Raw genomic sequence first — 85,583 nt, forward strand, 5'->3', positions numbered from 1 at the left:
AGATTTCCCATAGCGCAAGCTAGTAAGATCCCTGAAAGATGATCAGGTTGATAGGTTAGAGGTGGAAGTGTGGCGACACATGTAGCTGACTAATACTAATCGATCGAGGACTTAACCAAAAACGAAAAGCGAAAGCGCCTTGCACAGGTGCGACAAGCATAAGACAGATTTGACAGGAGGTTGTTCTTTAACCTCATGACAAATTTGACTTATGACCTCGAGCACCTAGGCGCTGTAGCTGGACAATACGAAATGCGGGCGGCTCCTAGCCGCCGCAGCTAGACAGCACTACGTAAGTAGTAGCCTACAGCACGCATTCAGGCGATTACTCAAAACAATCTTCTTCAACATTACCTAGTTTTCAGAGAATGATTTAAAATTTCTCTTGAAATTTTCATAAAAGACGTTATAATAATAAATGTCTTTAAAAAGTCCGGTGGCGATAGCGAGAAGGTCACACCCGTTCCCATACCGAACACGGAAGTTAAGCTTCTCAGCGCCGATGGTAGTTAGGGGCTGTCCCCTTGTGAGAGTAGGACGTTGCCGGGCATACATACTATTATATTATTCCGCAGTAGCTCAGTGGTAGAGCATTCGGCTGTTAACCGAACGGTCGTAGGTTCGAATCCTACCTGCGGAGCCAATGGAGAGCTGTCCGAGCTGGCCGAAGGAGCACGATTGGAAATCGTGTAGGCGGTTTATAGCCGTCTCAAGGGTTCAAATCCCTTGCTCTCCGCCATTAAACATATAAACTGGCCCCTTGGTCAAGCGGTTAAGACACCGCCCTTTCACGGCGGTAACACGGGTTCGAATCCCGTAGGGGTCACCATTTTGGAGGATTAGCTCAGCTGGGAGAGCATCTGCCTTACAAGCAGAGGGTCGGCGGTTCGATCCCGTCATCCTCCACCATTCATATTATCGCGGGGTGGAGCAGTCCGGTAGCTCGTCGGGCTCATAACCCGAAGGTCGCAGGTTCAAATCCTGCCCCCGCAATTTGGTCCGGTAGTTCAGTTGGTTAGAATGCCTGCCTGTCACGCAGGAGGTCGCGGGTTCGAGTCCCGTCCGGACCGCCACTACATAAATTCACACAAATGTATTAAAAACATATTGTAAAACGTAATAAGTTTTGGCTCAGTAGCTCAGTCGGTAGAGCAAAGGACTGAAAATCCTTGTGTCGGCGGTTCGATTCCGTCCTGAGCCACCATTTGCCGGCCTAGCTCAATTGGTAGAGCAACTGACTTGTAATCAGTAGGTTGGGGGTTCAAGTCCTCTGGCCGGCATTGTTTTTCATGGAGGGGTAGCGAAGTGGCTAAACGCGGCGGACTGTAAATCCGCTCCTTCGGGTTCGGCAGTTCGAATCTGCCCCCCTCCACCATCTAGGGGTATAGTTTAATGGTAAAACGAAGGTCTCCAAAACCTTTGATGTGGGTTCGATTCCTACTACCCCTGCCAATTATGGCGGTTGTGGCGAAGTGGTTAACGCATCGGATTGTGGTTCCGACATTCGTGGGTTCGATTCCCATCAGCCGCCCCATTATTTTAAATTCACTTTTTTTGCTTTCATGCATAGAATATACAAATGGGCTATAGCCAAGTGGTAAGGCAACGGATTTTGATTCCGTCATTCGCAGGTTCGAACCCTGCTAGCCCAGCCAGATCTGCGGAAGTAGTTCAGTGGTAGAACATCACCTTGCCAAGGTGAGGGTCGCGGGTTCGAATCCCGTCTTCCGCTCCAAATATTCATTTATATTGATGGCGGCATAGCCAAGTGGTAAGGCAGAGGTCTGCAAAACCTTCACCACCGGTTCAAATCCGGTTGCCGCCTCCAATACATATTCATTAGTTTTTATACACCTCATGCCGGGGTGGCGGAACTGGCAGACGCACAGGACTTAAAATCCTGCGGTAGGTGACTACCGTACCGGTTCGATTCCGGTCCTCGGCACCATAATTAAATAAAAGAATATTTGCCGGTGTGGCGGAATTGGCAGACGCGCACGACTCAAAATCGTGTTCCATCACGGAGTGTCGGTTCGACCCCGACCACCGGTATTTGCGGGTGTAGTTTAGTGGTAAAACCTCAGCCTTCCAAGCTGATGATGAGGGTTCGATTCCCTTCACCCGCTTATATGGAAGTTAAGGACTGTAGACAATCTCTATTTATTAGTAGATTGCCTACAGTCTTTTTTTAGTAGAAATGACTAGGTCTGGTATTTTTACTAAACTTAAAGAAGTGTATAATGACTTAAAGTGAAGAAATGGATGAAAGGCTTCAGTAACGTGAGATGCATTCTCCTTAAAAAAATATATGTAGAATACAGGTTGGTTAACAAGAAATATGCTGGAAATGAAAACTTTTCGGATTGATGGTTGACAGGATAGCTTTTATTAGATAAAATTTTCTTTGAAGTTGATAATCATTATCAATGACGTGATGATGATCTAAAATGTTCGGATGGAGTGAATGACCTTGTCTAGATTATTTACTGAAGACTTAAGAATTGCATACGGTGATAGAGAGATTGTGAAGAACTTAAACATGATGATACCAGACGGTGAGATTACGGCTATTATTGGGCCGAATGGTTGCGGTAAATCGACTGTCTTAAAGACGATTGCAAGAATTATCCAAGCCAAAGCTGGGTCTGTATATCTTGATGGTAAGCAAATCAGTAAGGAATCGACAAAAGCGATTGCACAAAAAATGGCCATTCTTCCTCAATCTCCTGATGCTCCTGAAGGCTTAACAGTTTCAGAGCTAGTATCTTATGGAAGATTTCCATATCAAAAGGGTATGGGGAGATTAACAGCAAAAGATCGCCAGGTGATAGATTGGGCACTCCAAGTAACAGGAATTGCAGAATTTAAAGATAGAGAAGTAGATGCATTGTCTGGTGGACAGCGGCAAAGAGTATGGATTGCGATGGCTTTGGCTCAGGAAACTGATATAATTTTATTAGATGAGCCGACTACATATTTAGATATGTGTCATCAATTGGAAGTATTAGAACTGTTAAAAGAGCTTAATCAGTTAGAAAATAGAACAATTGTTATGGTTATTCATGATTTAAACCATGCAGCAAGGTTTGCTGATTATTTGATTGCTATGAGAGCAGGCAAAATTATTAAAAATGGTGCTGCGAAGGAAGTTATGAATAAGCAGATTTTAAGAGAAGTATTTAATATTGATGCAGAAATTGGTATTGACCCACGTACACAAAAACCAATCTGCTTAACGTATGACTTAATTGATAGTAGGATGGTAGTTCAAGAGCAAGTCGTTTAATGATTTGCTTCTTTTTTTGACTATAATTGAGAATGATTATTATTATAAAGGTGGATGGAAAACTTGAAAAAGCAATTGGTATTTTTATTTTTTATTCTATTATTAGTTTTAACTGCTTGCGGAAATGATGGGAATGAATCGTCAGGTGAAGGCAGTAAGGAAACGGAAAAAGAAACATTTACATATGAATCAGAAAATGGAGAAATGGAGTTACCAGCTAATCCTAAAAGAGTAGCATCAATGGCTTATACTGGTAATGTTCTATCATTAGGGATTACCCCAGTAGCAATAGATGAGTGGTCTAAAGCGAACAAATTTTACGGTGATAAACTGAAAAATTCTGAAGTTATTACAGCAGATAATGTAGAGAAATTATTAGAATTAGAACCAGATTTAATTATTGCATATTCAACTGACGAAAATTTAGATAAATACAAAGAAATCGCGCCAACCGTCACATTAACTTATGAAAAATATGGCTATTTAGATCAACACCTTGAAATAGGTAAGGTGTTAGGAAAAGAGCAGGAAGCACAAGCATGGGTGGAAGAGTGGAAAGAAAAGACAGCTGCTGAAGGTGAGAAAGTAAAAGAGGTAATTGGTGATGATGCGACTGTTATGGTATTTGAGACATTTGGTAAAGACATGTATGTGTATGGAGAGAACTGGGGACGAGGAACAGAAATCATCTATCAAGCACTTGGTTTAAAAGCACCTAAAGCGGTAGAAGAAGAAGTATTTGGACCAGGCTACTTAGCTATATCTTCAGAAGTCATACCAAAATATGCTGGAGATTATATTTTCCTAGGAGATGGACAAGGAGCCGATAATTCATTTACTGAAACTGATGTTTGGAAAGGCATCCCAGCAGTGGAAAATGACCGCGTGTTTACATTTGATTCTTCTTCTTTCTATTTTAATGATCCCATTTCATTGGAAGAAGAATTAGCATTTATCGTTGAAAATTTACTTGGGGCTAAGTAATATAATGAAAAATAATACTTTTAATGAAGCAAAGGAAAAGAAAATATATGCACGTCCTGCAATTGCTTCTATTATTCTAGCACTAAGCTGCCTACTTTTAGTAGGTAGCTTAGTTTTGGCTATTTCAGTTGGAGCAGCGAGTATTTCATTTGCAGATGTTTGGCAAGCTGTATTTGCTTATCAACAAGGGAACGAAGACCACCAAATTATAAGAAGTATACGATTACCTCGTGAGCTAGGAGCTGCTGTTGTCGGCGCGGCTTTCGCTGTTAGTGGTGCCATTATGCAAGGAATGACAAAAAACCCTTTAGCAGATCCAGGTTTACTAGGTTTAAATGCAGGTGCAAGTTTAGGACTAGCGATTGCTTTCTCATATGTAGGTAATACAAATTATATGATTATCATGTTATTCTCATTTATTGGAGCAGGGATTGCTGCTTGCTTAGTATTTGGATTTAGCGCAATGAAAAGAGGTGGGATGACTCCACTAAAAATAACGTTAGCTGGTGCGGCAGTTACTGCATTTCTTTCATCGATTGGAGAAGGGATAGCACTTATAAACAAACTATCACAAAGTATTGCCTTTTGGACTGCTGGTGGCGTTTCAGGAACAACGTGGGCGCAGTTGCAAATTGTTACACCTACAGTACTTTTCGGTATTATAATTGCCATTATGCTCTCAAGAAGTTTGACTGTATTAAGCTTTGGAGAAGATGTGGCTAAAGGCTTAGGGCAAAGAACTTTTATTGTTAAGGCTGTGCTTATGACGGTTGTGCTTATATTAGCAGGTGCCGCGGTTTCTCTTGTTGGGGCGATTGCTTTTGTTGGTTTATTAATTCCCCATATCGTGAGATTTTTAGTCGGTACGGATTATAGATGGATTATTCCGTGTTCAGCTGTAATAGGTAGTGTGTTTTTAGTTTTAGCCGATACGGCAGCAAGAATGGTTAATCCTCCCTTTGAAACACCAATGGGGGCAATTGTAGCAATACTTGGCCTACCTTTCTTCTTGTACCTTGCAAGAAAGGGGAGATCATTAATATGATTAGTGCCCGCCACTTTAAACGTTCAATTATTATCATTATTTCGACGTTTGTGTTATTATTGCTTATCTTTACAATTAGTGTAGCTACGGGATTTGCCTCTTTAAGTCCGGATCGTCTTTTGCCAACATTACTTGGGAATGGAACGGCAAAGGAAAACCTGATTTTATTTACCTTTAGATTGCCGAGGATACTGATTGCGGTGCTCGCAGGTATGGGTTTAGCTTTGTCAGGGGCAATCTTACAGAGCATTACGAGGAACCCGTTAGCAGATCCGGGAATACTAGGGATTAATTCAGGTGCCGGTTTGTTTGTCGTTTTCTTTGTTTTGTTATTTGGAAATAGTACAGGCAATCATTTATATTTGTTGCCACTATTCGCTTTAATTGGAGGATTAATTACCGCTATATTTATCTACCTTCTCTCTTACAAGAGAGGGGAGGGTATTCAACCTGGTAGAATGCTTTTAGTTGGTGTAGGATTAGCTGCTGCTATAAATGGTGCATTGTTAACTCTTGCTTCTAAAATGGCTAGAGAAGAGTATGATTTCTTCGCCAACTGGGCTGCAGGGAGAATATGGGGAGATGATTGGTTATTTGTCTTTGCTCTACTTCCTTGGCTTGCAATATTAATCCCGTTCATTTACTTTAAATCAAATACGCTTAATACTATGGCTTTAAATGAAGAGCTTTCTGTAGGTCTTGGAGTTAAAACGAATAAGGAAAGGTATACATTGTTATTGGCTTCCGTGGCCTTAGCAGCTGCTTCAGTATCCGTTAGTGGTGGTATAGCATTTATCGGTTTGTTAGCACCCCATATTGCAAGAAGCTTAGTCGGTCCTAGACATCAGTTGTTTTTGCCTGTTGCGGCAATGTTTGGAGGCTTACTTTTACTTTCAGCAGATACGGTTGGCAGAGTTTTACTTGATACGATTGGCATACCAGCGGGAGTAATTGTATCATTTATTGGGGCGCCGTATTTTCTATATTTAATGGCAAAAAAATAAAAACCTGAACAAAATAAGAGTGAACAGCACCCCACTTGTTAGACATAATCTAACAAGTGGAGGTGCATTTTTTCTATGGCCAAATTTAATGCTGAAGAAAAATAGGATATTATTTTTTTAAACTATTACTTCAACTTGACCATTACCTCCATGTACTTGGATAAACATTTCTTTTAGTGAGTTGAGCAGTGCTTGTGCCTCATCTGTTTCTATGGAGTGTCTTAAAAAGACGACTTGTAATGCATTAGTTGTCTGTTCATTAACATTAGTTCTAGTAGAATCTACAAATGGACTACCAAACGGCCCAAGTGAATCACTTAAAATAATTAAGTTTTTTAGTGAATTATCACGCCCGTTTAATCCTTCGTAAACTTCTCCATCATGTCCGATCCTCACATCAATATTTCCGTTGAGACAGTCTAAATCGTATATGCCTATCGGGACTTCGTACTTTAATGAGAAAAAATTATTAATATCAGCGGCACTGTTGATGCTTTGTAAGTAGTTCTGTTTTTTAATTCTTCGATACATCGCTTCAGCAGAATGACGATATTTGTTGGGGTCTTTACCCGTTTGTTTGAAAATACTTCGCCATTCTTTTATCCCTGCAAATTCAGTTATATTCTTTTCTTCAAGATCAAAAAATAATGACTCTTGAAAGAGCTGTAAGCGCCCCTTTACCATTTGGGGAGAACCTGATATAGTGATATGATTGTATGTAATGATGCCTATTTTGAATTGAGGGAATAAGGTCTTTAAATCTTTTGAAATGTTGATTGCCAATGTTTACACCTCCTGATTTTATAATAACAAGTTTATCATGAGAGGGAAGATGAATCACATGGAAAACCAAGGAGGAGTGAATAATTCTTGAATATAGCTGAACTAAAAGAAGAAATCATTCGTTATAGTAAGACGATTGGAATAGATAAGATTGGATTTACAACTGCATCAACCTTTGATGGTTTGCGGAATAGATTAATGAAACAACAAGAGCTAGGATACCAATCGGGTTTTGAAGAGCCTGATATAGAAAAGAGAGTCAACCCTGCACTATTGATGGATCAACCGATGTCGATTATTAGTATTGCCCTAGCTTATCCAACAAAGATGAGAGATCGCGTAGTGAGTAAACCGGGTGAGAGAAGAGGTATTTTTTGCCGTGCTTCTTGGGGAGATGACTATCATTTAGTGTTGAAGGATCGGCTAAGTAAGTTAGAAGCCTACTTGGAAGAGCTTGTTCCTGATGTCCGATTTACATCAATGGTCGATACAGGTGCTTTATCTGACCGTGCTGTAGCTGAGCGAGCCGGTGTAGGGTGGAGTGGAAAGAATTGTTCTATTTTTACACCTGAATTCGGCTCTTACGTCTATTTAGGTGAAACCATCACAAATATTCCTTTTGAACCGGACGAGCCACTAGAGTCAAAGTGTGGGACTTGTACGAAATGTATTGATGCTTGTCCTACAGGTGCACTCGTTCAAGGCGGGCAACTAAATGCGCAACGTTGTATTTCCTTTATTACGCAAACAAAAGGATTTATGCCCGATGAGTTTCGCGAAGAATTAGGGAATCGAATTTATGGCTGTGATACTTGTCAAACGATTTGTCCAGAAAATAAAGGCAAGGATTTTCATTTTCATGAAGAAATGGAGCCAGATTCAGAAATAGTCAAACCTTTATTAAAACCAATACTTCATATGAGCAATAGAGAGTTTAAGGAGAAGTTTGGTCGTCTTTCTGGTTCGTGGAGAGGGAGGAAACCTATTCAGAGAAATAGTATTATCGCTCTAGCTCATTTTAAGGATGAATCAGCTGTGGGAGATTTAATCATGTTAATGAAAAAAGACCCACGGCCAGTAATTAGAGGAACAGCAGCATGGGCATTAGGGAAAATTGGAGGAGAAGAGGCAGAAAAAGCCTTACAAGCAATGCAAGCTACAGAAGAGGATCCCGAAGTCCAAGAAGAAATCGAAAAAGGTTTAAAGATGTTTAATCCTATTATGTAGTATGGGAGAAAGTAATGCGATTACTTTCTCTTTTTTTATCGTTAAACCCCTTTTATGAACATATGCATGTTAATGGAGGGAGTGATACGATGAAAGAACAATTGCAAGAACTATTAGAAAAAAGGGTCAGGCAATGTGTCAGCAATGAGAGAGAATCCATTCATACTTGTATGAAGATAAAAAATAAAAAAAGAAGTTTAGAAAAAAGGGGAGCAAGTATCGTAAAGGCAAAGGCAATTGGAAAAATCAAAGGAGAGCCGCACATACAAGAAGATAGTAAATATATTTCGTATATGGCTCATTTTCAATATTTAATTAAGCAAGGAAAGACTTTTTATATTGAAGAAGAGGTAGAAGAACGAGTGGCTGAGTTTTATAAAGAAACGCTCGTTGAGGATAAAGAAAAGTTGGTTCTTTATGATCAAGACACGGTTGATACGGTTGATATCTTAGAGGAAGATTCGCGTTCTTCTTATCCATTTCATTATGACCGCAGAAAAGCGGTACAATATGCAGAAAAATGGTGGAATAGCCATAATCAACAGTTTCATGCATTTGAAGTCGATTGTACGAATTATATCTCTCAATGTCTACATGCAGGAGGAGCCCCGATGCGCGGATTTCCAGCAAGGGGAACGGGTTGGTGGATGCGCAGTAAAAATTGGAGCTATAGTTGGAGTGTAGCTCATTCTATGCGTATGCATTTGGCTAACTCCACAATTGGATTACGAGCGAAAGAAGTGGAGCGTCCTGAGGAATTATTGCTAGGAGATGTCATTTGTTATGATTTTCAAGGAGATGGTCGTTTTGACCATACGACGATTGTGACGGCTAAAGATGAACAGAAGATGCCGCTTGTAAATGCCCATACGACTAATAGTCGCAAACGTTATTGGGATTATGAAGACTCTACCGCTTATACAGAAAATATTAAATATAAATTCTTTACGATTTATGATGCCTAGCACTTACCTTTCGTAATGAGCTGAAGAAGTGTATAATAAGAGCGAGATATTATAATAGAGGTGAACAGTTAGTGTCAGTGAATGTTGTTTTATATCAACCAGAAATTCCAAGCAATACAGGTAATATCGCTCGTACTTGTGCAGCTACTTATACAACGCTTCATTTAATTCGACCATTAGGGTTTTCAACGGATGATAAGATGTTAAAAAGAGCCGGTTTAGATTATTGGACGTATGTAGATATTGTTTATTATGATTCGTTAGAAGAATTTTTAGAGAAAAATAAAGACGGCGAATTTTTCTTGTTAACAAAACATGGGAAACAACCGCATACTACTTTTGATTATAGTGATCAATCAAAAAATTACTTCTTTATCTTTGGAAGGGAAACAACTGGCTTACCAAAGGAATTTATTCAAGCGAATTTAGATCGAGCTTTAAGAATTCCTATGAATGAGCATATGCGCTCATTAAATTTATCAAACACAGCAGCTATTTTGATTTATGAAGCCCTTCGTCAGCAAGGGTATCCACGAATGAGCTAGCGTGAATAAGAAGGTCTGCTCTTACATATGGCAAGATCTTCTTTTTATATACTAATGTTTTTACATAGGGGAGATGAGATTATGAATGAAATGATTCAATTGATGAAAGACCATCGTTCAGTACGCCATTTTGAGGATAAACGTTTAACGAAAGAGCAAATTAAGGAGATTGTGACAGCCGCTCAGTCTGCTTCTACTTCAAGTTTTGTACAAGCGTATTCTATTATAGGTGTTTCCGACCAACAGAAGAAGGAAAAGTTGGCCGAATTGGCAGGAAACCAAGGGTTTGTTGCAGACAGTGGCCATTTCTTTGTGTTTTGCGCAGATCTTCATCGTCATGAAGTCATTGCAGAACTAGAAGGGATAGATTTAACTGAGTCCATTGAAAGTACGGAAAAATTTATGGTAGCTTTGATCGATGCAGCCTTAGCAGCAGAAAACGCAAGCTTAGCAGCTGAATCCATGGGTCTTGGCATTTGTTATGTTGGTGGCTTACGGAATCAACTTCAAGAAGTAAGCGAAGTATTAAAAACACCTGATCATGTGATACCACTTTTCGGACTAGCAGTTGGGTACCCAGCGAAAAGGAATGCGCAAAAGCCGCGTTTACCAATGGATCATATTTATCATGAAAATGAATATGAACAGGACAAGGACCTATATATTCAAGAATTACAAGCATACAATGAGGTGATCTCTGCTTATTATAAAGAGCGAACAGCAGGTAAGCGTGATGACACTTGGACAAGTCAGATTGCCGGTATGTTTGAGCGTAAAAAGAGAATGTACATGAAGCAATTTGTTCAAGAAAAAGGTTTAGATAAACGATAAAAAAACTGCGGGAGTTAGACTCTCGCAGTTTTTTTGTGTTAGCGCATATTATTTAATGTGCTTACCAGGCTTATCATCATAGCCCGCTGTGAAAATTGAAACTAAAAATGCCACCATCACACCTAAAATTAGGACTGTACCCATTATGTATGGCCTCCTTTTTCCTAAAAATAGAAACACAACATATAACTTTATTATATCCTAATAAATTTAAATAGTGAATGCAAATCATGGATATTATTGGACAGTTCTGCATAGGAATGTGTATTAGATATTAGCGTTATTCAAGACCCACTTTACACAGATCTTGGGGGATGGATAATCTAATGTTGTTTTTATTTGTAAAGCCCTTTAATCGACTAAATTTTTTGTCATTTGTTTTCGGTAAGCATGTTTGTTTTTCTTCAAGCATAGATTGTAATAATCGTCTCTGATAATGTGACAGGGGGAGGTCCATATGGATATTCTAAAAAAAGTGGAGTTGTATAGACGAGAAGAGGAAAAGTTGAAATGGGAAGGGACTTTTGGAGAGTACTTAGAAATCATAAAAGAAAAGCCATGGGTTGCCCAGTCCGCACATTCACGGGTTTATAATATGATTAAAGACGCTGGTGTTAATGATGTGAAAGGGCAGAAAACATATGAATTCTTTAGCAATCAATTATTTGGCCTAGAAGAGTCATTAGAACGACTTGTCGAAGAATATTTTCATCCGTCGGCGAAAAGATTAGATGTGAGAAAGCGGATATTATTATTAATGGGGCCGGTAAGCGGCGGGAAGTCAACCCTTGTGACGATGTTAAAGAGAGGGTTAGAAGCCTATTCATTAACAGATAGAGGAGCGGTATATGCCATTAAAGGCTGTCCAATGCACGAGGACCCACTTCATCTTATCCCACATCATTTGCGCAAAGACTTTTTAGATGAATATGGAATTAGAATTGAAGGAAATTTATCACCACTCAATATGATGAGGCTTGAGCAAGAATATAATGGAAAAATTGAAGATGTAATAGTCGAAAGAGTGATGTTTTCTGAAGATAAGCGGGTAGGGATTGGTACATTTAGCCCCTCTGACCCTAAATCGCAAGACATTGCTGATTTAACAGGAAGTATAGACTTTTCCACAATTGCCGAATATGGTTCCGAATCTGATCCGAGAGCTTATCGATTTGATGGGGAACTGAATAAGGCCAATCGCGGTATGATGGAATTTCAAGAAATGCTCAAATGCGACGAAAAATTCCTATGGCATCTCTTATCATTAACGCAAGAAGGAAACTTCAAAGCAGGTCGGTTTGCCTTAATATCAGCGGATGAATTAATTGTTGCTCATACAAATGAAACGGAATATCGTTCGTTTATTAGTAATAAAAAAAATGAGGCATTGCATTCACGGATTATTGTGATGCCAATTCCATATAATTTGAAGGTAACTGAGGAAGAGAAAATTTATGAGAAAATGATTTTTGAAAGTGATGTGTCAGATGTTCATATTGCTCCCCATACATTAAAAGTTGCTGCTATGTTTACCATATTAACGAGAATGAAGGATCCAAAAAAAGGCGATATTGACTTAGTTAAGAAGATGCGTTTATACGATGGTGAAAGTGTAGAAGGGTTTAATCGTGCAGACGTTGAAGAAATGAAAAAAGAACATGCAGATGAGGGAATGAGTGGCATCGACCCACGTTACGTAATCAATCGTATTTCCTCTACCATCATTCGTAAAGAGATGGCATCGATTAATGCCTTAGATGTATTAAGGTCATTAAAAGAGGGGTTAGATCAACATCCATCAATTACTGCTGAACTGAAAGAACGTTATTTGAACTTTATTTCACTTGCTCGAAAAGAATATGATGAAATAGCGAAGAAAGAAGTGCAAAAGGCATTTGTTTACTCTTATGAAGAATCAGCGAAAACATTAATGGAGAATTACCTTGATAATGTTGAGGCTTATTGCAATAAGGCTAAACTAAGAGACCCACTTACTGGAGAAGAAATTAATCCAGATGAAAAACTAATGCGCTCGATTGAAGAGCAAATCGGGATCTCAGAAAATGCTAAAAAAGCGTTTCGTGAAGAAATTCTCATTCGTATTAGTGCTTATGCTAGAAAAGGTAAACGTTTTGATTATAATTCGCATGATCGCCTACGTGAAGCTATTCAAAAGAAATTATTTGCTGACTTAAAGGATGTCGTCAAAATTACAACTTCTTCAAAAACACCGGATGAACAACAATTGAAGAAGATTAATGAAGTAGTCGCACGTCTTATTGATGAACATGGCTATAATTCCACATCTGCGAATGATTTACTTCGTTATGTGGGTAGTCTATTAAATAGGTAAACCGCCCAGTCTATTGTTTAAAAAAGACAGAAATAGGGTATTTAAACAATAGAGGTGACGAATATGTCAAAAGAAGAAAAAGTACCGGAAAATAGCTCAATGGCAAGCAATGAAGAAGAAATAGAAACTCTTGGAAAAGAAATGGAACAAATGAAATCGAAAGAAGAATTGAAAGAAATGCAAAAAACACCTGATCCTAAACAGGAAGTTGGTAAGCGAAAATTATAAAAGGTACAAACAATGAAAAAAGCAATGGACCCCATTGCTTTTTTCATTATATTCTATTTTGTATTAGTTAAACGATGGATGATAGATAGTAATCGCCCAACTTTAATAATTGTCTAAATAATATGTAAATAATTCTGTTTTAAAGCATAGGATAGAGTAATCAACATTTTTTGAACCTAGCTATAAGTAAACATTTTCAGGTTAGCAATGGACACTCGTCATATTGTATGTTTTTTGGTGAGATATGTGAATGAATTCCGTAAAATCCTTAAAGTTTTTATAAACAAAAAAGGAGGGCAAATGAGAATGACCGAAAAAAATCAAAACCATCAGTTTGTCGTGTCACAGGAAGATTGGTCCCTCCATCGTAAAGGGCATGATGATCAACAACGCCATCAAGAAAAAGTACAGGATGCCATCAGAAACAATTTACCTGACCTGATTACAGAAGAAAACATTGTCATGTCTAATGGCCGTGATGTCGTTAAAATACCGATTCGTTCCTTAGATGAATATAAAATTCGCTACAATTATGATAAGAATAAGCATGTCGGTCAAGGCGATGGCGATAGTCAAGTTGGTGATGTAGTAGCGAGAGATGGGTCAGGTCAGAAAGGGCAAGGCAAAGGCCAAGGTGCAGGCGATCAAGCGGGTGAAGATTACTTTGAAGCGGAAGTCTCTTTAATGGAAATTGAGGAAGCGTTATTTAAACAATTGGAGCTACCGAACTTAAAGAAAAAGGAACAAGATCAAATTGTCGTTGAGAATATTGAGTTTAATGATATTCGCAAAACTGGTCTTATGGGGAATATAGATAAAAAGAGAACAATGATGTCAGCATTTAAGCGAAATGCGATGCACGGGAAATCAGCTTTTCACCCCATTTATCAAGAAGACTTAAAGTTCAAGACTTGGAATGAAGTCGTGAAGCCTGAATCGAAAGCAGTTGTGCTAGCGATGATGGATACAAGTGGATCGATGGGTATCTGGGAGAAATATATGGCCAGAAGTTTCTTCTTTTGGATGACTCGGTTTTTACGAACGAAATACGAAACGGTAGAAATTGAATTTATTGCGCATCATACTGAAGCAAAGGTAGTATCAGAAGAAGATTTCTTTTCTAAAGGTGAAAGTGGCGGCACAATTTGTTCGTCTGCTTATCGTAAAGCATTGGAGTTAATTGATCAAAAGTATAACCCAGTCAGATATAATATATATCCTTTCCATTTCTCAGATGGGGATAATTTAACTTCAGATAATGCAAGATGTGTAAAACTTGTTGAGGAGTTAATGAAAGTATCAAGTATGTTTGGCTACGGGGAAGTGAATCAATATAACCGCCATTCTACTTTAATGTCAGCATACAAAAATATAAAAAATGATTTGTTCCGTTATTATATTTTAAAGCAGAAGGCTGATGTATTCCATGCGATGAAAGGCTTTTTTAAAGAACAAGAACAGAAGGAAAAGTTAGCGTAATGAGAGCCTGTTTTGAAAGGTTCGCAACTAAGTTCTGAAGTGTAATAGCTTACTTACGAGCGTTTCGGAGGCAGGTTTTGAAAAATGATGAGAACAAAGCAATCGAGCTTTTTAGTTATATCACAGCGATTGATGCTGTGTTTTTTTTTGCTCAACTGACTAAGCACTAGGTAGATTTGAGCACTTTTATCTGTAATTCTTTTAAGTAGCTCTCTTCATCTACTTATGTCATAATTTTCATAAAGAGTAATATGGAGGGGTTTCCTTTGCACAAAATTCAAGATTTAGGTAATGATATTCAACTGATTGATTTAATGGATTTACAAACACCTGAGCGTACGGGGGCGTATATATTAGGTGCTGAAGAATTAACAGTGATTGAAACAAGCGCTAGTCCTTCGATTCCTCACCTTATAGAAGGGTTGCAAGAATTGAACATTAACCTAGAAGATATCAAGCATATTATTGTCACCCATGTACATTTAGACCATGCTGGTGGAACTGGTTTGTTCTTAGAACAATGTCCAGAAGCAAAAGTATATGTTCATCCAAGAGGTAAACGGCATTTAGCTGACCCTAGTAAATTAATTGCTGGTGCTAGAATGGTATATGGCGATGAGTTTGATCAACTATTTAATCCGATTGTGCCAATTGATGAGAAGAGGTTAGTCGCGATGGAAGAGGGACAATCATTGGATATCGGTGGACGTTTGTTAACTTTCTATGATACCCCTGGCCATGCAAAGCACCACTTTTCAATCCATGATTCGAAAAGTAATGGCTTCTTTACTGGCGATACAATTGGCGTATTTTATCCTGGCATAGCAAGAAAAGGATATCCATTAGTCCTGCCATCGACTTCTCCTAATCAGTTTGATCCAGAGGCGATGTTATCTTCTGTTGAAAAAATCGAATCACTTCAACCACAACATATCTTTTTTGGGCATTATGGTGAGGGCCCTGAACCAAAGGATGTTTTTACACAAATTCGTTATTGGTTACCTATATTTACTTCAGTTGCAGATGACGTTTTTCTCCAAGAAAATGACATAATAAAAATGCAGGAAGCCATACAATCGGAATTGTTGGAACAAGTAAAACATTATTTATTAACAGCGCACCATGTTGAACTTAGTGCAGAGGATAAGAAGCTAATAGGCTTAGATTTAAATGTCTGCACAATGGGGATGATTGATAGATTGCAGAAAGAGAAATAAAGATTTAAGTCGTGTGGTTTGGAGGTAATTAACATGGATTTGGAAGAAATAAGATCAGAGATACAGCATCGTCAATCAGATATATTGGGTAGCTCTAGATTGTTTAAATTCGCTGTTCTTCTTCCCCTAATAGAAAAAGATGGAGAAATACATATTTTGTTTGAAGTACGGTCTTTATCTATGAGAAGACAGCCAGGGGAAATTTGCTTTCCTGGGGGGAAAATGGATCAAGACGATGTGGATTTGATTGAGACGGCAAAAAGGGAGACCAGTGAAGAGTTAGGTATCCCAATTGGAGAAGTCTCTGTTTTTTCAGAACTTGATTATGTAGTGACACCTTATGATACAGTGATTTATCCGTTTGTAGGCACAATAGAGAGCATCAGTGATCTTAAGCTAAATCCAGAGGAAGTGGATCAAATTTTCACAGTACCACTTGCTTATTTTTTGAAAGAGGGACCATCAATTCATTATATTGAGATGAAGCCAGAGCCTAATAGTAGCTTCCCTTATCATCTCATTCCTAATGGGGAAAAATATAAATGGCAAACGCGAAGGATGCAAGAAATTTTTTATACTTATAAAGGTCATGTGATATGGGGGTTAACAGCTAAGATACTGTATCATTTTTTGACACTTATCCAGGATGAAAATAAATAAATTTTCAAAATGTTATTGACGATTCCCTATAAAAGGGTATATGATGTTAAACAAATAAATAGAACTTCTTATCCAGAGAGGCGGAGGGACTGACCCAGTGAAGCCTCGGCAACCAGCAATCTTTTGTATGGTGCCAATTTCAGAGGATATTATCCAAAGATAAGGAGAAGGTGAGCGTGTGAATTCAAAGCCCTTCTGCCCTTCTTGGTGGAAGGGCTTTTTATGTGATGAAGCCAATAATATTTTATTGGAATATAAAATATATTCAGATTTTATATTGACGACAATTTGTTTTTTGGATATAATTCTATTTGTAATTAAAGTATTAACGCTTTAAAAAATAAAATATTTCTTATCGAGAGTGACGGAGGGATCAGGCCCTATGAAGTCCGGCAACCTTCAAGCAAATGCTTGAAAAGGTGCTAAATCCTGCAGGCAGTGAATGTCTGGAAGATAAGATGAGGCAACCCCCTCTTCTTATGAAGAGGGGGTTATTTATTTTAATTATCCGACTAAAAAGTAGAGGAGAGTATATAATGACGAATCAATTTAACACTTATGATGATGAGACGATTTTATTACATGGAGGTCAATCACCAGACCCGACAACGGGATCTCGTGCAGTTCCTATTTATCAAACGAGTTCATATGTTTTTCATAATACAGATCATGCGCAAAGCCTATTTTCATTGGATGAGACGGGAAATATCTATTCACGAATCGGTAATCCAACGGTAGATGTATTAGAAAAACGTATTGCTTTATTAGAAGATGGGGTAGCGGCAGTAGCGACTTCATCTGGAATGGCAGCTATAGCTCTTTCGATTATGAATATTGCCCAAGCGGGTGATGAGATTGTTGCAGCTTCGAACCTTTATGGTGGAACATATAATCTTTTTGCTATAACACTTCCGAAATATGGGATTAAAGTTCATTTTGTTGATGGTTCTGACCCTGAGAATTACCGTAAAGCGATTACGCCAAAAACTAAGGCTTTATATGGAGAGATTATTGGGAACCCAAGTCTTCATGTCCTAGATGTAGAGGCAGTTGCAAATATTGCTCATGAAAATGATATTCCTCTTATTATTGATAATACTTTCGCTTCACCTTATCTTTGCAAACCAATCCAATGGGGTGCAGATATTGTCATTCACTCGGCAACAAAATGGATTGGAGGTCATGGAACAACAATTGGTGGACTTGTAGTTGATGGCGGACGATTTAATTGGAATCATGAAAAGTTTCCTGGTTTTACTCAGCCAGACCCAAGTTATAACGGTATTGTTTATGCGAATGAGTTTGGTACTCTCGCTTTCAGTACAAAGCTTCGTGTTCAGTTGCTGCGCGATTTTGGGTCATCATTAAGCCCACATAGTGCATTTCTTTTACTCCAAGGATTGGAAACACTCCATTTACGTATAGAGAAACATACGGAAAATGCAGCGAAGATAGCTCATTTCTTAAACGCCCATCCAGCTGTCGATTGGGTCGCATATCCAGGTTTAGCAGAGCATCCAGCGCATGAACTCGCGAAGAAATATTTAAACACTGGCTTCGGTTCCATTGTGAACTTCGGTATTAAAGGTGGCCGAGATGCAGGTAAGAAAGTGATAGATACCATTGCATTGTGGTCTCATGTAGCCAATGTAGGGGATGCGAAGTCACTCATTATTCATCCGGCTTCAACCACTCATCAACAGTTAAGTGCAGAAGATTTAATTAAAAGCGGTGTAAGTGAGGAGCTCATACGTTTATCAGTTGGAATTGAATCGGTTAGAGATTTAACCAATGACTTAGATCAAGCCTTCTTTGAAGCGACTGGTATTTCTTCGAAGGGAGAACAAAAAGGAGAAACAGCAGTAAATGATGAAGGTGTTATTCGGTGGGCATTACAATCATCCTCATTAAAAGAAGATGTGGATGGCGAAGAGGTGCAAAGAGCAAAAAGGATTGCTGTTGTTGGTTTAAGTGGAAATCCTGCTAGACCAAGTTACCGTTTAGCAAGAAAAATGCAAAGATTAGGTTATCAAATCGTGCCAGTTAATCCAAGAGAAACAGAAGTATTAGGTGAACAGGCATATCCAAATTTAAAATCCATTCCTTATACCATTGATATTGTGCAAGTATTTAGAAGCCCTGAAGCTGCGATAGAAGTGGCGAAAGAGGCAGTAGAAATCCAACCAAAAGTGTTCTGGCTGCAAGAAGGTGTCATTTCTCCAAAAGCAGTTGAAATAGTAAAAGAAGCTGGACTTGAAGCGGTACAAAATCGCTGCACATATAAAGAGGCACAGAGATTAAGAGGTTCTATTGTAACCTTTGCTTGTGAAATTTAAAACCGAGGTTGAGGAGAGTCATCAATGAAGAAATGGTTCGTATTTTTAATTGTCGTTTTATCAATTGGATTCATTAGTGCTTGCGGGGATAGTGAGGCCAGCACTAATGATAGCAATGGCGAAGGAAAACCAGAAAAAATTGTTTTAGACTATGCCTATTATTCTCCAACAAGTGTCATTTTAAAGAAATTCGGTTGGGCAGAAGAAGTGTTTGCCGAAGATGATATTGATGTTGAGTTTGTCCTCAGTCAAGGGAGTAATAAGGCACTTGAGTTTCTTAATAGCAGCAGTGTTGATTTTGGTTCAACTGCAGGTGCAGCGGCATTAATTGCAAAAGCAAATGGTGCTCCAATTGAATCAGTCTATATATACTCAAAACCAGAATGGACGGCATTAGTTGCACCGAAAGGATCAGCTATCAAATCAGTTGAAGACTTGAAGGGAAAGAAAGTAGCAGCAACGATTGGAACAGATCCATATATCTTTTTACTGCGCTCTTTAAATGAAGCCGGATTGACATCAACGGATGTAGAAATCGTTAACTTGCAACACGCTGACGGTGGAACGGCATTAACAACAGGGCAAGTAGACGCTTGGGCTGGTTTAGATCCACATATGGCTAAATTAGAACTTGAAGCAGGCACAGAATTTATTTATCGAAATATCGACTTTAACACGTATGGCACATTAAATGTGAGAAGCGAATTTGCTGAGAAATATCCTGAACAAGTAAAAGAAGTAATTGAGCTTTATGAAAAAGCTCGTACGTGGGTATTAGAAAATCCTGAAGAAGCGGCAGAGATACTGGCAGAAGAAGCACAAATCACCCTTGAGGTAGCGAAAAAAGAATTAGAGAGAAATGACTTTAATGAGCCAATTCCTGGTGAAGTGCAAATAGAAGCATTAAATGCGGCTGGTGAGGTTTTAAAAGAAGAAGGCATTATTAAGAGTGATGACGTAGGTAAAGTGGTTGATGAATTAATAAACCCAGATTTCTCAACAGAGGTCATTCAGTAGGGTTGGTAAAGGAGAATGAATATGAAGGAAGTCATAGCGATCCCAAAAGTAAATGAGGGTAAGGAGAAGCATAGAAGAATTAATCCTAGTATTCAAAGGGTATTACTTGGAAGTATCGTGCCAATCTTACTTATTCTTGCATGGGAGTACTTGAGTCGGATCGGTGTGTTCCCTCCTCATTTACTCCCGGCTCCATCAATCATTTTGCAATCACTTATGACAATGACGACAGATGGAAGTTTATGGACACATACGAGCATTACATTATATCGCCTTGTGCTTGGTTTTTTATTTGGCACTGTTGCAGCATTAATTATTGGCGCCGCTGTTGGCTACTTTTCCACAGTCGAAAGTTTATTAGATCCACTAATTCAAGCTTTTCGTTCCATACCTTCATTGGCATGGGTGCCCTTATTTATTCTCTGGATGGGAATTGGAGAACCTTCCAAGGTGGTTTTAATCGCTGTCGGTGTTTTCTTCCCAGTTTATTTAAATATCGTTTCAGGCATTCAAGGAATTGACCGTAAACTAATTGAAGTGGGGAAAATCTATCATTTTAGCTCATGGCAATTAATTTCGAAGATTATATTACCAGCAGCTTTGCCATCTTTTTTAGTAGGGCTGAGAAGCGGATTGGGACTTGGTTGGATGTTCGTTGTTGCAGCTGAATTAATGGGAGCTTCTACAGGTATTGGTTACTTGCTTGTTTATGGCCAAAACACTTATGCACCGGAATTAATTATTTCTAGTATCGTCTTATTTGCCATATTAGGAAAAATAACAGATGCCATTTTAAAAGGGTTAGAGACAAAAACATTGCATTGGCAAGATACGATCGTCAAGAAGTAGGAGGTGGCAAGATTGTTATCAATTGAGCGAGTGTCTAGAACTTTTTCAAATGGAACAACGGGATTCAAAAATATTGACTTGAAGGTAGAACAGGGTGAAGTCATTGGGATTTTAGGAACAAGTGGTTGCGGTAAAAGTACGCTCTTACGTGTATTATCCGGCTTGGATAAACAATATGATGGTCAGGTTGTAATAGATGGCGAAACTGTCCATGATGTTCATAAGAAAATCGGGATGATTTTTCAGGAACCTAGACTGATGCCTTGGTTAAAAGTTTATGACAATATTGGATTCGGTCTACAAAAAAAAGTTCAAAGTAAAATAGCACAATATATTAAAGCCGTTGGGCTAGTAGGGTTTGAAAACCATTACCCGAAAGATTTATCTGGCGGGATGGCGCAAAGGGTGGCCATTGCCAGAGCTCTCGTTACCTCACCAGAAATATTACTTTTAGATGAACCGTTTAGTGCATTAGATGCTTTTACAAAAATGCAATTACAAGATTTATTACTGAATCTCTGGCAAACCTATCAATCAACTATCCTCTTAGTAACGCACGATATTGATGAAGCATTATATTTAGCCGATCGCATTATTATTCTTAGGGGACAGCCGGGAGAATTATATCAAGAAATAAAAATTGACAAATCAAAACCAAGATCAAGAGGAGATAAAGATCTTGCTGTACTAAAAGATGAGATTTTGCAATTATTAGATTTATCTCATTCGAAAGCAATCTAAAAATAAAGGAGCTAATGACTTATGACAGTGATAGAGCGGCAACAGCTTGCCCCCATTGAAGGAGATTACAACTTAACGAACTATGAAGAGGCATGTCAAAATATTTCATGGGATGAGGTTAAACAACAGTTTAGCTGGAGCCAATCAGGTCTAGTCAATATGGCTCATGAATGTATTGATAAACATGTGGTTGACGGTTATGGAAACAAAATAGGATTGCATTATGTGAATGGTGCATATGAAGAGACATACACATTCGCAGAGATTAAAGAAAAAACAGATCATATCGCCACCGTTTTAAGGAACCAAGGGGTGAAAAAAGGTGATTTCGTTTTTATTTTTCTACCTAAACACCCCGATTGTTATTTTACAATGATTGCCACCATTAAACTCGGCGCAATTGCGGGTCCTCTTTTTGAAGCATTTATGGAGGAAGCAGTAAAAGATCGAATCTCGGATTGTGATGGAAGGTTTTTGATTACGGATACTGACTTACTTAATAGAGTACCAAAAAACGAACTGCCTTGTTTAGAGAAGATATTTCTTACTGATGCGGATGACGTACAATTATTAGGTGAAAAGGAAATTTCTCTCATCAAAGAATTAGAGAAAACAGTAAAGGAAGAAGATATCACGACATGGGTTGATCTTGAGCATGGTTTAAACATCCACTATACAAGCGGTTCAACGGGAAAGCCAAAAGGAATTATTCATGCTCATAGAGCGATGGTTCATCAATATCAAACAGGGAAATGGGTACTGGATTTAAAAGATGATGATGTGTATTGGTGTACCGCACATCCAGGTTGGGTTACGGGAACTGTGTATGGCATTTTTACACCTTGGTTGAATAGAGCGACAATTGTCGTTAATGGTGGCCGATTTGATGCAAAGGGTTGGTATCATACATTAGAAACAACTGGAGTATCTGTATGGTATAGTGCACCGACAGCATACAGAATGTTAATGGCAGAAGGAAATGATCTACCAAATGATTATGATTTATCCAACTTAAGACATTTATTAAGTGTGGGTGAGCCGTTAAATCCTGAGGTCATTTATTGGGGAAAAGAAACGTTAGGGAAAAGAATACATGATACATGGTGGATGACTGAAACAGGGGCACAATTAATTGTTAATTTACCTTCAGAAGTAATTAAACCTGGATCAATGGGTCGACCATTTCCTGGTATAAGCATCGCTATTCTCGATGATGATGGTGTCGAACAATCAAGAGGGTCGATTGGTCACTTAGCAATTAAAGCACCATGGCCAGGAATCATGAAAGAAGTATGGAAGAATGAGGAGAAATACCAGTCATATTTTCCTTTTGAAGGTTGGTATGTATCAGGAGATCTGGCTGTTCAAGATGAGGATGGCTATATATTCTTCCAAGGTAGAAGTGATGATATGATCAATTCTTCCGGGGAGAGAATCGGACCTTTTGAGGTTGAAAGTAAGCTCATTGAACACCCTGCTGTAGCAGAAGCTGGAGTTATTGGTAAACCAGATGCATTAAGAGGTGAAATCGTCAAAGCCTTTATTGTCCTAAGAAAAGGATATACAGGCAGTGATGTCTTACTTGAAGAGATTAGAAAGTTTGTAAAAACAAGATTAGCTGCTCATTCTGCCCCACGAGAAATGGAAATTGTCACAGAACTTCCTAAAACAAAAATCAGTGGCAAAATATTGCGCAGAGAATTAAAGGCAAGAGAGCTTGCCAAACTTAGTCAAAAAGTACAGTAATATGATGTAATGGGAGGTAAAAGGTTTGACGATTAATATCGCTTTACTTGGCTATGGTACTGTTGGTAAAGGCGTTTACCGTACAATTCAACAGCATCAAGGGCGTTTGCAAAAGTTATTAAGTGAAGAAGTAAAGGTTGTTGCTATTTTAGTGAGAGACATTGAGAAGCATACTGTCCCCGATCAGTCAGTTATTTTGACAAACCAATATGAAAAAATCCAACAACTGGAGAATATTGATGTAGTAATTGATGCAATTGTTGGTATTGAACCGGCTGCAACTTATTTACAAAGTGCGATTGAAAAAGGTCGCCACGTGATTACGGCAAATAAAGAGATGTTTGCTGAAAAAAGTAATATCTTAAGAGAATTAGCAAAAAAATATCACGTCTCAGTCGGCTACGAGGCTACTGTGGCAGGCGGTATTCCTATTATTCAAACTTTAAAAAAACTGCTAAATGCTAATAAAGTAACGAAGGTTGAAGGCATATTGAATGGTACATCTAATTTTATATTAACCAAAATGAGAGAAGAGCAATTATCATTTGATAATGCTCTGGCGCTAGCGCAAAAATTAGGTTATGCGGAAGCGGATCCGACGAATGATGTTGAAGGCTTTGATGCGTATTATAAAGCAGCTATCTTAAGTGAATTGATTTATGGAGAGAAACCAATAAGCGAACAGATTGAAAGAAACGGGATTACGAGTATTGCTAAATCAGATATTACTTTCTTTAATGAATTAGGTCTTAGATACAAGCACGTGGCAACTATTGAATACGCTCATTCTCAAGTGAAATGTGCTGTTCGGCCAGTGTTAGTTGAGGGTAACCATCCTTTATATCAGGTGGAAGGTGTGCAAAATGCTATCCATATCGAGGCGGATATTGTCGGGAGTATTAGTTTGCAGGGGCCAGGTGCAGGTATGTATCCAACAGCAAGTGCAATTATAGAAGATTTGATTCATTTAACAGAAAAGGATCAGGAGTATACTTTTAATGAAGAGTCCACCCTTGATCCACATCATAGTGCGAAAACGAGTTGGATTGCCTATGGACGTTCAGTCTTACAGCAATTACCTGAAGGAGCAGAAATTATGAAGATGATTGCTGATGATACATGGGTAGTAGAAATAGAGGGGGATTTACGTATAGAAGATGCTTCCTTTATTCAAATATTAGGTGATGCTACAAGATTAAAAGAAATGAAAAAAATCCATTAAAGTAGTAAATGATAAAACCTTATAGTTCTGTTGAAAAAACTAGACAATTGCAAGGATCATGGTCTATTTTACTTACCTTGTTCAACTTGAGGAATCGTTCGTTGAACGAGGTAAGTATTTTTATGGCTCTGTTTGCATTGGTCAATAACAATAACTATGCAGTGAAAAGAAATCATCCATGTAATATTTGAATGATACGAATATTTATATGGTTCTTTTTGTAGTCCTGCTTACCTAAAATGAAGAAAAGAAGAATCCCCGTATTCATCAAAGTATATAAAATAATAGAGTTGAAATTCATTTGTGGCAATGTCATATTGTTAAAAAATAAAAATATCTAGTGAAAATAAGCGAAGGATGAATAAATTTTTTATGTAAACTTTTACATCATCAACAACCAACTGTTTTAATTTCATATATGTATCATTCATTATCGAAATAAAAAAGGATAACTAGCCTTATTTTTATAGGCTAACTATCCTAGGAAATATAATCTTTACCAGTTTTTAGACGGATTGCGATGGTGTTTTTACTGATTGTTTTGGAAGTAGCGTTTGGTTGATTTCTGAATATAAATCCTTTATATTGACAGTGACAATTTTAGCCCCGATCTGTACGTGAACCATATTATCAAAGACTGCTGTAACGAGACCATTTAAAGACACGCTTGTTCCGATACTTACATCTTTCTTTTCATTCTTTCTGATATTCGTAACTTTGTTATTTGCCATATTCTCCACCATCCATTCTTATAAATTATAAGTACAGAAGTTTTCTACTTCGTTTACACTATATCTCTTTATATTACCTGTTTATAGTAAAATAAACGTTTAAAGTGAAAATGTCCAGTAAAAAGGTTGGTCTTTTTATCGACAAATTTCTCTCATTCTATAATTGTAATAAATCATTCAGTTGCTTCTTTAAATCAGGATATTGATTAAAGTTAGTAATCATTCCTTTAATGACAGGAAGTCGAGGATATTCCCTTTGGGTTTCTTCTTCTATCATGTCGAGGGAAACCTCTAATGTTTCTTTATCATCGCATTCTTGTATTTGTTGTCTAATATCTGCGATGGTAGTCGATGGACTAGTATTTGGTAAAAATATATTAAATTTTTGCAGGAAACGGTTCATCTTAGCTTCAGTGATCAAAGGTTCTTCTTTTTTTAGACCCTCTGCTAAAGAGTCCATTCTATTTAATAAATAATCAGTCACATGCTCAGGCTTAAATATTTCTTTGTCAATAATTAATATTTTTACGTATGAATGAAAAAGACCATCAAGAAGTTGAGATAAATCCCATAAATAAGGAGTCATTTCTTCTCCATATATAGAAGATAAACTTTTGCGGTAAAATTCATTCATTTCAATTTGCTTTGTGAATAACAATTCTTTTATTGATTCATTAATAGGTATGGTTTGTTCTCTTGTTTGAGTAATAATAAAATCCTTATGTTGGATTAACATATCAATGGTTGTATTGATTTGTGCCTTGAATTTTTCTCTTGCAGTAAGGTTCTTGTTGTCCCACTGCATGATTTCTTCAGTTAATTGATCAAAATAATATATTAATAAAGACTCTAACAATTTTTCTTTCGATTTAAAATATAAATAAAATGCACCTTTGGAAATGCCGCTATCAGTGGCGATATCTTGTACAGATGTGGCAGTATATCCTTTTTTAGCGAATAATTTGATCGCAGCTTCAATAATTATTTTTTCTTTTTCTTTCATCTGTAACAACTCCTTAACCGAAGAAGTATCTCCGTGTTAACAAAAACTTCACAATAATATAATTGACACATGACTGACCGGTCAGTTATATTTATTGGTGATGTGACCCACTAGTCATATTCTATAGGATACCCGAGTTTGTCGTCAAGAAAACAAACAAAATAGATTCTATAGAACCAGTAATGGCTTCCTTTTGGGTATGATAGTTAGTATTCTTATTTGTTAGACTTCGTTTACACTGATTTCTACTATATACATAATGGTTATCGGGTAAAGGAGAATCGAATTTTTAAAAAAAGAGGTGTCAATGTGAAGGGCATAGTCAATTTCGTTTTAAAGAATAAGCTCGCTGTGTGGTTATTAACCATAATTATTACAGTTTCAGGTGTTTACTCAACTACACAGATGAAAACTGAAACAATCCCAGATATCTCTATTCCATTTTTGATGGTAAATGGTGTTTATCCTGGTGCCACCCCTGAGCAGGTGATGGAAGAGGTTTCAGTGCCAATTGAACAGGCAGTTGAAGGACTTGAAGATGTCAATGCTGTTTATTCTAATTCAAGTGCGAATGTAGGAAGTATTCAAGTAGAATATAAATATGGCGCTGATATGGATGATAAAAAGGTTGAGCTAGAAAGAGCGATTGCTAATTTAGATCTTCCTGAAGATGTGGAAGAGCCGACTGTGACATCTATCAGCATGAATATGATGCCAGTAGTTGCACTTTCAATTAGTAGTACAGAAGAAGATATTGTTGGACTGACTGAATTAGTTGAAGATGTAATCTTGCCTGATATTGAAAAGATTGAAGGTGTAGCATCTGCAACAATGACCGGTCAACATATTGAACAAGTTGAATTTACTTGGGATGAAGAAGAGCTAGCCAAGTTTGAATTGAATCAAGATGATGTAAAAGAACTGATTCAAGCAAGTGATATGGCATTATCTTTAGGGTTATTTGATTTTGAAGAAGCTGAAGAAGCTGTTTCGGTAGATGGGAAAGTAACAACTATTGATGAGTTGAAAGAAATGATGATCCCAGTAACACCAACTGCCGACCACCCACAACCATTTGTTGAGCTAAGTGAACTTGCTCAAATTGAACAAGTAGGTAAAGTAGAGTCTGTTTCTCGTACAAATGGAGAAAATGCGATTGCGATCCAAATTGTAAAAGGACAACAGGATAACACAGTAGATGTAGTTAATCTTGTAAAAGATTATGTTGAAGAAGAAACAGAAAAGTATAATGGCCTTGCCATTGATATTTCTTTAGACCAGGGTGAACCGATTGAAAAGTCTGTTAGCACAATGGTTGAAAAAGCACTTTTTGGTGGTTTAATTGCTGTATTAATTATTTTACTCTTTTTAAGAGACTTTAAGTCAACGATTATATCCATTGTTTCTATTCCGGTGTCGATTTTTATGGCATTTTTAGTGCTTAATTGGTTGGATATTACGTTAAATATTATGACTCTTGGAGCGGTTACAGTAGCAATTGGTCGTGTAATTGATGACTCGATTGTTGTTGTGGAAAATATATACCGTCGCTTACATTTGAAAGAGGAAAAATTAAATGGTCGTGCTTTAGTAAGGGAAGCGACTATTGAAATGTTTAAGCCGATTCTTTCGTCTACATTAGTAACTGTGGCCGTTTTTGCGCCGTTAATTTTCGTAGGTGGAATGGTTGGTGAACTATTTGTTCCGTTTGCTTTAACGATGACATTTGCATTGGGCGCTTCATTAATTGTTGCGATTACAATTGTCCCAGCCCTCTCTCATTTCTTATTTAAGAAAAAACTTTACGGTAAGAAAGAGGAGAGCAATCATAAAGAAGTAGGTAAACTTGCTTTATGGTATAAAGGCATTCTAAGTAAAGCGTTAAACCATAAAATTATTACGTCAGCTATTGCTATTCTTTTATTAGCTGGATCATTAGCATTGACTCCATTAATCGGTTTTAGCTTCCTTGGAAGTGAAGAAGAGAAGGTAATGTATTTAACATATACACCTGAAACCGGCGAGAAGATGGATATAACGGAAGAGAATATTTCTGAAGTAGAAGAAGAATTATTAAAACGCGATGATATTGATATACTACAATTGTCCATTAATGACCCAGACAATGTAGATCCTGCTGCTATGATGATGGGTGGCGGTGCTAGTGGGGCTCTTATGTATCTGATTTTTGATCCAGATATGAAGAACTTCCCAGAGGTAAGAGAAGAAATTGAAGAATATGTATTTAATATTGAACAATCTGGTGAGTGGAAATCTCAGGACTTTTCTTCAATGGGTGCGAATACTAGTGAAGTAAGCTATACATTGTATAGTGAGGATTTAGATAAACTAAATGATGCCGTGGCACAAGTGGAAGATGTCATGCATGATACCGATAACTTAGAAGATATTTCATCTACAGCAGAAGATGCTTATGTAGAACATATCTTAAAAGTTGAGCAAGCAGACGTTATGCAGTATGGCTTAACGACAGGTCAAATCGTTATGGCGTTAAACGATAAAGGTAATAGTGAAGTGCTGACAACTGTTCAAAGTGATGGTAATGAAATAGATGTCATTATTCAAACTGAAGCCGCTGAGCCTGCGAAATCAATTGATGAGTTATTAGATACACAGGTTCCGACTGCAACAGGCCAAGAAATGCCATTATCTGAGCTTGTTAATGTAGAAGAAGGGACAACATTAAATACATTGTCTCGTAGTAAAGGTGAGTACTATGCAACTGTCTCTGCCACAGTAACTTCAGATAATTTATCCAAAGTTACGAGTGAACTGGATAAAGGTATCGATGATTTAGACTTGGCACAAGGGGTAACTCTTGATGTTGCTGGTGTAACTGCAGATATGAACGAAACGTTTACGCAATTAGGTTTAGCAATGCTTGCCGCTATTGCGATTGTATATTTCATCTTAGTTGTTACATTTGGTGAGGGTGTTGCACCGTTTGCCATTCTGTTCTCACTACCGTTTGCAGTCATTGGCTCCTTTGTCGGATTATACATTGCAGGGGAAACAATCTCTGTTACGGTTATGATGGGTCTACTCATGTTAATCGGTATTGTTGTTACGAACGCTATCGTATTAGTTGACCGGATCATTCATATGGAAAGAGATGGTATGACGATGAGAGACGCTATTCTAGAAGCGGGTGCCACTCGTCTTCGTCCGATACTAATGACAGCTATTGCTACAATGGGTGCGCTGGTTCCATTATTATTTGGTTCAGGCGGTGGAGGCTTAATCTCTAAAGGATTAGGTATCACAGTTATCGGTGGTCTTGCAAGTTCGACCTTATTAACTCTAGTCGTTGTTCCTATTGTGTATGAAGTATTATCAAAAATGTTTAAAAAGAATCGAAAAGATGTTCAAGATAATTAATTAATAAATAACCCAAAGCATTGATGCTTTGGGTTATTTTTTTCATGAAGTTTATCTAATGAATAAGGGTAGCTTATAGCAAATATGGTTATCATTTGTTCTGCGATTACCTTAAAGAAGTATATTAAACTTTTTTTCAATACAGCTGTGATAATGTTAAAATGAACCAGAGTAAGGAAAAGGTGAGTGATAACAATGGAAAAAAAGATAGGGTTTATCGGTTGTGGAAAAATGGCACAAGCGATTATTGGCGGCATATTAAAAAACGGTTTAGTCAGTCATCATGAAATGATTTCAAGTGCAAGAACGAAAGAAACACTACATAAGGTAGAAGAAAAGTATGCGATTCATACAACCCACTCCAATAAAGAAGTGGCGAGAAGCGCCGAAGTAATCTTTTTAGCGGTTCCTCCTAATGATCATAAGGAAGTAATTGATGAAATAAAAGGGGAAGTAAATGAACATAGCATTATCGTAACCATTGCTGCTGGCATTACTCTACATGATATCGAAAAGTACTTTGAACGAAATGTAATGGCAGTACGTACAATGCCAAATACACCTTCACTGGTTGGTGAGGGAATGAGTGTGCTAAGTAGCAACCAGTATATTAATGAAGAGAAATTAAGTAAAGTAATACGCATCTTTTCTGCTATCGGGAAAGTGGAAGTAGTGGATGAGTCATTAATGGATGGCATTCCAGCAATTAGCGGGTCTTCTCCTGCATATGTGTTTTTATTTATAGAAGCATTGGCCGATGGAGCGGTAAAAGACGGTATACCAAGAGACACTGCTTATAAACTAGGTGCTCAGGCAGTATTAGGTGCAGCAAAGATGGTGCTTGAATCTGGTAAAAATCCTGGAATGTTAAAAGATGAGGTTTGTACCCCTGGAGGTGCGACTATTGATGCGGTCAGCAAGTTAGAAGAAACAGGATTTCGTTCATCTGTTCTCACTGCTATGAAAGCATGCAGCGAGAAGGTAAGAAGCTTATAAGCAATAAGAGTTTTTATTTTAGCTGTAGCATCGTTAGCTTATTTTAAGCGATGCTGCAGCTTTTTGGCTTTCAAAGGGGATTAAAAAAATCGGCAAAAACAGTTGAAAATGTTAAGTAAGAAAGGCCTATAGATAGATTGGTATATATTCATGAAAAAAGCATATACCATAAAGGATAATTAAATCGTAATTCATACTTGACGTATAGGAATAATCGTATTATCATATAAAATTGTGCAAAAGTAAGATATTAGGAGGGGTAATGATGGATAATGTATGGTTTATTATTAACTTAGCATTAATGATTGGTTTTATTAGTTTATTATTTATTATGCAACGTAAACATATTTCATTTTCTAAAAGAGTCTTTACGGCATTGGGAATAGGTATATTGTTTGGTTTAGCATTGCAACTGATTTATGGATCAACTTCAGAAGTATTGGCAAGGTCGACGGATTGGTTTCAACTAGTTGGTGGGGGTTATGTTAAATTCTTACAAATGATTGTGATGCCACTCGTGTTTATTTCCATTTTAGGAGCATTTACAAGATTGAGCCTCTCAAGTAATATTGGTAAAATTAGTGTATTAATTATCGGAATACTACTTGGAACTACTGCTGTGGCTGCTATTGTAGGTATTGGTTCGGCAACCGTCTTTAATTTAGAAGCCATCCAAATTGAAGAGGGAGATGCAGAGGTCAGTAGAGGGACACAAATGGAAGAAACATCTCAATCACTAGCAGCTCAAACATTGCCTCAACAAATTTTAGAGTTACTTCCTGCAAACCCTTTTCTTGACTTAACAGGAGCGAGAGCGACTTCAACGATATCAGTCGTTATATTTGCAGCAATTTTAGGTATTGCCTACTTGGGCGTACGAAGAAAAACACCTGAGCAAGCAGAGATATTTGCAAAAATTGTCGATGCCTTTTATAGCATTATTATGCGTGTGGTTACACTAATCCTTAGATTAACTCCTTATGGCGTGCTTGCTATTATGACAAAGACAGTTGCGTTAAGTGATTTCTCTGCAATCTACAATTTAGGGAAATTTGTTATTGCTTCATATGTAGCGTTAGCGGTTATGATGCTAATTCACTTGTTATTATTACTATTTGTCGGATTAAGTCCACTACAATACTTAAGAAAAGCATTTCCGGTGCTTGCGTTTGCCTTTACGTCAAGAACAAGTGCTGGGGCATTACCTTTAAATATTAAGGCGCAAAAATCATTAGGGGTATCAGATGGAATAGCCAATTTCGCAGGCTCATTTGGTCTCTCTATTGGACAAAATGGTTGTGCGGGTATTTATCCGGCTATGTTAGCTGTTATGATTGCACCTACGGTTGGGATTAATCCATTACAACCAAGTTTTCTCCTTTCTGTTATCGCTATAGTTGTTATCAGCTCATTTGGCGTTGCGGGAGTAGGTGGAGGAGCAACTTTTGCAGCCATTCTCGTCCTTTCAGCCTTAGATTTACCTATTGCTCTTGCGGGTTTATTAATCTCAATTGAACCATTAATTGATATGGGAAGAACAGCGGTAAATGTAAGTGGATCTATGACTTCGGGTATATTAACGAGTAAAATGACGAAAGATATCGACCAAGAAGTTTATAATGACCCACATAATAAAATTGAAGAAGTAGAAGTCTAACTCATTCAATCCTATACTGGTAAAAAAGAAAATCCGAACACTCATCAATCAGATGCTTGCATTGCTTTAGCATTTGAAGAGGTGTTCGGATTTTTTATTTAGCCAATAGATGTTTCTATTCCTTCCACTTTAATGTGGTAAAAAGAGTAATTGAATGAGAAATAATACAGCGAAAATATAAACGAGTGGATGAACTTGTTTACCTTTGCCTTTAAATATTTTTAAGATGGGATGTGTTATAAACCCGAGTGCAATACCTGTAGCAATACTAGAAGTGAGCGGCATCGTCAAAATAATTAAAAACGCTGGGAAAGCTTCATCAAACTCACCCCATTTAACTTTAACTAAGCTTCCCATCATTAAGCTACCAACAATTATGAGTGCAGGCGAAGTAATGGCAGCAATGCCTGAAACCGCACTGACAAGCGGACTAAAGAATGCAGCAACGATAAAAAGGATACCTACTGTCAAAGAAGTTAGTCCGGTTCGACCACCGGCTGCAACCCCACTAGAAGATTCAATGAAAGCAGTTGTAGGGCTTGTTCCGAACATAGAACCGACAGATGTGGCTAATGAATCAGATAATAAAGCCTGTCTTGCACGTGGCAATTTATTCCCCTTCATTAAACCAGCTTGTTGGGCAACACCAATCATTGTTCCGGTTGTATCAAATATTGTTACTAATAAAAACGAGAAAACAACCGCATAAAGACCATGAGTGATGACGTCCCCAATAGCTGAAATGGGATTGAATACTAAAATGCCTTCTGGAAGCGAAGGTAAAGATGTTAGCCCGTCACTAAACTGTAGTTGCCCAGTAAAGAACGCGATTAAGCCTGTTATAATCATGCCGAAAAACAGTGCTCCAGATACATTTAATGCGATTAAAATGAGTGTGATGACTAAACCAACTAGCGTTAATATTGCCGAAGTTGCTGTTAAATCCCCTAAAGCCACAAGATTGCTAGGATCACTTGTAATAATGCCGGACATTCGCAGTCCAACAAATGCAATAAATAAACCAATACCAGCAGAAATTCCTGCTTTTAAGTTTTCTGGAATGGCTTCAATTAATTTTTCACGAAAAGCAGTTAAAGATAAAATCACAAAGATGAGACCTGCTACGAATACGGCAGCGAAAGCTGTTACATAATCTAAGCCCCCACCAACGACAGAATACGCAAAATAAGCATTTAATCCCATACCGGGAGCGATAGCAATTGGATAATTAGCAAAAAGGGCCATCCAAAGTGTACCAACAACTGCTGCAATAATTGTTGCAGTAAAGACTTGATCAAATGGGACACCAGCGTCAGAGAGAATGACTGGGTTAACAACAACAATGTATGCCATTGTTAAAAAAGTTGTAAAACCGGCGAGTATTTCTGTTTTTGCTGTAGAATTGTTTTCTTTTAACTTAAACATTAGAATCCTCCAAGCTGTAAATACATGGTCGTGTGTAATAATACGAACGAAAAAAGGTCACATGGACTATAGTATTCGTTTTTATGAAGATTTTCAAGTTCTTTATAGTATTTGTTATATATGAGTTCTTATTAGAAGAAGACAAAAAAATCCTTAAGGATGTAAACCCTTAAGGATTTGTATGCATTATAAGAAAGAACTCAAAATCAAATAAGTTAACCCGGCTATTGTTGCTGAAATCGGCAAAGTAATAACCCAAGTTATTAACATACGTTGTGCTGTTCCCCATTTGACTCCTTTTACTCGATGGGCTGAACCTACACCGAGGATAGATGAAGAAATAACATGAGTTGTACTAACTGGCATATGTAGTGCGGTTGCACCAAAAATGACCATTGCCCCCGTAATGTCTGCTGCTACTCCGTTAACAGGGCGAATCTTCATGATTTTACCGCCAACTGTTTTAATGATCTTCCAACCACCAACAGATGTACCTAGTCCCATCGCGATTGCACAAGATAATTGGACCCAAAAAGGAATGTCCGTAGAAGTTACATAGTTATTGGAGATTAACGCTAGTGTGATAATCCCCATCGCTTTTTGTGCATCATTTGTACCGTGGGTATATGATTGCAATGCAGCGGTGAAAATTTGTATCGTTCTAAAATTTCTATTTGTCTTTGTTAAATTATTATTTCTAAAAACAACTTTAAAAATGCTATAAATAATAAATCCGGCTGCAAAAGCAATCAGTGGCGAAAAAATGAGTGCCTGTATGATACCGATAAATCCACTATAGTTTAATGCAGAAAACCCAGCTGACGCAATGGCAGCACCTGCAATTGAGCCAATTAAAGCATGAGAGGATGAACTTGGTATGCCGAAATACCAAGTCAATAGGTTCCAGAAAATCGCTGCTATAAGGGCAGATAGTATGACAATTGAGCCATTTTGTAATGTGAAAGGATCGACAATATCCTTCGTAATCGTTTTCGCTACACCTGTAAAAGTCATTGCACCTACAAAGTTCATTGTTGCAGCTAGTATAATAGCGTGTCTAGGTTTCAAAGCTTTCGTTGACACTGAAGTTGCAATAGCATTTGCTGTATCGTGAAATCCGTTAATAAAGTCAAAAATTAAAGCGAAAATGACGATTAATACTGTGATAATTAAAATTGCATCCATTAGTTATTGCTCCTCACGCGTTTTTCATTATAATTGTTTCGAATGCGTTGGCAACTGTTTGGCAGCTGTCAGCAATTTCCTCTAGGTTTTCGTAAATTTCTTTTTTCTGAATGATGCGAATTGGATCTTTTTCAACGGAAAAAAGATGTTTAATAGATTGGCGTAATACGCCGTCGCATTTTGATTCGAGGTCTTTGATTTTAATTGCATGATCTCGTATTTTTAGCAACTTTTTAGAGGATAATAGCTCAACTGATTTTTCAATTTCTACTGCACTTTGTTGAATAGCTTCTACAAACTTCAACATATATTCATCAGCATTAATGATGGAGTACATTTCAAATAAATCTGCTGTTTGTTCAAAACCATCTAATACGTCATCCATAGCCATTGCAAGATGAAGAATATCTTCTCTTTCAATTGGTGTAATGAAGGCATTGTTTAATTCTTTAATTGTTTCATGAACAAGTGTGTCGCCTTTTGTTTCGTATTCTTTCATTTTTTCTGAGAAAATTTTCAAGTCACTAATGTTATTTAGCTTATAATCGGCGAAATACATTGCTCCTTCTTTTAAGTTGATTGCAATATCACTTAACAATTTATTGAATTTATCTTGTTTTTTAAAAACCATCATTAATACCCCCAGTAATTTTCGGAAAATAAACCCTTCAAACGTTATTATTTTAAACGAAAAATTTTATTGTATAAAGCGTAATTTTCGGGTCTAGAAGAAAAATGTCGAATTGTGTTTAATTGTAATCATATTGTAATGTTTCTTATTATTCAATAAAAATCTTCATATCCCCTGTTACTACTGACTTTATAAGAGTGTGAGTGGGTAAAATTTATTCTATCTTTCATGAATTTGTTGTGTTCGCCTTTACAAAAAATTAATAAAGTTTTTCTTTACTTTTACATTATTCCTTAACTTAATTAATATCTATTCATATTAGAGTGACTTAAAAGTACTGCGCATTTATTTGATTGTTATGCATTTTTCTGATAATATATATTTCTTCTCACTTACACAACGTCAGATTACTCTCCATCAGCGGCTAATTATAAAAATGGAGGTAAATGATATGACAACGGTACATCAACACCCCGATTACAATGAAGAAAACCAGCGCTTAGAATATACCAAAAGATATATGGAAGCTGTTATTAAAACAGCAGAGACATCGAAGGATAATTTTCAAGACAATATGAAAGCAGCCTTTAAAGACGTCGATTCCAGTTTGGGTTATTCGTCTTTATTAACGAATGCTCGCTTTTTTGATATGTCAAAAGAAGAGCTATCAAGCTTGAAAAAGTCCCGACTGAAACCATATTTTGCAAGAATTGATTTTTCCAGAGATGATCAACCAGTGGAAGAAGTCATCTATATTGGAAAAACATCTTTATACTCAAGAGAAAATCAGGATCAATTAATTGTCGATTGGCGTTCACCAATAGCAAATCTTTATTATGAAGGCAGACTAGGGGATGTTTCGTATGTCTCTAATGGAGAGAATTTTAACGGTGAGCTTTTATTAAAAAGACAATTTATGATGGAGCGTGGCCTCCTTACTGAGATTCGTGATATTGATTTGACAACAAATGATCAATTGCTACAAGAAACGCTAGCTGGAAGTGCAAGTAATCGCCTCACAGAAATCGTATCTACTATACAAGAGGAACAAAATAAAGTTATCAGAGCTGATTTGAATAAACCTATCATCGTTCAAGGCGGTGCGGGAAGTGGTAAAACGACGATTGCTTTACACCGAATTAGTTATTTTATCTTCCAATACAAAGAAAACTTTCAACCTGAGCAATTGATGATTATTGCCCCAAGTAATCTATTCCTTGATTATATTTCCGAAGCGCTACCTGAGCTTGGTGTTGAGAATATTAAGCAAAAAACGTACGAGGATTATGTCATAGGAGCATTACAAAAGAATAATATAAAATTGAAAAAAGACGATAAGTTAATTCAATTGTTAGAGAAAAATCATCAAAAGGAAACAGTTCATGTGCTTCAAATATCAAAGTTGAAGGGATCTAAAGTTTTTCAAACCATACTGAATGAATATATGAAAGAAATATTTCTAACTTTTCATCCTCCTACTGATTTTTATGTTGATAAGTATCGATTATATAAAAGTGCGCGATTTGTAAAATTATTGGAAGAAGATTTTTATTATTTACCTTTGTATAAGAGACTAAATAAGTTACGTTCGATTTTACAAAATGAAATAAAACATAAAAAAAAGAAAATGCTTGAGAAAATTGAAATGTTTTATGATGACAAAATTGAAAGAGCATTATATCAAGCGAAAGATTCCGTGAAGAGAAAAAAATATGTCTCACAAGCCCTTGATAAGAAAGAAGCAAGGTTGAAAGAGATGACAACGGCAATAAAGACATCGGTTGCTACATATATGAAGCAATTTCCTAAAAAGAATATTTGGACTTATTATAAAGATTTATTTCAAAACCCACAGCAATTAGTGAAACGTTCACTTAATCAGTTAACACAAGTAGAAGCAGAAAATATTATTCGTTATCAACAAGACTTGTTTAAGGGGCGAATGTATGAAAGAGAAGATTTAGCTTTATTATTGTATTTGCAGGTTCATTTGTTTGGAATTGAAAAAGAGTGGAAAGTAAAAAACATAGTCATCGATGAGGCGCAAGATTATACGTTCATGGAACTTCTTTCTCTTAAGAAAGCAGCTGATACCGATATGTTTACATTAGTTGGAGACTTAGCGCAAGGTATACACTCTTATAGAGGGCTTACATCTTGGGCGGACGTAAAAGCCGAGATTTTCCCTCGAGCCACTTATACAGAATTGCAGAAGAGTTACCGGACTACTGTAGAAATTATGAAAGCAGCTAATCATATATTAAAAAAACTGCCGTATACCTTTCCTGAAGTAAAGCCAGTTGTTAGACATGGAGAGCATCCGCAGTTTATTCCATCCCGCGAAGGCAAGCACTATATACATGTCCTAGAGGCTAAATTACTTAAAGTCAAAGAAGAAGGGTTTAAAACTTTTGCATTAATTGGGAAAACGATGAACGATTGTATGAAGCTTTATCAACAATTTGAAAAAAATGGCGAAATGCCGGTTTATTTACTAGGAGAACATGGACAAATTCCTAAAGAATCAGTCGTCATTGTTCCGGCTTATTTAGCCAAAGGTTTAGAGTTTGACGTAGTATTTATCTTTTCAATTGATGAAGTATTTACCTCAAAAGCTCCTTTAGAAATACAGTTGTTATATGTGGCAATGACTAGACCGCTTCATCGTTTATATTTTTATGGAAATAAAAAAACAGACTTTTTACTTGAGGAGGATGAGAGATGGTAAAAATACCTAATGTAAAATTAGCAAATGGGGTCTTGATGCCCCAATTTGGTTTAGGTGTATATAAAGTAGAAGAAGGGAAGGAAGTGGAAAATGTCGTAAGGAATGCGATTCAACTAGGTTATCGCTTAATCGATACTGCAAGCTTCTATGATAATGAAGAAGGTGTTGGTAGAGCAATTGAACAAAGTGGCATACCTAGAGAAGAGCTGTTTATTACGACAAAGGTTTGGAATGATGATCATGGATATGAGCAGACGATTGCAGCTTTTAAGAAAAGTTTGAAAAAATTACATTTATCTTATATTGATTTATATTTAATCCATTGGCCTATGCCAAATAAGTATAAAGATACGTGGCGAGCACTTGAGTATTTGTATGAAGAAGGGTTAGTAAAGGCAATAGGCGTTAGTAATTTTCACGAACATCACTTAGAAGAAATAAAAAAAGTCGCAAAAATAATGCCAATGGTCAATCAGGTTGAGTTGCACCCGCAATTATCACAACAACCACTTCGTGAATATTGCTGGAGTAACAACATTCAAGTGGAGGCGTGGGCGCCAATTGCAAGAGGTGAACTTTCTTCGGAGCCACAATTTGTTACCTTAAGTAAAAAATATAATAAAACAGTCTCGCAAATTATTCTGCGTTGGCATATACAAAAACAGGTAATCGTTATACCTAAAACAACGAAATTAAAGAGGCTAGAGGAAAATCAAGCTATATTTGATTTTGCTCTGTCTGACGAGGATATGAGCGTTATTGACGATTATAATAAAAATAAACGGATGGGTAAAAATCCTGACGATTTGTAATTGCTATTTCCATATTAGGAAAAAACTGAATGAATGATTCGTTGAGTGCTTTCACAACCTAAGTGTACATCTAATGAAGATGAAATAGATGTAATGAAGGAGTGAAGAGCATTGTTTAGCTTTTTATGGTCATTAATTATAGGTGGACTTATCGGCTGGGTAGCGAGTTTAATCGCAGGTAGAGATATCCCAGGAGGAGTTATAGGCAATATTATTGCTGGCTTCATCGGAGCTTGGTTAGGGACTCTTATTTTAGGAGACTGGGGACCAGTAATCGCAGATTTTGCTATAATTCCAGCGATCATTGGTGCGATTGTGCTTGCCTTTATCGTAAGTTTCATCATGAGGTCCATGAGGAAATCGACAGATTAAAATAAGTAAAACGAACAATTTGAACTGTACTCCAATTGTTAGAAACATGAGCTAACAATTGGAGGTGCAGTTTTTTTATGGCTAAATTTAAGGAGCACTTCACTTCGAATTTGCTCGTTGTTTTGTGTTTTTATTATCGATTGTAAATAGATAAATAAAAGAGCCGATAATAGACTTTGTACTTTGTTTCCTTTATGGACATAATGAGCGGAAGTCTGCAGGTGCCGGACAAGTGATCTCCTGTTTTTCTTTTGTGAAGGGGTGCTGCCATTCAAGTTTATAAGCATGTAATGCTTGTCTAGTTAGCAGGTTCTTTCCTCCATATAAATGATCACCAACGAGTGGATGTCCGATATGACTTAAATGGACACGAATTTGATGGGTTCTGCCTGTATCGAGTTGACAAGTAATGAGTGAAATATTTTTTTTGCTATCATAAGCTTGGACGTCATAGGTCGTTTTGGCATATTGCCCTGTAGTTGAGACTCTCCGCTTATTGGAATGATGGCGATCCTTTCCGATAGGGAGTTCAATACTATCATGTTTATTTTTTAGTTGGCCATGGACGAGAGCCATATACGTGCGCTTGATAGATCTTTGTGCAAGTTCTGTATCAAGGATAGCACCTGCTAAAGAATGTTTAGCAAACAGTATCACTCCAGATGTCTCCTTATCTAATCGGTGAATATGTCGAATGTAAGTAGATTCACCCTGAAGTTGCATATAATATTTGGCTGCATCTAAAAGGGTATTTTTTTGAACTAAGGTGTGTGGGTGTGTTTCCATCCCAGCAGGTTTGTTAAAAATGATTAAATGATCATCCTCGTACCTAACATCTACATCTGTATAGAAACCATCATTCTCAAGCGTTTCTACCTGAGGGTCCGTTAAAAGTTTGAATTGTAACCGATCTCCTTGGATTAGTGGCTTTTCCCATACAATAGGGTTGTTATTCTTTTTTACGCATCCCTCCATGCGCATTTGATGGGTCAGCTTTTTAGGGGCGCCCCAAATCTCTCTAAACAATTGCGTTGCAGATTGACCAGCCCATTTTTTTGGAATGGTTAATTCAAACCATTCTCCTTTTTTACTTACTGTTACCATTATTTACTTCCTTCCTTTTAAGCATATCATATAGTGTTTATTCATATAGATGAAAGTGTATTTAACAAGGATTATTCAAGTTCTCTTGTAGAAAACGATATTTGCATCAATAGTATATAAAATCATGGTGATAATTACCACCGAGAGGCAAAAGTAGTTTATGCTATTCTATTGGTAATCATGAAGTATTAGTGAACAAAGGTGGGTTACTTGTGAAAGTAGTTTTTGCGGCAACAACAGAACAAGAGGAGCAAATTGAAGCATTGGTCGATAAAATGTTTCATCATGTTTTACCTCATTATTTTTCAGAAAAAGAATTACAGACATTTGGTGACATGAATATTTTAAAGCCGACAGAGAAGTGTATGGAAACTTTAGGAGATGCTTACTCGGTATTGGCTAGTTTACAAACTTTAATGCACCTCCTTGAAGATGCAGGGCTGAAGAAAGAACATTGTGAGTTATTTAAAAGAAATACTGAGATTTTAAATCGTTTTGATATCTCTTTTCCATTTTCCTTTCATCATTTCCTTCCTGAACAAACGAAAGAGCCAATAAATATAGACCAAGCTTACTTACAGTAAGAATCATTTAAAAGGGAAGTACAAAAAACGACCAAATTTATTTATGAACATTTGGTCGTTTTTTTATTTATCCGTTTTTATTCTGTTACGTTTTCTTCAAACCAATCTTGAAATACAGCTTCTTCTTGGTATCCTGTAATACGAGCTACTTCTTTTCCATCTTCATAATGCACAATAGTTGGTGTTTCTGAAATACCAAAGTCATTCCAACCTTGATCGAATTCTAGTAAGTTGTATTGTAATAAGTCAACGCCCATATCATCAGATAAAGGAGCAACAATTGGAGTTGTTCTTTGGCAGTGAGGGCATGTTGGGCTAAAAAAGTATACCGTAGCTTCGCCGCTTTCACTTAATTGACTCTCTAAATCCTCTGGTAACACAATATTGCTATAATTAGGATCATCTAACTGATCAATCGTTTCTTGCTCTAAATCAGTTGTTCCATAAGGGTTGTCCCCTGAAACTTTTTGATCGTTCTGCATTTTTGTTAACAGTGCAACTCCGCCAAAAAGAATAATAATGACTGCTAAGAATATGATGATTTTTTTCATTTGGTCTTCTCCCCCTTTGTTTTTTTCCATATCATGACACTACAAATAAAAATAATAATAAATGCAACCAATGCTAGAAATGGAATAGTGATAAAGCCAAACCAGTTAATATACTGTCCCGTACAAGGAACTCTGCCACATGCTGGAGCACTTTCAGTTAAAAAAGAAAGCTTTTGAATACCGTAATGGTAAATAGAGATGAGTCCTCCAATTCCAGATAAGATCATAGTATAAAAGCTGATTCGAAAGTCTTTTTTAACTACTGCTATGCCTAAAATGGCAATTAGAGGATACATAAGAATTCTTTGGTACCAGCATAATTCACATGGCTCATACTGTCTAATTTCGGAAAAATATAAACTGCCGAAAACAGCAATGACTGAGGCAGCCCATGCTGTAAACAGAATACTTTCCCTAGTATCCTTCTTTTCTGTTGGTTTCATAACGTTCTCCCTTTTTTCATATTTATAGGCGAAATGAAAAATATGTATACTAACGTATTTTAACAAATTATACGTCTCTTTAACGTAAAAATAAACGATGCTTGAGAAAATTCTATAAAAAGTCATAAAATCAACACAAATCAAGCATAGTTATGTGTTGACAAACGAATCTATAGGGAGAACATTTGACCAAGATTAGAAAAGGGTAAATAGGGGTATAAGAGTAACAAACGTTTGTTTCAATGAAAATAAGGGGAGTATTTATGAGAAAATTAGATTTAAGCAAATTTGAGAAAAAAATGATTATTAGAAACATGAGAGAAGAAGATATCGATAAAATTATTGCGCTACAAGAGGTATGTTTTCCAGGAATGGATCCATGGAAAAGAGATCACCTTGAAAGCCATTTAAATATATTTTCGGAAGGACAATTTGTAGCAGAGTATGATGGTGAAATCATTGGTTCTTGTTCCAGTTTAATTATTAATTTTGATGAATATGATGATCGCCATACTTGGGCTGATGTCACTGATGACGGTTATATAACTAACCATAATGATGATGGCTACAATCTGTATGGTATTGAAGTAATGGTTCATCCTGAATATCGTAGAATGAAGATTGGTCACCGTCTATACGAGCAAAGAAAGGAGCTAGCTCGGGAGTTAAATCTCAAGAGTATTATTATTGGAGGGCGAATCCCTAATTATCATAAGCATGCAAAAGAGATGAGTCCGAGAGAATATGTTAATGAAGTATCCCTTCATAAAATATATGACCCTGTACTATCCTTTCAATTATTAAATGGTTTTACACTAATGAGGATAAATCCTAATTACTTGCCAGATGATAGGCAATCCAATAAATACGCAACGTTAATGGAATGGAATAATGTTGATTATAAATCAACAACGAAAAGATTTTATAAAACAAGTTATCCAGTTAGAATTTGTGTTGTACAATATATGATGCGTCAAATTCAATCGTTCGAAGACTTCGCCAGTCAAGTCGAGTATTTCACAGATGTTGCCTCAGATGCAGAAGCGGACTTCGCAGTTTTTCCAGAGATATTTACGACGCAATTAATGTCATTTCTGGACGAGAAAGTACCGAGTCTTGCTATAAGGAAGCTTACTGAGTATACAGAAGAGTATATTCAATTATTCACTGATTTAGCAGTTAGGTATAACATAAATATTATAGGTGGATCTCATTTTGTAAAAGAGGATGAGGATAAAATTTATAATATAGCCTATTTATTTAGACGTGATGGTACGATTGAAAAGCAATATAAACTCCATATTACTCCTAATGAAAGAAAATGGTGGGGGATATCCCCTGGTGACGCTGTCCGCGTTTTTGATACGGATTGTGGAAAAATTGCGATTCAAATTTGTTATGATATTGAATTCCCAGAATTAGCGCGAATTGCGACTGATATGGGAGCAAAAATTATATTCGTTCCTTTTTGTACAGAGGACAGAGAAGGTTATTTACGTGTTCGATACTGTGCACAAGCTCGGGCCATTGAAAATCAAATTTATACAGCAATATCAGGTACAGTCGGGAATTTACCACAAACAGAAAATATGGATATACAGTATGCACAATCAGCGATTTTTTCACCTTCAGATTTCGAGTTTGCTAAGGATGGAATTGTCGGGGAGACGAATGCAAATATTGAAATGGTGCAAATTGGTGATGTAGACTTAGAGGTATTAAGAAGGAAAAGACAAGACGGTACAGTAAGACATTTGAAAGATAGAAGGCATGATATTTATCAAATTCAATATCGTAATCATAAATAAATTCTATAGACAGCTATCCTGCACGAACAAATTTATTTGTTCGTGTTCTTTTTGGGAAATGATGAATGTGGACTCTTAGGGATATATCCTATAAAGAAATTGAAATAGAAACTGCAGTAATTGATTGAAAATTTTATAAAAATCCACTATTTTTAATAAGAGAGAATAGCTTACAAAATGGATTAATTTAGTCGATAATGGAAAGAGGTATTTAACTAGGGGGGAAAACGATGGATTGGAAAAGCAATGTAGATAGATGGAATACATATTCGCAATTGACTACTGAAATGAAAGAAGAATTAATTCAATTAAATGACAATGAAAACCACTTAGAAGATGCATTTTATAAAGACCTCGAGTTCGGAACAGGTGGGATGAGAGGAGAGATTGGTGTAGGCACAAATAGAATGAATATTTATACCGTTAGAAAAGCTTCTTACGGTTTAGCCAAATACATAATTGAAAAGGGACAGGAAGCAAAAGCAAGAGGTGTAGTGATTGCCCATGATTCAAGACATATGTCACCAGAATTTGCTTTAGAAGCGGCAAAAACGCTTGCTTCAAATGATATTCAAACATATATCTTCGATGAGTTAAGACCCACACCTGAACTTTCGTTTGCTGTAAGATATTTGCATGCATATGCTGGTATTGTCATTACGGCTAGTCATAATCCAAAAGAATACAATGGTTTCAAAGTATATGGGCCGGATGGAGCACAATTGATACCAGAAGATGCCGATACAGTTATAGCAAAAGTAAATCAAATTGAAAACGAGTTACTTATTGAAGTAGAAGAAGAAGCACTGTTAAGAGAGAGAGAACTGATTGTTACGATTGGCTCATCTATTGATCGTGCTTATGTTCAAAAGTTACAGACAATTTCAGAAGACCGTTCTATAGGTGAAAAAACGGATCTTTCTATCGTATTTTCTCCATTACATGGCACGGGCAATAAACCGGTTAGAGAAGGGCTTGCAAGCTTGAATTATAAGCATGTTCATATTGTAGAGGAACAAGAAAAACCTGATGGTGATTTTCCTACAGTAGACAGCCCTAATCCTGAAGAAAGGTCTGCATTTACGTTGGCTATAAAAAAAGGGGTAGAGGTAGATGCGGATTTACTTATTGCTACTGACCCTGATGCGGATAGATTAGGAATAGCAGTTAAAAATGATAAGAATGAGTATGAGCTTCTGACAGGCAATCAGACAGGTGCTCTAATTCTTTACTACATGCTAACACAAAAGAAGGATAAAGATAGCATTCCGTCAAATGGAATTGTCCTGAAAACAATTGTAACTTCAGAGCTAGGAAGAGAAATTGCAGCTTCGTTTGATTTAACTACAAAAGATGTACTTACAGGCTTTAAATTTATTGCTGAGAAAATAAAAGAATATGAAACAACAGGTGAGTATAAATTCCTTTTTGGTTATGAAGAAAGCTATGGTTATTTGATTGGTGATTTTGCTAGAGATAAGGATGCTGTTCAAGCTGCACTACTAATTGCTGAAGCAGCTGCTTTTTATAAAGAAAAGGGCCAAACACTATATGATGTATTAATGATGATTTATGCAAAGTATGGTTATTTCCGTGAAGGATTAAAGTCGATAACTTTAAAAGGCAAAGCAGGTACAGAAACAATTGCAAACATACTCTCCACGTTTAGAAATACATCTTCAATTGATATAGAAGGTCTTAGTCATATCGCGACAGAAGATTATTTAACAAGTATTCGCACAGAAAATGGTCGTCGTTCGGCTATTCATCTTCCGAAATCTAATGTATTAAAGTACTTCTTCGCTGATGGTACTTGGATTTGTTTACGCCCATCAGGAACGGAACCAAAAATTAAGTTTTATTTTGGTGTTAAAAGCGAATCATTAAGCTTGAGTCAAGAAAAGCTTGACCATGTTCAAGTGGAACTAATGAAGAAAGTGGAACAGTTGATACAAGAGGAATTGTAAAACTAAAAAATTCGAACATCATTCAAATCTTAAAGGATGAGAATATGTTCGATTTTTTTATTCAAGTAATGGCCTTGTTAACCCCTCATTAGCCCTAGGGTAAATAAAAGTAAAGGACATTAAAGAGATCATTGTAGTAAAGATTTGTTTTAGCACTAGCTGATTGGAATCCAAGGAAAGTGGATTTGCGTGTCGTGGATAATTGCTGAACATTCACTAATTTCAGTTAGAAGTAGTATCAAATAAGCTTCATATATACGACCATAGGCTGAGAAAATCTCATCGTTGTGAATGAAGATCATTACATAAATACTCGTTATAATAGTCATAAAGTGAGGGTTAAAGAGAATGGCGGATCAACAAATTCGTGAAGCAGTCATACTTAAGGAAATAGCGGAATTACTTAATGAAGGAAGCGAAATGAAAGAAACATTGTCTGCTGTATTAGAAAGATTGCTACAAGTCACTCAATTACAAACAGGCTGGCTTTTTTTAATCAAAAAGCATGAACCAACGCTAATCGCACATCATCAATTGCCACAAGCATTAACAACGAATCAGTTAGCTCCGATGTGTTCGAAAGAATGCTGGTGTGTAAACCGTTACAATAACGGTGAATTAAATCGTGCGAGTAATATTATCAATTGTAAAAGAATTGAAGAGGCAAAAAAGAATGGATATGCTGACATTGAAGGTTTAACCCACCATGCAACAGTTCCCCTTCGCTTTGGTGAAGAAATGTTCGGCATTTTAAATGTAGGAGCTCCGAATAAAATTCATTTCTCAGAAAGGGAACTTTCTTTATTAGAATCTGTTGCTTTTCAAATAGGGTCGACATTGAAAAGAATGGCATTAACTGCGAGGGAACGAGAAATGGCACTTATTGAGGAAAGAAATCGTCTTGCACAGGAATTGCATGACTCTGTCAATCAGTTGTTATTTTCGGTTAGTTTAACGGCTCGAGGAGGAAGGGAAATAACAAAATCTAAAACTGTTCAAGAAACATTTACTTATATACAAGAGCTTTCCCAACAAGCCCTTCATGAAATGCGTGATCTGATCTGGCAGTTAAAACCAAAAAGTCTAGAAAACGGGTTGCTCACATCATTAAAAGAATACAGTGAAATGCTTGGGCTTCAGTTACATTGTCATGTTAATACATTAACAAATATTTCTCCACAAACAGAAGAAACTTTATGGAGGATAGCTCAAGAGGCAATGATGAATTGTAAGAAGCATTCTGGTCAGGATAAGATTGATATTGCAATTGATTTCAACCAGGATAAACAGATAATACAGATGAGTATAACTGATCATGGTGTAGGTTTTAATTACAGTCCATCTGTATTCTTACCTTCTCATGGATTGAGAAATATGCGTCAACGAGCTGAACGACGGAATGGTACCTTGGATGTATCTACTAGTGAAGGGAAGGGAACGAAAATCATTATACGCCTGTTCAATTAAGAGGAGGGTCTAACGGGTGAATGTATTAATTATTGACGATCATCATGTTGTAAGAAAAGGGCTTATCTTTTTTTTGAATACACAAAAGGATATCCATATTGTTGGTGAAGGAAGTACTGGAGAGGAAGCAATAAAATTAACAGAACAATGTATGCCAGATCTTATTTTAATGGATCTTGATATGCCTGATATGAATGGAATCGAAGCAACTAAAGCAATTAGGAAGAAATTTCCCCAAGTAAAAATACTCATACTGACAAGTTATTCAGATCAAAGCCATTGTATCCCTGCAATAGCAGCCGGTGCATCAGGTTATCAACTTAAGGATGTTGAACCAGATGAGCTTGTAAAAACGATGAATGAAATAATGGATGGGGAAAATTATATTCATCCTAAAGCGACAACTCATTTAATGTCAAAATTCTCACATGAAAATGAGGATATACATTTATGGCATGAACTTACAAAAAGAGAAAAAGAAGTATTATCCGAAATGGGAAAAGGTAAATCCAATAAAGAAATAGCGGCTGAATTATTTATTACAGAGAAAACGGTAAAAACACATGTGTCTCATATATTATCTAAGTTAGACGTCGATGACCGCACGCAAGCGGCCATTTTTGCAGTGAAAAATAACTTTGTCATGTAAAAGAAGAGCACTATAAATAGATAGTGCTCTTACATTATTGGTGGAATTCTACATAAAATAGGGTGAAGCTGTTTTCATTTCTTCTTCCGATAATTGATTGGCGTGATCAATATAACGTAGAAGTGTATATAGATGCTGTTCGATAATCGTGTAATCTTTTTCAAAATTGTACGCATGTAGAAAATGCTCGATTTTTTTTGCTAAAAATTGATCACTTGTTCTAACCATAAGAATGAGTAAATTATCCCATTCGGAACGGTGAGTATAATATAACGCACGGTCATAATCCACTTTATTCATTTTCATTCTCCTCCCTTGGGAGTTAAGAATAGTTTGAGCCATAATGAATTATTTTTTCAACCAAAAATTTGGTCAACCTGTTATTTCACGTTTATCAAGTTTTACCTGTATAAAAATAAATTCTTTCATTGATACATAATCGAGTTGCAATTTGAAAAAGATAGAAGTAGTTATTTTAGATAAACGGGGGTTTATTGTATGAAAAAGCTACTTTTATTGTTACTTACTGTAGTATGTTTAAACTACATTCAGGCACCGGTATTTGCCGACGTACATACACATGGAGAACATAAAGAAAAAGTCGATTATAAAAAATACGGCAGAATTGCAACAGCGGTTGTGAAGGAAGATTACCCAGAAGAAGAAGTTGTTGATTATCAGTATGCTGGAAGACGGATGATTTCAGAAAATGAAGTCATTGATACTTTTATATTTCAAGTAAAAGAGGATGGAAAAGATTTGACTGTGCTTGTTAAAGTAACTCATCGACTAGACGATAGTAAATTCTTAAATTTAACGGTTGAAGAGCAGGAGCGAAAGTGAAAAGAATGTAGTAAACTCCTATCGACTTCTTTTAGAAAAAAATAATTATTTCACAAAGGATGCTCATTTTAAGGGCATCCTTTGTTTGTCTAAATAAGGATTAAATAGATCACTAAAAGTCTTGTTTGAAGACTGAAGTATACTCATCATTCTCTTTTTTCTATCATAGATTATGTTAAAGGTGAAGATAGGGAGTGAGAGAATGCTTGGTAGTGAACACAAATCGTTAGAATATGCAATAGACGAAATCACAGAAATCGCCACAGGTTTTGGGCTGGATTTTTATCCGATGAGATATGAAGTATGTCCAGCAGAGATCATTTATACTTTTGGTGCTTATGGGATGCCAACAAGGTTTTCACACTGGAGTTTTGGAAAGCAATTTTTTAAGATGAAACTACATTATGATCTCGGTTTGTCGAAAATATATGAATTGGTGATTAACTCTGATCCATGTTATGCTTTTTTATTAAATTCCAACTCTTTAATTCAAAACAAATTAATTGTCGCACATGTTCTTGCTCACTGTGACTTTTTTAAAAATAATGTTCGATTCCAAAATACAAAGAGAGATATGGTTGAAAGCATGTCTGCTACGGCAGAGCGTATTAGAAAATATGAAATTGACTATGGAAAAAAAGAAGTAGAGACATTTTTAGATGCCATTTTAGCTATCGAAGAACATATAGATCCTTCTCTTATGCGTCCGAAATTTATTTGGGATCATGAAGAAGAAGAAGAGAGCTCGTCTTTCCATGTTGAAACGCCTTATGATGATTTATGGGGACTTGATCAAAAAGAAGTAAAACAGAAAAAGAAAAAAATGAAGAAGTTCCCACCTAAGCCAGAAAAAGATATTCTTTTATTCATTGAACAATACAGCCGTGAATTGACTGATTGGCAGAGAGATATCTTAACAATGATGCGAGAAGAGATGCTCTACTTTTGGCCACAACTTGAGACGAAAATTATGAACGAAGGCTGGGCATCCTTTTGGCATCAACGAATTTTAAGGGAGATGGATCTTACTTCTGGAGAAGCTTTGGAATTTGCGAAATTAAATGCTGGTGTTGTGCAACCATCAAAAACAAGTATCAATCCTTATTACCTTGGCTTGAAGATCTTTGAGGATATTGAAGAGCGATATAATCACCCTACGGAAGAAATGATTAAGAGAGGAGTAGAGGTTGGCTCTGGTAGGGAAAAAATGTTTGAAGTACGAGAAATTGAATCTGATATCTCGTTTATCCGTAATTACTTAACAAAAGATTTAGTGATGAGAGAGGATATGTATTTATTCCAAAAGCAAGGAAAAGATTATAAAGTTGTCGATAAAGGATGGGAAAATGTCCGTGATCAGCTAGTTAGTATGAGAGTCAATGGAGGATTTCCTTATCTGACGGTAAATGATGGAGATTATATGAAAAACGGTGAATTGTATTTAAAGCACTGGTTTGAAGGGATTGAGCTTGATTTGAAATATTTAGAGAAAGTTCTGCCTTATGTATATCAGTTATGGGGGAGAGCGGTTCATATGGAAACAATTGTAGAAGAGAAGGAAATGGTTTTTACTTATGATGGAAAGGCGCTTCATAGAAAATATCTATAAAGATGCCCGCTGAAAATTCAATAATTATGACAAATACGAACAGTTAAAATTCTCATCTGTTCGTATTTTTTATGGGTGGGGTTAAACTGCAATAGATGAATGGCAGTATTTTAAAACTAATGAAGAGCAGATTTGAATTTACTACCTCGTGCTTCTTGTGTGTCCATAATGGTTGTAAAAGCAAGAGGATCAATCTCAGCAATGATAGTTTTAAGTTTAGATATTTCTAATCGAGTCACAACAACATAAATAATTTCTTTATCAGTATTAATATATCCACCTTTGCCGTTCAATTTCGTCACACTTCTTCCTAGCTTTGTAATAATACAATCAGCCATCTCCTTATAATGGTCAGAAACGATGAGCACAGCTTTCGTATCTCCTTCAAAACCTTGTACAACCATATCAATCGTTTTAGAAGCAATATAGTAAGTGATGATTGAATACATGGCTTGTTCCCACCCTAAGACGAATCCTGCCCAGACAAAAACGAAAATATTAAAGAACATGATAAATTCCCCTATAGAAAAGGGGATTTTTTTTGTTAAAAGAATAGCCATAATATCAGTCCCATCTAACGCACCACCATGTCGAATGACTAGCCCCACTCCTGCTCCTAGGATGACACCTCCGAATACTGTTGCCAGTAACGGGGTAGATGTAAAAGGAGAGGTATGATGAAAGAATGATTCGACTCCTGCTAAAGAGATAATGCCTATTAAGGAAGCAAGAAAAAAACTTTTTCCTAATAGCTTATAGCCAGCAATTAAAAAAGGAATATTAAAACAAATAAATAATACACCGAAATGGATGGTTGTTAAATGGTTAACGATTAAGGAAATACCAATAATGCCACCATCTATAATCAGGTTTGGTATAAGAAATAATTCAATTGATAAAGCAGCAAGTGTAGCACCAGCGATGATCATTATGTAGTTATAGATAAAATATGCTTTACGGTTGAAGAGTGCTTTTATCATGAAAAATCCTACTTTCTGTTGAAGAAGCTTTGTTCGTATGATTTTTGTTATTATGTGTAAAATATTATTTTTGTAAACAATACCATATTTTGGACTATAAACAAACTTTTCATTCGATTTCATACAAAACAGTTGAACAATTCCGTTTTGTTCTTCATAATGTAATATATGAACATATATTCATATATATAGAAGAGGTGAATTAAAATGAGTCATCATCACTCCCATTCTCATCATCATCATTCGTCTAACAATCAAAATGTATTATTACTTACTTTCTGTTTAATTTTTGGATTCATGCTTATTGAGTTTATTGGTGGTCTGTGGACGAATAGTTTAGCACTTTTATCGGATGCAGGGCATATGTTAAGTGATGCAGCAGCGTTAGGGTTAAGCTATATTGCCATCAAGGTAGCTCAAAGGGAATCAACCAACAAAAAAACATTCGGATTTAAACGGTTTGAAATTTTAGCGGCGGCGATAAATGGGGTAACATTAATAGTTATCGCTATTCTTATCATGATTGAAAGTGTGAAAAGGTTTATCTCACCGCCCGAAGTAGCAAGCTTAGGTATGTTAACAATTGCTACAATTGGTTTTCTTATCAATATAGTAGCAGCTGTTATCTTAATGAAAGGTGACAAAGATGAAAACCTGAATGTGAAAAGTGCGTTTCTTCATGTAATTGGAGATTTACTTGGATCTGTAGGAGCGATTATAGCAGGTTTACTGATTTACTTTTTTGACTGGGGTATTGCTGACCCAATAGCAAGTTTAATTGTTGCTATTTTGATTATTAATAGCGGCTATAGAGTGACAAAAGAAGCCTTTCATGTATTGATGGAAGGAGTACCTGACGGAATGCAAATTGAGGAAATTAAAGCTTCCATCAAAACCCTTCATAATGTAGACGATGTACATGATATACATCTCTGGACGATTACTTCAGGGTTCCCTGCTTTTAGTTGCCATATTGTCTTAAATGAGGATGGGCACCATGATACTGTGCTCAAAGAAACCAAAGTATTACTTTCTCATCAATTTGGCATCAATCATAGTACAATCCAAGTTGAAGGCAGAAGCAGCGGTTGTCCAAACCATGAGGACGTGTGTAATTAAGAATGACGAGTATGTTCTATTGTTTGTTTTAATAAATGCATAACATGTTCATCATCGTGACTATAATATAAAGTAGTTCCTTCACGTCGGAATTTAACTAGCCTCAAGTTTTTTAGGAATCTTAATTGATGGGAGACAGTTGATTGCAACAGAGAGAGCTTTTCGGCAATCTCATTTACCGAGTGTTCTTCGTGAAAAAGTAAATGTAAGATTCTAAGCCTTGTCGGATCAGATAAGGCTTTAAAAGTTTGTGTGACTAAAAAAAGAGTTTCTTCGTCTAATTCTTTGTAAGCTGGATTGTCGTTCATTATTTTATTCACCTTCCTATATATCATAAGTATACCTTTGTTAAAATTGAAAATAAATATCGAAGTCATCTTTCAATTGCGTTTAGTGGGGGCGAAATGTGACTTTCATATTTTTAACACCGTTTTGACACATAAATGAGATATAATTCTTTTATTAAAATGAAAATATGCCTATACAATAAACTTAGATTACCTGTTTAAAGGATGGTGTTTATACATGAATTTATTAGTAGTTGAAGATAATGAAAGTGTTTGTACAATGCTCGAGATGTTTTTCATGAAAGAAGGATATAAAGGAACCTTTGTCCACGATGGACAATCAGGATTTGAGGCGTTTAATAAAGGGGAATGGGATCTAATCATACTCGATTGGATGCTCCCAGCTATGGATGGTGTAACATTATGTAGAAAGATCCGTGATATTAGCAGTGTGCCCATTATTATGTTAACAGCGAAAGACAGTGAATCTGACCAAGTACTCGGACTTGAGATGGGTGCGGATGATTATGTGACGAAACCATTTAGCCCGTTAACTTTAATGGCAAGGATTAAAGCTGTAACTAGAAGATTTCAATCAGATACAACAGAGAAGGATCATCACTTTACGACAAGCCATTTTTTCAAAATTAGTAAAGAAGCTAGAGAAGTCTACTTTAAAGATGAACCGCTTTCAAATTTAACACCTAAAGAGTTCGATTTATTGTATTACTTTATTACCCATCCAAAACAAGTATTTTCCAGAGAACAATTACTCGATAAAGTATGGGGATACCAATTTTATGGAGATGAAAGAACAGTCGATGTTCATATTAAACGTTTAAGGAAAAAGATAGGCAGTGCAGATCAACCATTTATCCATACTGTGTGGGGTGTAGGTTACAAATTTGATGAGTCGACGGATACCTATGAGAAATAAATATTTTCTTAAACTGCTATCCAGTCATGTTCTTATTTTAATATTGGCGTTTTTATTAATGGGTTTGATTTTTTCACAATTTGTAAGAAGTTATATTTTTGAAAACAAAGTGGAAGAATTAAATGAATATGGCCAGCAAATTTTAGAAGATGTATCCATTCATGAAGAAAGTCCACAAACTTTCTTGAATAAATATAGTAAGCTACTTGAAGCAAGAAATATTCAATATATTTTATTCGATAGTAATGCAGATATTATCTACCCCAATGTTTCTATGGACCCTAGTATACGACTTTCTCAAAAAGAGTGGGAAAAGTTGTCAAAAGGTGAGTCTGTAACAATCCTTCATGATATTAAACGGTTTGAACAGGAAGTATCATTAGTAGCTTTACCGTCAATGGACGGTGAAAACATAACCGGTGGAATTTTATTACTTTCGCCGATAAGTACGTCTTTAAAAATGATTGGACAGCTTAATCAATATTTATTATATACGATTGCTATAGCTGCAACTGCAGCAATCTTTTTAAGTTTAATCTTCTCCCGTAACTTATCAACGAGAGTGAGAGCGTTTAGAAAAGCAACTTCAATGATTTCATCAGGCGATTATAATGTAAATGTGCCCGATGATTCCAAGGATGATTTAGGTTATTTAGCAAGGGATTTTAATGAGATGGTTGTGCAATTAAAAAAATCTCATGAGGAAATTGAAAGGCTAGAAAATCGCAGACAAAAATTTCTTGCCGATGTCTCACATGAATTAAGGACACCCTTAACGACTATTAGTGGATTAGCAGAAGGAATTAAAAATCAATTGATTCCTGAAGAGGAAGTTGATAAAGGGATGAATTTAATTGACCGTGAAGCTAAAAGGTTGATTAGATTAGTAAATGAAAACTTAGACTATGAGAAGATTCGTTCAAATCAATTAGAATTACATATGATTGATATTCAAGCTATTGAGGTATTTGAGGTCGTAAGTGAACAGCTTTTAATGCAAGCAGATGAAAAAAATAACCAAATTTATATTGAGGCAGCAGATGATATCTTTATACATGCTGACTATGACCGCTTGATCCAAATTCTTATTAATATTGTTAAAAATAGTATTCAATTCACAGAAAACGGATGGATATCCATGCGTGCCTTTGAGAATGAGCATGATATTTGTATTGAAATTGAAGATAATGGAATTGGTATCGATCCAAAAGAAGTAGATTGGATTTGGGAAAGGTTCTACAAGGCGGACAGTTCAAGAACGAACAGTTATTTTGGTGAATTTGGGATTGGTTTGTCAATCGTAAAACAATTAGTTTCTTTACACCGTGGTAAAATAGATGTTCAAAGTGAAACAAATAATGGAACCATTTTTCGATTGTTTTTTCCTAAAAAGTGAATGGGAAAATAAAAAAAATCGCGCTGAATTTCAGCGCGGTTTTTTATTTTACATTTGGACTTGTGATTCTGTAGACAAAGGAATTTGTGAAGGAGCTATTTCTTCAATTACTGGTTTCTTGTATACCTCCACTAATTTGATATGGTGATCTTCCATTTCTACAATAGTAAACACAAAGTTCTCCTGTTCTATAAAGTCGCCTTCTTTGGCTTCATAATTCTCAGTTAACAACCAACCACCAATCGTGTCAACGTCTTCATCATTGATGGAAATATTTAAAATATCGTTAATTTGACTAACTAATACTTTTCCATCTAAGATATAATGATGATCTTTCACTTTTTGAACACTTGGTACTTCGTCCACATCAAACTCATCTCTAATATCACCGACAATTTCTTCGATAATATCTTCAACTGTCACCAATCCTGAAGTTCCGCCGTATTCATCCATCAATATAGCCATATGGATACGTTCTTTTTGCATTTTTAACAACAAATCATGAATCGGTGTAGAATCGATTACACGTATGATAGGACGAATATAAGTGGATATAGGTTTTATTGTTGACTGAGACTTAGACGAAATTAGGTCCGTTAAAATTTCTTTCACATTGATCATACCGATGATATGGTCTTTATCACCGTCTATAATGGGATACCGTGTGAACTTTTCATTCTTGGCAGTAGGTAAAAATTCCTCTAGGGTATCATCTTTAGAAATAGAAATAATCTCTGTGCGTGGAACCATAATTTCTTTCGCAATGCGGTCATCAAAATCAAATATTTTGTTCACATATTTAAATTCCGATTGGTTGATTTCTCCGCTTTCATAACTTTCTGAAAGAATGATTCTTAATTCTTCTTCAGAGTGAGCCATTTCGTGTTCAGAAGCAGGTTTTAGCCCAATCAATTTTGTTAACAATCTGGCAGATCCGTTTAGCACCCAGATAAATGGGAACATAATGCGATAGAACCAAATTAAAGGCTTGGCTACCATTAATGTGACCGTTTCGGCTTTCTGAATAGCAATTGTTTTCGGCGCAAGCTCTCCAACAACAACATGTAAAAATGTAACGATGGTAAAGGCGAATGCAATAATCAAAATATGAGATAATGAGGCAGGTATATGAAACAACTGGAATATCGGTAAAAGCAGACTTTCAAATGTTGTTTCACCAAGCCAACCGAGAGCTAATGCCGTAATCGTAATACCTAATTGACAGGCAGACAAATACTCATCTAAATGAGTAGTTACTTTTTTTACTGAGATGGCTCTCTTGCTACCTTCTTCGATTAATTGATCCACTTTTGAGCTTCGTACCTTCACAATAGCAAATTCTGAAACGACAAAGAATGCCGTTAAGCCAATTAAAATGGCAACAATAACCAAGTTTAATATGTCCAAATAAATTCCCCTAAACCCAACAGAGGGTAGGGTGTCACCTCCTGAGAATTGAAAAATAGATGAGCTCCTATTACAAGCAATCGAAGCAATCAATGAGTTAAGTATCTATTTCATATATACTTAAATTTTCCTATTTCAAATTTAGAGGTAAAGATTTATCGTCTTTAATTTTAAAAAATATGGAATAGCTTCGATTATCATGTAAACCACTGTATTTCTTTTCTTTTCCATAGTAAGTTCAAAAACTTCGTATTAGACTATTTCCTGCAAAAGCTCAATTTTGCTAATCCACCGATGCGATAGAATATCCCATTTTACCACCTCAGTTTGAATATTTTAAAAATAATTATACTTTAAGAAAATATAATCAGTCAAAGGGTAACTTCTTATTTAATACTATTTTATTCGAAAATTCTGTAAATATGAAGTACGGTAATGAATTGTTTTTTCATTTAGGTTTATAAAAGGATATAGAGATAATACCATTCACCAATTATGATCAGTGCTTAAGAGAGAATAAAGGACTAGATCATGAAATTGATTATTAATATACTCACTGTCTCTGAGAACACCTTCTTGAGTAAAACCTAATTTTTCTGGAATTTTACGGCTTTTATCGTTTTTTAAAGCACATTTAATTTCGATTCGATGAAGATGTAGGTGAGAAAAAGTATAGTGAATGAGGTGATTAACTGATTTCGTAATAAGACCTTTGCCTTGGTATACTTGGTCCACTAAATAACCTATACTTGCTTGTTTATTTTGCCAATCAATCGTGTGAAGACTAATAGAACCAACTAATTTGTGGTTCATAAATATACCAGCGAATATGCCATTTTGGGCATGGTATTGCTGAAGCCATGAAGAAATCATTACATTTGTATTTTCAATGCTGTCAGTATGTTGCACCCAGGGCAACCACTCAGCTAAATAGGCTCGATTTTTTTTAATTAATAAATACAGATCTCGTGAATGAGCTGGTTCAAGCAGATGAAGCATAATAGATGAATCGATATTCATCTTCCATAGCGACAAAAAAACCACCCCTCTTTAATGGTATAATATTACTTTTTTATAGTTAAAAATAACTATTTTTTACCACGGATGAACAAAATGTTTTGCAGAAACACACTTTTATATATTACGATTGTAATTCGAGTATATTATTTTATGGGAGGACTTCTATGAAAATTACCACAAAAATTATTATTGCATTAATTGCCGGTGCCATTGTTGGAATTGTCTTAAATGTAACCGCTCCTGATGTATTTAAAGTTTTAGATACATGGTTATTTAATCCACTTGGACAAATTTTTCTCAGTCTAATTAAAATGCTTGTTGTGCCAATCGTTCTTTTCTCAATAATATTAGGGTTTAATGGTTTAGGAGATCCGAAAAAATTAGGAAGAATCGGTATTAGAACTATTTTATATTTCCTTGTAACAACTTCAATAGCAATTGTGATAGCGATTACATTAGCGCTCATATTCAAGCCTGGTGAAGTAGGGGAGTTCGATACTTCTAATGCACAATTTAGCGCTGAAGAAGCACCTCCAGTCAGCGAAACATTATTAAATATTATACCTTCGAATCCATTTGCAGCAATGACTTCGGGAGACATGTTACAAATAATTGTATTTGCAGGTTTTATTGGATTTGCGTTATCTATGCTTGGTGACAAAACGAAAGGTATAGTCAATCTAGTTCAGCAAGGTAATGATATAATGATGTATCTAGTGGGTATAGTGATGAAATTTGCCCCTTATGGGACATTTGGATTGCTAGCCTCAGCTATTGGAAGTCAAGGCTTCTCTGCAATAAAAGCAATGGGATTGTATTTTGCTCTTGTGTTAGCTGCGCTTATCATACATTTGTTTATTACTTATGGTGGAACAGTATATTTCTTGGGTGGTCGAAGAAACCCATTCAAGTTCTTTAAAGATTTCACGCCAGCAATGAGTGTAGCTTTTAGTACCTCTAGTAGCAGTGCAGTATTACCAATTTCTATGGAAATTGCACAAGATAATTTAAAAGTACCAAAACATATTAGTAGTTTCGTGCAACCTTTAGGTTCAACAATCAATATGGATGGTACAGCAATCATGCAAGGAGTAGCAACCATTTTTATTGCTCAAGTCTATGGTGTAGATTTATCTTTAGGTCAATTAGTAACAGTTGTTCTTATTGCAGTCCTTGCTAGTATCGGAACTGCTGGAGTTCCAGGTGTGGGGCTAATTATGCTTGCTATGGTCTTACAATCCGTCAATCTTCCTGTGGAAGGAATAGCATTAATTCTCGGAATTGACAGATTATTGGATATGGCACGTACAGCGGTTAATATAACAGGAGATGCAGCTTGTGCGGTTTATAACACTGCAGCAGAAGAAAAAAGAGAAAATAAAGTAGCAAGGTAAGAAAAAGTATAGATATTTTTACTAAGCTATCAAAAAAGTGGATAACCCGAAATTTCTGATATCCCCCCCTATAGGTAAACAGGTGAAAAAGACCTGGCTATTGATAGGGAGGGTATTTTTTTTTATGTTTTTCTCAAGAAATGCAAAGTTCATGATTTTATTAAAACAGGATAAACAAGAAAGCTCTCTTAAACTACTTAAAAATAATTCAATTTATATAGTTCGTATTTCTTAATTATTCAAAAATAGGATATGTTCATTTGAGTAATCCTCTTTGCAATGTTAATATGATTATCAATTAGTACTTAAATATCTTTCGTATTTTCAATGAAAAGCAAATATTAAATTAGGAGCAGTTAGGTTTTAAAACTTCTTTTTTTAATTATTTTATTTCATTCAATTTTTAGATTTTTATTTGATAGAGTGGAAAAATGGATTATAATTTATAAAAGTGTAAAAATACACGAAAAATAAATCAAGGGAATGAAATGATTTTGACTAGAGATGAAATCATATTAAAAGTTTCGGAAAAGATGCGCTTAATTCGTACTGAAGCTGGTTACACACAGGATAAAATGGCAGAAATCGTTGGTGTTTCAAAAAAAACACTTGTACAAATTGAAAAAGGCCGGGCCAATGCTGGTTGGTCGACTGTCGTTGCTGTATGTGCTCTGTTTAGAGAAACGGAGACAGTAAGGTTTTTGTTCGGAAACGAGCCTTTAGAAGTGATTGAAACAGTAGTGAGAGAGGGAATTGATTTCCGTAAAGAGAAAACTCTAGGTGGAAAGATTTGGTGGAAAGAAATACAGAATAAAAGCGGTTATGTTTTGCAACAAAATATCATTAGTCAACATTACCGAATTATTGATGAAGAGCATTTCCGTATTTATAGTAGCTTTGATGAAACTTCTGCCAAGGAGAGATTCGCTGAAGTCATTGAAGAACTTCAACATCAATATTAATTCATTTAATACATAGCTGCAAAAAACCCAACAAAGTTGGGTTTTTTGCTTATTATTTGACGACCATTACGCTACATGGCGCTTCTTTTGTTATTTTTTCACTATTGCTTCCTAAGAAAATTCTTTTTAATCCTTCTTTTGAGGAACTTCCTACGAATATAATGTCTGCCTTTAATTCTTCAGCTAATTCGCATATGGCATCTGCCGGTTTGCCTCCCAATATCTTTATTTCTAATTTTTTTCCAGCATCATCAGCAATTTGTTTAGCATGTGTAATCGCTTGGTCGACGCTGTTAATTACTGTTGAATGTGTAGTCTTTTCTTCTGCGTGATTACTAATATGGAGCGGTTGTATTTGCATGCCTTCAACAATCATATTATTCGATCTTAACTGAGGGTTTTTTTCTGTTGCTGAATAAGAATTTTCAATCACTTCTTCATCAGCATGAGCTAGAATGATTTTTGTGTCAGTCGTAGAGAAAGAAAGTGCTTTTTCCAATGCGTGACGGCTGTTTTCGGAATCATCATACCCGACAATAATTGTTTGAAAGTTTAACAATCTTATCACCCTTTCGTCTTATGTTATACTTTACCCTTATTGATGAAGTATAATCCTATAATAATAGAAATTTTCTTGCTAGGAACATAAGGTGGAGATGTTATGAAAAGGGAAAAAACACCATTTTTATGGTTGAAAAACATAATAAAGAAATTGCATATATGGCAGGTAATATTATTACTCCTATCACTGGGGGTCCTTTTTGGTTTAATCTATATCATTCCATTTGCAACAAACAATGATATTGAAGGTCTAAATAGTCAATTAAGCAAGCCAACGATTATTTATGATAAAAATGGTGAAGTAGCTAGTAAGGTTTCTGCTAACAAAAATGAAGGAGTAGCCTTTGAAGAGATATCGGAATCACTCATACACGCTGTTATTGCTATTGAGGATCATCGTTTTTTTCAACATGAAGGCGTCGATTATCAAGGGATTGGCCGCGCTTTTTTAACCAATATACGAGCTGGCAGAATTGTTGAAGGCGGAAGCACAATCACTCAACAACTTGTAAAAAATGAACTTCTAACTGCAGAAAAATCATATGACAGAAAGCTTCAGGAGTTTTTTATAGCTAGAGAAGTAGAACACCAATATAGTAAAGAAGAAATACTACAAATGTATTTGAATAGAATTTATTTTGGTGAGGGTGCGTATGGGGTGAAAAAAGCAGCTAATAAATACTTTGCTAAAGATTTAGATGAATTATCTTTAAGTGAATCTGCAATGTTGGCTGGTTTAATTAAAGCACCTTCTGCGATTAATCCATACAATGACAAACAAAAGGCAATAGCAAGAAAAAATCTTGTTTTAAAGCAAATGAAGCAACATGGATATATTAGTGAAGAGGAAATGAATCAGGCAATAAATGTAGAAATGAGTTTTAAAGAAGGGGAAGCTGATCCAATGAAAGGAAAGTACCCTTATTATGTTGATGCTGTTCTGGAAGAAGCAATGAATCGATATGATCTCTCATTAGATGAGTTGTTAACGCAAGGTTATCAAATATATACCGAATTAGATCCTAGTATGCAAGCTGATATAGAGTCTACTTATCAAAATGATGCCATTTTTCCTTCAACAACAGGGGAGCGACCGGTTCAAAGTGGGATGATATTAATGGATCCTGAAACTGGTGGAATTCGTGCTTTAGTTGGTGGGAGAGGTGAGCATACGCTCCTTGGACATAATAGAGCCATTCACCCTGTGGGAGAACCAGGTTCAACGATGAAACCGATTATTCCTTATGCTGCTGCAATTGAAGCTGGATGGGAAAATACAGATATGTTGAGAGATGAGAAATTATCATTCGGTGAGTATGCTCCCAATAATTATAATAACCAATATTTGGGTGAGGTGCCAATGTATGAGGCTGTGATGCATTCTATCAATTTACCGGCTGTATGGTTATATAATGAAATAGGTATAGATAGAGGAAAGAAGATGGCCGAGCAATTCGGCATCCCGAAGAATGTATTGGATGGAGGCCTAGCTCTTGCTTTGGGTGGGACAAGCCGTCCTGTGTCTCCTAAAGTGATGGCTGAAGCTTATAGTGTTTTTGCTAATGGTGGTAAGAAAGAAGAAGCTCATACAATTATTGAAATAAAAACCCAATCTGATGAGCCTTTCGTTCAATGGGAAAGTAAGAAGGAAACAGTAATCTCTGAACAAACAGCAAATCAAGTGACAGCAATGCTATTAGGTGTAGTCGATTATGGTACAGGGAAAGCTGCTAAAATTGATGGAGTTGAAATCGCAGGGAAAACTGGTTCAACACAGTTAGGGATTGAAGGTTTAAGTGGAACAAAGGACCAATGGTTTGTTGGTTATACTCCTCATCTAGTAGGTGCCATCTGGGTTGGCTATGATCAAAGTGATCGTAATCATTATTTGACGACGAGTAGTAGTGAAGGCACAGCGCCAATTTTCAAGGAAGTAATGGGAAAAGTACTGCAAGGAAAACCGATTGAAAGCTTTAATGTCAATAAAATCGATGATGAATATAAAAAGAAGCAACGTAACAAGGAGAAAAAGGAACAGAGGGATGAAATAAGAAACTGGTTAGAAGATAAAAGGAATCAGTTTTTTGACTGGTTTAATTAAACATGATATATAAAGGGAAATAAGAAAATCTACTATTCTCATGGAGAATATTTCTTATTTCCCTATACTTTTACTGAATAAGAAATCTTATACATGAACACTTCTGTTCAATAATAAACTTTTAGGCTCGGCGGTAAAGTGAACATCATCTGTACACAACGTTTTAATTTGATTAAGTATTTCTTCTGGCTCAGTACCTTCCACAATCACTTTCAATTCGTCTTTCGGGCGGACCATCATCAGAAAGGTTACGAGTTTTGACAAGTGAGAAGGTATCACTACATTATGTTGATAAAGAAAGTAAATTGTGCCGTCGTATTTAGATGCAGTTTGGTATATAGCGATCATTTTCTTTATAGTTAATGATTTTTCAAATTTTAAACTGGAAGAGATAATTTTTCTATTCATGATATGTAACTCCTTTTAAAAGAATTTAATAAAAAATTACCCCTTTATTTTTAAGTTAAACATTTTATAAATAGAATGTTTTACGTTTAATCAGTCTTGAATTTATTAATAGAAAAGTCGAATAACTTGATTCTGTTGATTAGGAATGTAAAACTAAGGATGGAGCTTTTATCAACCTATTTTAAAATGTTTTGAATTAGGAAAGTAATAGATAGACAGGAATTTTTGGGAGGTAGTAAGATGACTGAATATCGTGTAGAAAAAGATACGATTGGTGAAATGAATGTGCCTGCTGAAAAATATTGGGGTGCACAAACAGAAAGAAGTCGCAATAATTTCAAAATAGGTATTGAAAAAATGCCATTAGAGTTAATTTATGCTTTTACTACGATTAAACGCTCAGCAGCAATAGTCAATCATGAATTAAATAAGTTATCAGCAGAAAAGAAAAATGCAATTGTTGCAGCGTGTGATGAGGTGTTAGCTGGAAAATTTGATGAACATTTCCCTTTAGCTGTATGGCAAACAGGCAGTGGAACGCAAACAAATATGAATGTGAATGAAGTAGTGGCAAGACGGGCAAATGAATTATTGGATAATGAAGATATTTCCATTCACCCAAATGATGATATAAACATGTCGCAAAGTTCTAATGACACTTTTCCAACAGCGATGCATATTGCAGCACTGAACAGTGTGGATAAACATTTAATTCCTGCGCTTATTAGTTTAAAAGATGTCATTCTACAGAAGGAAAACGATTTTGCAGATATCGTAAAAATAGGAAGAACTCATCTTCAAGATGCAACTCCGCTTACATTAGGACAAGAAATAAGCGGTTGGCGTTATATGTTAGAGAAGGATGAGCGCCTTATCAATGAAGCGAAACTAGCGCTAGGGGAACTGGCTATCGGTGGAACTGCTGTCGGAACAGGTATTAATGCTGACCCTTCGTTTGGTGATAAGATGGCTAGTGAGATTTCTAAATTAACGAAGCTCTCGTTCACTTCTTCTCCTAATAAATTTCAAGCACTAACAAGTCATAGTGAGATTGTGCATCTTCATGGAACTTTAAAAGGTTTAGCTGCAGATTTAATGAAGATTGCTAATGATGTTAGATGGCTTGCGAGTGGACCAAGAAGTGGGATTGGAGAATTAACGATACCTGCAAATGAACCAGGAAGTTCAATTATGCCAGGAAAAGTAAACCCAACACAAAGTGAAGCGTTGACAATGATTTCAAGTCAAGTATTTGGAAATGATGCAACGATAGGCTTTGCTGCCAGTCAAGGCAATTTTGAATTAAACGTCTTTAAGCCAGTAATCATTTTTAATTTGCTTCAAAGTATTACATTACTTAGTGATGGGATGAATTCATTTAATAAAAATTGCATTGTTGGTTTAGAAGCTAATACTGAAAAAATCTCTCTGTTTGTCAATCAATCCCTCATGTTAGTGACAGCTTTAAACCCCCATATCGGGTATGAAAAAGCAGCTGAAATTGCTAAGTTAGCTTTTAAAGAGGAGCTAACATTGAAGGAAGCAGCATTAAAATCAGGATATATTACTGAAGATCAATATGATAAATGGGTCGTACCAGAAAAAATGATCTAAACAAATAAAGCCCCCTAGGTGATAGGGGGCTATTCCATATTATTAAGTTTTGCAGCTTAGAACTTTCCGCCACCAAGTTGTTGTTCAGCCATTTGAACAAGACGCTTAGTGATTTCTCCACCTACAGAACCGTTCGCACGAGATGTTGTTTCAGCGCCAAGGTTAACTCCGAATTCACTTGCAATTTCGTACTTCATTTGATCTAAAGCTTGAGCTACTCCTGGTACTACTAATTGATTTGAAGATTGGTTTGCCATAATGTGTTTCCACTCCTCTAAATTTTTTTTTGGCTGGGTTAGTTGGCAATGAACCAACGCAATTTTCTTTGCACCATATTTGGTTTAACCCATCGATAGTAGAAGTTTTAAGCGTGTTTGCCGCTTGTAATAGTTATTATGGTTGATATTTAAAAGATTATGCTTGAATATTTTTAGGGAATTATTTCCTTATAAATGTTTGTTGTCTTTTTATTGTGCATAGGGAGGAACAGTAGAAACATGATATAATATAAATCATCAATTTAATCGTCATTAAAAATTATTGCATATGCTTTTACATTCGCTTACACAGATGATTAATGATGACCCTAATCATTGAAAATGAGGTTAGAAGGTGAATAAATGGATTATACAGAGGATATGAAAAACAGGCTTAAAAGATTAGAAGGTCAAATGAGAGGCGTATTACGGATGATGGAAGAAGAGCAACATTGTAAAGATGTCGTTACTCAGCTTTCAGCTATACGCTCGGGCGTTGACCGAACGATTGGTTATGTTGTCGCAAAGAATTTGGAAGCTTGTATAAGAGAAGCAAATACAGAAGGTAGAAATGCAGAAGAAGCGATACAACAAGCTGTTAATATGATTGTGAAAAGTAGGTAAGGTGTTTTTTGTGTAAAAGGAAAGGAACGATTGCTAACAATCGTTCCTTTCTAGTCTATTCTTCATCACAGCAATGCGGAGGTTGTTCTTTTTCTAATTCTCTTGCTTCTTCGATATTCGTATGTCCTCCACTAACATGCACAGTACCGCCGGACATCCCTTCGTTAATATAACGATCAACATCGAGAAAGGCTTCATCGCGTCCTTCATATGGTAAATCTTTTTCTAAATCGTCTTTTTTGTTTGCCATAATTGAACCTCCCTAATTTCAGAAGAATGGTTCATATTCTTCCACAATTCTTTACCGGTCATACACATGGTAAAGCATGAGTTCGTGAATATGGCTTTTTAACTTGTCTTCATGATTTTGGTCCGGAACAGTGGATAACCATTCAATTTTTCCATCACGATGATATATACCTAAATACTTTTTGCTATGATGAAAAAAAGAAAATTTCCATCCTGGTAATTCTTTGTTTTCATATAATGATTGAAATTGAAAATGTGAAATCATGATTATTCCCCCTTATTCTCATTTTAACTTGAATAGAGGAGTTCTGAAATGAAAATAAACATCATTTAATAAGGAAAAGTGGGAAAACCGCTTAATTGCATACATAAGTGACAGATTGCTTTTATTCGTTTGTTTTCAATATGCTCTTCATCAAAACTCATAGGCTTGGAATTAACCTCATACAAGTAAAATTTACCGTTCGCACCCACACCTATATCTAATGAGAATTCTCCGAATAAACCAAGATGTTCATTTAATAAATGCCCCACCTCCTGTATGATTGAATTGAAAAATTTATAGTCTTCTTCTTTAGCAAATAGTTCATAAGGTAATATCTTTCCACCATTAGGTACATGTGTTGTGACTTGTTGGTGACTGCTAGATTGCCTTATACCAATGCCAGAAATGACAAAATTGTTCTTCTCTTTATGTGATAATATTCTGAAATCGTATCTTGAACCATCATATAATGCTGGTTCTATTGCTTCTTGTATGATATATGGGTCCTTAGCTAAATGAACTTTTAATTCATTCCATAATTCGTTTAAGGACGCGAACTCTTTTGTTAGATGAATTCCTTCCATTAAGTAGTGATTTTCCTGTGGGAAAATTCGAAAGATTCCTTTTCCCTTTGCACTACTAACGGGTTTGATATATATTTTTTGCTTGTCTTTCATCCAATCATGTAGCATTTCTTCAGAAGTTAATAACGAAGTTTCTGGTAATAAAGGTTTTAATGAGGAAGATTCCTTTAATAAATGATGCATTTCCAATTTATTAATAAAACAGGGATTGAAAAATGGGATATTATGTTTTTGTAAGAACGATGTAAGTGCAGTAAAATCAGTTTCCTTTTCTAGGTTGCGAAAAGGAATACGGTTATAAATGACATCAGGTAGCGGGGATGAGACCTGTATCCATTTTCCTAGAGATGGATGAAATGTATAACCAGTTACAAGTGATACGCCAAAATCATCTGGCGTAAAGACAATGGGTAATGCGCCTATTTTTGAAAATTGTTGTACAAGAGATAAAAATAGCGGACCATTGCCCGCTAATTTTTTGTTTTTTCCTTTGCTTGTTAAGATTCCTATAATTGGACCGATTCGGTGAGAATCTTCATTTAATGAGAATGGCAACCATTTTTTTGAATAATGAAAGAGTTTTTCCGTTTTTATTTTATTGTTTCCAAACATTTTTTCCTGCGCATGATACCACTTTTGAGATAAGGGGTCATAGTAGGTAGTAGTCATCTAAACAATGCCTCAGGGCTTCTCATTGCTTGTTCTGTTAGGTAGATACTATATGCTAAAGAAAGTTTCCGTGTTAAGAAATCAAATTTTTTCATACTTGGATGTGTAAAGATTGAACGTCCTGGTTTTGAATTCGCTTCAAAAAACCAAACTTTTCCCGAGTGGTCTATGCCTAAGTCAAAGCCTATTTCTGCGACAAGACCTTCCATATTGTTTTCTATTGCTTCGCTTAACTTTAAGGAAGCTGTTTGCAATTTATTTGCAATTTCTTCTCTTTCAATTGGATCTTCGAAAATTTCATCTAATGATTGAATCGTACCTCCACTTTTTACATGGGTTGTAACACTACCATTTCCAGCTACTTTTGCTGCACAAGCAGTAACATTCCACTGTCCTGTTGAATCTTTATTCGTGTGTAACCGAAAATCAATGGCGCATTTCTCTTTCTTCAACAGATATATACCCTGTTGGATAATCATTCTTTCGAGGTTTTTACCTGCGAAAATATGTTTCATTAACCCTTCTAGACTAGAGAATTTCTTTAGTTTATTCATACCGGCTTTTAAATCTCTGTACCGACAATAATAAGCACTGTCTTCTCTGTTATAAATAATCTGATGAATACCTAATCCCAAACTGCCATTCATTGGTTTAATGTATATATGGCCATACTTGGCGAGCATGTTTTCGATGGCTGAATAAGAACTAAACGGCTGTGTTTCAGGTAAATACTCCGAAATTTCCTCGACTTGAAACAAACGATCATAAATATCCATTTTATTAAAAAAACCTGGATTATACCAAGGAATTAAATATTCTTGTTCTAGTCGTGATTTTACTTCTTTTTGTTGTTTTTGCCGTTCACTTTTTCTATTTGGAAGACGATCATAGATGACGTTTGGAAAAGGCACTTCAATTGTCTTCCACCCATTTTGTAAATAGAATAAACCTTGTATAGTACCTGAATCCCAATTGATATGCCTCTCTCCAAATACAAAAGGAAGTGCACCGACACTAGTACTTACAGATAAGAGTTTAGAAAAAATAATAGAGCGATCACCGATAGGCCGCATGGGAAATGATGTGAACCCTGACGTGAAAATGCCAACAAGGGGTCCAATTGTTAATGTTTCATCATGTATAAAAATATGAAGAGGATGCTTGACATAAGGGAAGAAAATATCTTTAGCGAGATCCTCACTGATGGTGATTGCTTGTTTTGAGCTTGGTTGTTGCTTGAATTTAGCATTAATGGTAACTGTACCGAAATTTAATTTGTAAAGGGCAGTATTTAGATTTATATGGTTTGGCAAGAATACACAGCCTTTATTATCTGATGTGATCTCTATCATAAATGTTTGATTCATCATTTTTTCACTTCCTTTCAGCTATTGCCCGTTGTGATAATAGATAATCTCCATACTTAAATGGAGAAGTGTAAAGGACATTTGCTAATTGTGGATTTGTTTGTAAGACCAATTTCCTGCCAGGTTTAGAGTTAATATCAAGAATCCAGATGCCACCTTCTTGATCAATTCCGATGTCAATACCTAATTCAAATAGTGTTGAAAAGCATGATTCCATAATTGAGGGAAGAATAATTAATATTTCCTTTAATTCTTCCTGTAAAAACGACTTTTGGTTTTTTGGAATACTATCTAACCAATGCTCATAGGAAGAAGTTGTTCCACCGGCACTTAAATTAGAAATAATGCCATTTTCATGGCCAGTTCGCATGGCTCTTGCTTGTTCTTGCCATTCACCGTTAGCATCCTTTTGCAGAAAAACGCGTAAATCAAAGGGGCGATTCTGTTCATCAACGAGTAATAAGAAAGGTTGGATTAGATATTGATATCTCTTTGTCAGCCTCTCTAACCAGACCGTTGCTTTATGAATGGGAAGCGTTTGTTGAATTTGCTTTGAGCCTTTGTCAGTTTTGATAATCATTGAGTCACCTTCGATTGAGATAACATAAATCCCGACACCTTGTGACCCATTTACTGGTTTTAATACGAGTGGTGACTGTTTTTTTAACTGTTTTATGAAAGATTTCGCTGAAGTGAAAGGATCTGATTGCAGTAAATATGGAGCGAGTCTAGAATGTTTTAGGGCATCATATATTTCAAGCTTATTTGGAAGTCCTTGACCTAAGAATTGGGTCTTACCACTTTTTTTTAACCAATTTGTTATGACTTTGCATTTTTTCGAATGATCATCTTCTTGATAAAAACAACGGTCATATAACAGTTCAGGTAATGGAAAAACAGTAGACTCCCATTGTTCGGTTTCTTCATTAAATAGCTCTCCATTTACTTCATTATTGTGTGGTAGGATGTTTTTCGGAATAAAACGAAAGCACTGATAGCCGTGATGTTTAGCTTGTGAAGCAATAGCTGTTATATAGGTCCTTTCACTCGTTTCGTAAAGTGTCATAATACCAAGTGTTTTCATGCTGGTTTTTCCTCCTTATTGTCATGTTGAAAAAGCTAAAAAAGTACAGTACTCTACAAGTGCTCTTGCAGAAGGTCTAATCTGATTGAATTCACCATCAATTTGCTTAGATGGTTTAGAATTTGCTTCAATCATCCACAATTGCCCCTCATAATCAACGCCTATATCAATGCCAAGTTCACCGTATAGGCCAAATGTTTTTTGATCAATCATCGTGCATAGTTCTATAGAAATTTCTTTCATTAACGCCAATAGTTGTATTGCTGTGGTTTTATCAAATAGTGTAGTGAGGAGTGCTAGTGGTTTTCTCATTTCCCCGCCTTGGGCAAGGTTGGATACAAATTGTTCTGCATTAGAGATTCGGGCTACAGCAGAGGTAACTTTCCAAATGTTTTGCCTATTTTTATGACATAGAATGCGAAAGTCAATCGGTCTTTTGTTGAGTTGAATGAGCGGTATGCCTTCTTGGATAATATAGTTACTTGTACTATGCTCTTTCTCGAATTGCGATATGAAGCTATCAATATCATGGAATGGGTGGATTTTTTTTGCCTTTTTCCCTGATGAGTAACCCACGGTGTACACATCTTTATTTTTACGTATGTGAATAATTTGTTTTCCTTGACTACCATTTACAGGCTTTATGAAGATAGATGGATACTTTTCTATAAAATAAAGTAACTGTTCTTTCGAATAAACATCTGTTTCTGGTAAATAGGTACGTAAATGGGTTTCGTCGAATAAGAAATCATATACATCTTTCTTTGATAAAAATTGTTCATTAAAAAAAGGGATGGCATTTTTATATAGTAAATTTTTAAGGTTTGTAAAGCTAGGTGAGCTTTCAATCTTTCTAGAATGAATGCGGTTATAAATAACATCAGGAAGTGGCAGTAGTTGTTTCTTCCATTCACCCTCGATATTTAGATAACCATGGACTTCTGTTTCTTTAATATCTTTGGGATGACAAACATAAGCAATTCCTCCTAAAAGTTCGACAGTTTGATTGATTTCTTGGCAAAATTGATGGATGGTGCGAAAATGTGGAGGAGATTGATCTGCCATTTCAAAAAAGTCAGTCATGATAGCAATAATTGGCCCGAGTGACAATACCTTGCTTTGAACAATATAATTAACAAGCATAAGGTGCCCTTCAAGTGGTATATTGAAATAATCGAATACAGATTGACTAATGAACAGTTCCTTTTCATCTACTTGACGATAAATGAGGCGTATGGTTAATTGTTTTTGCCCTAATGATAAACGGATATGTTCCTCATTAGAAATTAGTAAATGTTTTGCTAATGCAGGGTTGAGCGCTAGAACCATCTTATTTTCATACGGAAGTACTCTCATTTTAATGTTAGTATATCGTGACATCATTAATCCCCATTTGCTCGCACGAAGCGAGTAATTATATAATAAATCTAGGCGAATGCTGATACGCTATCTTATGAATGGCAAGATAAATTGGTGCGATTGCACAAAGAATTTGGTGAAAGAAGAAAGGTAGAGAGCGGAATGACAGAAATTTTTACGACCCTACTTATCATGGTTGCTACTGGTGCCATCATTGGAGGAGTTACAAATTATTTAGCTATTAAAATGATATTTAAGCCTTATAGGGCGATTTATATTGGGAAATGGCGTCTTCCTTTTACTCCAGGTTTGATTCCTAAACGTAGAGGTGAGATGGCCGAACAAATGGGTAAGCTTGTCATTAATCATTTGTTAACACCAGAAGGGATACAAAAGAAACTACAAAATGAACGTTTTCAATCAATGCTGACACAATTTGTTGTTGTAGAAGTAGAAAAGAAATTGAAAACAGAAGAAACGTTAGAGCAACTGTTGGCACAAATAGATATAAACGAACCTGCAAAAATGGCTGAGGATAAGATTGGTGCGTTCTTAGAGGTGAAATATGAGAATTGGATGCGTACAAATCAAGATGTAGCAATGAAAGAAATCTTGCCACAAAAACTGGTAGGTAAAGTGGAGGAACAGTTGCCCCAACTAAGCAACTGGATTGTACAGTCAGCAAAGAATTATTTCGCAAGTGAAGAAGGAAAAGAAAGTATTCAAAGGATGGCCGATGATTTTGTCCAAAAACGAAGTGGTATGATTAAAAGTATGCTACAAATGTTTTTAGGCAATGTGAAATTAGGGGAAAAACTACAACCTGAAATCATAAAATTCTTAAATCATCCTGGAACAGAGGAGCTTTTAACATCACTCCTTAGAAAAGAATGGCGAAAATTATTAGATAAAAATATTGCTGAGTTTGAAAGTAAAATAGGAAGAGATAGCCTCCTCTCAATCATAAAGCAAACGGTGTTTCGATTTGTTCAAGTTCATGAAATATTTCAAATGCCAATTAGTCAATTAACAGCAACAATAAGACCTTATATTATTACTGAACTTATCCCGAAAGCAACAGTAGGAATAAGTAAAATATTGGCTGATAGAATATCTGTTTTAATGGAAAAAATGAAGCTCAATGAAATTGTAAAGGAACAGGTAGACTCATTTTCTGTTGAAAGGTTAGAGCAAATGGTGTTCTCGATTATTAATAAGGAATTAAGAATGATTACATTTCTTGGAGCCTTACTCGGCGGTCTAGTAGGTGTGTTTCAAGGTATTACTGCCATATGGATATTATAAATGCTTATATTTTATAGGTTTTTCCTCGATTTTACTTCCATTGTCTGTTATAGTGGGGGAAGTCTATGAAAAGGAAGTGTTCAATTTGGCAAATAATTTACAAGACGCAGCAATCGAATTAGAAAAAGCAATCCGTGAAAGCAATGAATATCAAAGCTTAAAGGATTCTTATGATAAGGTGAATGCAGATCCATCAGCTAAATCAATGTTTGATAACTTTAGAAATATTCAAATTCAGTTACAACAGAAGCAAATGTCTGGTCAAGAAATCACACAAGAAGAAGTAGATCAAGCGCAAAAAACAGTTGCCCTTGTACAACAACACGAACTGATTTCTAAACTTATGGCAGATGAACAAAAAATGAGCGAAGTTATCACAGACTTAAATAAAACAATCATGAAACCTCTCGAAGATTTATACGGCGCTGCCGAGTAATTCATGAGTAATAGACTTAGTTCTATTTCATAAAAGCACAACCTTGCTTTCAATAGCAAAGTTGTGCTTTTTTTCGTGCGCAAATGTAAAAACCTCTAGGTTGTTACGGCTAATATACAAATACGAATGTCGCGGATTTTTGATGAAAAAAAGAATAAGGAACAGCAGGAAACGTAAATAATTTTAAAACGCAAAGAGAACAGACTTCTTTATCTCTATTCTTCCTGTTCTATTTTCTGTTGCGGATACATAAAAGTGTCATAAGGACAATTTTCATCCAGAATAGGGGGCAAAAAGATGATTTATCGTCTCTTAGCTATAAATATTGATGGTACCCTTCTTCAAAGTAATGGAAGGCTGCATAAATCAACAAAGGAAGCAATCGAATACGTCCAGCAAAAAGGAATTTATGTGACGTTAGTAACAGCAAGAAGTTTTCCATCGGCTAAGAAAGTGGCTAAAGCATTAAAATTAAATTCCATCCTTGTGACATCAGCTGGAGCTTATACAGCGGATAAATTGGAACAACCAATTGAAGTGAAACGCATCAAAAAAGAAGTAACCTTTGATATTGTACGCTTATTAGAAGGATTCCCTTGTCAAATAAGACTTGTGCATGAAAAGTTTTCACTAGCAAATAAGACAAAAACAAATAATAATATCCTCGCTAAAACGGTGTTCTCAACAGGTGATCCTGTTTTTTATTCCCATCAGTTTGTTGAGTCCCTGAGTGAAAATTTGCTAGAAGATCCAGTTAAGCCACCAAAAATTGAAATTTACTTTGAAAATAACGATGATCTTATACATGCCAAAAAAGCATTAGATGTCATGTATGATGAGGAAATTGCTATTACCCAACTAAATGATTCTCGTTTAGATATTGTCCCTTATGGTGTATCCAAATGGAATGGTTTACTCAGATTAAGTAAGGAACTTGGTATTGCACCGCAAGAAATTGTAGCCATTGGAGATGGCTATGATGATTTGCAGATGATTGAAGGGGCGGGGTTAGGTGTAGCGATGGGGAATGCCCCTCATGTCTTAAAAAAGCAAGCTGATTGGGTAACAAGAACAAATGATGAACAAGGTGTAACATATATGGTAAAAGAGCATTTTCGCAAACAACATCCCATCCAATTTTTAAGGAAAATGAATCTCTTGAAGTAAAGTAGAAGCTCTGAAGGTGGTAGAACGGTTGCTACCTTCAAAGCTTCTTATTCGTATTCAATAATTTAAGGGGGGGTGGTCTTTTAGTAGCATAGCCCAAATATAGCGAACAAAATGATATACTAAAATACAAAACGACCTGTGAATGGAGATTGACCCGTAAGGTCTTTTTTTTGTAAACTTAAAGAAGTTTGATGAAGAGAAAGTATAAAGGTGATTAACAATGAATATATCTATTTTAGGTTTGAATGATAACCGTTATATAAGACCATTGCAGTTAATTGGTAATTTATTTTTTGAAGAATGCTCTGTAAAACTTGATAAAAATGAGAGTGCAGATGTAGTAGTAACTTTCCACTATGAAGTAAGTGAAGAGATTAACATGAGTGTTCAGCTTACTACAAGCGAGGAAGAAGTTTTTACCGCTAACTATAGAAAGCATCTTAAGGAGTTTGAGACAGAAAAGGAATTCTTTAATCAATTAAAGTATGCAGCTTCCCATGTGTATTTAACTGTATTACAAGATTGGACAGGTATTGTGCAGAAATGGGGCATATTAACAGGAATAAGGCCAACAAAGCTTTATCATCGTCATATGATGTCTGGAAGTAGTAAGGAAGATGCTCATCACGCTTTGAAAAAAGATTATTTGATTTCAGATGAAAAAATTAATCTAATGGAAAAAATCGTTGCACGACAATTAACGGCGATTCCTGATCTTTATGATTTAAAAAAAGAAGTCAGTATCTATATTGGCATTCCCTTTTGCCCAACAAAATGTGCTTATTGTACATTTCCTGCTTATGCAATTGGTGGTAAACAAGGTAGAGTCGATTCCTTCTTAGCTGGTCTGCATTATGAAATGAGACATATGGGAGAATGGTTAAAGGAAAATGGGATCAAAGTGACAACCGTATATTATGGTGGAGGTACGCCAACAAGTATTACAGCAGAGGAAATGGATCTTCTATATGAAGAAATGTATGAGTCGTTTCCAGATGTAAGTCACATTCGGGAAATTACGGTCGAGGCAGGTAGGCCGGATACGATTACTGCAGATAAGTTAAATGTACTAAAAAAATGGAATATTGATCGTATCAGTATCAACCCACAATCTTATACGCAGGAAACGTTAAAAGCGATTGGTAGGCATCATACGGTTGAGGAAACAATCGATAAGTTCCACCTGGCGAGAAGTATGGGTATGAACAACATTAATATGGATTTAATCATTGGCTTACCAAATGAAGGCACAACAGAGTTTGCACACTCATTAAATGAAACAAAGCAGTTACTACCCGAGTCACTGACTGTCCATACATTATCTTTTAAAAGAGCTTCTGAAATGACAAAGAACCGGCAGAAATATAAGGTTGCAGATCGTGAAGAAGCAGAAAGAATGATGAATATGGCAGAAGAGTGGACGGCTGAACATCATTATGAGCCTTACTATTTATATCGTCAAAAAAATATTTTAGGAAATTTAGAAAACGTTGGCTATGCGTTACCGAAACAAGAAAGTCTCTACAATATTATGATTATGGAAGAAATGCAAACGATTATCGGAATTGGCTGCGGGGCAGCAAGTAAGTTTATCCATCCTGAGACAGGTAAAATTACTCATTTTGCAAATCCGAAAGACCCTAAATCCTACAATGAAAGTTTTGTTGAATACACGGATAAGAAAATCGCTATGTTAAATGAGCTCTTTAATATTGAGGCAAACTCTATATAAGCAGAATAATATGAGCTGTACCTAGGTTAGAGGTGCAGCTTTTTTGTTTGTGAAAATAGACTAGATTTAATTATGGCAACTTTAATAGAGGATTTTAGTAAAAAAACAAGAATGTAATAGGTACAAAAGCGCATATACATCTATGATAATGTAAACGGTTACTAAAAGGGAGGCGATTGGTGATGAATCATTCTTCTTTGACGATGGCACAGATGATAAAAAGAGCAGAAACGTTTTTCGCAAAAAAAGAGGTTGTATCTAGAACAGCAGGTGGTATTCAAACATTTACGTATAAGGAAATGGCAGAACGAACACGAAGACTTGCTTCAAGTTTACAAAGGCTTGGTATTAAAAGAGGGGAGAAGGTAGGGACATTTGCCTGGAATCACCACCGCCATCTGGAAGCATATTTTGCGATTCCCTGTAGTGGAGCGGTGTTGCATACAATTAATATTAGACTCTCATCTCAGCATATCACCTATATTATTAATCACGCAGAAGATAAAATTCTCCTCATAGATGAAGAGTTAGTTCCATTAATTGAACAATGTAGGGACGAACTTTCCAATGTAAAAGCATTTATCATTATGAGTGACCATAAGGAACCTCCAACTACAACTTTATCTCCAGCATATAATTATGAAAGTCTACTAGAAGAGGCAGATCCCAATTATCAATATCCCGATGATCTAGATGAAAATGACCCGGCAGGGATGTGTTATACTTCCGCGACCACCGGAAATCCTAAAGGCGTCATTTACTCTCACCGGGCAATTGTGCTCCATAGCTTAGCATTAGGTTTAGCGGATAGTGTTGGTGTAAGTGAAAAAGATATTGCCCTACCTATCGTCCCGATGTTTCATGTCAATGCATGGGGCTTACCTTTTGCAGGTGTGTGGTTTGGCACAAAATTGATCATGCCTGGACCTGCATTTACGCCTAAATTAATTGCCGAACTAATAGAAGAATATAAAATTACAATTACTGCAGGTGTCCCAACTATTTGGCTTGGATTATTGAAGGAATTGCAAGCGAAAAAATATGATTTAAGTTCTTTAAGAAGCATTCTGTGTGGCGGATCTGCTGCACCAAAAGGCATGATTCGAGTGTTCGAAGAAAAGTATAAGATACCGTTTCTTCATGCTTATGGAATGACAGAAACAAGTCCACTCGCAACTGTCTCCAATCTGAAAAGCTATCAAGAAAATATAGATTTTGAAGAGAAACTGGAGTTAAGAAGCAAGCAAGGATTATTGGTTCCGGGATTAGAAATGAAAGTGATTGACGAAAAAGGGGTTGAAGTGGAGTGGGACGGAAAGCAGATGGGCGAGCTCTGCTTAAGAGGTCCGTGGATTGTAACCGAATATTATAATGACGAGAGGACTGCCTCTAGTTTTAAAGATGGCTGGCTTCATACGGGTGATGTTGTCACGATAGATGAAGAAGGACTTTTGAAAATTGTCGATCGCACGAAGGATTTAATAAAAAGTGGTGGGGAGTGGATTTCTTCTGTTGACATAGAAAATGCGCTCATGGCTAATGAAGCCATTTTTGAAGCTGCTGTTATTGGTATTCCGAGTGAAAAGTGGCAAGAGCGTCCATTAGCCTATGTTGTATTACATGAACAATATAAAGGAAAAGTGACAGCTGAAGAAGTGCTTCAGTCATTAAGCGCTCAATTTGCAAAATGGTGGATTCCTGATGATGTCATTTTTATTGATGAAATTCCCAAAACATCTGTAGGGAAATTTTTAAAACGTGATTTAAGAGAGAAATATCAAATGGATAAAATTAATCAGTAATTATTTGCAATATGAAGAGTCATTCATTTTCTAGTAAAAAAACTCAATTATATTTGGAAAATAAAAAATATTTTATTTATAATAGAGGTATCCAAACTTAAGGAGGAAAATGAATGGCGCTTGATTTTGATACAAAGACCGTTAATTATTCGATTGAGGGAAGAGTGGCGCATGTGGAAATGAACCGGCCTGAGTCATTAAATGCACTAAATGTGGAAATGATTCATGAGCTGGCTGCTGTTATGAAAGAGTTAAGTAATTTAGAAGAAATAGATATCGTTGTTTTGAAAGGGGCGGGTAGAGCATTCTCCTCAGGCGGAGACATTAAAACGATGCTGATGGATGCGAATGAAAACGATTTCCCCGTTGTAATGGATGCGATTAATGAGTTAGTTGTTACATTGTATAGTATGCCTAAAATCACCATTAGCGCAATAAAAGGTGCAGCTGCAGGGCTCGGATTAAGTTTAGCTTTAGCTACGGATTTCATTTATGCTCATAAGGATAGTAAATTAGCGATGAACTTTATTGGTATAGGGTTAATCCCGGACGGTGGTTCCCACTTTTTCCTTGAAAGTAAGTTAGGGCCCGACCAAGCAAAGCACCTCATATGGGAAGGGAAACCGATGGCAGCTGAAGAAGCATGGGAGAGAGGACTTGTTCATGAAGTCGTAGATGATCTTGACGAAGCAGTAAATAAAAAAGTGTACCATCTGAGTCATCTTCCAATCCTTGCGATGATTAAAACAAAAAAAATACTGACAGATAAGAATCGCCCATTATTATTAAAATTATTAGAGCTCGAAAAAAGTGGTCAAGCACAAATGAGGAAAACAGCTGATCATAAAGAAGGCATAAACGCTTTTATTGAAAAAAGGCAGCCTCGATTCACAGGGAAATAACAGAAATGAAAGACACGCATGTTTTTCAGAAACATGCGTGTCTTTATTTGATACGTGGTGTATAGTATAACCTGAGGTCTACCGGTGAAATAATATAAGCTTTCCTGCTGGAGAAGAGCAACGATGTGTTTTCTCTTCTAATCCTTTTTCTTTCAGGAGGTTTTCTCCGGTCACCTTGGCTTCTTGATCATTTGCTGATTCGAATGATTCATCAAGAATTTTTTCACCGGTTGGTTCGAATGCCGTTAATTTATAAGTTTTCATCATAAAGACTCCTTGTAATGTAGTTGAATATTCCGATATTTAATTATATTTTGGCATAATTCCATCAATCTTGCAAAAAGAAACATCCTTATTTAATGAATCTTTTTTAGTTTTATACCGTAAATAAATGAAAGGGAGGGACAAAATTTATATGTCTTTAAAATTAGAAAATGTTACGAAGAAGTTTGGTCAATTTACCGCAGTAGATGATATATCTATAGAAATACCTGAAAAGGAAATGTTTGGTTTTTTAGGAGCGAATGGTGCTGGAAAGACGACTACTTTTCGAATGATTTTAGGGTTAATTGATGCAACCAAAGGAAACATCAGTTGGCAAGGTAAACCCATTAATTATTCAGTGAGTGGTCAAATTGGTTATTTACCTGAAGAGCGTGGGTTATATCCAAAATTACAAGTGAAAGAACAACTTGTATACTTAGCACGGCTAAGAGGGATGGATAAACAATCTGCCTTAAAGGAGTTAGACAACTGGCTTGATCGCTTTAAAGTACCGGATTACAAAACAAAAAAGGTAGAGGAGCTATCAAAAGGGAATCAACAAAAGATACAATTTATATCTAGTATTTTACATAAACCTAAACTATTGATTCTTGATGAGCCGTTTAGCGGGCTAGATCCAGTAAATGTAGAGCTGCTAAAAGACGCAGTTGTAGACTTGAAAAATAGTGGTACATCAATCGTATTTTCTTCCCACCGCATGGAACATGTTGAAGAGTTATGTGAGCATCTTTGTATCATGCAAAAAGGTAGACCAGTCGTACATGGTGAATTGAAGGAAATTAAGCGTTCTTATGGAAAAAAAACATTAATCATTCATGGTGATTTTTCGATGGCTTTTTTACAAGACCACCCTGCTGTGAAGAAATTTAAAATGACAACAGAAGGGGTGCATCTGCAAATTGAAAATGAATTGGCAGCGGACGATATACTAAAAGATATTGTTGGCAAAGGATTTATTCGCAAGTTTATGCTTGAAGAACCATCTTTAAATGATATCTTTATCGAAAAGGCAGGTGCTTCTTATGAGTAATTTTTGGACAATTCTATGGCATACGTATTGGACAAAAATAAAAACAAAGTCTTTTCTTATTACGACAATCATTACGGCACTTTTATTTGTGCTGTTAGCCAATATTACAACCATTATCGATACTTTTTCAAATGAAGAAACACCGAAAGTGGCAGTGATAGATGAAACAAACAGTTCCATCCAAGCAATAGAACGCATAGAGGCATATACATCGGAGGAAGTTATCTTAGAAAGTGTACAACAGTCAGAAGCTGAAGTGGACGAGAAGGTAATATCTGGGGAATTTACAGGTGCACTTTACTTAACTTCTAACGGTGAAGATCTCATTAGCGGTGAATATAAATCCTTGAGTATAGCTGACACTACTATCTCTAGCTTATTGCAAACAGCTTTGCAGCAAATAAAGACGGAATTAACTGCAGAGAGTATAAATTTATCACCAGAGCAATTGCAAACATTGTATGCACCTGTATCGTTTGAGACGACTGCACTTGAGGAAAATGCGAAGTCTCAAGAAGAATTAAGTCAGGCAAGAGGACTTGTTTATGTGGTCTTATTTTTAATTTATTTTGCTGTCATCATGTATGCGAGTATGATTGCTAATGAAGTGGCAACTGAAAAGTCATCTAGAATCATGGAAATTCTTATATCAAGTACCCCACCTGTTCAGCAAATGTTTGCTAAGATACTCGGGATCGCTCTGTTGAGTGTGACACAAATGCTGATTTTAGGTTCCATTGGTTTCTTTGCATTGAGAGAAAGCATGTCTAAGCTTGAAGGTGGCTGGTTCGAAGCGTTTGGGTTTAGCAACTTATCACTTGGTATATTGGTTTATGCAGCCATCTTTTTCTTATTAGGCTATTTTTTATATGCGACCCTAGCCGCTTTTCTTGGGTCTTTAGTTAGTCGGATTGAGGATGTTCAACAAATGATTATGCCAATGACGATGTTAGTAGTTGTGGGCTTTTTACTCTCAATGTATGGTCTATCTAACCCAGATACAACTTTTATTACTATTGCCTCTTATATTCCTTTTTTCACGCCAATGCTGATGTTCTTAAGAGTAGGAATGCTTTCATTGCCGGTATGGGAACCAATATTAGGCATGGCCGTTCTTATTGTGACGACAATTATTTTGGCGATATTCGGTGCACGAGTGTATCGTGGCGGTGTTTTAATGTATGGTCGCTCATCTTCGTATAAAGATATTAAAAAAGCGATTCAATTAACGAAGAAAGAAAAATAAGTAGTTATTTACATTCAAGCTTCTCATACTTGTGTATGAAGAAGCTTTTTTAGCAAAAAAGAATTGATAAATGTAGTAGTGACCAATTTACATTTATTAAAATAATGATAAGACAACTATTCTGCGGGCTCTGCGAATGTTTATTTATCGGTTCGTAACAACCTTCCTACTTTATTGAAAAAGAGGCAGTGAAGCAAAATAAATTAATGACAAATGTAACTATTTGCTTTTTGCCTTTCTTGACATACTTACACTAACAAGGCGAAAGGGTGTGAGCGGATGATTGCCTCACTAAATGGGATTGTGAAACGTTATGATTCGAAACTAGTGTTGGACTACATTGATTTGGATATAAATGAGGGTCAAATTATTGGTTTACTTGGTCCTAATGGAGCGGGAAAATCAACATTAATTAGATGCCTAACAGGAATGGAGACAGTTAATCAAGGGAATGTTACGTTATTTGGGGATGGAAAAAAACCATTTCAGAATAAAAACAAAGAAAAAATTGGTTTAGTCACGCAGGAAATATCGATTTTTCCAGAATTAACAGCACAGGAGAATGCGAACTTTTTTGCCGGAATTTACGGGTTAAAAGGGGAAGTGAGAAAAAGAAGGGTAGCAGAGGCCTTAGCGTTTGTTGGATTAGCAGAACATACAAAGGGAAGGGCACAAAATTTTTCTGGAGGAATGCAAAGGCGGCTGAATATTGCATGTTCCTTAGTTCATGATCCTAAGTTTTTAATTATGGATGAGCCGACGGTGGGGATAGATCCTCAATCGCGAAACCATATTTTGCAAGCTGTAAAGAAATTACAAAGAAACGGAACGACTATTCTATATACAACGCATTATATGGAAGAGGTTGAGACGATTGCCTCAGAGGTTGTGATATTAGATAAAGGGCAAATCATTACAAGAGGAACAGTTCAAGATTTGATTCGCAACATTCAGCATGAAGAGAGAATCAAGGTAGAAGTAAGTCATCCTGAAGAAGTCTCTTTGGAGAGTATTCAGGCACTGCCAGATGTAAAACAAGTCATTAAAGATGGGAATCAAATTTTGGTTGTATCTTCTGCTAATTCAGGACACCTTGACCGTATTTTAACGATTATAAAAGAGGACTCTGGTGTTGTTGGCATTAATGTAGAAAAAGCAAATTTAGAGGATGTTTTCTTAACTTTGACTGGAAGAACCTTAAGGGATGGAGGTAGTGCATGATGCGTGTCCTAAGAACCATTCCTTATACAGTGATTCGAATGAGTAGAGACTATATTACGCTATTGTTGCTCTTAGTTGTTCCGATTATCCTTATTACCATTTTTTATTTCGTATTAGGAGACTTAAAAAATCAATACGGTGATCCTGCGTTCTATGATACAGCACAGTTAATGACACTTGTGTTTCAATTGTTTGGCGGTTCAATCGTGATTGCCCATATTCAAGATGATTTATTTTCTCCAAGACGGCAACGTTTAATGGTGGCGCCGATGAGTCGACCTTTTTATGCTCTCTCAATCTCATTATGTGGCATGTTATATTCCATTTTTCTGGGTTTTTTGTTATTTCTATTTACAGGAATAGGCTTAAAGGTGGAGTGGGGAAATGGATTTTGGGTAATGTACATCATTGGCTTATTGGCTGTACTATCAAGCCTTGTAAGTTTAATTCTTATTTTTGCTGTAAAGAACTTTAAATTAGCAGAACGGTTAAGTGAAGTATATGGCATTGGATGTATTGTGTTGGCAGGGTTGTTTTTTCCAATTCCTGATTATACGGTTATCACATTCATTAATGAATACCTTAATCCTTTATTGTTAGCTGCTAATGCAATTGGCTATGCACAAAGCAATTTATTTCCTGATGCTTATATTTATATGATTCGGTTAGGAGTCGGAATTGTAATTACTTTTATTATTGTGTTTGTGCTCGGTAGGAGGAAGATTTAAATGACTGTTTTCCACTTTGTTCTGAAGAGAAGTATTGCGAATAAAACAAGTTTGTTGATTCTATTTCTCTTCCCAGTTGTTGCGATCTTTCTGCCATCAGGAGAGTATTGGCCACATCTTCCATACGGATATCAATATTTTGGTATTTTTATTTTGTTTATTAGTTTGAAGCTCTCCGGATTAATTTTAGAAGATAGAATGAGAGGAATTGCTAAAAAGGTATCAATTGCCCCCATCAGTCATTTTAGTTATCTAGCACAGAATTTGCTAGCGTATTTTTCCATTTTAATATTACAATGTCTGATTTTAGTTTATGGAGGCGTATTAGTTGGGAAAGAACTTTATCAGCCCTTTTGGTTATTCATTTTATTTATTACATTTAGTATGGCATCGATTGCCTTTGCACTAATGTGGATTTCATTTTTTCGTAATAAAGAAATATCCATGTTAATTTTTATGTCAATTATCAGTGTCATTGCTTTAATCGGTGGCGTCTTGATTCCAATTGAGTTGTTACCTGAAATTTTACAAAAAATAGCGATTATGTTGCCGACTTTTTGGCTAGCTTGGGGAATAGATTGGGTTGTTTTTGGTGGCGAACTGAAGGAGTTTCTGCTTGTGAATGGAATGCTTATTTTGTATATGTTTTTATTTTTAATTACAGGAAGTGTGAAAAAATTGCATTGATAGCTGAGGAGAGGTGTGCATATGAGAGTGTACGAGCGATATTTTAGATTTGTGATATTTTGGCGAATAGCACAATTACTTATCCTAGCACATCTTTGGCTCATAAGTACTGCTGGCTTTGAGGCGATTGTTTTTATCCTGCTTTTGCTCATTGTTATGAGCATACGTATAAGATTTTCAATACCAAAATGGAGTTTTCTTATTGAAATAGTCCTCTGTATCGTTTTCATTCCATATTTTCCGTTTGCCCTATATGGTTTAGCCATCGCTATTTTCGAAGCAGCACTAGTCGGGAAGTGGTGGTTGATTTTCCCAATGACGATTTTCATGATTGCTTACCCTGCCTTTGATATCACTTTGATTTGGTATAGTTTACTCACAGTATTAGTCGGAAGCTTCACTTATCAGTCAATGAAAGAACGTAAGCAACTAGAAAAGACTTTAGACAAGGAAAGAAAAGAAAAGCATGAGCTTGAACAGATCAAAATGGAGCTTTTAGAAGCTTATTTTGAGGTGGAAAAGGCAGCTGAATTGAAGGAGAGAAATCGGATTTCAAGAGAACTGCATGACCACCTAGGGCATGATTTAACAGGTGCCCTTCTAGCTATTCAGGCATATGAACAAGTAGAAAATGAAAATCAAGCGCACTCCCTTCTGGAACAGGTGAAAATTAGGCTTTCGAGGAGTACTACGAGATTAAGAAATACAGTTCATAATCTCACACCTGTTACTTATATAGGTGTTGATAGGTTGCAAAGAATCGTAGCAGATTCAGAGCCATTACTCATAGAATTTCAATATAACGGAAATGTGGATAATGTATCTTCTCAATATTGGCTGATGTTGGAAGCGTGTCTTAAGGAAGCTATTACAAATGTAAGTAAATATAGTAATGCGACGAAAACGAAAGTTGAACTTGATATTACTGAAACACTTGTAAGGTTGAAAATCCATGATAACGGCACCATTACCCAAAAATCAGTGAACGGAAGTGGACTAAGAAGTTTACAATTAAGAGCAAGAATGTTAAAAGGAAGCTTTACAATTGATCGTCAAAATGGGTACTTGCTCGTATGTGTTTTACCTATACAGAGAAGGGGGAAGTAGCTATGGATATATTAATTGTCGATGATGATCGTTTAATTTGTCAGAGCTTACAATTACTTCTCGATAAAGAAGAAGATATAAAAATTGTTGGTGTGGTTGAAAATGGAAGTGAAGCGATTTCTTTTTGTGAGAAAGTGCAGCTAGACCTTATTCTAATGGATATCCAAATGCCGGTGTTGAATGGAATAGAAAGTACAAAGGTTATAAAAAGAAACTGGCCACATATTAAAATAATGATGTTGACAACCTTTCAAGACGAAATGAATATTCGGCTTGCTTTAAAAGCAGGTGCTGAGGGCTATATCATAAAATCTAGTTCGATTAAAGATATGGCCAAACAGATCCGTGCAATCGGATCAAATGCGAGGGTTCTTACTCCGGAAGTACTTGATAAACTTGTGCTACAAAATAAGTCAGATGGGTTCTGGTCATTAACTGAAAGGGAGAAAGACGTGATGGAGCTTGTGGTGGAAGGTTTATCGAATAAAGAAATATCGAAGCAGCTTTATTTAAGTGAAGGGACCGTTCGTAATGTTCTATCTATTGTTCTTGATAAACTGGAGCTACGCGATCGTACACAACTAGCCATTTACTATTGGCAACGGCAAAAATAGGGTGTCAACTAGCATCTTACATTGCATGTAGAGAAAAGCCGTTGACTATTATCTAAACAAAAACCGGGAGATGTGTTAATGTCCCCTTTAAGTAGACATTCAAAAAAACCTTCATGTTACCATGAAGGAAAGAATGCTACTTGGAGGGGATTTTTCTATGGCAAAGAAAGGACAAACTTTTAATAGTTATTC

General features: G+C 36.1%; 77 protein-coding genes, 17 tRNA genes, 2 rRNA genes and 2 riboswitches. Of the genes, 72 read left to right on the plus strand and 24 right to left on the minus strand.

Translation table 11 applies throughout. The features are described from left to right. From LCM23_RS23690 to LCM23_RS23800, 23 genes are all read left to right on the plus strand, one after another. Positions 1 to 119 (plus strand): 23S ribosomal RNA (locus tag LCM23_RS23690); the annotation flags it as partial. A gap of 313 nt (positions 120 to 432) precedes the next feature. Then, positions 433 to 549 (plus strand): 5S ribosomal RNA (gene rrf / locus LCM23_RS23695). Positions 550 to 568: 19 nt separating this feature from the next. Further along, positions 569 to 643 (plus strand) — tRNA-Asn (locus tag LCM23_RS23700). 2 nt (positions 644 to 645) lie between these two features. Next, positions 646 to 739: transfer RNA gene (locus LCM23_RS23705), tRNA-Ser, on the plus strand. A 15-nt stretch (positions 740 to 754) separates the two neighbouring features. Continuing rightward, positions 755 to 829: transfer RNA gene (locus LCM23_RS23710), tRNA-Glu, on the plus strand. Between the two features lie 4 nt (positions 830 to 833). Continuing rightward, positions 834 to 909 (plus strand) — tRNA-Val (locus LCM23_RS23715). A gap of 10 nt (positions 910 to 919) precedes the next feature. After that, positions 920 to 993 (plus strand) — tRNA-Met (locus LCM23_RS23720). Positions 994 to 996: 3 nt separating this feature from the next. Beyond that, positions 997 to 1,073: transfer RNA gene (locus LCM23_RS23725), tRNA-Asp, on the plus strand. A gap of 55 nt (positions 1,074 to 1,128) precedes the next feature. Next, positions 1,129 to 1,204 (plus strand) — tRNA-Phe (locus LCM23_RS23730). Between the two features lie 3 nt (positions 1,205 to 1,207). After that, positions 1,208 to 1,280, plus strand: a tRNA-Thr gene (locus tag LCM23_RS23735). An 11-nt stretch (positions 1,281 to 1,291) separates the two neighbouring features. Continuing rightward, positions 1,292 to 1,375: transfer RNA gene (locus LCM23_RS23740), tRNA-Tyr, on the plus strand. A 3-nt stretch (positions 1,376 to 1,378) separates the two neighbouring features. Next, positions 1,379 to 1,452, plus strand: a tRNA-Trp gene (locus tag LCM23_RS23745). 6 nt (positions 1,453 to 1,458) lie between these two features. After that, positions 1,459 to 1,534 (plus strand) — tRNA-His (locus LCM23_RS23750). 46 nt (positions 1,535 to 1,580) lie between these two features. Continuing rightward, positions 1,581 to 1,655 (plus strand) — tRNA-Gln (locus LCM23_RS23755). Between the two features lie 5 nt (positions 1,656 to 1,660). Continuing rightward, positions 1,661 to 1,735, plus strand: a tRNA-Gly gene (locus tag LCM23_RS23760). A 19-nt stretch (positions 1,736 to 1,754) separates the two neighbouring features. Further along, positions 1,755 to 1,828: transfer RNA gene (locus LCM23_RS23765), tRNA-Cys, on the plus strand. A 31-nt stretch (positions 1,829 to 1,859) separates the two neighbouring features. After that, positions 1,860 to 1,948, plus strand: a tRNA-Leu gene (locus tag LCM23_RS23770). A gap of 21 nt (positions 1,949 to 1,969) precedes the next feature. Then, positions 1,970 to 2,052 (plus strand) — tRNA-Leu (locus tag LCM23_RS23775). A gap of 3 nt (positions 2,053 to 2,055) precedes the next feature. Beyond that, positions 2,056 to 2,126: transfer RNA gene (locus tag LCM23_RS23780), tRNA-Gly, on the plus strand. Between the two features lie 344 nt (positions 2,127 to 2,470). Then, positions 2,471 to 3,286 (plus strand): ABC transporter ATP-binding protein, encoded by an 816-nt coding sequence (locus LCM23_RS23785; RefSeq protein ID WP_095369988.1) that lies wholly within the window; start codon positions 2,471 to 2,473, stop codon positions 3,284 to 3,286. A 63-nt stretch (positions 3,287 to 3,349) separates the two neighbouring features. Then, a complete protein-coding gene (locus tag LCM23_RS23790; RefSeq protein WP_224939046.1) occupies positions 3,350 to 4,270 on the plus strand; it encodes an iron-hydroxamate ABC transporter substrate-binding protein in 921 nt (306 codons plus the stop codon). A gap of 4 nt (positions 4,271 to 4,274) precedes the next feature. Continuing rightward, positions 4,275 to 5,315: a FecCD family ABC transporter permease gene (locus tag LCM23_RS23795; protein WP_224939047.1), complete on the plus strand. Its 1,041-nt coding sequence runs from the start codon at positions 4,275 to 4,277 to the stop codon at positions 5,313 to 5,315. Further along, positions 5,312 to 6,319 (plus strand): FecCD family ABC transporter permease, encoded by a 1,008-nt coding sequence (locus tag LCM23_RS23800; protein WP_224939048.1) that lies wholly within the window; start codon positions 5,312 to 5,314, stop codon positions 6,317 to 6,319. The genes LCM23_RS23795 and LCM23_RS23800 overlap by 4 nt, the downstream gene beginning before the upstream one ends. 117 nt (positions 6,320 to 6,436) lie before the next feature. Here LCM23_RS23800 and LCM23_RS23805 read toward each other — a convergent pair whose 3' ends face one another. After that, complete coding sequence (locus LCM23_RS23805) at positions 6,437 to 7,102, minus strand: B3/B4 domain-containing protein (protein WP_224939049.1); 666 nt, start codon at positions 7,100 to 7,102, stop codon at positions 6,437 to 6,439. An 87-nt stretch (positions 7,103 to 7,189) separates the two neighbouring features. Between LCM23_RS23805 and queG the strand changes: the two genes are divergently transcribed. The 15 genes from queG (at position 7,190) to LCM23_RS23880 (ending at position 24,518) form a co-directional block, all read left to right on the plus strand. Beyond that, on the plus strand, positions 7,190 to 8,329 hold the full coding sequence (gene queG / locus LCM23_RS23810; protein ID WP_224939050.1) for a tRNA epoxyqueuosine(34) reductase QueG: 1,140 nt from the start codon (positions 7,190 to 7,192) through the stop codon (positions 8,327 to 8,329). Between the two features lie 89 nt (positions 8,330 to 8,418). Beyond that, positions 8,419 to 9,294: an amidase domain-containing protein gene (locus LCM23_RS23815; RefSeq protein WP_224939051.1), complete on the plus strand. Its 876-nt coding sequence runs from the start codon at positions 8,419 to 8,421 to the stop codon at positions 9,292 to 9,294. Between the two features lie 71 nt (positions 9,295 to 9,365). After that, on the plus strand, positions 9,366 to 9,839 hold the full coding sequence (trmL, locus tag LCM23_RS23820) for a tRNA (uridine(34)/cytosine(34)/5-carboxymethylaminomethyluridine(34)-2'-O)-methyltransferase TrmL (protein ID WP_095369981.1): 474 nt from the start codon (positions 9,366 to 9,368) through the stop codon (positions 9,837 to 9,839). An 81-nt stretch (positions 9,840 to 9,920) separates the two neighbouring features. Beyond that, the gene (nfsA, locus tag LCM23_RS23825; RefSeq protein WP_224939052.1) at positions 9,921 to 10,670 is read left to right on the plus strand and encodes an oxygen-insensitive NADPH nitroreductase; all 750 of its coding nucleotides are present in this window, start codon (positions 9,921 to 9,923) and stop codon (positions 10,668 to 10,670) included. A 457-nt stretch (positions 10,671 to 11,127) separates the two neighbouring features. After that, the gene (locus LCM23_RS23830; RefSeq protein WP_224939053.1) at positions 11,128 to 13,023 is read left to right on the plus strand and encodes a PrkA family serine protein kinase; all 1,896 of its coding nucleotides are present in this window, start codon (positions 11,128 to 11,130) and stop codon (positions 13,021 to 13,023) included. A gap of 63 nt (positions 13,024 to 13,086) precedes the next feature. Beyond that, positions 13,087 to 13,251, plus strand: coding sequence for a hypothetical protein (locus tag LCM23_RS23835; RefSeq protein WP_224939054.1), 165 nt, complete (start codon positions 13,087 to 13,089; stop codon positions 13,249 to 13,251). Between the two features lie 306 nt (positions 13,252 to 13,557). After that, positions 13,558 to 14,730: a sporulation protein YhbH gene (gene yhbH, locus LCM23_RS23840; protein ID WP_095369979.1), complete on the plus strand. Its 1,173-nt coding sequence runs from the start codon at positions 13,558 to 13,560 to the stop codon at positions 14,728 to 14,730. 266 nt (positions 14,731 to 14,996) lie between these two features. Beyond that, positions 14,997 to 15,947 (plus strand): MBL fold metallo-hydrolase, encoded by a 951-nt coding sequence (locus LCM23_RS23845; protein ID WP_224939055.1) that lies wholly within the window; start codon positions 14,997 to 14,999, stop codon positions 15,945 to 15,947. A gap of 33 nt (positions 15,948 to 15,980) precedes the next feature. Then, positions 15,981 to 16,607, plus strand: a complete 627-nt coding sequence (locus LCM23_RS23850; RefSeq protein ID WP_224939056.1) for an NUDIX hydrolase — start codon at positions 15,981 to 15,983, stop codon at positions 16,605 to 16,607. A 65-nt stretch (positions 16,608 to 16,672) separates the two neighbouring features. After that, a riboswitch (SAM riboswitch) is annotated at positions 16,673 to 16,773 on the plus strand. Positions 16,774 to 16,956: 183 nt separating this feature from the next. Continuing rightward, a riboswitch (SAM riboswitch) is annotated at positions 16,957 to 17,067 on the plus strand. A gap of 76 nt (positions 17,068 to 17,143) precedes the next feature. Beyond that, positions 17,144 to 18,943 (plus strand): PLP-dependent aspartate aminotransferase family protein, encoded by a 1,800-nt coding sequence (locus tag LCM23_RS23855; protein ID WP_224939057.1) that lies wholly within the window; start codon positions 17,144 to 17,146, stop codon positions 18,941 to 18,943. A gap of 24 nt (positions 18,944 to 18,967) precedes the next feature. After that, on the plus strand, positions 18,968 to 19,960 hold the full coding sequence (locus LCM23_RS23860) for an aliphatic sulfonate ABC transporter substrate-binding protein (protein ID WP_224939058.1): 993 nt from the start codon (positions 18,968 to 18,970) through the stop codon (positions 19,958 to 19,960). A 21-nt stretch (positions 19,961 to 19,981) separates the two neighbouring features. After that, positions 19,982 to 20,809 (plus strand): ABC transporter permease, encoded by an 828-nt coding sequence (locus LCM23_RS23865; protein WP_224939059.1) that lies wholly within the window; start codon positions 19,982 to 19,984, stop codon positions 20,807 to 20,809. 12 nt (positions 20,810 to 20,821) lie between these two features. Continuing rightward, a complete protein-coding gene (locus tag LCM23_RS23870) occupies positions 20,822 to 21,550 on the plus strand; it encodes an ABC transporter ATP-binding protein (protein WP_224939060.1) in 729 nt (242 codons plus the stop codon). A 21-nt stretch (positions 21,551 to 21,571) separates the two neighbouring features. Next, on the plus strand, positions 21,572 to 23,296 hold the full coding sequence (gene acsA, locus LCM23_RS23875; RefSeq protein WP_224939061.1) for an acetate--CoA ligase: 1,725 nt from the start codon (positions 21,572 to 21,574) through the stop codon (positions 23,294 to 23,296). A gap of 25 nt (positions 23,297 to 23,321) precedes the next feature. Beyond that, positions 23,322 to 24,518 (plus strand): homoserine dehydrogenase, encoded by a 1,197-nt coding sequence (locus LCM23_RS23880; RefSeq protein ID WP_224939062.1) that lies wholly within the window; start codon positions 23,322 to 23,324, stop codon positions 24,516 to 24,518. A 506-nt stretch (positions 24,519 to 25,024) separates the two neighbouring features. Here LCM23_RS23880 and LCM23_RS23885 read toward each other — a convergent pair. Continuing rightward, positions 25,025 to 25,249 (minus strand): hypothetical protein, encoded by a 225-nt coding sequence (locus LCM23_RS23885; RefSeq protein WP_191814601.1) that lies wholly within the window; start codon positions 25,247 to 25,249, stop codon positions 25,025 to 25,027. 157 nt (positions 25,250 to 25,406) lie between these two features. Beyond that, entirely contained in the window at positions 25,407 to 26,252 is an 846-nt protein-coding gene (locus LCM23_RS23890; RefSeq protein ID WP_224939063.1) for a TetR/AcrR family transcriptional regulator, read from the minus strand. Between the two features lie 309 nt (positions 26,253 to 26,561). Between LCM23_RS23890 and LCM23_RS23895 the strand changes: the two genes are divergently transcribed. The 3 genes from LCM23_RS23895 to LCM23_RS23905 all read left to right on the plus strand — a co-directional run bounded on the left by LCM23_RS23895 (position 26,562) and on the right by LCM23_RS23905 (position 32,304). Next, positions 26,562 to 29,651 carry an efflux RND transporter permease subunit gene (locus LCM23_RS23895; protein ID WP_224939064.1) on the plus strand — a complete coding sequence of 1,030 codons (3,090 nt, stop codon included), beginning with the start codon at positions 26,562 to 26,564 and terminating at the stop codon, positions 29,649 to 29,651. A gap of 195 nt (positions 29,652 to 29,846) precedes the next feature. Continuing rightward, the gene (proC, locus tag LCM23_RS23900) at positions 29,847 to 30,647 is read left to right on the plus strand and encodes a pyrroline-5-carboxylate reductase (protein ID WP_224939065.1); all 801 of its coding nucleotides are present in this window, start codon (positions 29,847 to 29,849) and stop codon (positions 30,645 to 30,647) included. 265 nt (positions 30,648 to 30,912) lie between these two features. After that, positions 30,913 to 32,304, plus strand: coding sequence for an L-cystine transporter (locus tag LCM23_RS23905; protein ID WP_224939066.1), 1,392 nt, complete (start codon positions 30,913 to 30,915; stop codon positions 32,302 to 32,304). Between the two features lie 129 nt (positions 32,305 to 32,433). On the opposite strand, the gene LCM23_RS23910 is transcribed toward LCM23_RS23905, so the two are convergent. The 3 genes from LCM23_RS23910 to LCM23_RS23920 form a co-directional block, all read right to left on the minus strand. After that, positions 32,434 to 33,729, minus strand: a complete 1,296-nt coding sequence (locus tag LCM23_RS23910) for an NCS2 family permease (RefSeq protein WP_095369965.1) — start codon at positions 33,727 to 33,729, stop codon at positions 32,434 to 32,436. A 186-nt stretch (positions 33,730 to 33,915) separates the two neighbouring features. Then, positions 33,916 to 34,914: an inorganic phosphate transporter gene (locus LCM23_RS23915; protein ID WP_224939067.1), complete on the minus strand. Its 999-nt coding sequence runs from the start codon at positions 34,912 to 34,914 to the stop codon at positions 33,916 to 33,918. A gap of 13 nt (positions 34,915 to 34,927) precedes the next feature. Continuing rightward, complete coding sequence (locus LCM23_RS23920; protein WP_095369963.1) at positions 34,928 to 35,545, minus strand: DUF47 domain-containing protein; 618 nt, start codon at positions 35,543 to 35,545, stop codon at positions 34,928 to 34,930. Between the two features lie 451 nt (positions 35,546 to 35,996). On the opposite strand from LCM23_RS23920, the gene LCM23_RS23925 reads away from it, so the two are divergent. The 3 genes from LCM23_RS23925 to LCM23_RS23935 all read left to right on the plus strand — a co-directional run bounded on the left by LCM23_RS23925 (position 35,997) and on the right by LCM23_RS23935 (position 39,457). Continuing rightward, entirely contained in the window at positions 35,997 to 38,273 is a 2,277-nt protein-coding gene (locus tag LCM23_RS23925) for a HelD family protein (RefSeq protein WP_224939068.1), read from the plus strand. Continuing rightward, positions 38,267 to 39,085, plus strand: coding sequence for an aldo/keto reductase (locus LCM23_RS23930; protein ID WP_224939069.1), 819 nt, complete (start codon positions 38,267 to 38,269; stop codon positions 39,083 to 39,085). The genes LCM23_RS23925 and LCM23_RS23930 overlap by 7 nt, the downstream gene beginning before the upstream one ends. A gap of 111 nt (positions 39,086 to 39,196) precedes the next feature. After that, complete coding sequence (locus LCM23_RS23935) at positions 39,197 to 39,457, plus strand: GlsB/YeaQ/YmgE family stress response membrane protein (RefSeq protein ID WP_224939070.1); 261 nt, start codon at positions 39,197 to 39,199, stop codon at positions 39,455 to 39,457. Between the two features lie 192 nt (positions 39,458 to 39,649). Here the strand turns inward: LCM23_RS23935 and LCM23_RS23940 are convergent, their stop codons facing one another. Next, a complete protein-coding gene (locus LCM23_RS23940) occupies positions 39,650 to 40,561 on the minus strand; it encodes an RluA family pseudouridine synthase (protein WP_224939071.1) in 912 nt (303 codons plus the stop codon). A gap of 212 nt (positions 40,562 to 40,773) precedes the next feature. On the opposite strand from LCM23_RS23940, the gene LCM23_RS23945 reads away from it, so the two are divergent. Continuing rightward, positions 40,774 to 41,145 carry a DUF5365 family protein gene (locus LCM23_RS23945; RefSeq protein WP_224939072.1) on the plus strand — a complete coding sequence of 124 codons (372 nt, stop codon included), beginning with the start codon at positions 40,774 to 40,776 and terminating at the stop codon, positions 41,143 to 41,145. 77 nt (positions 41,146 to 41,222) lie between these two features. On the opposite strand, the gene LCM23_RS23950 is transcribed toward LCM23_RS23945, so the two are convergent. Both LCM23_RS23950 and LCM23_RS23955 read right to left on the minus strand, forming a co-directional pair. Further along, entirely contained in the window at positions 41,223 to 41,696 is a 474-nt protein-coding gene (locus tag LCM23_RS23950; protein ID WP_224939073.1) for a thioredoxin family protein, read from the minus strand. Then, on the minus strand, positions 41,693 to 42,139 hold the full coding sequence (locus LCM23_RS23955) for a disulfide oxidoreductase (protein WP_224939074.1): 447 nt from the start codon (positions 42,137 to 42,139) through the stop codon (positions 41,693 to 41,695). The genes LCM23_RS23950 and LCM23_RS23955 overlap by 4 nt, the downstream gene beginning before the upstream one ends. A 263-nt stretch (positions 42,140 to 42,402) precedes the next feature. Between LCM23_RS23955 and LCM23_RS23960 the strand changes: the two genes are divergently transcribed. From LCM23_RS23960 to LCM23_RS23975, 4 genes are all read left to right on the plus strand, one after another. After that, on the plus strand, positions 42,403 to 43,947 hold the full coding sequence (locus LCM23_RS23960; protein ID WP_224939075.1) for a bifunctional GNAT family N-acetyltransferase/carbon-nitrogen hydrolase family protein: 1,545 nt from the start codon (positions 42,403 to 42,405) through the stop codon (positions 43,945 to 43,947). Between the two features lie 230 nt (positions 43,948 to 44,177). Next, positions 44,178 to 45,914 carry a phospho-sugar mutase gene (locus LCM23_RS23965; protein ID WP_224939076.1) on the plus strand — a complete coding sequence of 579 codons (1,737 nt, stop codon included), beginning with the start codon at positions 44,178 to 44,180 and terminating at the stop codon, positions 45,912 to 45,914. Positions 45,915 to 46,262: 348 nt separating this feature from the next. After that, positions 46,263 to 47,381 carry a GAF domain-containing sensor histidine kinase gene (locus LCM23_RS23970; RefSeq protein ID WP_224939077.1) on the plus strand — a complete coding sequence of 373 codons (1,119 nt, stop codon included), beginning with the start codon at positions 46,263 to 46,265 and terminating at the stop codon, positions 47,379 to 47,381. 16 nt (positions 47,382 to 47,397) lie between these two features. After that, positions 47,398 to 48,030 carry a response regulator gene (locus tag LCM23_RS23975; protein WP_224939078.1) on the plus strand — a complete coding sequence of 211 codons (633 nt, stop codon included), beginning with the start codon at positions 47,398 to 47,400 and terminating at the stop codon, positions 48,028 to 48,030. 48 nt (positions 48,031 to 48,078) lie between these two features. Here LCM23_RS23975 and LCM23_RS23980 read toward each other — a convergent pair whose 3' ends face one another. Then, a complete protein-coding gene (locus LCM23_RS23980) occupies positions 48,079 to 48,330 on the minus strand; it encodes a YhdB family protein (RefSeq protein WP_095369951.1) in 252 nt (83 codons plus the stop codon). Positions 48,331 to 48,528: 198 nt separating this feature from the next. Here LCM23_RS23980 and LCM23_RS23985 point away from each other — a divergent pair, with 198 nt between their 5' ends. Continuing rightward, on the plus strand, positions 48,529 to 48,873 hold the full coding sequence (locus LCM23_RS23985) for a DUF3889 domain-containing protein (protein ID WP_224939079.1): 345 nt from the start codon (positions 48,529 to 48,531) through the stop codon (positions 48,871 to 48,873). 202 nt (positions 48,874 to 49,075) lie between these two features. Continuing rightward, entirely contained in the window at positions 49,076 to 50,482 is a 1,407-nt protein-coding gene (locus LCM23_RS23990; RefSeq protein ID WP_224939080.1) for a SpoVR family protein, read from the plus strand. 116 nt (positions 50,483 to 50,598) lie between these two features. On the opposite strand, the gene LCM23_RS23995 is transcribed toward LCM23_RS23990, so the two are convergent. Continuing rightward, positions 50,599 to 51,462: a YitT family protein gene (locus tag LCM23_RS23995; RefSeq protein ID WP_224939081.1), complete on the minus strand. Its 864-nt coding sequence runs from the start codon at positions 51,460 to 51,462 to the stop codon at positions 50,599 to 50,601. Positions 51,463 to 51,669: 207 nt separating this feature from the next. On the opposite strand from LCM23_RS23995, the gene LCM23_RS24000 reads away from it, so the two are divergent. Further along, positions 51,670 to 52,581 (plus strand): cation diffusion facilitator family transporter, encoded by a 912-nt coding sequence (locus LCM23_RS24000; RefSeq protein WP_224939082.1) that lies wholly within the window; start codon positions 51,670 to 51,672, stop codon positions 52,579 to 52,581. Here the strand turns inward: LCM23_RS24000 and LCM23_RS24005 are convergent. After that, a complete protein-coding gene (locus tag LCM23_RS24005) occupies positions 52,578 to 52,889 on the minus strand; it encodes an ArsR/SmtB family transcription factor (RefSeq protein ID WP_224939083.1) in 312 nt (103 codons plus the stop codon). The genes LCM23_RS24000 and LCM23_RS24005 overlap by 4 nt on opposite strands. A gap of 217 nt (positions 52,890 to 53,106) precedes the next feature. Between LCM23_RS24005 and LCM23_RS24010 the strand changes: the two genes are divergently transcribed. Further along, positions 53,107 to 53,805, plus strand: a complete 699-nt coding sequence (locus LCM23_RS24010; RefSeq protein WP_224939084.1) for a response regulator transcription factor — start codon at positions 53,107 to 53,109, stop codon at positions 53,803 to 53,805. Continuing rightward, entirely contained in the window at positions 53,777 to 55,201 is a 1,425-nt protein-coding gene (locus tag LCM23_RS24015) for a sensor histidine kinase (protein ID WP_224939085.1), read from the plus strand. Before LCM23_RS24010 ends, LCM23_RS24015 begins: the two co-directional genes overlap by 29 nt. Positions 55,202 to 55,249: 48 nt before the next feature. On the opposite strand, the gene LCM23_RS24020 is transcribed toward LCM23_RS24015, so the two are convergent. Then, positions 55,250 to 56,608, minus strand: coding sequence for a hemolysin family protein (locus LCM23_RS24020; RefSeq protein ID WP_224939086.1), 1,359 nt, complete (start codon positions 56,606 to 56,608; stop codon positions 55,250 to 55,252). 486 nt (positions 56,609 to 57,094) lie between these two features. After that, positions 57,095 to 57,643 carry a GNAT family N-acetyltransferase gene (locus LCM23_RS24025; protein WP_224939087.1) on the minus strand — a complete coding sequence of 183 codons (549 nt, stop codon included), beginning with the start codon at positions 57,641 to 57,643 and terminating at the stop codon, positions 57,095 to 57,097. Positions 57,644 to 57,792: 149 nt separating this feature from the next. Here LCM23_RS24025 and LCM23_RS24030 point away from each other — a divergent pair, with 149 nt between their 5' ends. Both LCM23_RS24030 and LCM23_RS24035 read left to right on the plus strand, forming a co-directional pair. Beyond that, positions 57,793 to 59,022, plus strand: coding sequence for a dicarboxylate/amino acid:cation symporter (locus LCM23_RS24030; RefSeq protein WP_224939088.1), 1,230 nt, complete (start codon positions 57,793 to 57,795; stop codon positions 59,020 to 59,022). 494 nt (positions 59,023 to 59,516) lie between these two features. Next, positions 59,517 to 59,984 carry a helix-turn-helix transcriptional regulator gene (locus LCM23_RS24035; protein WP_191815030.1) on the plus strand — a complete coding sequence of 156 codons (468 nt, stop codon included), beginning with the start codon at positions 59,517 to 59,519 and terminating at the stop codon, positions 59,982 to 59,984. A gap of 52 nt (positions 59,985 to 60,036) precedes the next feature. On the opposite strand, the gene LCM23_RS24040 is transcribed toward LCM23_RS24035, so the two are convergent. Continuing rightward, entirely contained in the window at positions 60,037 to 60,543 is a 507-nt protein-coding gene (locus LCM23_RS24040) for a universal stress protein (protein ID WP_224939089.1), read from the minus strand. 102 nt (positions 60,544 to 60,645) lie between these two features. Between LCM23_RS24040 and LCM23_RS24045 the strand changes: the two genes are divergently transcribed. Further along, complete coding sequence (locus LCM23_RS24045) at positions 60,646 to 62,646, plus strand: transglycosylase domain-containing protein (protein WP_224939090.1); 2,001 nt, start codon at positions 60,646 to 60,648, stop codon at positions 62,644 to 62,646. 87 nt (positions 62,647 to 62,733) lie between these two features. Here the strand turns inward: LCM23_RS24045 and LCM23_RS24050 are convergent, their stop codons facing one another. After that, entirely contained in the window at positions 62,734 to 63,054 is a 321-nt protein-coding gene (locus tag LCM23_RS24050; RefSeq protein WP_224939091.1) for an HPr family phosphocarrier protein, read from the minus strand. A gap of 240 nt (positions 63,055 to 63,294) precedes the next feature. Between LCM23_RS24050 and fumC the strand changes: the two genes are divergently transcribed. After that, positions 63,295 to 64,668: a class II fumarate hydratase gene (gene fumC, locus LCM23_RS24055; protein ID WP_224939092.1), complete on the plus strand. Its 1,374-nt coding sequence runs from the start codon at positions 63,295 to 63,297 to the stop codon at positions 64,666 to 64,668. 56 nt (positions 64,669 to 64,724) lie between these two features. On the opposite strand, the gene LCM23_RS24060 is transcribed toward fumC, so the two are convergent. Continuing rightward, positions 64,725 to 64,925, minus strand: a complete 201-nt coding sequence (locus LCM23_RS24060) for an alpha/beta-type small acid-soluble spore protein (protein WP_157733752.1) — start codon at positions 64,923 to 64,925, stop codon at positions 64,725 to 64,727. Between the two features lie 363 nt (positions 64,926 to 65,288). On the opposite strand from LCM23_RS24060, the gene LCM23_RS24065 reads away from it, so the two are divergent. After that, positions 65,289 to 65,549 carry a metal-sensitive transcriptional regulator gene (locus LCM23_RS24065; RefSeq protein WP_224939093.1) on the plus strand — a complete coding sequence of 87 codons (261 nt, stop codon included), beginning with the start codon at positions 65,289 to 65,291 and terminating at the stop codon, positions 65,547 to 65,549. Positions 65,550 to 65,604: 55 nt separating this feature from the next. Here LCM23_RS24065 and LCM23_RS24070 read toward each other — a convergent pair whose 3' ends face one another. From LCM23_RS24070 to LCM23_RS24095, 6 genes are all read right to left on the minus strand, one after another. Next, the gene (locus LCM23_RS24070) at positions 65,605 to 65,799 is read right to left on the minus strand and encodes a hypothetical protein (protein WP_095369935.1); all 195 of its coding nucleotides are present in this window, start codon (positions 65,797 to 65,799) and stop codon (positions 65,605 to 65,607) included. Between the two features lie 51 nt (positions 65,800 to 65,850). Next, positions 65,851 to 66,063, minus strand: coding sequence for a YheE family protein (locus tag LCM23_RS24075; protein ID WP_224939094.1), 213 nt, complete (start codon positions 66,061 to 66,063; stop codon positions 65,851 to 65,853). A 65-nt stretch (positions 66,064 to 66,128) separates the two neighbouring features. Further along, positions 66,129 to 67,316: a YheC/YheD family endospore coat-associated protein gene (locus LCM23_RS24080; protein WP_224939095.1), complete on the minus strand. Its 1,188-nt coding sequence runs from the start codon at positions 67,314 to 67,316 to the stop codon at positions 66,129 to 66,131. Next, positions 67,313 to 68,683 carry a YheC/YheD family endospore coat-associated protein gene (locus LCM23_RS24085; RefSeq protein ID WP_224939110.1) on the minus strand — a complete coding sequence of 457 codons (1,371 nt, stop codon included), beginning with the start codon at positions 68,681 to 68,683 and terminating at the stop codon, positions 67,313 to 67,315. Before LCM23_RS24085 ends, LCM23_RS24080 begins: the two co-directional genes overlap by 4 nt. Positions 68,684 to 68,690: 7 nt before the next feature. After that, positions 68,691 to 69,767 (minus strand): YheC/YheD family endospore coat-associated protein, encoded by a 1,077-nt coding sequence (locus LCM23_RS24090; RefSeq protein ID WP_224939096.1) that lies wholly within the window; start codon positions 69,765 to 69,767, stop codon positions 68,691 to 68,693. Between the two features lie 21 nt (positions 69,768 to 69,788). Further along, positions 69,789 to 71,147, minus strand: coding sequence for a YheC/YheD family endospore coat-associated protein (locus tag LCM23_RS24095; RefSeq protein ID WP_224939097.1), 1,359 nt, complete (start codon positions 71,145 to 71,147; stop codon positions 69,789 to 69,791). A 141-nt stretch (positions 71,148 to 71,288) separates the two neighbouring features. On the opposite strand from LCM23_RS24095, the gene LCM23_RS24100 reads away from it, so the two are divergent. The 6 genes from LCM23_RS24100 to LCM23_RS24125 all read left to right on the plus strand — a co-directional run bounded on the left by LCM23_RS24100 (position 71,289) and on the right by LCM23_RS24125 (position 78,473). Next, the gene (locus LCM23_RS24100) at positions 71,289 to 72,431 is read left to right on the plus strand and encodes a DUF445 domain-containing protein (RefSeq protein ID WP_224939098.1); all 1,143 of its coding nucleotides are present in this window, start codon (positions 71,289 to 71,291) and stop codon (positions 72,429 to 72,431) included. 85 nt (positions 72,432 to 72,516) lie between these two features. Continuing rightward, positions 72,517 to 72,867, plus strand: coding sequence for a YlbF family regulator (locus LCM23_RS24105; protein ID WP_095369928.1), 351 nt, complete (start codon positions 72,517 to 72,519; stop codon positions 72,865 to 72,867). Between the two features lie 297 nt (positions 72,868 to 73,164). Beyond that, positions 73,165 to 74,034 (plus strand): Cof-type HAD-IIB family hydrolase, encoded by an 870-nt coding sequence (locus LCM23_RS24110; protein ID WP_224939099.1) that lies wholly within the window; start codon positions 73,165 to 73,167, stop codon positions 74,032 to 74,034. Positions 74,035 to 74,257: 223 nt separating this feature from the next. Continuing rightward, positions 74,258 to 75,769: a coproporphyrinogen III oxidase gene (locus LCM23_RS24115; RefSeq protein ID WP_224939100.1), complete on the plus strand. Its 1,512-nt coding sequence runs from the start codon at positions 74,258 to 74,260 to the stop codon at positions 75,767 to 75,769. Positions 75,770 to 75,951: 182 nt separating this feature from the next. Next, complete coding sequence (locus LCM23_RS24120; RefSeq protein WP_224939101.1) at positions 75,952 to 77,571, plus strand: long-chain fatty acid--CoA ligase; 1,620 nt, start codon at positions 75,952 to 75,954, stop codon at positions 77,569 to 77,571. 113 nt (positions 77,572 to 77,684) lie between these two features. Further along, positions 77,685 to 78,473 carry an enoyl-CoA hydratase gene (locus tag LCM23_RS24125; RefSeq protein ID WP_224939102.1) on the plus strand — a complete coding sequence of 263 codons (789 nt, stop codon included), beginning with the start codon at positions 77,685 to 77,687 and terminating at the stop codon, positions 78,471 to 78,473. A 78-nt stretch (positions 78,474 to 78,551) separates the two neighbouring features. Here LCM23_RS24125 and LCM23_RS24130 read toward each other — a convergent pair whose 3' ends face one another. Continuing rightward, complete coding sequence (locus LCM23_RS24130) at positions 78,552 to 78,737, minus strand: YhzD family protein (protein WP_095369924.1); 186 nt, start codon at positions 78,735 to 78,737, stop codon at positions 78,552 to 78,554. Positions 78,738 to 78,888: 151 nt separating this feature from the next. Here LCM23_RS24130 and LCM23_RS24135 point away from each other — a divergent pair, with 151 nt between their 5' ends. The 7 genes from LCM23_RS24135 to LCM23_RS24165 all read left to right on the plus strand — a co-directional run bounded on the left by LCM23_RS24135 (position 78,889) and on the right by LCM23_RS24165 (position 85,391). Then, positions 78,889 to 79,788 (plus strand): ABC transporter ATP-binding protein, encoded by a 900-nt coding sequence (locus LCM23_RS24135; protein WP_224939103.1) that lies wholly within the window; start codon positions 78,889 to 78,891, stop codon positions 79,786 to 79,788. Further along, positions 79,781 to 81,034, plus strand: coding sequence for an ABC transporter permease (locus LCM23_RS24140; protein ID WP_224939104.1), 1,254 nt, complete (start codon positions 79,781 to 79,783; stop codon positions 81,032 to 81,034). Before LCM23_RS24135 ends, LCM23_RS24140 begins: the two co-directional genes overlap by 8 nt. A gap of 279 nt (positions 81,035 to 81,313) precedes the next feature. After that, positions 81,314 to 82,255, plus strand: a complete 942-nt coding sequence (locus LCM23_RS24145; protein ID WP_224939105.1) for an ABC transporter ATP-binding protein — start codon at positions 81,314 to 81,316, stop codon at positions 82,253 to 82,255. Then, on the plus strand, positions 82,252 to 82,983 hold the full coding sequence (locus LCM23_RS24150; protein WP_224939106.1) for an ABC transporter permease: 732 nt from the start codon (positions 82,252 to 82,254) through the stop codon (positions 82,981 to 82,983). The genes LCM23_RS24145 and LCM23_RS24150 overlap by 4 nt, the downstream gene beginning before the upstream one ends. Further along, entirely contained in the window at positions 82,984 to 83,670 is a 687-nt protein-coding gene (locus tag LCM23_RS24155) for an ABC transporter permease (protein WP_224939107.1), read from the plus strand. Positions 83,671 to 83,691: 21 nt separating this feature from the next. Further along, positions 83,692 to 84,777, plus strand: a complete 1,086-nt coding sequence (locus tag LCM23_RS24160; protein WP_224939108.1) for a sensor histidine kinase — start codon at positions 83,692 to 83,694, stop codon at positions 84,775 to 84,777. A 2-nt stretch (positions 84,778 to 84,779) separates the two neighbouring features. After that, the gene (locus tag LCM23_RS24165; RefSeq protein WP_224939109.1) at positions 84,780 to 85,391 is read left to right on the plus strand and encodes a response regulator transcription factor; all 612 of its coding nucleotides are present in this window, start codon (positions 84,780 to 84,782) and stop codon (positions 85,389 to 85,391) included. Positions 85,392 to 85,583 lie beyond the last annotated feature (192 nt).

The organism is Cytobacillus kochii (assembly GCF_020171845.1).
Taxonomy (GTDB): domain Bacteria; phylum Bacillota; class Bacilli; order Bacillales; family Cytobacillaceae; genus Cytobacillus; species Cytobacillus kochii.

What these genes read in the sequence shown, in the direction of transcription:
- LCM23_RS23795 (WP_224939047.1), top strand. Translation starts at nt 4,275, where the DNA reads ATGAAAAATAATACTTTTAATGAAGCAAAGGAAAAGAAAATATATGCA.
- LCM23_RS23800 (WP_224939048.1), top strand. Translation starts at nt 5,312, where the DNA reads ATGATTAGTGCCCGCCACTTTAAACGTTCAATTATTATCATTATTTCG.
- LCM23_RS23815 (WP_224939051.1), top strand. Translation starts at nt 8,419, where the DNA reads ATGAAAGAACAATTGCAAGAACTATTAGAAAAAAGGGTCAGGCAATGT.
- nfsA (WP_224939052.1), top strand. Translation starts at nt 9,921, where the DNA reads ATGAATGAAATGATTCAATTGATGAAAGACCATCGTTCAGTACGCCAT.
- LCM23_RS23830 (WP_224939053.1), top strand. Translation starts at nt 11,128, where the DNA reads ATGGATATTCTAAAAAAAGTGGAGTTGTATAGACGAGAAGAGGAAAAG.
- LCM23_RS23835 (WP_224939054.1), top strand. Translation starts at nt 13,087, where the DNA reads ATGTCAAAAGAAGAAAAAGTACCGGAAAATAGCTCAATGGCAAGCAAT.
- yhbH (WP_095369979.1), top strand. Translation starts at nt 13,558, where the DNA reads ATGACCGAAAAAAATCAAAACCATCAGTTTGTCGTGTCACAGGAAGAT.
- LCM23_RS23850 (WP_224939056.1), top strand. Translation starts at nt 15,981, where the DNA reads ATGGATTTGGAAGAAATAAGATCAGAGATACAGCATCGTCAATCAGAT.
- LCM23_RS23855 (WP_224939057.1), top strand. Translation starts at nt 17,144, where the DNA reads ATGACGAATCAATTTAACACTTATGATGATGAGACGATTTTATTACAT.
- LCM23_RS23860 (WP_224939058.1), top strand. Translation starts at nt 18,968, where the DNA reads ATGAAGAAATGGTTCGTATTTTTAATTGTCGTTTTATCAATTGGATTC.
- LCM23_RS23865 (WP_224939059.1), top strand. Translation starts at nt 19,982, where the DNA reads ATGAAGGAAGTCATAGCGATCCCAAAAGTAAATGAGGGTAAGGAGAAG.
- acsA (WP_224939061.1), top strand. Translation starts at nt 21,572, where the DNA reads ATGACAGTGATAGAGCGGCAACAGCTTGCCCCCATTGAAGGAGATTAC.
- LCM23_RS23885 (WP_191814601.1), bottom strand. Translation starts at nt 25,249, where the DNA reads ATGGCAAATAACAAAGTTACGAATATCAGAAAGAATGAAAAGAAAGAT.
- LCM23_RS23890 (WP_224939063.1), bottom strand. Translation starts at nt 26,252, where the DNA reads ATGAAAGAAAAAGAAAAAATAATTATTGAAGCTGCGATCAAATTATTC.
- proC (WP_224939065.1), top strand. Translation starts at nt 29,847, where the DNA reads ATGGAAAAAAAGATAGGGTTTATCGGTTGTGGAAAAATGGCACAAGCG.
- LCM23_RS23905 (WP_224939066.1), top strand. Translation starts at nt 30,913, where the DNA reads ATGGATAATGTATGGTTTATTATTAACTTAGCATTAATGATTGGTTTT.
- LCM23_RS23910 (WP_095369965.1), bottom strand. Translation starts at nt 33,729, where the DNA reads ATGTTTAAGTTAAAAGAAAACAATTCTACAGCAAAAACAGAAATACTC.
- LCM23_RS23915 (WP_224939067.1), bottom strand. Translation starts at nt 34,914, where the DNA reads ATGGATGCAATTTTAATTATCACAGTATTAATCGTCATTTTCGCTTTA.
- LCM23_RS23920 (WP_095369963.1), bottom strand. Translation starts at nt 35,545, where the DNA reads ATGGTTTTTAAAAAACAAGATAAATTCAATAAATTGTTAAGTGATATT.
- LCM23_RS23925 (WP_224939068.1), top strand. Translation starts at nt 35,997, where the DNA reads ATGACAACGGTACATCAACACCCCGATTACAATGAAGAAAACCAGCGC.
- LCM23_RS23930 (WP_224939069.1), top strand. Translation starts at nt 38,267, where the DNA reads ATGGTAAAAATACCTAATGTAAAATTAGCAAATGGGGTCTTGATGCCC.
- LCM23_RS23940 (WP_224939071.1), bottom strand. Translation starts at nt 40,561, where the DNA reads ATGGTAACAGTAAGTAAAAAAGGAGAATGGTTTGAATTAACCATTCCA.
- LCM23_RS23950 (WP_224939073.1), bottom strand. Translation starts at nt 41,696, where the DNA reads ATGAAAAAAATCATCATATTCTTAGCAGTCATTATTATTCTTTTTGGC.
- LCM23_RS23955 (WP_224939074.1), bottom strand. Translation starts at nt 42,139, where the DNA reads ATGAAACCAACAGAAAAGAAGGATACTAGGGAAAGTATTCTGTTTACA.
- LCM23_RS23960 (WP_224939075.1), top strand. Translation starts at nt 42,403, where the DNA reads ATGAGAAAATTAGATTTAAGCAAATTTGAGAAAAAAATGATTATTAGA.
- LCM23_RS23965 (WP_224939076.1), top strand. Translation starts at nt 44,178, where the DNA reads ATGGATTGGAAAAGCAATGTAGATAGATGGAATACATATTCGCAATTG.
- LCM23_RS23970 (WP_224939077.1), top strand. Translation starts at nt 46,263, where the DNA reads ATGGCGGATCAACAAATTCGTGAAGCAGTCATACTTAAGGAAATAGCG.
- LCM23_RS23980 (WP_095369951.1), bottom strand. Translation starts at nt 48,330, where the DNA reads ATGAATAAAGTGGATTATGACCGTGCGTTATATTATACTCACCGTTCC.
- LCM23_RS23985 (WP_224939079.1), top strand. Translation starts at nt 48,529, where the DNA reads ATGAAAAAGCTACTTTTATTGTTACTTACTGTAGTATGTTTAAACTAC.
- LCM23_RS23990 (WP_224939080.1), top strand. Translation starts at nt 49,076, where the DNA reads ATGCTTGGTAGTGAACACAAATCGTTAGAATATGCAATAGACGAAATC.
- LCM23_RS23995 (WP_224939081.1), bottom strand. Translation starts at nt 51,462, where the DNA reads ATGATAAAAGCACTCTTCAACCGTAAAGCATATTTTATCTATAACTAC.
- LCM23_RS24000 (WP_224939082.1), top strand. Translation starts at nt 51,670, where the DNA reads ATGAGTCATCATCACTCCCATTCTCATCATCATCATTCGTCTAACAAT.
- LCM23_RS24005 (WP_224939083.1), bottom strand. Translation starts at nt 52,889, where the DNA reads ATGAACGACAATCCAGCTTACAAAGAATTAGACGAAGAAACTCTTTTT.
- LCM23_RS24010 (WP_224939084.1), top strand. Translation starts at nt 53,107, where the DNA reads ATGAATTTATTAGTAGTTGAAGATAATGAAAGTGTTTGTACAATGCTC.
- LCM23_RS24015 (WP_224939085.1), top strand. Translation starts at nt 53,777, where the DNA reads ATGAGTCGACGGATACCTATGAGAAATAAATATTTTCTTAAACTGCTA.
- LCM23_RS24030 (WP_224939088.1), top strand. Translation starts at nt 57,793, where the DNA reads ATGAAAATTACCACAAAAATTATTATTGCATTAATTGCCGGTGCCATT.
- LCM23_RS24045 (WP_224939090.1), top strand. Translation starts at nt 60,646, where the DNA reads ATGAAAAGGGAAAAAACACCATTTTTATGGTTGAAAAACATAATAAAG.
- LCM23_RS24050 (WP_224939091.1), bottom strand. Translation starts at nt 63,054, where the DNA reads ATGAATAGAAAAATTATCTCTTCCAGTTTAAAATTTGAAAAATCATTA.
- fumC (WP_224939092.1), top strand. Translation starts at nt 63,295, where the DNA reads ATGACTGAATATCGTGTAGAAAAAGATACGATTGGTGAAATGAATGTG.
- LCM23_RS24060 (WP_157733752.1), bottom strand. Translation starts at nt 64,925, where the DNA reads ATGGCAAACCAATCTTCAAATCAATTAGTAGTACCAGGAGTAGCTCAA.
- LCM23_RS24065 (WP_224939093.1), top strand. Translation starts at nt 65,289, where the DNA reads ATGGATTATACAGAGGATATGAAAAACAGGCTTAAAAGATTAGAAGGT.
- LCM23_RS24070 (WP_095369935.1), bottom strand. Translation starts at nt 65,799, where the DNA reads ATGGCAAACAAAAAAGACGATTTAGAAAAAGATTTACCATATGAAGGA.
- LCM23_RS24075 (WP_224939094.1), bottom strand. Translation starts at nt 66,063, where the DNA reads ATGATTTCACATTTTCAATTTCAATCATTATATGAAAACAAAGAATTA.
- LCM23_RS24080 (WP_224939095.1), bottom strand. Translation starts at nt 67,316, where the DNA reads ATGACTACTACCTACTATGACCCCTTATCTCAAAAGTGGTATCATGCG.
- LCM23_RS24085 (WP_224939110.1), bottom strand. Translation starts at nt 68,683, where the DNA reads ATGAATCAAACATTTATGATAGAGATCACATCAGATAATAAAGGCTGT.
- LCM23_RS24090 (WP_224939096.1), bottom strand. Translation starts at nt 69,767, where the DNA reads ATGAAAACACTTGGTATTATGACACTTTACGAAACGAGTGAAAGGACC.
- LCM23_RS24095 (WP_224939097.1), bottom strand. Translation starts at nt 71,147, where the DNA reads ATGTCACGATATACTAACATTAAAATGAGAGTACTTCCGTATGAAAAT.
- LCM23_RS24100 (WP_224939098.1), top strand. Translation starts at nt 71,289, where the DNA reads ATGACAGAAATTTTTACGACCCTACTTATCATGGTTGCTACTGGTGCC.
- LCM23_RS24110 (WP_224939099.1), top strand. Translation starts at nt 73,165, where the DNA reads ATGATTTATCGTCTCTTAGCTATAAATATTGATGGTACCCTTCTTCAA.
- LCM23_RS24115 (WP_224939100.1), top strand. Translation starts at nt 74,258, where the DNA reads ATGAATATATCTATTTTAGGTTTGAATGATAACCGTTATATAAGACCA.
- LCM23_RS24120 (WP_224939101.1), top strand. Translation starts at nt 75,952, where the DNA reads ATGAATCATTCTTCTTTGACGATGGCACAGATGATAAAAAGAGCAGAA.
- LCM23_RS24125 (WP_224939102.1), top strand. Translation starts at nt 77,685, where the DNA reads ATGGCGCTTGATTTTGATACAAAGACCGTTAATTATTCGATTGAGGGA.
- LCM23_RS24130 (WP_095369924.1), bottom strand. Translation starts at nt 78,737, where the DNA reads ATGAAAACTTATAAATTAACGGCATTCGAACCAACCGGTGAAAAAATT.
- LCM23_RS24135 (WP_224939103.1), top strand. Translation starts at nt 78,889, where the DNA reads ATGTCTTTAAAATTAGAAAATGTTACGAAGAAGTTTGGTCAATTTACC.
- LCM23_RS24140 (WP_224939104.1), top strand. Translation starts at nt 79,781, where the DNA reads ATGAGTAATTTTTGGACAATTCTATGGCATACGTATTGGACAAAAATA.
- LCM23_RS24145 (WP_224939105.1), top strand. Translation starts at nt 81,314, where the DNA reads ATGATTGCCTCACTAAATGGGATTGTGAAACGTTATGATTCGAAACTA.
- LCM23_RS24150 (WP_224939106.1), top strand. Translation starts at nt 82,252, where the DNA reads ATGATGCGTGTCCTAAGAACCATTCCTTATACAGTGATTCGAATGAGT.
- LCM23_RS24155 (WP_224939107.1), top strand. Translation starts at nt 82,984, where the DNA reads ATGACTGTTTTCCACTTTGTTCTGAAGAGAAGTATTGCGAATAAAACA.
- LCM23_RS24160 (WP_224939108.1), top strand. Translation starts at nt 83,692, where the DNA reads ATGAGAGTGTACGAGCGATATTTTAGATTTGTGATATTTTGGCGAATA.
- LCM23_RS24165 (WP_224939109.1), top strand. Translation starts at nt 84,780, where the DNA reads ATGGATATATTAATTGTCGATGATGATCGTTTAATTTGTCAGAGCTTA.